Raw genomic sequence first — 115343 nt, forward strand, 5'->3', positions numbered from 1 at the left:
GCCAGCGCCGCGTCCTCCTCCGGGGTGGCGCCGCGCGGGCGCGTACCCGCGATGGGGTGGAGCATGGCCCGTCGCCCGTCCACCTTGAGGTGCGCCTCCGGCGAGGAGCCCACGATGTCGACGTCGTCGAAGCGCAGCAGGTACATGTACGGGCTCGGGTTCGTGGCGCGCAGCACCCGGTAGACGTCCAGCGGGTCCGCCGTGGTCGGGCGCTCGAACCGCTGCGCCACCACGATCTGGAAGCACTCGCCGTCCCGGATCGCCTCCTTCGCGATCTCCACGGCCTTCGGGTACTCGCCGTCCGGCGTCCGGCTGTGCGGCTCCGCCCGGGCGATCCGCTCCACCGTGGAGACCATCGGCGGCGTCGGGCGGGACAGCGCGGTGGTCATCGCGTCCAGCCGGCCGACCGCCTGGTGGTACGCGGCGGTGATCTCCGCGTCGCCCGCGTCCGCGCCGACGATCGCGTTCGCCACCAGCGTCGCCGAGCCCTCGTAGTGGTCCAGCACCACCAGGTCGGTGGCGAGCATCATACCGATCTCCGGCAGCCGCAGGTCGTTCTCCGCCTGCTCGGGCAGCCGCTCGATCCGCCGGATCAGGTCGTACGCCAGGTAGCCGACCATGCCCCCGGTCAGCGGCGGCAGACCGTCGTCGGTCCGGCCCTTCAGCGCCTCCACGGTGGCGCGCAGCACCTCGATCGGCTCGCCGGTCACCGGCACGCCCGCCGGCGGCGTGCCGAGCCACTCCGCGCGGCCGTCCCGCTCGGTCAGGGTGGCGGCGCTGCGCACGCCGATGAACGAGTAGCGGGACCACGCCGTACCGGCCGAGGACGCGCCCTGCTCCGCCGACTCCAGCAGGAACGTGCCGGGCCCGCCGGCCAGCTTGCGGTAGACGCCGACCGGCGTCTCCGCGTCCGCCAGGAGCTTCCGGGTCACCGGTACGACCCGATGCCCGCTCTCCCGCACCTGGGCCCGGAAGGTGATCTCGTCGGGCCGGACCGCGCCGCTGGTCATGCCGGCACCCCCGGGCGCACGGTGAGCTCGTCGGTGAAGCAGCTGTGCGTGCCGGTGTGGCAGGCCGGGCCGACCTGCTCCACCGTGAGCAGCAGTGCGTCGCCGTCACAGTCCAGCGCGGCGGCGCGCACGTACTGCCGGTGGCCGGACGTCTCGCCCTTCACCCAGTACTCGTTACGGCTGCGCGACCAGTAGGTGGCGTGCCCGGTGGCCAGCGTCCGCCGCAAGGCCTCGTCGTCCATCCAGGCCAGCATCAGCACCTCCCCGGTGCCGTGCTCGCGCACCACGGCGGCGATCAGGCCGTCATCGGTACGGCGCAGCCGCGCGGCGATGTCGGTGTCCAGCATGGGCGGTGCGGAATCAGTCGTGTCGGGCACAGCTCTCGATTCTCGCCCATCGCCCCGGAACGCCCACGACCCGCCCTTCGATCACGACATCGGCTCGCGTCGCAGCGTGACCGATCCGGCGCCGATAATTCGCCCGACCGCGCAGTAAGTCAGACATTTTACCGGGCGAAAGCACTCCTGGGGTGCTGTGCCGATCTCACATCGCGGGTACCGTTCGGCTCACCTCACGAGCGGACGGAGATACCTTCATGCCCCCGACGCCTCCCTCCGAGGCCGACGGTCCCGAGGACGCCACGCCCGGCTGGCAGGCGCACGGGCGACCGGTCCCGCATCCACGGCAGGCGGCGGACAGCGCGGCGTTCTTCTCCGACCCGGACGAGCATCCCGAGGCGACGCCGCCGTCCGACGCGCCGCTCCCGCCGTACATGGCCCAGCTGTTCGACCACCCGGCACCGCCCCGGTCCGACTGGGAGACACGCAACCCGTGGGCACCGCCACCGGCCGCGCGCGGCGACGGCTTCCACGACTACGGCGACGACGACGAGTACGAGACGGAACGCATCGGCGACCCGCGCGAACAGCGCGTCTCCCTGGTCGACCTGGCCACCTGGTCCCGGTTGAACCCGGCCAACGCGGAGCCGGTGACGCCGGACCCGGCGGCTCCTCCGGCGCCACGCGATCCGGAGGCGGAGCGGCCGAGCATCGACTTCGGCACCGGGGCGGCCGAGGCCACGCATGCGATCGTGCTCGGCGAGGGTGCGCGCACGCGGGGGATGCCGGGCGGCGGGAGTTCCGGTGACGCGCCGGACCCGTCGCGGTCGGAGGAGTTCGCGCCGTTGAGCGCGTACGAGGCGGATGCGGACCAGACCCAGGCGGCTCCGCCGGCTTCGCAGGGCGGCGCCGGCCGGGATCTCGGCGGGCTGCAACCGATCACGCCCGGGGTCCGTCCGGGCACCCGGCCTTTCACACCGCGACCGGCCTCCCCCACGCCGGAACCGGCCTCCTCAACGCCGGAACCGGCCTCCTCCGCTTCGGGACCGGCTCCCACGCCGGGACCGGCCGCCACGCCGGGACCGGCCGCCACGCCGGGACCGGCCGCCACGCCGGGACCGGCCGCCACGCCGGGACCGGCCGCCACGTCCGGGCCGGGCGGCGGGCCGTTTGGGCCGGGCGGCGTTCCGGGCCAGGGTGGGCGGCGGCAGGACCCGGGCGACCATGAGGGGCAGGCCGGGCCGCACGAGACGGGCCGGCCGGATGCGGCGTCCGCCGCTCCGGGCGGTGACAGCGTGGCCGGGGCGTTCGCGCCCCTGGCACCCGCCGGCGGTGATGGCTCGCGCCCGCCGCATGCGGGGCAGAACCCGTGGAGCGGGCGGCCGTTCGTGCCGGAGGTTCCGCCGATCCCGGACACCGCCCGCAGCCCGTGGGCGCCATTCGGCGGTTCGGCCGCGATCACCGATCCGCCGGCTTCCGCGCCCGCGCCCGCGGCGCCTCCGGCCGAGCAGGCGGCCTGGCCCGTCGCGCCTCGCACCGCCCCGGACGACGACCTCCCCGCCGCGGCCGACGCTCCCGCGCCGCTCGACACCGGGCCAGCACGAGCCGCCACCACCCTCGGTCAGGATGTGCCGGCACAATCCGCGGGTACCGGCACGGAGGCCCCGCCGGCGCCGCGCGCCCCGCAACACACCTGGCAGCCGATCCCCCAGCAGGCCACGCCACCCACCGGCCTGACTCCGCCCGAGCCCGAGCCGCGGGTCGGCGACGCGGCTCCCACGGCACCGCCTCCCGTCCCGGAGGAGCCGACCGGCGCCGCCTTCCCCGTCGACGCGGCACCCGACCCGGACGCGGTCGCCGACGCCGCGGTCGGACCCTCCGTAGCCGAGGAGGACTCCGCGGCCCACGACCCGGACACCGGCATCGAGGACCTGGCACCGACCCACCTCGATCGGGCGACGACGCCCATGCACGCCTATCCGGACAGCGCCGCACACTTCACGCCGCTCGATGCGGCGAGCGCGCCGGACCACACCCCGGTGCACGACGAACCGGCAGTCCTGGCCACGCCGGCGCCACCCGGCCCGCCGCCCGCGGAGGAAACGCCGGATCCGCCCGCCCACCCCGAGCGGGTACTGCCGCCGACCGGCCCGAGTCACGAAGCGGTGCGGACCACACCGGACGACCCGACGGTGGCGGACGCGCGGACCACACCGGACGGCCCGACGGTGGCGGACGCACGGACCACACCGGACGACCCGACGGTGGCGGACGCACGGACCACACCGGACGACCCGGCCGCGGCGGACGCGCGGACCGCGCCGGACGACCCGACGGCCGCTGCCGGCGACGTCGGTGGGGAGAGCGCGGCGCCGCCGGATGCCGCAGTGCGGCCGGCCGGCGGCGCGTCCCTGACCGACCTGAGCGGCGCAGGTCAGGCAGCACCTCAGGACGAGGCCGGGCAGCCCGTTCACGGCCCGGCGCACGCCGGGCCGGGGTCCGGGGCCGCCGATGTGCCGGCCGCGCGAGCCGAACCATTCATGGACGAACCCCGCACCGACCGGGGCGCGGCCACACCCGCCGCCGAGGGCGAGGAGCCCGCTCCGGTGTGGGTGGCCGCGGCCCGGCCGGAGCCGATCGACGTCGCCGCCGACCGGCACGACAGCGACCCGGCCGGCTGGAACGCCCGCACCGACGAGCAGCCCGTCGTCCGGCCCGCCGGCGACGACCCGGCGGAACCGGCGCCGGAGCCCGTGGCTGAGGAAACCGTGCCGGAGCACGCCGGGGGGCGGGCGATCGCCGAGGAGGGTCCCGGTGCGCTGCCGAAACGTACCGGCGAGGTTCGCGATATTCCGGACGCCGTGCACGAGGAGGCCGACGAGACGCCGGTCGAGGTGATCAAGGCGATCGTCGAGGCGTTGCGGGAGCCTACCGGCGAACACGCGCCGGTCGCCGGGATCGCACCGGACCGGAACGCCACCACGCTCTCCACCGAGGCCACGGCCGACGTCCTGCGGCACACGACCGGCCTCCCACCGGCCGACGACGAGGCGACGACCACGCCCGAGGACCTCCGGCCGCGGGAGCCCGAGGACTTCCGGCAAGCGGAGCCCGAGGACTTCCCGCAAGCGGAGCCCGAGGACTTCCGGCCGCCGGAACCCGGGGACCGGTCGCTGCCGGACCACGACGAGGAGGACGGCGACAGCCCACCGGCCCGCCCCGATGCCACACCGGCCGCCACGGAGTCGACCACGACGCCGGCCGGCACCCAGCCGCCGACGCCGGCCGTGCGGACCGGCCCGGCGGGCGGTTCCGGTCTCTCGACCGAGCGCAGCGCGGAGATCGGCGCGGCCGTCGCCGCACTGCGCTCCGGCGCCCGCAAGGCGGGCAGCATCGTCTACACCCCGGCCAACGTGGGCCGCCGCCGCGCAGACGTGATCAAGCCAAGGGATGCCGGGCACCCGGACCCGATCCCGGAATCCCCTCGCATGGACACCCCGGCCGTGCCCGACTCGCCGGCCGTCCGGGACAGGACCGCTGCCCCGGACACGCCGACCGTCCTGGCCACAGTCGCTGGCCCGGAAGCGCCGACCGTCCCGAACACGGGCACTGTCCCGGACACGCCGACCGTCCCGGGCACGGCCGCCGGCCCGGACACGCCGACCGTCCCGGGCACGGCCGCTGGCCCGGAAGCGCCGACCGTCCCGAACACGGGCACTGTCCCGGACACGCCGACCGTCCCGGGCACGGCCGCCGGCCCGGACACGCCGACCGTCCCGAACACGGCCGCTGTCCGGGAAGCGCCGGTTGTTCCGGACACCCCGGCTGCCCCGGACGAGCCGACCGTCCCGGAGACGCCGACCGTCCCGGACACGCCGAGCGTCCCGGAGACGCCGACCGTCCCGGACGAGCCGGTCGTGGACACCGACCCGCCCGCCCCGAACGGAACCCACACGGATGAGTCCTCCCCGGGCCGGGCGAGCTGGGCGCGGACGCCCACCGAGGACCCTTGGATCGCCACCCCGGCACCCGGGACCGGCGGCGATCCCGCCGACACCGACGACGACGCCACCATGGCGGACGCGTCCGAGCGTGATGACCACCATGACTTCGAGGATGACGACGTGACCCTGCTCAGCGACGACGACACGACCACCGCGCCGGACCACGACGACGCGCCGCAACTGCGCCCCGGGGACGTCGTGGAGACGCCGATCTCGGTCTGGAACGACGAGACCGCCGCACCGTTCCGGCAGCAGTGGCACGAGATCAAGGCGCAGTTCGTGGACGACCCGGTGGGCGCCCTCGCCCAGGCGCAGACCGTCTGCGCGAACGCCGTGCACGACCTCGCCGACGCGCTCCTCGCCGAGCAGGCCGGCCTCGACCCGCACAAGACCAACGCCACCCCGGACACCGAGAGCATGCGGATCGCGATGCGCCGCTATCGCGAGTTCCTCGATCGCATACTGGCCCTGTAGCAGCCCCCGCTCCGAAAGGCGCCCCCCGCACCGCGCGGAGGGCGCCTTTCTTGCGTCCGCCCCGGCCAGGGTCTACCGTTGATTTCAACAGCCGATGAATTAATCAACCCCGAGGGGGTACGGCAGATGGGCACCGCGATCGAGATCCGCGACCTGGTCGTCGCGCGCGGACGCCGCCGCGTCCTGCACAACCTCAGCTGCACGATCCCGCGCGGCCGGGTGACCGGCCTGCTCGGCCCGTCCGGCAGCGGCAAGACCACGCTGCTGCGCGCCATCGTCGGCGTGCAGGTCGTCCAGGGCGGCACCGTCACCGTGCTGGGCGAGCCGGCCGGCAGCGCGCCGCTGCGCCGCCGGATCGGATACATGACGCAGGCGCCGAGCGTCTACGCGGACCTGACCGTCCGGGAGAACGCGCGCTACTTCGCCGCGCTGCACGGCCTCCCGGCGGCGGAGGCGGACCGGGCGATCGCGGACGTCGGCCTGGCCGAGGCGCGGGACCAGTTGGTCGGCACGCTCTCCGGCGGACAGCGCAACCGCGCGTCGCTGGCCTGCGCGATCGTCGGCCGCCCGGACCTGCTGGTGCTGGACGAGCCGACCGTGGGCCTGGACCCGGTGCTGCGCGCGGACCTGTGGGCGCGGTTCCACGCGATGGCCGCGGCGGGCACCACGCTGCTGGTCTCCAGCCACGTGATGGACGAGGCGGGCCGCTGCGACCGGCTGCTGCTGATCCGCGAGGGCCGCCTGATCGCGGACGACACGCCGGACGCGATCCGCCGGGCCACCCGGCATCCGGATCTGGAGAACGCGTTCCTGGAGCTGATCAAGGAAGGGGCACTGGCATGAACGCGCGCATCACGGTGGCCACGGCCGGGCGGATCCTGCGCCAGCTGCGCCACGACCGCCGTACCGTGGCACTGCTCGTGGTCGTCCCGACCGCGCTGCTGGCGCTGCTGCACTTCATGTACGAGGACCAGCCGCGCGCGTTCGACCGGATCGCGCTGACCATGCTGGGGATCTTCCCGTTCGTGGTGATGTTCCTGGTGACCAGCATCGCGATGCTGCGCGAGCGCACCTCGGGCACGCTGGAGCGGCTGCTGACCACGCCGCTCGGCCGGCTGGACCTGCTGTTCGGCTACGGTCTCGCGTTCGGCCTGGCCGCCGCCGTGCAGGCCGCGGTGGCCGCCGGCGCGGCGTACCTGTTGCTGGGCCTGGAGACGGCCGGGGACACCGCGCTGGTGGTGCTGATCGCGATGGCGGACGCGGTCCTGGGCGTGGCGCTGGGCCTGTTCTGCAGCGCGTTCGCCCGCACCGAGTTCCAGGCCGTGCAGTTCATGCCGGTCGTGGTGGCGCCGCAGTTGCTGCTCTGCGGGCTGTTCGTGGCGCGCGACGACATGGCCGGCTGGCTGGGCGCGGTCAGCGACGCGCTGCCGCTGTCCTACGCGGTCGAGGCGCTGCTGGAGGTGGGCGCGCACCCGGACGCGACCGGCACGATGTGGCGCGACCTGTCCGTCGTCCTGGCCGCGACCCTGCTCGCGCTGATCCTGGCCGCGACGACCCTGCGCCGCCGCACCGGGTAGCGACGAAACGACCGGCGACGCGACATAACGACCACCCCTGGCACGATGGGAAGGAGTACATCGGGCCGGAGGGGGCACCAGCATGGCGGGACGGACCGGGCGCAGGCCGGGCAACCCGGACACCCGGGAGGCGATCCTCAGCGCGGCGCGGTCCGTCTTCGCCGAACGCGGCTACGACAAGGCCTCGATCCGCACCATCGCGTCCGCCGCGGAGGTCGACCCCGCCCTGGTGCACCACTACTTCGGCACGAAGGACCAGCTGTTCCTGGCCGCGATGCAGTCGCCGATCGACCCGGGCCAGATCCTGCCGGAGGTGCTGGCGGGCGGCCCGGACGGCGCCGGCGAGCGGATGGTCCGCATGATCCTGCGGGTGTGGGACGGACCGGCCGGCAAGGCGGGCGTGGCGCTGATCCGGTCCGCGATGACCAACGACTGGACCGCACGCCTGTTCCGCGAGTTCATCTCCACGCAGGTGCTGCGCCGCGCCATGACCGAGCTGGCGGTCGACCCGGCGGAGGCGCCGCTGCGGTCCAACCTGGTCGCCTCGCAGATCGGCGGCATGATCATGATGCGGTACGTGATCCGGCTGGAGCCGATCGCGTCGGCCTCGCCGGAGACCGTGGTGGCCACGATCGGCCCGACCCTGCAGCGGTACCTCACCGGCGAGCTGCCGGTCGCGTTACGCGGCGTGTGACGTCGCCGGGTCCGCCGCGCAGCGCGGGCAGAGCACCGGGTGCAGCAGCCGGGCCAGCTCCGCGCGGTCCGCGACCGGGTGCGCGTAGGCGAGCCGCACGGTCTTCGCCGCGCCGATGTCGACCAGCATCCCGTACCGGTCCATCCGCACCACCCGCGGCTCGCGCGCGCCGTACGGCATGCCGGCCTTGTCGAGCTGCGACCGCAGGAACGCGGTGATCTCCGGTTGGTGGTGGTCCGCGAGGTCGCTGAGCAGGTCCCACTCGATCGCGTGCAGCGGGTCCGGCTCGGCCTCGGCGTACTCGTCCGGGTCCACGTCGAGCGTGACGCCGCCGCGCTCCAGCCGCACCTCGGCCACGTCCAGCCGGTGCAGCACGAACTCGCCGGAGACGTCGAGCAGGTCGCCGGTCGGGTCGACCGCGGCGAACTCGATCGCGGCCTCGCGCGCGTCGTCGCCGGCGAGCGCCACGGCCCAGCCGGCGATCCAGGCGCGGCCGAGCGAGGGCGCGCCCGCGACCGGCGGCACGTCCGTGACGTCCAGCACCATCGCGGTGTCGTCGGCGCCGTCCGTCGGGACCAGCGCTTCCGCGAGCGTGCCGTCGCGGCGGCTCAGCATCAGCACGCGGCCCGCGCCGTCGGTGACGTGCCGGACGGGGTGCGGGCCGGGACGGCAGGCGATCGTCGCGCTGCCGGGCAGCCGACCAGCGGCCAGCGTTCGGGCGACCTCGGCGGGGCTGGGGTGCATGTTCTGGTCCTCCGCACTTACGTTAGGCTTGCCTTAGTAAGGGAAGGCTAACTTACTCGGCCCGGGAAGCCAATCAAGCCCCCGGGTCCGCGGACGACCACCTCTGGAGCGCATCACGTGAACCAAACCAGGCCCAAGGTCCGCATCTCCCGTGCCCTCGGGATGCCGCTGACCCGCAAGTGCGTCAAGTACTTCGAGAAGCGGCCCTATCCGCCGGGGGTGCACGGGCGTGCCCGGAAGAAGCCGTCGGACTACCAGGTCCGGCTGCTGGAGAAGCAGCGGCTGCGGCACCAGTACAACATCTCCGAGACCCAGCTCCGGCGCGCGTTCGACGACGCGGTCCGCAAGCAGGGTCGTACCGGCGAGAACCTGCTGCAGATCCTGGAGAGCCGTCTCGACGCCACCGTGCACCGCGCGGGCCTGGCCCGGACGATCTACCAGGCGCGCCAGCTCGTCGCGCACGGTCACTTCACCGTGGACGGCAAGAAGGTCGACCGGCCGTCGTACCGGCTGAAGGAGGGCCAGGTCGTGGAGGTCCGCGAGCGCAGCCGCGTGAAGCCGCCGTTCCAGGTGGCCGCCAGCGGCGCGCACATCGACGGCCCGACCGCGCCCTACCTGTCGACCACGCTCAGCGAGCTCAAGACCACGGTCCTGCGCACCCCGGCTCGTACCGAGATCCCGGTGCTCTGCGACGAGCAGCTGGTCGTCGAGTTCTACGCGCGCTGATCCACCCGGGTCCGCTCCGCCGGCCGCGGCTTCAGGCCCCGCGGCCGGCGGAGCATCTTTCGATCTTCCCGCTTCCGGCGTGGTCGCGGTCCGCATGCTCCCGCGGGCACCGGTCGGCCGCGGGCGGCCTCCCTGCACGATCCGCGGGTGGCCGGGAAAACCCCGGTCAGCGCGTCTGTTCGAGCCAGCTCGCGTAGAGCCGGCCGTACACCGACTCCGGGTCCGACACCAGGTCGTCGTGGTGCCCGCGCTGCACGATCCGGCCGGCGTCGAAGACCAGCACCTCGTCCGCGGCCTGCGCCGTGGACAGCCGGTGCGCGATCGCGATCGTGGTCCGGCCGCGCGTCACCGTGTCCAGCGCGGCCTGCAGCCGCACCTCGGTCGCCGGGTCCACCGCGGACGTGGCCTCGTCCAGCACCAGCAGGTCCGGGTCGGCGACGTAGGCCCGGGCCAGCGCCACCAGCTGCCGCTCGCCCACGCTCAGCGCCTCGCCCCGCTCGCCCACCCGGGTCCCGATCCCGGCCGGCAGCGCGCCCAGCCAGTCCGCCAGCCCCAACTCCGCGAACGCGGCGACCAACTGGGCGTCGGTCAGCGACGGGCGGGCGAACCGCACGTTCTCCGCGATCGTGGCGTCGAACAGGAACCCGTCCTGCGGCACCATCACCACCCGGGCGCGCAGCGAGTCGAACCGGACCGTGGTCAGCGGCGTGCCGGACAGCAGCACCCGCCCCGCGGTCGGGTCCATCAGCCGGGTGAGCAGCTTCGCGAACGTGGTCTTGCCGCTGCCGGTCTCGCCGACCACCGCCACCTTCGTCTTCGCCGCGATGTCCACGCTCACGTCGGTCAGCACCCGCGGCCCGTCCGGGTAGTGGAAGTTGACCGCCTCGAAGCTCACGTCCAGCGGCCCGGCCGGCAGCTCCACGCCGCGCTCCCCCGGGTCGGCCACGTCCGGCTTGATGTCCAGCACGTCCAGCACCCGGCGCCAGCCGGCGACCGCGTTCTGTGCCTCGTTCAGCATCTCCGTGGCCATCTGCACCGGCTGGATGAAGAGCGTCACCAGGAACAGGTACGCGGTGAGCTGCCCGATGGTGACGGCGCCGCCGACGCCCAGCGCCACGCCCGCGCACACCACGCCGGCCAGCGCCAGCCCGGTCGCGACCTCACCGGTGGAGAAGCTGGTGACGCTGGTCCGCATCGCGTACTGCTGCCGGGTCCGCACGTCGCCGATGGCCTTGTCGAGCCGGGCCTCGGTGCGGCCGGAGATGCCGTACGCCCGGATCACCGCGGCGCCGACCACGCTCTCCGAGACCACCGCCAGCATCGCCCCCATCCGCGCCCGGACCTCGCCGTACGCGACCGCGAGCCGCTTCTGGTAGGCGCGGATCACGATCGCGGCCGGCACGAACGCGGCGAAGACCACCAGCGTGAGCTGCCACGAGTAGATCGCCATCACCACGGTGGTGACGATCAGCTGGCCGCCGCTGACGATCAGCTGGACGCCGCCCATCTGCAGGAACGTGGTGATCTGGTCGATGTCGCTGGTCACCCGGGACACCAGCGAGCCGCGCCGCTCGGACTGCTGGTGCAGCATGGACAGGTCGTGCACGTGCCGGAACGTGCGCACCCGCAGCCCGGCCAGCGCGGTCTCGCTGACCGTGAACAGCCGGCGCATCATCCAGTAGCCGCTGGCCGTGGTCACCACCAGCACCGCCAGCGTCGTACCCGCGATGATCGCGACGGTGCCGACGTGCGGGCCGCCGGGCGCGGTGATGCCCCGGTCGATGCCCTGCTGGATCGCGATCGGCGCGGCGACCCGGCCGATCATCGAGATCAGCGCGAGCACGAGCGTGCCGACCAGCCCGCCGCGCAGCTCCGGGGAGAGCGCCAGCCCCCGCTTGAACGTGGCGAACGCGCCCACTTTTTCAGTCATTCAGCGCTTCCGCCTTCTCGTACGCGGTGACCAGGTCTCGGTAGCCGGGCACGGTGGCCAGCAACTCGGGGTGCGTGCCGCGGGCCACGATCCGGCCGTTCTCCAGATAGACCACCTCGTCCGCGAGCGCGATCGTGGCCCGCCGGTACGCGACGACCAGGATGCTGGCGCCCTCGCCCGCGGCGGAGCGCAGCGCGCCGAGGATGGCCGCCTCCACGCGCGGGTCGACCGCGCTGGTGGCGTCGTCCAGGATCAGCAGGCGCGGGTGGCCGGCCAGCGCGCGGGCCAGCGTGAGCCGCTGCCGCTGCCCGCCGGACAGCGAGGTGCCGCGCTCGCCGACCTCGGTGTCCAGCGACTCCGGCAGCCCGGCGATGAACGAGTCGATCTGCGCCAGCCGCAGCGCGGCCCAGACCTCGGCGTCGTCCGCGGCCGGCCGGTCGAGCGCGATGTTCGCCCGGACCGTGTCGTCGAACACGAACGGCAGCTGCGGGACCAGCGCGATGCTCCGGGCCAGCGCCTCCGCGGTGAGCGTGCGCAGGTCCGCGCCGTCCAGCCGGACCGTGCCGGCGGCCGGGTCGACCAGCCGCACCGCCAGCGACGCGATCGTGGACTTGCCGGACCCGGTCGGCCCGACCAGCGCGATCGTCCTGCCCGGCGGCACCTCCAGCGTGACGCCGTCCAGCACCGGCTCGCCGTCCACGTACGAGAACGACACGTCCTCGAACTCCAGGTGCGCCGGGCCGGTCCGGACCGGGTCGTCCTCGCCGTACCGGGTGGAGCCCTCGGCCGCGAGCACCGCGTGCACCCGCTCGTACCCGGCGACGCCGCGCGGCATGTCGCCGACCAGCCAGGCGATCGCGCGCAGCGGGAACGCCAGCACGGTGAACAGGAACGCCACGCTGACCAGCTGGGACACGGTGATCGCACCGGAGCTGAGCCGCCAGGTGCCGAGCAGCAGCACCGCGATCGTGCCGATGCTGGGCAGCGCGTCCATCACCGGGTCGAACAGGCCGCGCAGCCGGCCGACCGCGATCAGCGCGTCGCGCAGCTCGCCGACCTGGGCGGAGAAGCGTGTGGTCTCCGCGCCCTCCCGGCCCATGGTCTTGATCACCAGCGCGCCGTCGAAGCTCTCGTGCGCGATCTCGGCGACGCCGGCGCGCAGCTTCTGCGCGCGCATCTGCCGCGGCGACATCCGCCGGGAGTAGAGCACGTTCAGCGCGAACAGCGACGGAACCAGCACCAGGCCCACCAGCCCGAGCACCCAGTCGGTCCAGAGCACGCTGCCCAGCGCGCCGACCAGCATCACGATCGTGCCGACCGCCAGCGGCAGCGGCGCGAACGGCTGGACCGCCGCCTCCACGTCGGAGGTGGCGGTGGACAGCAGCGAGCCGGCCGAGTTGCGCTGGTGCCAGGCGAGCGGCAGCTCCAGGTAGCGGCGGGTGATCCGCTCGCGGTACCCGGCCTGGAGGCGGAACATCATGGCGCCGGCCGCGAGCCGGCGGGCGAACATCGCCGCGACCCGCAGCCCGCTGATGCCGAGCAGCACGGCCGCGGCCAGCGCGAGCGCGCCGGTGTCCGCCCGGTCCTGCTGGAACGCGGGCGTGACCACCCGGCCGACGATCTCGCCGACCACGTACGCGTTGCCGACGAGCAGCGCGCCGTGCAGCACGCTGCCGGCCACCGAGACGGTGAACAGCCTCGGTTCCGCCGCGATGCCCTGCCCGAGAATGCGCAGCCCGCGTCGCAGCACGTCGGTGCCGGTCCTGGTCGCGTCCGCTGTACTGGTGACGCTCACCTGAGTTGATCCCCCGCTCCGGTCGCGCGTCATCGGGCCGGTCGGCCCGGGTAAGCGTTACAACCGTTTCAATGCCTTACCAATGTTTACTCCTCCGACCAGCATGTCCGCCGACCGCCCCTCTGTGGCCGCGTTCACAACCGCGCCGACAGGCCGGACGGGCTCAGAGCCGGTATCGACGTGGGATGCCGGGCTGCGGCGTGGCCCGGCCGCCGTCGATACAGGCTCTAGGATCGGCCTCATGACGCGTCATTCGCTGACCGAACGGTCGGCGCTCGCCGATCTGCTGCTCGACGTCGGTCCGGACGCCCCCACGCTCTGCACCGGCTGGACCACCCGCGACCTCGCCGCTCACCTGGTCGTCCGGGACCGCCAGCCGATCGCGTCACTGGGCTCGTTCATCCCACCCCTGCACGGGTACGGCGAGCGCGTCCGCCTGCGTGCCGCCGCCCTGCCCTATCCGGAACTCGTCGCCCGGGTGCGCAAGGCGCCCTGGTGGAGCCCGACCGGCAACGCGCTGACCGACCCGGGCGCGAACACCGGCGAATTCTTCATCCACCACGAGGACGTGCGGCGCGGCGCGCCCGGCTGGCGGCCCCGCACGCTGGACCCGGACCTGGACGCGAAGCTCTGGCGGAACGTGCGGTTCTTCGGCGCGCTGACGCTCCGGCGGTTCCCGGCCGCGCTGACCGTGGCGGCGCCGGGCCACGGGGAGTTCACCGGCGGCACGGGCGGCGAGCCGGTGCGCCTGATCGGCGCCCCCGGCGAGCTGGTGCTGTTCGTCTCGGGCCGGCAGCGCGCGGCCCGGGTACAGATAGACGGCCCGCCGGTGCTGGCGGACCGGCTGCGTACCGCGTCGTTCGGGCTCTGAGGGCCCGCGGCCGAGACCACGGGCCCGTGCCGGACGGGTCAGTTGACCACGTAGAGCAGCCGGTTCGGCGAGCTGGTGCCGGGGCTGGTCACCACGTTGGTGGTGGCGTTGTTCACCAGCGAGTCGCGCACCTGGGCCGGGGTGTAGGACGGGTTCGCGGCGAGCACCAGCGCGGCCGCGCCGGCCACGTGCGGCGCCGCCATGGACGTACCGTTGATCGTGTTCGTGGCCGAGGTGCTGGTGTACCAGGCCGAGGTGATCGACGAGCCCGGCGCGAAGATGTCCAGGCAGCTGCCGTAGTTGGAGTACGACGCGCGCGCGTCCGTCCTGGTGGTGGCGCCCACGGTGATCGCGGAGGCGACCCGGGCCGGCGAGGAGTTGCAGGCGTTCGCGTTGCTGTTGCCGGCCGCGAGGCTGTAGGTGACGCCGGACGAGACCGACGCCGCCACCGCGTTGTCCAGCGTGGTGCTGGCGCCGCCGCCGAGGCTCATGTTCGCCACGGCCGGCTTGACCGCGTTGCTGGTCACCCAGTTGATGCCGTTGACCACGCCGGCGGTGGTGCCGCTGCCGGCGCAGTCCAGCACGCGCACCGCGACCAGTTGCACGGCCTTGGCCACGCCGTAGGTGGAGCCACCGATCGTGCCGGCCACGTGCGTACCGTGCCCGTTGCAGTCGGTGGCGTTGCTGTCGTTGCTGACGAAGTCGTACCCGCTGACCGCGCGCCCGCCGAACTGCGAGTGCGTGGTGAGGATGCCGGTGTCCAGCACGTACGCGCGCACGGAACTCGCCGTGGTCGGGTACGTGTAGGTGGTCGACAGCGGCAGCGCGCGCTGGTCGATCCGGTCGAGACCCCAGGTCGCGTTCGTCTGCGTGGCCTGGGTCGAGAACCGCTGGTCCTGCTCGACGTAGGCGACCGCCGGGTTGGCCGCGAGCCGCTGCGCCTCGATCGTGGACATGCTCGCGTGGAAGCCGGTGACCGCGCCGGTCCAGGTCTCCCGCACGTCCGCGCCGTACGCCGCGGCCAGGCTCGCCGCCGTGCCCGGCACGGTGCTGCGGGCCTTGGCGGTGCCGGGCGCGCCGGCCGTCGTGTCCTTGAGCACCACGAGGTAGCTGCCGGCCACCGCGGTGTCCGAGCCGGCGTACCGGACCTCGCCCTTCGGGGCCGCGCTGGCCGGGCTGCCCGCGGTCAGCGAGACGGCCGCGACGGCGGCGAAGAGGCCCAGAGCCGCGAGGGTACGGCCGGGCGTGCGGGGGATCGTCATGTAGTCCTCCCAGAGATCATCACCGATCGGTGATCCGTCGGTGCGGCTGATCGTAGGGAGCTAATCGGGCACTCGACTCATCTCGCTCTGGTCATATCGCCCGAACTAGGAGTTACCTCGGAGGTCGTCGATGACAATCAACCGTAACCCTGCACACGGCCTCCAAGCTGTGCCGATTCGGGGCTCGACGAATCAGCGACGCGGCAATACCCTTCGGTAACACAGAATTTACGAGACGCCGGTCACGTAGACATAACCCACCAGAGGCGGCCGAGATGACCCTTGAAGTTCCTTACCGGTCAATTGCGGACATGTTGCTTCAGCGGGTGGCGAAGACGCCCGACCGCCACGCGTTCGCGCATCCGAGCGCGGACGACTCCGGCCCGGTCTGGCTGAACTGGTCACAGGTGGGTGAGCGGGCGTCCGCGATCGCGGCCGGCCTGCGCGCGCTCGGCATCGACCACGAGGACCGGGTGGCGATCCTGTCCACCACGCGGCTGGAGTGGATCCTCGCCGACCTCGGCGTGATGCTGGCCGGCGGTGCCACCACCACGGTCTACCCGACCACCGAGCCCGGCGACGCCACGTTCATCATCGGCGACTCCGGCTCCACCGTGCTCATCGCGGAGAACCAGGTGCAGGCCGGCAAGCTGGCCGGCGCGGACCTCCCCGCGCTCACCCACGTGGTCCTGATCGACGGCCGGGCCGACCCGCACGCGGCGATCCCGCAGCTCACGCTCGCCGATCTGGAGGCGAAGGGCCGCGCCGAGCTGGCCGCCGACCCGTCGCTGATCGAGCGCGTGGTGGCCCGCATCGAGCCGGAGCACGTGGCCACGCTGATCTACACGTCCGGCACCACCGGCCGGCCCAAGGGCGTGGAGCTGCTGCACCGCGGCTGGACCTGGGAGGGTGTGGCGCAGGCGCAGCTCGGCCTGCTGCTCGAGTCCGACCTGCAGTACCTGTGGCTGCCGCTGTCCCACTCGTTCGGCAAGTCGCTGATCTGCGGCATCGTCCACGTCGGCGTGCCCACCTACGTCGACGGCCGGGTGGACAAGCTGATCGACATGCTCGCGGTGATCCGCCCGACGCTGATGTGCTCCGCGCCGCGCGTCTACGAGAAGGTCTACAACCGCGCGGTCACCAACGGCACCGGCGCCGGCGGCCTCAAGGCGAAGATCTTCACCTGGGCCGTCGCGGTCGGCAAGGAGAAGGTGGCGCACGAGCAGACGAACATGCCGGTCCCCGCGGTGCTGCGCGCCAAGTACGCGATCGCGGAGAAGCTGGTCTTCAGCAAGCTCCAGGCCCGGCTCGGCGGCCGCATGCGCGCGCTGGTCTCCGGCTCCGCCGCACTCAGCCCGCAGATCGCCGAGTTCTTCGCCGCCGCGAACCTGCCCATCCTGGAGGGCTACGGCCTGACCGAGTCCAGCGCCGCCAACTTCGTCAACCGCCCGGAGAAGGTCAAGATCGGCTCCGTCGGCAAGCCGCTCGGCGACCTGGAGTGCCGCATCGACGCCGACGGCGAGGTGCTGCTGCGCGGCGCCCCCGTCATGCGCGGCTACCACAACCTCCCCGAGGAGACCGCCGCCGCGTTCACCGAGGACGGCTTCTTCCGCACCGGCGACATCGGCGAGCTGGACGCCGACGGCTTCCTGAAGATCACCGACCGCAAGAAGGACCTGGTCAAGACCTCCGGCGGCAAGTACGTGGCCCCGTCCCACATCGAGGGCCGGTTCAAGGCGATCTGCCCGTACACCTCCCAGGTCGTGGTGGTCGGCCAGTCCCGCAACTTCTGCACCATGCTGATCGCACTCGACCCCGACGCGCTGGCCTCCTGGGCCGCCGGCACCCCGCACGCGGGCAAGTCCTACGCCGACCTGGTCGCCACGCCCGAGGTCAAGGCCATGGTCGACGACTACGTCCGGCAGCTCAACGAGGGCCTCAACCGCTGGGAAACCATCAAGAAGTACACGATCCTCCACCGCGACCTGACCATCGAGGACGGCGAGATGACCCCGTCCCTGAAGATCAAGCGCCGCGTCGTCGAGGCCAACTTCTCCGACGAGATCGAATCCATGTACGAGGGCTCCCTCGCCCACCTCTGACGGGTCCCCCGTCACCCCGGACGTGCTGCGGCCCGCGCTCCCCCGCGGGCCGCGCACCTTACCTCCCCGGCCGGCCAGGCTCGCCGGCCCGGGATCACCAATGGCTCACGAACCCACTGACGTGCACACGCCGCGGGCCACAAGACTCCGGGATCGGTCCCGCATAGCCGATATTTCGGACATCGCCCGTGCTTGGGAGCGGGGAGGCCGGACGCCAGGACCCGCGGCCGGATGCCCGACATCGGGTCCCGCAGCCGGATGTCGAGGGGAGGCGGGATTCCGGCGGCCTGGTGAGCGACGCGAGCCCGGCTCCGCCGCGACCGGATGCCACGGCGACGCGGTTCACGCGGGGGGCTGGTGAGAACGATGCGGGACCGGCTCCGAGGTGACGCCGACGCGGTTCACGCGGGGGGCTGGTGAGAACGATGCGGGACCGGCTCCGAGGTGACGCCGACGCGGCCGGATGCCACGGCGACGCGATTCACGCGGGGGTCAGGTGAGTGGTGCGGGACCGGCTGCGATGCGGCGTCGGAGCGGCGGCGGAGCCGCCGCGAGGTTTGCCCGCGGGAGCATGCGGGCCGCACCACGCCGGAAGCGGGAAAGCCGGGGTCCCGGGGTTGCCCTCGGAACCGACCCGGCGCCCGCGGAAACACGCGGACCCCGACATGCCGGAAGCGGGAAAGCCGGGGTGCCGGGGAACCGACCCGGCGCCCACTGGAACATGCGGACCGGCGACCACGCCGGGAGTGGGGTCAGCGGCCGCGCGAGGAGAATTCGCGGACCGCGATGGCGTAGTCGCGGGCTTCCAGGGTCCAGGCGTCGATGGCGCCGGGGGTGCTGTTGCGGTTGAGCTGGGCCTGGAGGGTGTCGACGGCGGCGGAGAGACCACTGAAGGGCCGCGTCCGCCAGAGGTGTTCGCCGGCGGGGGCCACCTGGAAGAGGTCGTCCTCGATCAGGATGAGGCCGGCACCGGAGAGGCGTTGCAGGGCGGTCTCGACCTCGGCGCGCTGGGGGAGGCTGCGGTGCAGGAAGTCGGCGGCGGAGAGCACGTCGGCGAGCGTGGCGCCGGCGGCGGGCAGGCCGATGGCCGAGGCACGGTCACGTTCGGTGCGGTCGGCGATGACGACCGCGACGAAGATCCATGCGTCGGTCCAACTCCAGCCAACGTCCCCCATGACGACATGATGCCCTGATCACCCGAGACTCGTGAAGAAAGTGTGACTCGGCGATCATCGACCTGACGCGTCCTCGACGAACCGGTGAAGCATCCTCGACTGCCTGACCACTCAAGCAGCCCAGGATGCATCGAAGCGATTCGATCATTCCGAAATGATCACTGTCGCGCGAGGCGTGTCGCGAACCGTCAGGCGCGGCAGGAACCACTGGGTCAGCGGGCCGATCGCCAGCGCGTAGGCGATGGTGCCGAGCCCGACCGCGCCGCCGAGCAGCCAGCCGAGCGCCAGCACGGTGAGTTCCACCACGGTCCGGACCAGCCGGATCGAGCGGTGCGGATGGCGCGCCACGTAGCCGGTCATCAGGCCGTCGCGCGGTCCGGCGCCGAGCCGCGCGCCGATGTAGAGCCCGGTGGCGAACGCGTTCAGCACGATGCCGCCGGCCAGGAACGCGGTGCGCGCCGCGAGCGGGCCGGGCGCGGGCAGCAGCACCAGCGCCACGTCCACCACCACGCCGATCACCAGCACGTTGCTGATCGTGCCGATGCCGGGGCGCTGGCGGAGCGGGATCCACAGCAGCAGCACCAGCACGCCGACCAGGATCACCACGGTGCCGACGGAGAGGCCGGTGCGCAGTGAGAGGCCCTGGTGGAAGACGTCCCACGGGTCCAGGCCGAGCCGGGACTCGATCATCAAGGCCATGCTCACGCCGTACGCGACCAGCCCCGCCTGAAGCTGGACGAAGCGGCGCGCGAAGCGGTCCCGGTGCGCGAGTGGCGTGCCGAGTGGGTTGCTCACGATGTTCATGAGTGCCACTCTTGTGGCCAATACCGCGCGATCAAAGGGCCAATTCCGGGAAGGTGGATCATGTCGGTGGTCATCCGGGGAAGCCAATTGGCACGGATGCTCGGTCGGTGGCATCCGCTGCCCGGCACGCGGCGCAGCCCGGAGTACGCGGCGCTGGCCCAGGCCGTGCGTGGCCTGCTCTCCGACGGGCGGCTCGCGCTCGGCGTGCGGCTGCCCGCGGAACGGGAGCTGGCCGAGGCGCTCTCGATCAGCCGGACCACGGTCACGGCGGCCTACCGGGAGCTGCGCGAGACCGGCCACCTGGCCAGCCGCCGCGGCGCCGGCAGCTGGACCACGCTGCCGTCCGGCCACCGGGTCGGCACGTCCGGCCTGTGGACGCCGAGCGACGCGCTCGGCATGATGGATCTCGGCTGCGCCGCGCTGCCCCCTCCCCCGCAGCTGGTCCCGGCCGCCCGTGCCGCCGCGGACCAGCTCGCGTGCTACCTGGGCGACGCCGGCTACCACCCGACCGGCATCATCGAGCTGCGCGAGGCGATCGCGGAGCGGTTCCGCGCCCGCGGCCTGCCCACCAGCCCGGAACAGATCATGATCACCAGCGGTACGCAGCAGGCGCTCGACCTGGTGCTCCGGCACCACGTGGCGGTCGGCGCGGGCGTGCTGGTGGAGTCGCCGACGTACCCGAACGCACTGGCCGCGCTCGCCGCCCGCCGCGCCCGGATCGGCACGCACGGCCTCGACCCGGCCGCCGGCTGGGACGCGGAGCTGCTGTTCAGCACGCTCAAGCAGACCCGGCCGAGGCTCGCCTACGTGATCCCCGAGTTCCAGAATCCGACCGGCCGCCTGATGCCCGCGGAGCTGCGCGAGCGCCTCGCGGCCGTGGCGCACTCCACCGGCACGGACGTGGTGGCGGACGAGTCGTTCGTGGAGCTGGCGCTGGACGGCACGCCGATGCCGCCGCCGGTCGCCGCGTTCGACCGGCACTCCCGGGTGCTCACCATCGGCGGCATGAGCAAGCCGTACTGGGGCGGCCTGCGGATCGGCTGGGTACGCGCCTCCGCACCGGTCGTGCAGCGCCTCGCCGCGGCCCGGGTCGGCGTGGACATGGGCAGCCCCGTCATCGACCAGCTCGTGGCCGTGCAGCTGCTGCGGCAGAGCGATGAGATCGTCGGCGACCGCCGCCGCCAGCTCGCCGCGCAGCGGGACGCGCTGGTCGCGGCCGTGCGGGCCACGTTCCCGGAGTGGCGGGTGGTGATCCCGTCCGGTGGCGTGTCGCTCTGGGCCGAGCTGGACGGCCCGGTCTCCAGCGCACTCGCCCACGCGGCCGAGGACGTCGGCGTGCGGCTCGCGCCGGGCCCGCGCTTCGGGCTGGACGGCACGCTGGAGCGCTACCTGCGTCTGCCGTTCACGCTCCCGGCCGACGACCTGGCCGAGGCGGTCCGCCGGATCGCGGAGATCCGCTACGACCTGGACCGGATTCGCACCGGTTCGCGCTGGCGCACCCCCGAGGTCATCACCTGACCGGGCGCCGCCGGGACGACGGGGCCGGCGCGCCGCGGGCGGCAACCGCGGAAGGCGCGGTCGCCGCCGGAAGCGGTGGCGCGCCGCCGCAGCACAGGCCGAGGGCGGCGCTCCCCGACCGTACCCCCGGAAGGGTGTGGTCCGTGGAAGCGCCGCCCTCGGCGGCGGTTGGAGCGAGGATCAGCGGCCGGAGACGGCCTTGAGGTAGTCGGCGTTGAGCCGGCCGATCAGGTTGAGCGGGATGCCCTTCGGGCAGACCGTGGTGCATTCGCCGGCGTTGGTGCAGCCGCCGAAGCCCGCCTCGTCCTGCGCCTCGATCATGCTGATCACCCGGGAGGAGCGCTCCGGCTGGCCCTGCGGCAGCAGGCCCAGGTGCGCCACCTTCGCGGCGGTGAACAGCATGGACGAACCGTTCGGGCAGGCGGCGACGCACGCGCCGCAGCCGATGCAGGTGGCGGCCTCGAACGCGGCATCCGCGTCGGCCTTCGGCACCGGGGTGGCGTGGGCGTCCGGCGCGGTGCCGGTCGGCGCCGTGATGTAGCCGCCGGCCTGGATGATCGAGTCGAACGCGCCCCGGTTGACCACCAGGTCCTTGATCACCGGGAACGCCGCGGCCCGCCACGGCTCGATGTCGATCGAGTCGCCGTCCTTGAAGTGCCGCATGTGCAGCTGGCAGGTGGTGGTGGCCCGCTCCGGGCCGTGCGCCACGCCGTTGATCATCATGCCGCACATGCCGCAGATGCCCTCACGGCAGTCGTGGTCGAACGCGATCGGGTCGTCGCCCTCGAGGATCAGGCGCTCGTTGAGGACGTCGAGCATCTCGAGGAAGGAGGCGTCCGGGGAGATGTCGGTGACCTCGTACGTCACCATCCGGCCCTTGTCCTCCGGGCCCTTCTGACGCCAGACGCGCAGCTTGAGATTCATTACTTGTAGCTCCGCTGGGTGGGGTGGACGTACTCGAAGTTGAGGTCTTCCTTGTGCAGCGTGGGCGCCGAGCCGAAGCCGACGTGCTCCCAGGCCGCGACGTACGCGAACTCGTCGTCGTGCCGCAGCGCCTCGCCGTCCTCGGTCTGGCTCTCGGCCCGGAAGTGACCGCCGCAGGACTCGGCCCGGTGCAGCGCGTCGATGCACATCAGCTCGGCCAGCTCGAAGAAGTCGGCAACGCGGCCGGCCTTCTCCAGGTTCTGGTTCAGCTCCTCGCCGCGGCCCGGCACCTTGACCCGGGTCCAGAACTCCTCGCGCAGCGAGCGGATCAGGCCGATCGCCTTGGTCAGGCCCTCCTCGGTGCGCTCCATGCCGCAGTACTCCCACATGATGTGGCCGAGCTCGCGGTGGAAGGAGTCGACGGTCCGGTCACCGTTGATGGAGAGGAACTTCTGGATGCGCTGCTCCACGGAGCTGCGCGCCTCGACCACGGCCGGATGATCCACACCGATCTTCGGGTACGGACCGGCCGCCAGGTAGTTGCCCAGCGTGTTCGGCAGCACGAAGTACCCGTCCGCCAGCCCTTGCATCAGCGCGGACGCGCCGAGCCGGTTCGCGCCGTGGTCGGAGAAGTTCGCCTCGCCGATCACGAACAGGCCGGGGATGTTGGACTGCAGGTCGTAGTCGACCCAGAGCCCGCCCATCGTGTAGTGCACCGCGGGGTAGATGCGCATCGGCGTGACGTACGGGTCCTCGCCGGTGATCCGCGAGTACATCTCGAACAGGTTGCCGTACTTGGCCTCGACCGCGGCCCGGCCGAGCCGCGCGATCGCGTCCGCGAAGTCCAGGTAGACGCCGAGCCCGCCGGGGCCGACGCCGCGCCCCTCGTCGCAGACGTTCTTGGCCGCCCGGGACGCGATGTCCCGCGGCACCAGGTTGCCGAACGACGGGTAGATGCGCTCCAGGTAGTAGTCGCGCTCATCCTCGGGGATGTCCGCCGCGTCGCGGTGGTCGCCCGCCTTCTTCGGCACCCACACGCGGCCGTCGTTGCGCAGCGACTCCGACATCAGCGTGAGCTTGCTCTGGTGCGAGCCGGACTCCGGGATGCAGGTCGGGTGGATCTGCGTGTAGCACGGGTTCGCGAAGTACGCGCCCTTGCGGTGCGCACGCCAGGTGGCGGTGACGTTGCAGCCCTTGGCGTTGGTGGAGAGGAAGAAGACGTTGCCGTAGCCGCCGGAGGCCAGCACGACCGCGTCCGCCAGCTCGGTGCTGATCTCGCCGGTGACCATGTCGCGGACCACGATGCCGCGCGCCTTGCCGTCCACGATGATCAGCTCGAGCATCTCGTGCCGCTCGTGCATCTCCACGTTGCCGGCCGCGATCTGCCGCTCCAGCGCCTGGTACGCGCCGAGCAGCAGCTGCTGACCGGTTTGGCCCCGGGCGTAGAACGTGCGGGACACCTGGGTGCCGCCGAACGAACGGTTGTCCAGCAGGCCGCCGTACTCGCGGGCGAACGGCACGCCCTGCGCCACGCACTGGTCGATGATGTTCACGCTGACCTGGGCCAGCCGGTACACGTTGGACTCGCGGGCGCGGAAGTCGCCGCCCTTGACCGTGTCGTAGAACAGGCGGTAGATCGAGTCACCGTCGTTGCGGTAGTTCTTCGCCGCGTTGATGCCGCCCTGCGCCGCGATCGAGTGCGCGCGCCGCGGGCTGTCCTGGTAGCAGTAGGACTTCACGTGGTAGCCGGCCTCGCCCAGCGTGGCCGCGGCGGAACCACCGGCCAGGCCGGTGCCGACCACGATCACGGTCAGCTTGCGGCGGTTGGCCGGGTTGACCAGCTTCGCGGAGAACTGGCGGCGCTCCCAGCGGGTCTCCACCGGGCCGTCCGGCGCGGCGGTGTCGGCGATCGGCTCGCCCTCGGTCCAGAAGTTCGTCATCAGCCCACCAGCCCGGTCATCACGGCGAAGGGTACGGAGAGGAAGCCCGCGGTCAGCACGACCGAGACGGCCAGCGCGACCGCCCGCGCGATGCGCTGTCCCCGGGCGGACTGCTGGCCCAGCGTGCGGACGGCGCTCCAGATGCCGTGCCGCAGGTGGAAGCCGACCGCCACGACCGAGACCACGTAGAACAGGGTCACGTACCACCGCTCCGGCGCGAAGTCGGCGACCACGTTGTTGTAGACCTCGCCGTGCGCGAAGTCCGGGTGCACCGTGCCGGTGGTCAGGTCCAGGATGTGATAGATCACGAAGAGCAGGATGATCACGCCGCCCCAGCGCATGGTCCGGGCCGCGTAGCTGCCCTGCACCTTGGGCCGGTGCGCATACTTCACCGGGCGCGCCTTCCGGGCCCGGACGGCCAGGATGGTCGCGGACACGATGTGCGCGATCACGGCGACCGTCAGGCCGATCCGCACCATCCACAGACCCCACTGGTGGGGCAGGACCGGCGCGCCGAGCTCGCGCAGCCAGTGCGCGTAGTGATCGAAGTCCGCCTGACCGACGAAGATCTTCAGGTTGCCGATCATGTGCGCGAAGAGGTACAGCACCAGGACGGCCCCGCTGACCGCCATGATCATCTTGAGCGCCACAGTGGAGCGGGCGCGCGAGCGCCCGGCTGCCGGCTTGCGGGCGCCTGCGGGACGCCCGGGACCGGCCTTCTGCCCCGTTGCCTTCTTGGCCGGGGCTGAGGTATCTACCGCCACAAACTTGACCGTAGGAATGGCGTCGGAATTCGTCCAATGCATGGGAACGATGGACTCGATAGACATAGGCTATCTGAGTGCAGCTACAGCAGCTCCGATACTTCGTCGCAGTGGCAGAACTGCGACATTTCACCCATGCGGCTGATCAGTTGGGCGTGTCACAGCCGACGCTCAGTAAGCAGATTCACACGCTCGAGACCGCGCTCGGCGCCCCGCTGTTCGACCGCCACCCCGGCAACGTCCGGCTGACCACCGTCGGCGAGACGCTGCTGCCGCTCGCCCGCCGCATCGTGACCGACGCGGACGCCGCCCGCCACGCGGTCCAGGAGATCGTCGGCCTGCGGCGCGGGCGGGTCCGGCTGGGCGCCACCCCGAGCCTGTGCACGTCACTGGTCCCCGGCGTGCTCCGCACCTTCCGCGAGCACCACCCGGACGTAGAGTTACACGTGCACGAGGGCGGCTCCCAGGACCTGGTCGTCGACCTGATCGCGCACGCGCTCGACCTGGCCCTGATCGTGCTGCCCGACCAGGGCAGCGACCCCGCGCTGCACACCGAGCGCATCCTGCGCGAGTCACTGGTCGTCGCCTCCGTCGCCGCCGGCCCGCCACCCACCACGTCCGACCGGCTCGCGCTCGGCGAACTGCGGGACACCCCGCTCGTCATGTTCCGGGTCGGCTACGACCTGCGCACCGCCACCATCGAGGCGTGCCGGCGGGCCGGCTTCACCCCGCGCTACGCGGTCGAGGGCGGCGAGATGGACGCGGTGCTCGCGTTCGTGGAGGCCGGGCTGGGCGTGGCCCTGGTCCCCGGCATGGTCCTCGCCAACCGCCCGCTGCTGCGCGCCACCCCGCTCGCCGCCCCGGGCGTGCACCGGACGATCGCACTCGCCCGCCGCCGCGAGTCGGTACTCCCCCACGCGGCCACCGCGCTGCGCGAGACCCTGCTCGACTTCATCGCCGCCGGCCCCCTCCCGGCCGGCGTCCACGTCATCCAGACGCCTCCGGCGCCCTCTCCCGCGCCGATCTAGGGCGGATTCCGGCGCTCTGATCTCCAATCACGCGACTTAGCCCTAGATCGGCGGGAGGCAGACGCGGCGCGAGCGAGAGCGCGGCGCGAGGGAGGGGCGGGGTGGGGGGTGGGTCAGCGGACGGGGTTGCCGGCGGCGCGGAGTGCGGTTTTGACCTGGGGGATGGTGAGTTCGCCGAAGTGGAAGACGCTGGCGGCCAGCACCGCGTCCGCGCCGGCCTCGACCGCGGGTGGGAAGTGGGCGACCGCGCCCGCGCCGCCGCTGGCGATGACCGGGATGTCCACCACCTCGCGTACCCGCCGGATGAGTTCCAGGTCGAAGCCGGCCTTCGTGCCGTCGGCGTCCATCGAGTTGAGCAGGATCTCGCCGGCGCCCAGTTCGGCCACCCGGCGCGCCCACTCGACCGCGTCCAGCCCGGTGCCGCGCCGGCCGCCGTGCGTGGTCACCTCGAAGCCGCCGGACGGGGTGCGGCGCACGTCGAGCGAGAGCACCAGCACCTGGTTGCCGAACCGGTGCGCGATCTCGGAGATCAGCTCGGGGCGGGCGATCGCGGCGGTGTTCACCCCGACCTTGTCCGCGCCGGCCCGCAGCAGCGTGTCCACGTTCTCCACGGAGCGGACGCCGCCGCCGACGGTGAGCGGGATGAAGACCGATTCGGCGGTACGGCGGACCACGTCCAGCATCGTGCCGCGGTCGTCCGAGCTGGCGGTCACGTCCAGGAACGTCAGCTCGTCCGCGCCGGCCGCGTCGTAGGCGGCGGCCAACTCGACCGGGTCGCCGGCGTCCCGCAGGTCCGCGAAGTTGACGCCCTTGACCACCCGGCCGGCGTCCACGTCGAGGCAGGGGATCACGCGTACCGCCACAGTCATGCCGCCGAGCCTATCGGTTGCCGCCGTCGCACCAGGAACGGCAGCAGCACGCCCCCGATCACCAGCGTGCCGCCGGCCACGTCCGCCGCGTGGATCGGCTCGCCGAGCAGCAGCGCGGCCGAGCCCATGCCGAAGAACGGCACCAGCATGGAGAACGGCGCGACCGTGGAGGCGCCGTACCGCTTGATCAAGGAGCCCCACGCGCCGAACCCGCCCAGCGTGGCGGCGAACGCGATGAACAGCACCGCGAGGATCGCCGGTACGGTCGCGGTGCGCAGCGCCGCCAGGTCCGCGGCCGGGCCCTCGACGATCAGCGACAGCGCGAACAGCGGCACCGCCCCGAACGCGCTGACCCACACCATGAACCGCAGGGCGTCCGGCGGCGACGCCTTCCGGGTCGCCACGTTCGACAGCCCCCAGGCCACGGCCGCGCCGATGACCAGCGCGAACGCGGCCGGCGGCCGGTCCGGTCCGAGGCGCGCCGCCACCACCGCGAGCCCACCGGCCGCGATGAGCAGACCCAGCAGTTGTACGCGGCGCGGGCGCTCGCCCAGCAGCAGCACCGCGAACAGCGTGGTGAACAGCGCCTGGCTCTGCAGCACCAGCGAGGACAGCCCGGCCGGCATGCCCGCCTCGATGCCGAAGAACAGCAGCGAGAACTTGGCGACCGCGAGCGCCAGCGCCACCGCGATCACCCACCGCCACGGCACCCGCGGACGGCCGACGAGGAACAGCGCGGGTACGGCCGCCAGCCCGAACCGCAGCGCGGAGAAGAGCAGCGGCGGGAAGTGGTCCAGCCCGACCGCGATCACGACGAAGTTGACGCCCCAGACCGCGGCCACGGCCACCGCCAGCGCGATGTCACGAGGTCTCATGCCGGTGATCCTCCGGCGCCCCGGCGTGTAGCAACAGCGAAAAGCGCTACCCCCACGATGTACCGTCGCTACATGATCGATCTCGGCCGGCTCCGCGCGCTGCACGCCGTGGCCAGCTACGGAAGTGTGCTGGCCGCCAGTTCCGCGCTGCATTGCACGCCGTCCGCGGTCTCGCAGCAGATCGGGAAGCTGGAGCGCGAGACCGGCACCACACTCGTGGAGCGGGACGGCCGCGGCGTCCGGCTCACCGAGGCCGGTCACGTGCTGGCCCGGCACGCGGAGTCCGTGCTGTCCGCGGTCGACGAGGCCGAGGCCGCGCTGGCCGCGCACCGGGACACCGTCACCGGCCGGCTGACCGTGGCCTCGTTCGCCACCGCGGCCCGCGCGCTGCTGCCGCACGCGCTGCACCGCCTCGCGGCCGGCCATCCCGGGCTCGCCACCGGCATCGTCGAGGGCAACCCGCACGAGGGCCTGGACAACCTCCAGCGCGGGCACGTGGATCTGTGCGTGCTGGACGACTGGCCCGAGGTCGCGCTGCGCTACCCGCCCGGCATCGCGCACCTGGAGCTGGGCCGCGACGTCGCCGACCTGATCGTGCCGAGCGGGCATCGGCTGGCCGGGCGGTCCCGGGTGCGGCTGTCCGCCACCCGCGACGAGCGCTGGATCAGCGCGCCGGTCGGCGCGATCTGCCACGAGTGGCTGGTCCGGGTGCTCCCCGGCGTCGCGCCCGACTTCCTGGTCGGCGAGTTCGAGACGCAGCTCACGCTGGTCGCGGCCGGCCTCGGCATCGCGCTGGTTCCACGGCTGGCCCGGTCCGCGCTGCCGGCCGGCGTGAGCGTGGTGACGGTCGCGCCGCCGCCGACCCGGCGCGTGGTGCTGGCCTGGCGGGAGGCGTCCGCGGCCCGGCCCGCGATCGGCGCCGCGATCGAGGCGCTGCGCGAGGCCTGGGCCGGGTACGAGGCCCGGGCCGCGGCGGCCTGAGCTCAGGCGCAGGGGGCGGAGACCGCGCCGGGGGCGGTGCCCATGATCAGCGGGTCGGCGGTCAGCAGGAAGTCAAGGCGCCAGTCCGTGCAGGTCTCGGCGGGACGCTCGGGCGGGCCGTACCCGGGGGCCTGGCTGCTGGTGAACGACACCGTGGCCACGTCGCCGTCCACCGCGAGCAGCCACACGTCGGAGTCCTGCGTGGTGGCGGTGTCCGCGTTGAACGCCGCGACCTGCGTGGCGTCGCCCGGGTCCACCACGCCACCGGGCGCGAAGACCCGGGTGGCGACCGTCGGATCGTGCGCGTTGATGCCGGTGAAGTACGTGTCGAACAGCGCGGCGATCTCGGCCGCGCGGTGGTCGGCGGCGGCCTCGGGCGCGATCGACACGAGCCCGGCCCGCGTCGGCGGCGGCTGGTACGCCGTGCCGGCCTCGGTCACCGGCGACGGCTCGACCCAGGTCAGCCCCTCGTCCGGTACCCCGGCGTCCGGCACGCCGGGCGCGTCCTCCCGCACCGTCGCCTCCGGAGCGGCCAGGGACGCGGCACCGGCCTCGGACCCGGACTCGGACCCCGGGGCGGTCGTCCCGGCCGCGGACTCGGGCCCGGTGTCGAGGATCAGGTAGCCCGCGGCGAGTAGCACGGCCAGCACCACCGCCGCGATGCCGGCCAACCGCCACCGGTCGGACGGCTCCGGTGCCCGCCTGCGGTGCGTGCCGGGCAGGGACGTCATCGCGACGACCGCGGCCTCGGGTGCCGCGCCGTCGCAGACCAGGCAGCGCGGCGCGGACGCGTCATTCGCCGTACCGCATTCCGGGCATCGCCATTCGATCATAAGGGCCTCCGGGGCACGCATTTCACCGACTATTCGCCATCGCAGTGAATAGCGCGTGAGCGTCGGCGGGCAATGACCGGCCGCGCGATTCACCTCACCCGGGGCCGAATAGGCCCGGACCGGCGAACCCGGTGCGGACGACCGTCGGCCGGAGGTGCCGGACGCCGCTCCACTCAGGCCGAAGGAATGACCCGGCGATACGAAAAGCCCATGTCACACCGGCTCGCGCCGCCGTACCGTCCGAAGTCATCAGTTCATCGTCGGCACTGGTGGGAGCGTATGTACGTCGAGGAAGCCGCCACCGTCACGGCCCCGGTACCGGCCGCGCGGTTCCATCACGGAGAGCCGGGCACGGCACTGCGCCCCGGGCCGCCGTCCGCCATCACCCGGTGCCTTAGTGGCGCGGTCTACACCGTTCCCGGATTCGCGGACCGGGTGATCACGGAATTGCTCAGGCATCGCCATCGCGCTATTTCCCCGGCCGTGGACTACGACGTGGAACCGGTGCTCCGGCACGCTTTCCGGGCGCGCCGGCTATGGCTGACGCAGCACGCCGCGGTCTGCGCGATCCTGCTGCTGGCGTCGATCCCGGCGCCCGGGCCCACGGCCGGCGTGGTCGTCTTCGGCCTGCTGCTGACCGGCGCCGCGCGGTGGATCGGCGGCCGGCGCCCGAAGGCCTGGCAGCTCGTGCTGGCCGCGCTGGTCGCGCTGCCGCTGCTCTACGGGCTCGCCGCGGCGATGCTCACCCAGTCGGACGGGTTCGGCCAGCCGGACGGGTTCGGCCAGCCGGACGGGTTCGGCCAGCCGGACGAGTTCGGCGAATACGGCACCGCCCCGGTCGAGCCGGTCCCGGCCGAGGGGAGCACCTGGTCGCCGTACCTGCTGATGCTTTTGATCGGTGTCGCCGTCCTGGCCGTGACCGTCGCGGTGCGGAGCACCATGCTGCGCGCGCTCACCGTCGAGCTGCGTCCCGGCCAGGCCGGCCGTGGCGCGATCGTGCCCAGCCCGCGGGTCGAGGAGCAGATCGCGCGGCTGTCGCTGGCCCAGCGCGGCAACATCCTGCTGCACTCCGGCGACAACCCGTTCCTCGGCTCCGGCGGCGTGCTGCGCGCCTGGTCGATGGCGATGGAGCTGAAGCCGGACGAGGGCGGCGACCGGCCGGTCTCGGTCGACCCGGTGGAGCTGAACCGGTACGTGAAACGCCGGCTCGCCGCGTTGCGCGGTGCCGACCTGCGCGAGGCGGAACGGATGTCCGGGCTGACGCTGCGCGACCAGATCGTGTCCGCGGGCGTCGGCGGGCAGGGCTGGCCGCTGGTGGACGTGGCCGCGCTGGTGCCGTACTCGCACGCGACGCCGCAGGCGATGGAGTCGGTGATCCGGCACCCGCAGGCCAGCGTGCGGCACTTCCTGCGGGCCACGGTCGGCGCGAACGTGACGCCGGTGCACTCCCCGGACGGCCGGATGCTGATCCCGGGCGAGCACCACAGCATCGCGGTCTCCACGTTCACCCACCTCGCGGTGGAGGGCGGCATGCTCTACGTGGAGACGGTCTCCACCGTGCTCGGCCCGCTGGGCCCGCGGTACCGCCGGATCGACGGCTACCCGGACGGCACCGGCGTGGCCGGGCGGGCGCTGCTGGAGAGCTGCCGGGACTTCGGCGAGAGCGTCGCGCTGGCGCCGGTACGGCTGGTCGGCTGCCTGCGCCGGATGGCCGGGCTGGCCCGCGCGATGCGCCGCGCGGAGACCGGCGTGATCGAGGATCTCGGCGACTTCGGCGCGCGGTTCGACCTGCGGCAGGCCACGTCCGCGGCCCGGCCGGTCACCTACCTCCAGCGGCTGGACGCGGAGAAGTACACGAAGCTGATCGAGCGCCGGATCAGCGAGGCGGTGATCGGCTACCTGCGCGACGCCGGGATCGACACGTCCGAGTACGAGCGGCGGATGAACGTCTACAACAACAGCGGGGTGTTCATCAACGGCGACAACTACGGCGCCGCGGCCGCGGGCCCGGACGCCGAGGCCGTGCGCGGGGACGACGCCGGCCGCGCGGCGAAGGGGAAGGACGACTGATGGGCGGCGTCTTCATCGGCGGCGACAACCACGGCGCGGCCGCGGCCGGGGCTCACTCGCGGGCGGTCGTCGGCGCCCGGCCGGACCCGCTGGCGCCGGTGCTGGCCGCGGTGCGCCGGATGGAGGCCGCGCTCGACGCGGTGCCGGAGGCGCTGGCCGACCCGGACGCGGCGCTGCGCGACGTGAACGCGATCGCGGCCGCCACCCAGCAGGATCCGCCGGACACCGCGGCCGTGCTGGCCGGGGCGCGGCGGCTGCTCGACCGGGTCACGGCCGCGGGCGTGTTCACCAGCGCGGCGCGGCGGCTGCGCGAGGCGCTGCGGACGGTCTGACACATGCCGCGGCCCCGGGGGAGCGGCGCTCGCCCGGGGCCGTGCTGGAGCGTGCGGTTACTTCAGCCAGGGTGCCTTGGCGACCAGCGGCAGCTTCGCCCAGGTGGCGGCGAGGCTGTAGCGGAGGCCGGCGCCGGTGGCCGCGATGCCGCCGATGACCAGCGCGTAGATGAGGTGGTCGTCGAGGAACGGGTTGGTCGCGATGGGCAGGCTGGCGGCCCACATCAGGACCATCATCAGCGCGGCCGAGACCGCCGCGACGCGCATCCCGATGCCGAGGGTCAGCGCGACGCCGATGCCGGCCAGGCCGGCCATGAACACCCAGTCGAGCAGGACGTTGCCGGACATCGCGTTGAAGACGCCGGCGAACGGGCCCTCGACCCCGGCCAGGAAGCCCTTGGTGGGCTGGCCACCGTTCAGCCACGCCTTCTCGCTGGGCGTCGCCAGGCCCAGCCCGATCAGCTTGTCGACGAACGCCCAGAGGAAGATGAAGCCGAGCCCGACCCGGGTGACGGCCCAGGTGATCTCGCCGAACGCGTGCGTCGAGGCGGCCTTCGTGGTCGCGGCGGTCCTGACGGTCCCGGTGTGTGCAACGGTCACCACTGTGATCCCCTCCCGGATCAGCTGACGACCGGCGGTGTCGGGCCCTGTCGTCCCGTCCTCTGTCGTCACATCAATATTCGCTGCTGGGAGGGGGTGCGCAGCAGGGCCGATGGTCCTGGGCCCGGGGGTCCCGAGTCAGCTTCCGGCCAGGACCTCCAGCGCCTGCGCGACCGTGAACGCGCCCGCGTAGAGCGCCTTGCCGGCGATCACGCCCTCCACGCCGGCGGACTCCAGCGTGGCCAGCGCGCGCAGGTCGTCGAGCGTGGACACGCCGCCGCTGGCGATCACCGGCGCGGGCGTGGCGGCGCAGACCTCGCGCAGCAGGTCCAGGTTCGGCCCGCGCATGGTGCCGTCCTTGGTGATGTCGGTGACCACGTAGCGCGCGGCGCCGGCCTTGTCCAGCCGGGCCAGCACCTCGTACAGGTCGCCGCCGTCCCGGGTCCAGCCGCGCGCGGACAGCGTACGGCCGCGCACGTCCAGGCCGATCGCGACGCGGTCGCCGTACTCCGCGGCGACCCGGTCGCACCAGTCCGGGTTCTCCAGCGCGGCGGTGCCGATGTTGACCCGGGCCGCGCCGGTGCCGAGCGCGCGCTCCAGCGACTCGTCGTCGCGGATGCCGCCGGACAGCTCCACCCGCACGTCCAGCCGCCCGACCACCTCGGCCAGCAGCTCCGCGTTCGAGCCGCGGCCGAACGCGGCGTCCAGGTCGACCAGGTGAATCCAGGTGGCGCCGTCCCGCTGCCAGGCCAGCGCCGCCTCCAGCGGGTCGCCGTAGGCGGTCTCGCTGCCGGCCGCGCCCTGCACCAGGCGGACGGCCTGACCGTCGGCGACGTCGACGGCGGGAAGCAGTTCGAGGGTCACGGATTCTCCTTGATCGGTTATGAGTTGCGTCGGCCCAGGGCGATGACCACCAGGGCGGGTAGGGCGAGAATCAGCACCAGCACGATGATCAGGCGCATCACCAGGTCGTCGACCAGGTAGAAGACCACCATCACGGCCAGCAGGCTGAGGATCACGATCGCGGCGCGCTGCGCGGCGGTACGCCGCGGCTGGAGCCGCCCGGTGCGCCGGTCCGGCAGCTTCGGCACCAGCCGGTCCGTGATGTCCTTGCGTCGCTGGCGGCGGGACGCCACGGCCGCGCGGGCCGCCCGCTTCCGCTCCGCCTCCAGCAGCCGGGCGGCCCGCCGGATGGCCCGGTCCTTGCTCACAGCCCCGAGACCCAGTTCCGGAGCAGGCGCGCGCCGGTGTCCCCGGACTTCTCCGGGTGGAACTGCGCGACGGCGAGCGGGCCGTGCTCGACCACGGCGGCGAACGGCTCGTCGTGCGCGGCCGTGGTGACCACCGCGTCGCGCAGCGCGTCCAGCCCGGAGGCGCCGTAGGAGTGCACGAAGTAGAACCGCGCGCCGGACGGCATGCCCTCCATCAGGCGGCTCTCCGCGGGCGCGGTCACCGTGTTCCACCCCATGTGCGGGATGCGGCCGGCGCGCAGCCGGGTCACGCCGCCCGGGAGCAGGCCGAGGCCCTTGGTGACGGTGCCGTGCTCGTCGCCGTACTCGAAGAAGATCTGCATGCCCACGCAGATGCCGAGTACCGGGCGGCCGGCCGCGACCCGCTCCGCGATCATCGGGCCGGCGTCGATCGCCTCCACGCCGGCCATGCACGCGGCGAACGCGCCCACGCCCGGCACGACCAGGCCGTCCGCGTCCGCGGCCGCGGCCAGGTCCGGCGTGACCGTCACGTCCGCGCCGGCGCGCTCCAGCGCGCGCTCGGCCGAGCGCAGGTTGCCGGAGCCGTAGTCCAGGATCACCACACGCGTCGTCATGAAACTCCCCTACTCGGGAATCAGCCAGAGGATGCCACCGGCCGCGGCCAGCGCGGCGAGCAGCCCGGTGACCGCTATCGAGATCGGCGAGGCCTTCTGCCGGTACAGCGACAGCGCGCCACCGGCAAGAATGCCCGCCAGGCCCAACAGCAGCAACGGTACGAGTGCGGTCACAGCGTTCCCTTGGTGGAGGGGATCGCACCCGCGTTGCGCGGGTCGATCTCCACCGCCTCGCGCAGCGCCCGGGACACGGCCTTGAACTGCGCCTCCACCACGTGGTGCGCGTCCGGGTGGCCGCCCTCACGCGCGCCGCGCAGCACCGACACGTGCAGCGTCATCCGCGCGGTCTGCGCGAACGACTCCCAGATGTGCCGCGTCATGCTGGTCGGGTAGACCGGCCCGATGTACGGCGTGAGCAGCGGCTCGTCGTGCACCATGTACGGCCGGCCGGACAGGTCCAGCGCGGCCCGGACCAGCACCTCGTCCATCGGGATGGTCGCCGACCCGTACCGCCGGATGCCCGCCTTGTCGCCGAGCGCCTCCGCGAACGCGGTGCCCAGCGCCAGCGCGGTGTCCTCCATCGTGTGGTGCGCGTCGATCTCCAGGTCGCCCTCCGTGTGCACGGTCAGGTCGAACCCGCCGTGCTTGGCGATCTGGTTCAGCATGTGGTCGAAGAAGCCCACGCCGGTGGCGATGTCGCCCTTGCCGGTCCCGTCCAGGTCCAGCTCGATGCGTACCTTCGTCTCGTTCGTGGTCCGCTCGATCCGCGCCCGTCGGCTCATCGGTCCAGTTCCTCCATCGCACTCAGGAAAGCGTCGGTCTCTTCGGGGGTGCCGGCGGTGACGCGCAGCCAGCCGGCCAGCCCGACGTCCCGCACCAGCACGCCGCGGTCGAGCAGCGCCCGCCAGGTCGCCTTCTGGTCCGCGCCGGCCTCGAAGAGGACGAAGTTGGCGTCGCTGTCCGCGACCGCGCGGCCGCCGGCGCGCAGCGCCGACACGATCCGGTCCCGCTGCTCCTTGATCGCCTCGACCGTGCCGAGCAGTGCCGCCCGGTGCGACAGCGCGGCGCGCGCCGCGGCCTGGGTCAGCGCGGACAGGTGGTACGGCAGCCGGACCAGCTGCACCGCGTCCACCACGGCCGGGTGCGCGGCCAGGTAGCCGAGCCGACCGCCGGCGAACCCGAACGCCTTGCTCATCGTGCGCGTGACCACCAGCCGCGGGTGACCGGGCAGCACCTCCAGCGCGCTGGGCGTGCCGGGGCGGGCGAACTCCGCGTACGCCTCGTCGACGACCACCATGCCGGGCGCCGCGTCCAGCACCGCCGTGATCACGGCCGGGTCCAGCGCGGTGCCGGTCGGGTTGTTCGGCGAACAGAGGAAGACCAGGTCCGGCGCGTGCTCCCGGATCTGCTCCACCGCGTGCTCGGCGGACAGCCCGAAGTCTGCGGCCCGGTAACCGTCCACCCAGCGGGTGCCGGTACCGACCGCCAGCAGCGGGTGCATCGAGTACGCCGGGGTGAAGCCCAGCGCGGTCCGGCCCGGGCCCGCGAAGACCTGGAGCAGCTGCTGCTGGATCTCGTTGGACCCGTTCGCCGCCCACACGTGCGCGATGGTCAGGCCGTGCCCGAGGTAGTCGGCGAGCGCGGAGCGCAGCGCGGTCGCGTCCCGGTCCGGGTAGCGGTTGAGGTCGCGCAGCTCGGCCTGGAGCGCCTTGGCGATCGCCTCGACCACCTCGTCCGGCACCGGGTACGAGTTCTCGTTCGTGTTCAGCCGGACCGGCACGTCCAGCTGGGGTGCGCCGTACGGGCTCAGGCCGCGCAGGTCGTCGCGGATCGGCAGGTCGATCATGCCAGTCCCCCCGGGAACCGCGCGGTCACGGCCTCGCCGTGCGCCGGCAGGTCCTCGACCGTGGCCAGCGCCACCACGTGCGCCGCGACCTCGCGCAGCGCGGGCTCGTCGTACTCCACGATGTGCACGTTCTTCAGGAACGACTGCACGGACAGGCCGGACTGGTGCCGCGCGCAGCCGCCGGTCGGCAGCACGTGGTTGGAGCCGGCGCAGTAGTCGCCGAGCGACACCGGCGCGTACGGCCCGACGAAGATCGCGCCGGCGTTGCGCACCCGCATCGCCCAGTCGCGCGCGTCCCGCGTCTGGATCTCCAGGTGCTCCGCCGCGTACGCGTCGACCACCCGCAGGCCCTGCTCCAGATCCCGCACCAGCACGACGCCGGACTGCTCGCCGGTCAGCGCCGTGGTGATCCGCTCGGTGTGCTTGGTGGCCGCGACCATCCGGGTCAGCTCCGCCTCGACCGCCCCGGCCAGCGCCTCGGACGGCGTGACCAGCACGCTCGCCGCCAGCGGGTCGTGCTCGGCCTGGCTGATCAGGTCGGCCGCGACGTGCACCGGGTCGGCCGTGTCGTCGGCCAGGATCGCGATCTCGGTCGGGCCGGCCTCCGCGTCGATGCCGACCACGCCGCGCAGCAGTCGCTTCGCCGCGGTCACCCAGATGTTGCCGGGGCCGGTGATGATGTCCACCGGCGCGCAGCCGTCGCCGTCGAACGCGCCGGTCGAGCCGTAGCCGAGCATCGCGATCGCCTGGGCGCCGCCGGCCGCGTAGACCTCGTCCACGCCGAGCAGCGCGCACGCGGCCAGCACCCGGGCGTCCGGCAGGCCGCCGTTCTCCTTCTGCGGCGGGCTCGCCACCACCAGCGCGTCCACGCCCGCGGTCTGGGCCGGCACCACGTTCATCACCACGGTCGACGGGTACATCGCCAGGCCGCCCGGCACGTACAGCCCGACGCGGGAGACCGGCAGCCAGCGCTCGGTGACCGTGCCGCCCGGCGCGACCCGCGTGGTCACGTCCTGCCGCCGCTGGTCCGCGTGCACCCGCCGGGTGCGGGCGATCGCCTCCTCCAGCGCGGCGCGCACGTCCGGCTCCAGCGCGGACAGCGACGCCGCGATCGCCTCCGCGGGCACGCGCAGCGACTCCAGGCGGACGCCGTCGAAGCGCTCGGTCGCGTCCCGGATCGCCGTGAACCCATGCTCGCGCACCGCCTCCACGATCGGGCGGATGGTCTCGGTCGCGACCGAGACGTCGAGCTGGGCACGGGGCAGCAGGCCACGCGGCACGGCGGCGTCCGCCGCACTCCGCAGGTCGATCCGGTTCAACACCCTTGGGAGTCTATTCGGCCCGCTCGCGGCCGAACCGGGGCCGTCCGGCTGCCGGGACGATAACGCTGCGGAACGCCCCGCGGGTGGGCCACGATGACTCTCATGAGTAGCCACGATCGGGACGGCCGCGGGGGTCACGGGCCGGGACGGTTCCGCTACGCTCGTGGCGTGGTGACGCGGTTGCCGGTGTTCCCGCTGGGGACGGTGCTCTTCCCCGGCCTGGTCATGCCGCTGCACATCTTCGAGGAGCGATACCGCGAGCTGGTCCGCGACCTGGTCGCCCGCCCCGAGGAGACGCCGCGCGAGTTCGGCGTGGTCGCGATCCGCAGCGGCTGGGAGGTGCTGCCCGCCGGCCCGTCCGGCCCCGACTCCGCCGCCGCCCGCGTCACGCTCCACGAGATCGGCTGCACCGCCGAGGTGCGCCAGGTCACCGAGCTGCCCGACGGGCAGTACGACCTGCTCACCGTGGGCCGCCGCCGCTTCCGGATCACCGAGGTCATGCCGGACCCCGCGCCGTACCTGGTCGCCCAGGTCGAATGGCTCCCCGAGCCCGCCGGCGCCGAGGACGTGGCCGACCTGCTCGCCCCCCGCGTGCTCGCCACGTTCCGCGAGTACCTGCGCCTGATGCGCCCCGACACCCCCGACATCCCCGAGCAGCTCCCCGACGATCCCACCACGCTCTCCCACCTGGTCGCCGCCACCGGCGCGTTCACCGTCGAGGACCGCCAGTCGCTCCTCGCCGCCACCGACACCGCCGCCCGCCTCCGCGCCGAACTCAAGCTCCTCACCCGCGAGGCCACGCTCTTCCGCACCGTCCGCGCCGTCCCCGTCCCCCTCTCCGAATACGCCACCCCCTCCAGCGAGAACTGACCCGCCCCCACTTCCGGCGTGGACCGGTTCCGCACACTCGGCGGGCACCGCGCGACTCCGAATCCCGATCTTCCCGCTTCCGGCGTGGCCGAGTTCCGCATGCTCCCGCGGGCCAACCTCGCCGCGGGCTCCGACTCCGCTGGCGCTCCGCTCCGCCCGCGGCATCGGAGCCGGTCCCGGCCCGGCCGGGAAAGAGCACGCGGCGACGATCGCCGAGCGGATCGCGCAGCGCGCGTGACGTCCCAGCGCCCGGTGAGCCGGATCCGAATCCGAATCCGGGTGCGCGTCGAGCCCGAGACCGGGAGTCGCGGGCGCTCCGCGCCCGAAATTTCGGCATATCGCGGGTGGTGTTGATCGTCCACTCTGACTATGTGAGGCACAGGCACGTAATTCCTCGCGAATAAGGTGCCTGAGGCTCACAAAGTGGGGTGATCGATCGTATTCACTGGAAAGATCAGGGTGCCACCGCGCGGATCAACGGCATCGCCGCCTCGAGCCCGAACGCCTCGTCCCGCTCCCGCGGGTTGTCCCACGGCGAAACCGGCAGGGAGGCCGGCCACGGCCGAGCGGTGCCCGCGGGAGCATGCGGACCGCGACCACGCCGGAAGCGGGAATATCCGATTTTTCGATTTTCTGGCTTCCGCGGGATGCCTACCCGCCCGGCCGATCCCTCTCCCCCGGCTCCTCCGGCCGCGGCAACGGCGGAACCGGCTCGGCGGCGGCAACGGCTCGATCCGAAACGGCGCCGGGAGCGGGCACGCCGGAACCGGATGCGGCAGCGGAAGCGCGAGGACTGGATGCGGCCGTGCCAGGAGCGGGAATGCCGGGCCCGGGGTCGACAGGGCTGGATGCGGACGCCGCGGGCTCGGCAGCGGGCGAGCCAGGGCCGGACGCGGCAGCGCCGGCGACGGACTCCGCGACATCAGCGGCGGGAGCCGCGACGCCGGGAGTGGGGAAGGCCGGGGACGGCTCGGGTTCCGGGCGGAGGGAGGGCCAGCGGGACCAGCCGGCGAGGAGCGTGTACGTGGCGGCGGCCGCCAGCGGCGCCGCGAGCAGGTCGCCGCGGATGCCGGGGAGGAAGCCGAGGAAGAGGTGCACGTCGCCGGCGCGGAGTTCGGCGGGCTTGGTGAAGTGTTCGCCGATGGCGGCGGTGGTCTTGAGGCGCTCGTATTCGCCGAGGCCGACCTTGCCGCCGGCCCAGGAGGCGAGCAGTGCGGCGCCGATGGTGCCGAGCGTGACCGCGGCCAGCGCGATCGCGCCCCGGTAGCGGCCCAGCGCGAACCAGGCGGCCACGGTGATCAGGATGCCGAAGGCGATGCCGAGGAACGTGAACCAGGCGTCCGCGGCCACGAACTGCTCCGGCTGCGCGGACGTGAGCAGCGGGCCGTTCTCGCCCTGCACCACCGGTACGTCCGGCGCGAGCACGGCCCAGAGCAGGCCGAGCGGGAGGCCGAGCGCGGTGATCAGCAGCGCGGCGCCGATGGACCAGGCGATCTCCCGGCCGAGCGGGGGCGGCGGCGTCCCGGCGGGCTCGGGCGGAACGCTGCTGAGGGCCGGCTGCGGGCTGGGCGTGCTCACGCCTCGATCCTCTCAGGCCCGGCGCGTGCGTGGCGCCGGGGTCCGGTGAGCGGTCAGCGGGCGAACGGCTCCAGCATCATCGAGGTGGCGCGCAGCCAGGCGTTCCGCGTCTCCGGCTGGAGCTGGTGGTACTCGATGGACGCGCCGGTCTCCAGGGCCGGGTCGTAGGGCACGATCGCGACCGCGCGGGTACGCGTCTTGAAGTGCTTCACCAGGTCGTCCAGCAGCGGGGACTTGCCGGGCGTGGGGCAGGAGATGAGCGTCACCGCGTTCGACACCAGGTCGCTCATGCCGACGTCGTCGAGCAGGTCGAGCATCCAGTCGGCGGTGAATGCGGCGTCCTCGCGCGGGACCGTGGTGACCACGAGTTGGTCGGCGGCCTGGAGCACGGTCTGCCAGTTGACCGACTCGACGTTGTTGCCGGTGTCCACGCAGATCACGTCGTGGGTACGGCGCAGCAGCTCCAGCACGCGGCGGACCGTGTGCTGGTCGAGGCGCTGGGCGAAGCGCGGGTTCTCCTCGCCGGCCAGCACGTCGTACGACCCGTCGGAGGCGTGCCGGAGGAAGTCGTCCAGCCGGTCCAGCAGCTCGGCGCCGTGCGTGATCTCGATCTGGGCCAGCTCCGCGATCAGGTGCCGGACCGTGCGCGCGTGCCGGGCGCTGCCGGCGCGCAGGCCGAGCGTGCCGCGCAGCTCGTTGTCGTCCCAGGCCAGCACGCCTTTGCCGCGCACGCTGCCGACCGCGGCGGAGGCGAGCACGGTGGCGGTGGTCTTGTGCACGCCGCCCTTGGGGTTGGCGAACGCCATCACCCGCGGGCCGCCCAGGTCGCGCTTGAGCACGCTGATCGCGCGCTCGGTCTCCGCGTCCAGCGCGGAGCGCGCGGCGGCGTCCGGCGCCGCGTTGCCGAGGAAGCCGACCGACTTCGCCTGGAACCGGCCGGCCTGCGGCTCCACCACGGGCGCGGCGGGCGGCGGCGCGGCGGGAGGAGCCGGCGGCACCGCGGCCGGCGGCGGTGGCGGCGGTACGTACCCGGGCGGGGACAGGATCGAGTACCGCGACGGCTGCGGATAGTCGCGCTCGGGCGCCGCGTAACCCGCGCCGTACCGCTGATCGTCGGCGGGCGGCGGCGGTGGCGGCGGGCTCGGGTAGCGGGCCGGCTGGACCGGCGAGTAGCGCGGGTCCAGCGCCGCGTAGCGGGACTCGAACGGCGCGGCCGGCTCGTCCGGGCCGGGCATGGCCGGCGGCGGCTGCACCGGCGGGCCGGGCATCGCCGGCGGCGGCTGCACGGACGGGCCGCCGTAGCCGGTGCCGGCCGGCGGGTACGGCTGGCGGCGCGCCACGGCCGGGTCGGCGGGCGCCGGACCCGGCGGGCGCATCGGCGGCGGCTGCACCGGCTCCGCCCGCCCGTTGACGGCCGCGCCGTAGGACGGCGACGAGGGGGTGCGCTGCGGGCGGCGCGGGAGCGGGTTGTCCGGCGGCGGCGCGGGCGCCTCGAACGTGGCGCCGCCCGGCGGCTCGGCCTCGAAGTAGCCGCGGCCCTCGGCGTACCCGTACCGGTTACCGCCCTCGGTGTACCCGTTGGCATCGGGATAGCCGTTCGCGGTGGAAGGTCCGTTATGTCCGTTCGGCGGGTAAGCTGAGTCGCCGCGGCCCGCCCGGTCGGCGTTCACCTGGGCATGCTCCCCGGTCCGGCCACCGAGCAGGGCACGGTCAAGAAGCGCGCGCCATCGCGGCGGCGGTTCCTGCGGCCGACCCCAGTCGGTCTCGGTGCCCTCCACGGATGCATCCTCCCAGCGCCAATGGTCTGCCTGACAGGCTACGAAGGAAACCCGCTTCAGGCCACACCCGCATCCTCATCCCAATCGTCCGGCCAACAACCCGAAACCGCCGGACTCCGCAGACCCTAACGATGCGTGCCTGATCGTGCGGCCACCGCCCCGAACGCTGAACCGGGCCACCGGTGGAGAGGCTGCCGCGCTGCCGGATGGTTCAACGCGTGGGACCGCGCCGGGATGCTGCCATTCTCCCCTATCGGCCGCTCGGCGTCATCTGTGCGCCCGCCGGAGCCATGGATTCTGTGAGCCCGTCCACAGGCGGCCTGACCACGTCGTCCTGCTCCGGCAGCGGGGGCAGGAGCACGGAACGGTCGAGGCGGACGAGCTCCGGCGCCGGGTCCACCACCCGCACCTCGGGACGCTCCGCGACCGCCGCCAGGTCCGCCGGCGTGGCCCGAATCACGGCCGCGTAGAGACACGAACAGGCGTCCCGGAACGCGGTCGCCTCCGCGGCCGCGACCGTGGCCCCGCTGTCGTAGACCGGGCGCAGCGACGTCTCCTGCGCGGAGTCGCCGGTCAGCGTGGCGCTCAGCCGGCGGTAGTCCTCCGCCTCCCGCTCCTTGCGTTCGGCGATCACGCCCATGCCGGCGACCAGGTCGGCGGGGAGCCGCTGCACCGGGATGCGGACGATCTCCGTCTGGGTGTCCGGCAGCGGGACCCGGCCGACCACCACGGAGACCGCGCGGCCGGCCAGCGCCGCGGCCAGCCGGTCCGGCGCGAGGTACTCGGTGAACGTGACCAGCGCGTACGTGCCGGTGGTGCCGGTCAGCGCGGCCAACTCGGCGGCGGAGGCGTCGGCGTACCCGGGTATCGACCCGCCCTCGGCGACGCCGACGCGGACCACCTCGCCCACGGTCTCGTCGCCGGACGGCGCGGGCCGGTCCGCGGCCCAGACCGCGGTCAGCAGCACCGCGGTCGAGGCGGCCACGGCCGCGGCGGTCAGGAACCTCAACCGCGCGGGGGTACGGCCGGCGCGCGCCAGCCCGCGGCCGAGCGGCGGCAGGAGCCGAGCGTCGAGCCGCCGCAGCAGCCCGGTCAACTCGCCGCGCGCAGCACGTCGAGGGCGTGCTGCAGGTCGTCCGGGTAGGGGCTGACGAACCGCACCTCCTCGTACGTGCCGGGGTGCGTGAAACTCAGCTCGCGGGCGTGCAGCCACTGCCGGTGCAGGCCGGCCCGCTGCGCCAGCGTCGGGTCCGCACCGTAGGTGAGATCGCCCACGCACGGGTGCCGCATCGCGGACATGTGCACGCGGATCTGGTGCGTGCGCCCGGTCTCCAGCCTGATGTCGACCAGGCTGGCCGCGCGGAACGCCTCGATCGTGTCGTAGTGCGTGACGCTCGGTTTGCCGCCGGTCATCACCGCCCACTTCCAGTCCGAGGACGGGTGCCGGTCGATCGGCGCGTCGATCGTGCCGCGCAGCGGGTCCAGGTGGCCCTGCACCACCGCGTGGTAGCGCTTCTCCACCTCGCGCTCCTTGAAGGCGCGCTTGAGCACCGTGTACGCGTGCTCACTCTTCGCGACCACCATGAGGCCGGTGGTACCCACGTCGAGCCGGTGCACAACCCCCTGTCGCTCGGCCGCGCCGCTGGTGGCGATGGTGTGCCCGAGCCCGGCGAGGCCGCCGATCACGGTGGGGCCGGTCCAGCCGGGGCTCGGATGGGCGGCAACCCCGACCGGCTTGTCCACCACCACGATGTCGTCGTCGGAGTGGACGACCCGCAGGCCGTCCACGGTCTCCGCCACGATGCCGGGCGGCGCGGCCGGCGCGGGGAGCGTCACCTCCAGCCAGGCGCCGCCGGTCACCTTGTCGGACTTGCCGCGGCGGGTGCCGTCGACGTACGCGTCGCCGGCCTCCACGATCGCGGCGGCCGCGGTGCGGGAGAGCCCGAACAGCCGGGAGACGGCGGCGTCCAGCCGCATGCCGTCGAGGCCGTCGGGTACGGGGAGGGATCGGGTGTCACCGGAGGGTTGGGTCACGCGCTCGTGCTGTCCTTCTCGTCACTGTCGCCGGGGGCGGGCTTCCTGCCGCCGTCCGAGGATATCCGGGAGCCGTCCCGCTGCCGCCCGGACAGCTCCAGCAGCACGGCCAGCACCACGCCGACGCTGAGCGAGCTGTCCGCCACATTGAAGATCGGGAAGGCGCCGCCGCCGGGCTGGAAGACGCTGACGAAGTCGACCACGTGGCCGAGGAACGGCGAGGGCTCGCGGAAGATCCGGTCGACCAGGTTGCCGAGCGCGCCGCCCAGCACCAGGCCGAGCGAGATCGCCCACGGGATCGACCGCAGGCGCGTGGCCATCCAGCCGATCCAGATCACCACCGCGATCGTCACGATCGGGAAGATCCACGTGTAGTCCGCGCCGAGGCTGAACGCGGCCCCGCTGTTGCGGATCAGGCTCCAGTAGAGGACGCCCGGGATCACCGTCACGTCGTCGCGGTAGTTCAGCGTCGCGAGCGCCAGCTCCTTGGTCGCGAAGTCGGCCGCGACCATCACCGACGCGACCGCACCGAGGACGGTGACCGCCCGCCGGACGCTCCCGGGCGCGCTCGCCCCGGCCGCGTCCCCTGATCTCTCCGCGGGCGGCTGCTCAGCCTCCACCGTCACCGGTCCGTCCTCCCCGGCGGCGCGGAAGTCAGCGCCGCTCCTCCAGTTGCTTGCACTTCACGCACAGGGTGGCGGACGGGAACGCGGCCAGGCGCTCCACGGGAATCGGGTTCCCGCACCGCTCGCACCAGCCGTAGTGTCCCTCGTCCAGCCGCTCCAGCGCGCGCTCGACCTGGTTGATCCGCTCCAGGAGGTTGTTCGCGAGCGTGATCTCCTGCTCGCGCTCGAACGTCTTGGTGCCGGTGTCGGCCTGGTCGTCGCCCGCCGAGTCCCCCAGCCTCTCGCGCTGGAGGCCGGCGATCTCGATCAGGTTCTGATCGTACTCGTGGCGCAGCTCGTCCCGGCGCCCCGCGAGGGCGGCCCGGATCTTCTCGGTCTCGGCCGCGCTGCGGGTGCCCTTCGCCGGCGTGGACTTGCGGGTCGGGGTCTTGGTCTCGGCTGCCTTCGCCATCGTCGTCGCTCCCTCGGCCGCGCTGTTCGCGGCGGTCGGCGGTGCCTTGTCTGCCCGCGTCATGTCGGCCCGGGCCGTCCGGGTGGCCGGCCTGGCCCGGTTCGTCTCCATACCCTTCGTGGTGCTGTTACGTGGGGTTTTAACGGCTTTCGCCGTTTTTCCGGCTGGTACGGCGGTTGCCGTCTTCGCGGCCGGCACGGCCTTCGCCGTCGCCCTGCGCGAGGCGGCGGTCGCGGCCGGCGCCTTCGGCGGGGCCGCCTTCGCGGACGGCGCGGCGGACCCGGTGGCCTTCGCGGCGGCCTTCTTGCCCGCCGCGGCTTTCCCATCGGCCGCGGCCTTCGCGCCGGCCGTGGTCTTCGCTGTGCTGTTCTTCGTCCGGGCGCCCGGGGTCGCCGCGCCCGGCCCCCGGTTCGGCGAGCTGACCGTGCCCGTCGCGGCGGGACCGGCCGGTTTCGCCGCGGTGCCGGTGCGTGCGCGGTTTCCCGGCGCGGCGGCCGAGGCCCCCGCGGCCTTGCCGGCCCGTCCCGACACCTTACGGCCAGTGCCGGTCTGGTCGCCAGTAGTAACTTCTTTTGCCATGTCCACCCGCTTGACCATGGCGCCCCCCGCGTGAAAAACGGGCACACGGCGGGCCGCCGTGCACTCCGGAGGTTCGCAAGAATACGGACCGTGAGGGAATCCGACAACAGGGCGCACCGCAGTGAACGGTTTTCACCACGTTTGTCCGGGTAATTTATCGCAATACCGACAGACTCCTACTGCGATGCTCTAGCGTCTGCATCAGCGGTGATCAGGTGCGCCGCCGTCCGCGCCGTACTCGTTGAACCACCGGGCCAGCCGCCCCCGCCGGCTCACCGCGCGCAACCGGCGCTCCGCCACCCCGCGCACCTCCGCGGTCGCCACGATCAGCAAGCTGTCGCCGGAGCGCAGCCGGGTGTCCGGCGCCGGCACGAAGCCGGCGCCGTCCCGCACCACCAGCGTCACGGACGCACCCACCGGCAGCCGCAACTCGTCCACGTGCACGCCGCGCAGCCGCGACCCCGGCGGAATGGAGAGCGTCAGCAGGTCCGCGGCCATCCGGTCGAGCGGCGCGGTCTCCACCGACAGCTCGGTCGGCTCCGCGCCGGCCACCACGCCCAGCCGGCGGGCCAGCGGCGCCAGCGTGCCACCCTGGACCAGCGTGAAGATCACCACCAGCACGAAGACCACGTCGAACAGCCGCCGCGCGCCCGGCACCGACTCGGAGAGCGGGATGGTGGCCAACACGATCGGCACCGCGCCCCGCAGCCCGGCCCAGGACAGGAACGTCTGCTCCCGCCAGCCCAGCCGGATCCGCTCCCGCAGCGGGCGCACCAGCGCATACGGCAGCGCGGACACCACCACCGACAGCGGCCGGGCCAGCAGCACCAGCGCGAGACCGGCGACCAGCGCCTCGTCGATCGCGCCGGGCAGCCGGTCCGGCGCCGCCAGCAGCCCGAGCAGCACGAACAGGCCGATCTGCGCGGTCCAGGCCAGCCCGTCCGCGAACCCGAGGATGGCCTGCCGGTGCGGCAGCCGCGCGTTGCCGAGCAGCACGCCGGCCACGTAGACCGCCAGGAAGCCGGACGCGTGCGCGACCGCGCCGGCCGCATAGGCGAGCACGGTCAGCGCCACGGCCGCGATCGGGTAGAGCCCGGCGGACGGCAGCGCGGCGTGCCGGAGCAGCCAGCGCCCGCTCACCCCGACCGCGTAGCCGATCGCGGCGCCGGCCACCAGCTCGTACCCGATGATCGGCAGCTCGTACCACCAGGGGTGCGCGCCGAAGCCGGTGGTGGACAGCAGCACCACGACCAGTACCACCGGCGCGTCGTTCATGCCGGACTCGGCCTCCAGCGTGGCGACCAGCCGCGGCGGCAGGCGCAGGCGGCGCAGCGTGGCGAAGACCGCGGCAGCGTCCGTGGAGGAGAGCACCGCGCCGTAGAGCAGCGCCAGCCGCCAGTCCAGGCCGAGCAGCAGGTGCACCACCACGCCGACCGTGACGATGCTGACCGCCACGCCCACCGTGGAGAGCAGCGCGGCCAGCCCGAGCACCGGGCGCAACGTGCTCACCCGCGCGGTCAGGCCGCCCTCCGCGATGATCACTATGAGCGCGCAGAAGCCGAGCACCCGGGTCAGCTCCGCGTCGTCGAACCGGATGCCGAGCCCGTCCTCGCCGATCAGCAGCCCGATGCCCAGGTAGATGAGCAGGCTGGGAAAGCCGAAGCGGGTGGAGATGCGGACCGCGGCCACCGCGACCAGCACCACGGCGGCGCCGAGCAGCAGCGCCAGGTCTATGTCCCCGCTCACCGGCGGTCCGCGCTCACGGCGAGCCCGGCCCGTGCATCAGCGCGCGCACGGTCTCGGCCAGCGCGCCCGGCGCGTCCTCGATCAGGAACAGCTTGTCGCGGCCGGCGGCGCCGAGTCGGAGCGAGACGGACGCGGGCCGGACGCCCAGCGCGCCCGCGAGGGCCCTGCGCGCCGCCTCGGTGGCGCGGCCGTCGACCGGCGGGGCGGTGACGGCGACGACCAGCGCGGGGCCGTGCGGGCCGTCGTGCCGGCCGCCGACCCGCGCACGGGATGCACCGGGCTTGACCCGGACGGGCACGGAGAGGTCCATGCCCTGCATTCTCCCGAAGGGAACCGGGTGGAACCGATGACGGTCCTGTGAAGATCAGACGCGGCGTGCGTCCGCGAGCAGCGCGCTGTCCGGCTCGCACAGGCCGCAGGGGGTGAAGCCGAGCTCGACCGCCTCGTTGACCGGGAGCGGCTCGGCCTCCTTGTCCATCAGGTGGACGCAGCCGGCCAGGTGATAGCGCGGGCGGCCGTCCACCACGTACACGTCGGAGGTCATCCGGGCCACCCGGGCGGTCTCGGCGGCCGTCACCAGCTGCGGCTCCGGCTCGTCCTCCGGGTCCTCGACCGGCTCGCGCTGCGGCGGGACCGGCTCGCGGTAATCCGCCGCCGGCGGCTCGGACGCGCCGTACCCGGTGAACGCCTCGTCCCGGAACTCGGTCGAGGTGACCGGCGACGAGGTGCCCTCCCGGCGCTGCCGGCGGCCCTCGTACCCGGCGTACTCCTCGTCGAGGTACTCCTCGGCGGGCGCGCCGTACTCATCGCTCTTGGTGTCGGCCTCGGCCATCACGTCCGCGTTGTCGACCATCTCGGCGCGCGCGGCGGCCGCCTGCCGCATGCCGACGACAAGTGTCACGGCGGCCAGCAGGCTGCCCACGATCGAGCCGATCAGGAGCAGGCTGGACGCGCTCATCAGCCCGAGCACCAGCAGCGTGATCGCGACGAGGATGAGCAACAGGCTGATGACGATCATGGCTCACCCCCGTCGCGTCGACTAGCGGCCGGACTCGATCGAGGAGCCGCTGCGACCGCCGCCGTACGACGAGGCCAGCCCCGCCGCGGCGAGACCGCCGGAGCCACCGACCGCGCGGTTGCCCTCGCTGCGGGTCAGCTCCGCCTCGAGCCCCTGGCCACGACCGTCGAGGTCGCGCAGCTGGCTCTCGAGGTAAGCCTTCAGGCGGGTGCGGTACTCCCGCTCGAACTGCTTGAGCTCCTCGATGTGCTTCTGCAGGGCGGAACGCTTCGCGTCCAGGCCGCCCATGGCCTCCTGGTGACGCTGGCGGGCGTCGCGCTCCAGCGCGTCGGCCTTGGCCCGCGCCTCGCGGGTGACCTCCTCCGCCTTGGTGCGGGCGTCGGTCAGCAGCTTGTCCGCCTCGCGGCGCGCGTCGGCGACGTGGTCGTCGGCGGTGCGCTGCGCCATCATGAGCACGCGGAGAGCCTGCTGCTCACCGTCCGGGTTGGCACCGGGGCCACCCAGGCCACCGGCCGGCCCACCCTGCGCGCGGACCTGGTCGAGCTCGGCCTGCATGGCGCGAGCGGCCTGGTCGGCGGCGGCCTTGTCCCGCTGGACGCGGTCGAGCTGCGCCTTGAGGTCGTTCAGCTCGGCGGCCATGCGCGGGTCGGCGCCCGGCCCGGCCGGGGCGACGGGGCGGCCTCCCCCACGCTCCACCTGAGCGCGGAGCTCGTTGTTCTCTTCGATCAGACGGGCGAGCTCGCGCTCGACCTCGTCCAGGAAGGCGTCGACCTCCTCCTCGTCGTACCCCCGCTTGCCGATGGGGGGTTTTTTGAAGGCGACGTTATGGACGTCGGCCGGGGTCAGCGGCATCGAAACTCCTCGGGTCAGTTGCGGCCGCGTGGCGCGCTGGTCGTCAGGTTCTCAACCCGTTGCTCGTTGTTCACCTGATGATCAACGGCCGTACCACGAGTTCCATCAGCACGATCAGGATAACCAGCAGCACAAGGGAGGCCAGGTCGAAGCTCACGGTACCAATTCGCAGTGGTGGGATCACACGCCTCAACGCCTTGAGGGGTGGATCAGTGACGCTCCACACCGACTCCAGTGCCGCTGCCGCACCCCGGCTCGGCTGCCACCGCCGTCCGTACTGCAGCACCGCGCCCAGCACGAACCGCGCCAGCAGTGTCAGGAAAAACACGTACAGCAGCAGGTAGACGACTTGCAACACGATCGACAGCACGGTTAGCGGGGCCCCTAGTGACTCGGGTAAGGCAGCATCGGGTCAGGTCTGGCTGAAAAACCCGCCCTCGGCGATCTTGGCCTTGTCCTCCGCGGTGACCTGAACGTTGGCCGGCGAGAGCAGGAAAACCCGGTTGGTCACTCGCTCGATCGTACCCCGAAGACCGAACGCGAGTCCGGCCGCGAAGTCGACGAGGCGGCGGGCGTCACCCTCATCCATCTCGGTGAGATTGATGATCACGGGTACGCCGTCCCGGAAGTGCTCGCCGATCGTCCGCGCCTCCCGATACGTGGTCGGGTGCAGCGTGGTGATCTGGTAGCGCTGCTCCTCCTCCGGCGCGGACATCCGGCTCGGGGTGGGCAGCGGCGGGGCCAGCGCCAGGCTCTCCTGCGTGGGGTAGGTCAGCGCGCCGGACACCGCCCCACCCGTTCGGGTGATCGGCCGTACCGTGGCGGTCTGCTGCTGTTCCTGCTGCTCCCGCTCGCGCTCGGCGCGCTCGGCCTCGATCCGCTCCATCTCCTCGCGCACGGAGGAGCGGGACGGCCGCTCGTGCCGCTCCCGGTCGATGCGCGAGGTGCGGTCACGGAGGTCGGAGCGGCCACGGGTGCGGGGCACCGCGGGCGGCTCGTCGATCTCCTCGTCCTCGTCCTCGAAGTCCTCGGTGTACCGGCGGCGGTCGTGCTCACGGCCCCGGTAGTTGGAGCGGTAGCCGTCGTCGTTGTACCGGGAGTCGTCGTAGCGGGGGTCGTCGTCCTCCTCGACGAGACCGAGCCAGACGCCGGCCCTGCGCAGGGCGCTCATGCCGGCTCCCCCTCTTCGCCGCGGTTACCCATCGGGAGGCACCGAACCGATGCTTCGCGCGCGAACTCGCTCATCGAAACGACCTCCGCGCCGCGGAGGCGGACGGCGTGACGCACCGCGAGCCCCTGCCCCGTTCGCCGAGCGTGCTCGCCGAACCTCGTACCGTTACGCCCTCTCATGCCTGCCCCCACCTCGCCTCCGCCGTGACGGCACCGCCCCCTGCCGTGCCGTTGCCCTGCGGTGGAACCGTCGTCCATAGCGTCCGACCAGTCCCGCCCCGGACCGGCGAGGCCGGGGATACCCCCGCGGGACCGTCGTGAATCCCCCAACGCGGTTGAATCACACTCATGTAGTTCGGTTCCGCGGTCAGGCTACCGCAGCGGTGCGCGCATGCCGAGCAACGCGCCGCCCACCCTGACGTGTGTCGCGCCGTGCGCGATCGCCGCCTCCAGGTCGCCGCTCATGCCCGCGGAGACCAGCTCCGCGCCCGGATGGGCGGCCCGCATCCGCGCCGCGATCTCGGCCAGCCGGGCGAACGCGGCGGCCGGCTCCCAATCCTGCGGCGCCACCGCCATCACGCCGCGCAGCGTCAGCTCCGGGCGGGCCGCGACCGCGTCCGCGACCCGGTCCACGTCCGCGCCGAAGGCGCCGCCGCGGTGCTCCCGCCCGTCCAGGCTGACCTGCACCAGCACCTCGATCGGTGTGTCCCGCAGCCGGGCCGCCGCGGTGCCGAGCGCCTCGGCCAGCCGCACGCTGTCCACGGAGTGCACCGCGTGCGCGTACCCGGCGACGGACCGGGCCTTGTTGCGCTGCAACTGCCCGATGTAGTGCCAGCGGACCGGCGCGGTCACCGCCGCCGCCTTCGGCGCCGCCTCCTGGTCGCGGTTCTCCCCCACGTCCGTGACGCCGAGCGCGGCGAGGTGCTCCACGTCCGAGGCGGGGTAGGTCTTGGTCACCGCGATCAGCGTCACGCCGGCCGGGTCGCGCCCGGCCGCCGCGCACGCCGCGCCGATGCGGGCCCGCACCGCCGCCAGGTTGCCGGCGATCTCGTCGCGCCGCGCGTCAGTCACTGTTCTCCCCAGGTCACCGTGCCGGCCCCGACGACGCGGCCGGCCCGCCGAAGCGGACCGGCCGGGTCGCTCAGGAGCCGTTCTTCAGGAAGTCCGGCACGTCGACGTCGTCGAAGAGCACCTTGCGGCGCTGCTCCTGCGGCTGCGCCGGGAGCGGGTTGGAGGGCACCGGCGGCAGCGTCGGCGCCGGCTGCGGCTTGCGCACCGACTCGACCGGCTTGTACGCCGGAGCGCCGCCGTCGAACCCGGCCGCGATCACGGTCACTCGCACCTCGTCGCCGAGCGCGTCGTCGATCACCGCGCCGAAGATGATGTTCGCGTCCGGGTGGGCCGCGTCCGTCACCAGCTGCGCCGCGTCGTTGATCTCGAACAGGCCCAGGTCGGACCCGCCGGCGATGGAGAGCAGCACGCCACGCGCGCCGTCCATGCTCTGCTCCAGCAGCGGGCTGGAGATCGCCGCCTCGGCCGCCTCGACCGCGCGGTTGTCGCCCCGGGCCGAACCGATGCCCATCAGCGCGCTGCCCGCGCCGGACATGACGCTCTTCACGTCCGCGAAGTCGAGGTTGATCAGGCCCGGCGTGGTGATCAGGTCGGTGATGCCCTGAACACCGGAGAGCAGGACCTGGTCGGCCTGGCGGAACGCGTCCATCATGCTTATTCCGCGGTCGCCCAGCGCGAGCAGCCGGTCGTTCGGGATGACGATCAGCGTGTCGCACTGGTTGCGCAGCTCGTCGATGCCGGACTCGGCCTGCACCTGACGGCGCTTGCCCTCGAACGAGAACGGCCGGGTCACCACGCCGATGGTGAGCGCGCCGAGCTTGCGCGCGATGTTCGCCACGACGGGCGCGCCACCGGTACCGGTGCCACCACCCTCGCCGCAGGTCACGAACACCATGTCCGCGCCCTTGAGGACCTCCTCGATCTCGTCGCGGTGGTCCTCGGCCGCGTTCTTGCCGACGTCGGGATTCGCACCCGCGCCGAGACCGCGGGTCAGCTCGCGGCCCACGTCGAGCTTCACGTCGGCGTCACTCATCAACAGCGCCTGCGCGTCGGTATTGATCGCGATGAACTCGACACCCTTGAGCCCCACCTCGATCATCCGGTTGACGGCGTTGACGCCGCCGCCACCGATACCGACGACCTTGATAACCGCCAGGTAGTTGTGCGGAGGAGTCATCGGTCTGCCTTCCCTTCCCCGAGGTCGACGGGCATCGGCGACAAAGGCCCGGTCAGGCCGTGTCGACTCATGCGCCGAAACGTTGAGGTTGAGGCGGAACCCTCACCCTCTACTAGAGGTCGAGAGTTATGTCAACCACGCAACCTCTCCGGCAACGTATGCGGACGTGAGCCCTCATCCAAGGACCGACACGGCGTGTCGGCGGAGTCGGTTTCGGTGAAACCCGCCCTAGCGGAGCGAGACGACCTCGGGCGCGCTCACGTCGATCGTCTTCTCCTTGCGGTCCAGCAACGCCGTGGCCACGGAAGACTTCACCGGGCTCTGCGAGGAGTCGCCCCAGACGATGGTCCGCTCGCCGTCCAGGTTGAGCCGGATCCGGGCCGGCGCCTCCACCGTGACGGAGATCAACTTTGCGCGCAGTTCCGGGCTGAGCGCGGCCAGCACCTCGAGCCCGGCGCGCGTGTTGACGTCGTCCGGGCCGGGCTTCGCCACCACCAGCAGCGGCAGATCGCCGGGGCGCTCCGGCAGCGTGCGGAACGCCACGCCCTCGTCGTCCACCACGGCGAACGCGTCGCCCTGCGGCACCGCGGCCGCGCCGGTGCGCTCCACCACCTCGATCAGCAGCGTGCCCGGCCAGCGGCGGGACACCACCGCGCGGTCCACCGCGGGCAGCGCCTCCACCCGGGCCGCGACCGCGCCGATGTCCACCCGCGCCAGCGGCGTCAGGTCGGCCACCTGGGCGGCGTCGCGCACCCGCGGCGGGTCGAGCAGCACGGCGCCGGAGACCTCCACCCGGCGTACGCCGAGCACGCTGGTGCCGTAGATCATCCAGCCGATGCCGGCCGCGACCGCCACGACGGCCACGCCGACCGCCCACGGCAGCGCCGCGCGGATCCGCCGCTGTCGGGCGCGCCGCATGAACCGCCGCACGGACGGCGGGACCGCGTCCCGGTCCGCCCGCACCAGCCGCCACCGGCGCACCCCACCCGGATCGGTCACTCGACCGCGCCCTCCGGCACGCCCCGCGGTGCGCCGAGCGCGGCGATCAGCTCGTCGCCGAGCATGGAGCTGGGCGGTGCGCCCATGGTGACCACCACGTCGCCCGGCCGGGCGCGGCGGACCACCTCGGGTGCCACGCCGTCCCAGTCCGGCACGAAGACCTTGCGGTCGGCCGGCAGGTCGATCGCGGCGGTCAGCGACACGCCGCCCTCGCCCGGCAGCCGGGTCTCGCCCGGGCCGAAGACCTCCATGATCACGGCCTCGTCCGCGATCGACAGCGCGGCGGCCAGCTCGGCCTCCAGGTCGCGGGTGCGGTAGACCCGGTACGGCTGGAAGACCACGATCAGCCGGCCCTCGCCGGCCACCTCGCGGAGCGTCTCGATCGCGGCCTTGACCGACACCGGGTGGTACGCGTACTCGTCGTACACCAGGATGCCGTTGACCACGCCCTTGCGCTCGAACCGGCGGCGCACGCCGGGGAACGACGCCAGCGCCTCGACCACCTTCTCGATCGGCAGGCCGAGCCGGAGGGCGGTGAGCACCGCGGCCGAGCTGTTCAGCCCCAGCAGCCGGCCCGGGGTCGGCAGCGAGATCTCACCGAGCGCGAGCCCGTCCAGCTCCGCGCGGTAGCGCACGCCGGCCGCGGACGAGCGGACGTCGAAGATGCGCAGGTCCGCGTCGCCGGCCTCGCCGTACGTGTAGACCGTGTGCCCCTCCGCGCGCAGCGCCGCGGCCATCCGCCGGGTGCCGTCGTTGTCCGCACAGGCCACCACGAACCCGTCGCCGCGCCCGTTGACCGGCGAGTCGGCCAGCCGCGCGAACTCGCCGAAGGCCTGCTCCAGGCCGGCCAGGTCGCCGTACGTGTTCAGGTGGTCCGCGTCGATGTTGGTGATCAGCGCGACGTGCGGCCGGTAGCGCAGGAACGACCGGTCGCTCTCGTCCGCCTCGACCACGAAGTACTGCCCCGAGCCGTGATGGGCGTTCGACCCCACCTCGGAGATCTCGCCGCCGATCACGAACGACGGGTCCTCGCCCGCATGCTGCAGGATCAGCGTGAGCATCGACGTGGTGGTGGTCTTGCCGTGCGTGCCGGCCACCGCGATCGCCTGCCGGCCGGTCATGGTCGCGGCCAGCGCCTCGGACCGGTGCAGCACGCGCAGCCCGCGCCGGCGCGCCTCGACCAGCTCCAGGTGGTCCTGCGGGATGGCGGTGGAGTAGACGACCGTGTCGACGCCGTCCAGGTTGGACTCGGTGTGCGTCATGTGGATGGTGCCGCCGAGCGCGCGCAGCGCCGCCAGGTAGGGCCACTCGCGCAGCTCGCTGCCGCTGACCTTGATGCCGCGGGTGAGCAGCAGGCGGGCCAGGCCGCTCATGCCGACGCCGCCGACCCCGATCAGGTGCACCGTCCCCAGCTGCTCGGCGGTGAGTGCGCCGTCCGGCGTAGTCATGTCTCGATCAACCCTCTCGCGCACGGGTCATGGTCGTCAGGCAGGCCCATCATCCTCTGCGCTCCGGCCCGCCACGCAGCCGGGTGACCCGGTCCCGGGTGGCGGCCCGGGCCAGCCGCGCCGCCTGTCGCTCCTGGCCGGCCGGCACCCTGGTGGTGGCGCGCCGGGCGACCGGCGCGTCCGGCGTCCGGGCCGACGGCGGCAGCGGTGGCAGCGGCGCCCAGAGCAGCCGCACCCAGCGGGCCGGCGGGCGGGCGTTGAGCGCGCGGGCCGCGTCCGGTTCCGCGCGGGCGAAGGAGGCGAGCACTCCTATCGCGGCCAGCGTGACCACCAGCGCGGAGCCGCCGTCGGAGATGAACGGCAGCGGCAGGCCGGTGATCGGCAGCAGCCCGACCACGCCGCCGACGTTGACGATCGTCTGGATCACCAGCCAGGTGGTGATCGAGGCGGCGGCGAGCCGGCGGAACGGGTCCTGCACCCGGCGGGCGATCCGGTAGCCGGTGTAGGCCAGCACGGCGAAGAGCGCGAGCACCACGGCGCAGCCGACCACGCCCAGCTCCTCCGCGATCACCGCGAAGATGAAGTCGTTGTGCTCGGACGGCAGCCAGCCCCACTTCAGGCTGCTCTTGCCCAGCCCGGTGCCGAACCAGCCGCCGTCCGCGATCGCGTATCGGGCCTGCATGGCCTGGTAGCAGCCGGCCTGCGCGCACTCCTGGGGCGAGCTGAGGAACGAGGTGATCCGCCCGAGCCGGTAGTTGGGCGCGCCGGCCGCGCCGGAGCCCGCACCCTGGGACGCGGCCGCGATCAGCAGGCCGATGCCGCCCAGCCCGACCAGCGACAGCGCGGCGAACACGCGCAGCCGCACGCCGGCGGTCCAGAGCAGCCCGACCACGATGCCGAGCAGCGGCAGCATGGTGCCGGTGTCGTTGTAGCCGACCAGCACGAAGAGCAGGCCGACCGCGGGGCCGAGCGGCATGGACAGTTCGCGCCACCAGCCCATCGCCGCGCCCTTCCGGGCGATCATGTCGGCGCCCCACAACACCAGGCCGAACTTGGCGAGCTCGGACGGCTGGAACTGGACCGGCCCGATGTAGAGCCAGAGCAGGTTCGCGGAGACCGGGCCGATCCGCGGGGACGGGATCACGCCGAAGCCGTCCAGCACCACGAGCAGGTCCAGCACCGCGAGCAGGATCAGCGAGACCACCATCACCGGGAATCCCACCTGGCGCAGCGTGGTGGCCGGCAGCCGCTGCACCGCCCAGAACGCGATCAGGCCGATCAGCGCGAACAGCACCTGCTTGCTGATCATGGCGAACGCGTTGCCGTTCTCCGCGTACGCCCGGACGCTGGTCGCGGAGAAGACCATGGTCAGGCCGATCACCAGCAGCAGCCCGGAGCTGGCCAGCAGCAGGTAGTAGGAGGCGAGCGGCCGGGCCAGCAGCCCGCGCAGCGCGGCCAGGCTCCCGCCGAGGTCCACGCTCGCCTGCCGCTCCGCCGTCGTCGCCTCGCTCGCGCCCTCCGCCATGAGGCCCATCATGGGCGCCCGACACGCCGGGGCAACGCTACGCGCCGGGCGTGTCGAGGAGCGAAAAGCTCACAAAAAAGATCAGGGGGTACGGCGCAGGCCGTACCCCCTGATCGGTTTTCGCAGTTTCCTACGAGTTGGCTGCGAGGAACTCGCTGTAGAAGATGCCCAGACCGATGGCGACGCCGATGCCCGCGACGATCCAGAAGCGGACCACGATGTTGACCTCGGACCAGCCGGCCAGCTCGAAATGGTGTTGCAGTGGTGACATCCGGAACACCCGTTTTCCGGTGGTCTTGAACGAGATGATCTGGATGACGACCGACATGGTGATGATCAGGAACAGGCCGCCCAGGATCAGCACCAGCAGCATGGTCCGGCTCGCCATGGCCAGGCCGCCGATCAGGCCACCGAGGCCGAGCGCGCCGGTGTCACCCATGAAGATCCGGGCCGGGGAGGTGTTCCACCACAGGAAGCCCACGCATGCCCCGGCGGCGGCTCCCGCGATCATCGAGATCTCCAGCGGATCCCGGACCGTGTAGCAGTAGACGTCCGCGCCGGTGTTGTACGCCGGGTCCGCGCACCAGTGCCGGTACTGCCAGAAGCCGATGATCGAGTAGGCGCCGAGCACCATCACGGACGCGCCGGTCGCGAGCCCGTCCAGGCCGTCCGTCAGGTTCACCGCGTTCGACATCGACATGATCACGAAGATGAATATGATCACCGAGCCGGCCTTGCCGACGTCCGCCCACTCGATGTCCCGGATGAACGAGATCGTGGTGCTGCCGACCGTCTCGTCGCTGATCCGCTGCCCCTCCAGGCCGACCATCGTGCTCGGGAAGTAGAGCGCGATCACGCCGAAGATGCCACCGATCAGTATCTGGCCGATCAGCTTGCCCCGGGCGGAGAGGCCGCCGCTGTTGCGCTTGCGGACCTTGATGAAGTCGTCCAGGAAGCCGACCGCGCCACAGAACACGAACAGCCCGAGCAGCACCAGCGCGGTGATGGTCGGCCGGTCCTGCGCGATCTGCTGCGACGGCAGCGTGGTCAGCACCGCGTGACCGGCCACGTAGGCGATCACGGTGGCGATGATGAAGACCACGCCGCCCATGGTCGGCGTGCCCTTCTTGCCGAGGTGCGTCTGCGGGCCGATGGTCCGGATCGGCTGGCCGGCCTTCAGCGCCGTGAAGACGCGGATGCCGATCGGCGTGCAGAACAGCGAGACGAGGAACGCGACGCCGATCGCGACGATGACTGCCCTCATGCGCCAGCGTCCCCCGTGGTGAGCGGCACGCCGTCGGCGCCGGCGGCGCGCAGCGCGTCCGCCACGTCCCACGTCGCCCAGCGGGAACCCTTGACGAGCACCACGTCGCCCGGACGCAGCTCGTCCCGCAGCGCCGCGATGGCCGCCGCCTGGTCGGCTAGGAGCACCGACTCTCCCTTCCACATCGGTTCGGATCGCGCGCCGTCGGCGATCGGCGCGGCGGACTCGGCCTCGGCGTCGATGACCAGCAGCCGTTCCACGCCGAGCTGGGCCGCGAGCCGGCCGGCCTCGGCGTGCATCTCGTCGGAGTGCTCGCCGAGCTGGCGCATCACGCCGAGGACCGCGATCGCCCGGCGCGGGCCGTCGGCGGCCAGCGTGGCCAGCACGCGCAGTGCCGCGGCGGTGGACGACGGGTTCGCGTTGTAGGAGTCGTCGATCACGGTGACGCCGTCGGCGCGGTCGAAGACGTCCATCCGGCGGGTGGAGACCGTGCCCATCTCGCTCATCGCCTCGGCCAGCGCCGCGCCGGTCAGGCCCAGCTCCCGGGCGACCGCGGCGGCGGCGAGCGAGTTGGAGACCATGTGCCGTCCGGTGATCCGCAGCGAGACCGGGAACCGGCCCTCCGGCGTGACCAGCGTGTACGACGCGCGGCTGCGCGCGTCCACCGTCACGTCCTCGGCCCGGACCTCGGCGTGCTCGCTCTCGCCGAAGAACACCACCCGGGCCTTGGTCCGCGACGCCATCGCGGCCACCCGCGGGTCGTCCGCGTTCAGCACCGCGAGGCCGTCGGCCGGGAGGTCCTCGACCATCTCGCCCTTGGCCAGCGCGATGTCCTCCACCGAGTCGTACCCGACGACGTGCGAGATGGTCACGTTCAGCACCACGCCGATCCGCGGCTGCACGATCCCGCTCAGGTACCGGATGTGGCCGAGCCCGCTCGCGCCCATCTCCAGCACCAGGCAGCCGGTCTCCCCGGTGGCGCGCAGCGCGGTCACCGGGAAGCCCAGCTCGTTGTTGAGCGTGCCGACCGTGGCCACCGTGGGCATCACCCGCGCGGCCAGCTGCGCCACCATGTCCTTGGTGGTGGTCTTGCCGGACGAGCCGGTCAGCCCGACCACGGTCAGGCCGGCGTCGATCAGCCGCCGCCCGACCAGGCGGGCCAGCGGCGCGAGCGCGGCCTGCGCGTCGTCCACCAGGATCGCCGGCACGTCCGGGCCCATGTCCCGGGTGGCCAGCACCGCGGCCGCGCCGGCCGCCACCGCGCGCGCCCCGAAGTCGTGCCCGTCCACCTTCTCGCCGGGGAACGCCACGAAGAGTCCTCCCGGCGCGATCTCCCGGGAGTCGTACTCGGCCGGGCCGGTCACCCGCGCGGCCGGGTCGGCGTGCACCAGCCGCCCGCCCACCGCCTCGGCGATCTCGGCCAGGGTGAGCGGGATCATGCGGCCGCCACCTTCCGCAGCGCGTCGGCCAGCTCCACCCGATCGTCGAACGGCAACATCGCGCCGTTCACCTCCTGACCACGTTCGTGTCCCTTGCCGAGCACCGCCACCACGTCGCCCGGGACGGCCCGCCGGACCGCCTCGTCGATCGCGGCGCGCCGCCCGGCCACCTCGATAATCTCCACCCCGGCGACCGCCGCCGCGCACGCACCGTCTCGGACGTGCGCGCGGATCACCGCCGGGTCCTCACCGCGTGGATTGTCGTCCGTCACCACCACCAGGTCCGCGCCGCGGGCCGCGGCCGCACCCATCAGCGGCCGCTTGCCGCGGTCCCGGTCGCCACCGGCGCCGAGCACGCAGATCAACCGGCCACCCCGTTCCTCGCTCAGCTCGCGCAGCGCGGTCAGCGCCGCCACGATCGCGTCCGTCTTGTGCGCGTAGTCGACCACGCCGACCACGCCGCCCGGCGCGTCCACCCGCTCCAGCCGGCCCGGCACGCCCGCGCAGGACGCGATGCCGTCCGCCGCCTCCTTCACGTCCACCCCGGCCGCGGCCAGCGACGCGATCGCGAGCAGCGCGTTCGCCACGTTGTGCCGGCCGGGCAGCGACACCCGCACGTCGACCGGGCCGCCCGGCCCGGCCGCGGTGAACGACTGCCGGTAGCCGTCCGCGCGCACGTCCTCGGCGCGCCAGGTGGCGGCGGGATCGCCGGTCGCGGAGAACGTCACCGTGGCATCGTGACGCAGCGGCGCCAGCGCCGGGTCGTCGTGGTTGAGCACCTCGACCGCGCAGCGGCCGTCGAACAGCCGCGCCTTGGCCGCGAAGTACTCCTCCGGCGTGGCGTGGAAGTCCAGGTGGTCGCGGCCGAAGTTGGTGAAGCCGCCGACCGCGAACCGCACGCCGCCGACCCGGCCCAGCGCCAGCGCGTGGCTGGACACCTCCATCACCACCGCGGTCACGCCGCGCTCGCGCGCCACGGCCAGCATCGCGTGCAGGTCGGTCGCCTCCGGCGTGGTCCGCGCGCTCGGCAGGATCAGGTCGCCGAGCCGCGTCTCCACCGTGCCGAGCAGCGCGGTGGTGTGCCCGGCCGCGCGCAGCCCGGCCTCGGCCAGGTACGCCGTGGAGGTCTTCCCGGCCGTGCCGGTGACGCCGATGACCAGCATCGCGGCGGACGGGTGACCGTAGACCGCGGAGGACACCGTGCCGAGCACGTCCCGCGGGTCCGGCACCACCAGCGCGGGCAGCCCGGCCGCGGCGACCGCCGCCACGCCGGCCGGGTCGGTCAGCGCGGCGAGCGCGCCCGCGGCGGCCGCCCTCGCGGCGAACTCGGCGCCGTGCCGGGCCGCGCCGGGCAGCGCCGCGAAGAGATCGCCGGGGCGTAGCGCGGAGCTGTCGTGGGTGATTCCGGTGACGATCGGGTCGGCCGTGGCACCGGACGTCCGCACCTCGGTCCGCAGCACCGCGGCCAGCGAGGACAGCGTCCGTCCGGTCGGCACGACGGGCCGCGGCGGCGAGGTCGGCGGGGAGGTTTTGCCGGGCACGGCGTCAGACCCTACCCGGTCCGCGGGACCCGTCGACATCGGCCACAAGATTCACTAATGCCATAACAGCGCGCACACCAGTCATAACTAGAGTGCGGCCATTCAGTGTCCGCACGGCGAAGGGTGGAGTTACGGGCGGACCGTGAACTCCGGCGGTTCCGTGGTGCTCGGCGGCACCTTGTAGTGCCGCAGCGCGAAGCTCATGATCTCCTTGAACGCCGGGCCCGCCACCGGCCCGCCGCCGCTCTTGGGCGTGTGCGCGAAGACCGCCACCACGAACCGCGGGTTCTCGGCCGGCGCCATGCCGATGAACGACGACACCTCGCCGGCCAGGTACGAGCCCTCCGCCAGGCGGCTCGACGTACCGGTCTTGCCGGCCACCCGGTAGCCGTTCACCCGCGCGTCCCGCCCGCTGCCGTCCGGCACCTCCATCACGGACTCCAGCAGCGTGCGCAGTTCCCCGGCGGTGTCCGCGCTGAGCACCCGGTGCGACGCCACGTCCGTGTTCGCCGTGACCGTGCCGTCCGGCGCGACCGTGTCCTTGATCAGGTGCGGCTGCACGTAGACGCCGTCGTTGGCGATCGCGCCGTACGCGGCCGCCATCTGGAGCAGCGTGGCGTCGACGCTGTGCCCGATCGGGACCGAGCCGTACGTCGACCCGCTCCACTCCCCGACCTCCAGCACCCGGCCGGCGGCCTCGCCGTCCACGCCCTCGTTCACCGACTGCCCGAGCCCGAACCGCTTCTGGTACTCGACCACCTTCTCCGGCCCGAGCTGGTCGGCGACCTGGATCGCGGCCACGTTCGACGAGTACGCCATCGCGCCGGCCATGGTGATCCGGGTGCCCTCGTCGAACGGGTGGGTGTCCCGGAACGTGACGCCGCCCTTGCGCACCGACGGCCCCACCTCGAGCACCGTCTCCGGCGTGATCACGCCCTCCTCAAGCGCGGCGCCGTAGATCAGCGCCTTGTGCACGGAACCGGGGTCGACCACCACCGCGGACGCCACGTCCTGCCGGTCCTCCGGGTCCGCCCGGTCGAACTCCACCGGGTCGTACGTGGGGAAGCTGGCCTGCGCACGCACCTCGCCGGTCCGGGCGTCCAGCACCACGGCCGCGCCGATGCTGACGCCGGCCTCGACCATCAGCTCGCCGATGATGCGCTGCGTCTCGTACTGCATGTCCCGGTCGATGGTCAGGGTCAGCGAGCTGCCGTCCTTGGCCGGGGTCTGCTGCGAGTACCCGCCGGGGATCTCCTTGGCCAGGTCGGTGCCGTCGACGTACTTGCCGACCTCGAACCGGCGCTCGCCGTTGACGCCGCGCAGCAGCTGGTCGTACCGGGCCTCGATGCCCTCCAGGCCGTACATCTCGGCGCCGGTGAAGCCGATCAGGTTCGCGGCCAGGTCGCGGCCGGGCCACTCGCGCTTCTCGTCCCGGCCGATCACGATCTCCGGCAGCTCCAGCGCCTCGATCTTCTTCGCGTCGCTGGTGCTCACCGCGCGCGCCAGCCACTCGAAGTTGGACGGCCCACCGCCCGGCCGGGTGCGCTTGCGCATGCGCTCCAGCAGCTCGGACTTGGACAGGCCGAGGATCGGGGCGAGCAGCGACGCGGTCCGGTTCGCGTCCTTCACGACCTCCGGGTCGACCGCGATGTACCGCGCCTCCACGCTGTGCGCCAGCACCGCGCCGTTCACGTCGTAGATCGCGCCGCGCGCCGCCGGCAGCGTGACCACCTTCAGCCGGTCCTGGAGACCCTGCTTGGCCCACTCCGGCGTGTCGCCGAACTGGAGCACCACCAGCCGCACGCCGACCGTGGCCAGCATGACCAGGGCCAGCAGCGACGCCACCCGCAACCGGCGGCCCGGGTCGCCCAGCTTCGGCGGGCGGCGCGGGTGCCGCGGCTTGCGGACCGGCGCCGGCCGGTTCCCCGGCGGCGAGGCCGCCTTCCGGCGCGGGGCCGGGACCGCGTCCCGGTCCCGCTCGCGGGCGGCGGTGCCGCGCCGGCGCGGCTCCCGCGCCGCGGTCCCGCGGCGTTCGCCCTGGCGGCCGCCGTCGAGCACGCGCAGCGCGGGCCGGTCACCGCGCGCGGTGGCGGGCGTGGACCCCGATCCGCCGGTACGCCGTGCGCGCGGCTCCTCGACCGGCCGCGGCGGGCGCGGCACGCCCTCGCGCACCGTGCGCCCACGCGGCGTGTACGCCCTGGCCTCGAACATCTTGCCGTGCGAACGCGACGAGGGGGACGACGGCTGCCCGTCGTCCCCCGTGTCACGCGCCTGACGCCGGTCCCGCGCGCCGCCGCGGCCGGAGTCGCGGTCGTCCCGCGCACCCCGGCCGCGGCGGGCGGGAGGCTGTTCCCGGTGCGGCACCGATTTACCGTCCGCTCTCCTGGCTGGTGATCGCCGGCTCGCCGCCGGCCGGCATCGGCACGCCGATCACCTTGCCGTCCGGGAGCCGGATGAAGGCCGGTTCCTCCGCCTTGACCAGCCCCAGCTTCTTCGCGTGGGCGATCAGGTAGTTCGGGGACTCGTACTCCTCGATCTGCTTCTCCAGCTCCTGCTGCTGCACGTCCAGCGCGGCCTGCTGCTTCTGCAGCTCGTCCAGCCGGAACGCGTTCTGGTTGGTCTGCGTGTTGATCAGGAGGATGCCCACCACGCCGGCCACCACGGTGACCAGGATGCCGGCGATGAACGGCGCGCGCGGCACCGCCACCGGTCGCGGCGGCGTGACCCGCAGCCGGGGCGCGGGCGGCTCCTCGTGCACCGGCTCGGCCGGCTCCACCAGGACGTGGATCTCCTCCGGCTCCAGGGCGGCGCTGCCCTCGGTGCCGTACCGGCGGCCCCGCGCCGCCGACAGGTCGACCGGCTCGGCCGCGGTCGCCCGCGGCTCGCGCCGCGCGTCCCGGTCGGCCCGGTCCGGCGTGCGGGAGCCACCCGCACCCCGGACCGACGCCCGGTCGGCCCGCTCGATCCGCTCCGCGCGAAGGTCCCGGCCGGCCCGCTCGTCCCGCTGCCGGGCACGGTCGTCCCGGCGGCCGGCGCGGTCGTCCCGCTCCGCCCGCGCGGGCCGGGCCGGTCGCTCGTCGCGGGCCCGGCGCGCCGGGCGGTCCGGCGTGGACGCCCCGGCGGAGTCCGGCGTGGTTTCGGCCGCCCGCCGGCGGCGCTCGATGCGCTCCAGCGAGCTCAGTCGCTCGACACGCTGCGGACCCTCCTGGTCCGCAGCGCCCAGGTCCGTGGTGGACGGTGCCGCGGCCCCCCGGCCACGTGCCCCGTTGAGGCGCTCCGCGCGTCGCCCGGCCCCGATGCCGCGCACGATCGCCTCCTGGCCGCCGGATCGCGGCGAGCCCTCGGCCGGTGCCCACTGCGCCGCGGTCCGGCCCCCCGACCGCGGTGCGCGCTGCACCGTCTCGCGCCCGGCGCCGATGTCGCCCCGGTCGCGCTTGTTGACGTTCATGTCCCTCCCCCTCGGTCTTCTCGTCCCGTCGTTCCCCTGGACTCGGCGAGGGCCCTGCCCGTCCCCGCCGACCCCGCCGTCCTATGCGGACGACTCCGGCGCCCCCGCGCCGGGCCGGCGAGGCCTCCTGGACCGTTCGCGGACGGTCCCGGTGTCCCCACCGGCGATGCGTTCCACGGCGCGCAGCCGCACCGAGGCGGCCCGCGGGTTCTCCGCGACCTCCTCCTCGGTGGCCTGCTCCGCGCCACGGGTGAGTAGTCGCAGCGTGGGCCCGGTGCCGGGCAGCTCGACCGGGAGGTCGATCGGTCCGGTGCTCCGGGCTCGCGCCGCGAACGCCTGCTTGACGATGCGGTCCTCGAGCGACTGGTAGGACATGACGACTATTCGCCCGCCCGGTGCCAGCGCGTCGAGGGCCGCCGGTAGCGCCGCTTCGAGGGCGGCGAGTTCGCCATTTACCTCGATCCGCAACGCTTGAAACGTTCTTTTGGCCGGGTTTCCACCGGTACGTCTGGCTGGTGCTGGAATGGAGTCCCGGACCAGCTCGGCGAGCCGGGCCGTGGACGTGATCCGGGAGCGCCCCCGCTCCCGCACGATCGCGGCGGCGATGCGGGTGGCGAACTTCTCCTCGCCGTACACCCGCAGCACCCGGGCCAGCGCGCCCGCCTCGTATTCGTTGACCACGTCCGCCGCGGTGACGCCGCGGCCCTGGTCCATCCGCATGTCCAGCGGAGCGTCCTGGGCGTAGGCGAACCCGCGATCGGGCGCGTCGAGCTGTAACGAGGAGACGCCGAGATCGAACAGAGCGCCGTCGATCCGTTCGTAGCCGAGCCGGTCCAGCACGCCGGGCAGCTCGTCGGAGACCGCGTGCACGAGGTGGACCCGGTCGGCGAACCGGGCCAGCCGGTGGCGCGAATGCTCGAGCGCCTCCGTGTCCCGGTCCAGGCCGATCAGCGTCAGCCGGGAGTTCGCGGTCAGGATCGCCTCGGCGTGCCCGCCGAGACCCAGGGTCGTGTCCACATAGACCGGCGCGTCGCCGGCCAGCGCGGGGGCGAGCAGCGCCAGGCACCGCTCCAGCAGCACGGGCACGTGCGTGCCGCGCGCCTGCCACTCCCGGCCCTCGGCCACGAGCTCCGGCTCGGGCACCCCCATGTCGACCCCCATCACCTGGTGACGATTCGATTCACGCAATGCCCGCCAGCAGTGCGACGAAGACCGTACCGCCAGATCCCCATCCGCCCTCCTGGCGTCACCACCGTCGCGCCTGACACCGGGGAAGGGGCGTCAGGAGCGCCGAGCGGCTGGAGATCTCGCAGTACGGGTTTCCCGTCGACTACAGCCCGCCGGGCAGCACCCCCTCCCCGATGTCCGCGAAGTCGTCCTCGCTCTCCGCCAGGTACGACTCCCAGGCCGCCTTGTCCCAGATCTCCACCCGGGTGCTGGCACCGATCACGACCAGCTCACGGTCGAGCCCCGCATACTCCCGCAGGTGGGCCGGGATGGTCACCCGGCCCTGCTTGTCCGGAACCTCGTCGTGCGCGCTGGCGAAGAAGACCCGGCTGTAGGCCCGCGCCGCCTTGTGCGTCATCGGTGCGGCCCGCAGCTCCCCCGAGATCCGCTGGAACTCGGGCATCGGGAAGACGTAGAGGCAGCGCTCCTGCCCTTTCGTGATCACGACACCTCCCGCCAGCTCGTCCCGGAACTTGGCCGGGAGGATCAGCCGGCCCTTGTCGTCCAGGCGCGGGGTGTGCGTGCCGAGAAACACTCGCGGCTCACCCCCTCGCCCTTGCCGGCGGCATTCGCGGTGCCGCTGATCACTCGGGCCGGCGGGCTCTCCACGACCCCGCCATGTGGCCCCACTTTACTCCACTTCCCTCCACCCGCAACCGGAATCAGCGCGTCGTCAAGGGGTGTGGGCGTGCAAAAGAGCACGTCACGCAGGGTTGCGCTCGGTGGAGGGGTTCCATCCCGTACGCCCGTCCGGTTTCCGACATCCGTACGGATCGACGTTCTCGCCGCACCTTTTATACGGATTTTTCGGGTGGTTTTTCCGCGGTGTGCAGGGCTGGGGATTATTCCGTGGAGGGAAGTGGAGGGATCGCGCGGCCACGTGGCGTGGCCGGATGATCTCCGTGGGTGGCGCCGAACGGTCGCTGCGGAATCGCTGTGAGAATGCGGAAAGGCCCGCCGGACGCGGCGGGCCCTTCCCGGTCAGACGATCCGGCGCACCACGTACGAGCGGGACCAGATCCGGTGCTTGCCGACCCGCACGCCGGGGCGCGGGGCGTCATACATGTAGTCCCCGCCCGCGTAGATCGCGGCGTGGTAGCCGTGCGCGCCCTTGCGGAAGATGAGCAGGTCACCGGGGCGCGCCTGGGACTTCGGGACCGCCACGCCGTACCGCTGCTGGCGGTTGGCGCTGTGCGGCAGCGCCCGGCCGGCCGCCTTGCGGTAGACGTACATGGTGAACCCGGAGCAGTCGAATCCGCTCGGGTTCGCGCCGCCGTACCGGTACCGCTTCCCGGTGAGGCTCTTGGCGAGCGCGACGACCGCGGCCGCCTTGGCGGCCGGTGCCGCGCTCGCGGGCGCGACGGCGGTGAGCTGGCCGGCCGCGACACAGAGTCCGACCAGCGCGGCGAGCAGGGTGGAGCGCCGGGCCGGATTCCGACGAAGACGCGGAGACCGGACCGGGGAGTGCGCTGTCACGAAAGGAGTCCTTCCGGCGCGCCTGCGGGGTTAGCTGTCGGGTTCGGGCGCCGAAGATGCCCGGCCCGGCCGCGAGAGGTCACGGCCGGGCTTCACCCCCAGGCTCGTAGGACGAGCCGTCATGAATCGGGTGGTTCCCCCGTCCCTGCCCTTCGGTGCCATGTGTGCTGCGAGGTGACGTCGCGTCGCCGGGAACGGGCAGGGTTCGGCGTGTCCCGCGGTCGGCGCGGCCGGCGGGCGGATCGCACACCGGCCCATCGTTTGTAGCGGACGCCGGGAGCAGGTCCTCGTGGTCAAATGATCACGCTCCGAGGTTGGCATGCCCGGCCCGCCGCCCCGACGTGTCGGGTGCCCGATATTCCGCCACCGTTCGGGCGCGCACCACTACCCTCCGTATATCGAGGCCGGTGAAGCTTCCCACACAAATCGAGGTCACACCGCTGCGGTACGTGGTTATCGCCCGGAGACGAACGACCCGGCCGGGAAGCGGTGCCGGTCCGGTAACCTCGCTCGGGTGACGCAAGGCAACATGCCCCTCCGCGCCAAGGTCGCGACCCAGGTCTCCCGCACCGCCGCCGCGCTCTCCCGCGCGGCGGGGCGGGGCGACGGTTCCGTGATCGGTGGCTGGATCGGTCTCAAGATCGATCCCGACCTGCTCGAGCACCTCGCCGCCGGCCGCGCCATCGCGCTGGTCTCCGGCACCAACGGCAAGACCACGACCACCCGGCTCACCGCGGCCGCACTGGGCGTGCTCGGGCCGGTGGCGACCAACTCCTTCGGTGCCAACATGCCCACCGGGCACACCTCCGCGCTGGCCAAGGCCGGCGCCACGCCGTACGCGGTGCTGGAGGTGGACGAGCACTACCTCCCGCAGGTGATCGAGGAGACCCGGCCCCGCGTGGTCGCGCTGCTCAACCTCTCCCGCGACCAGCTCGACCGGGCGAAGGAGGTGGCGATGATGGCTCAGCTCTGGCGCACCACCCTGGCCAAGCACCCGGAGGTCGCGCTCGTCGCCAACGCCGACGACCCGATGATCGTCTGGGCCGCCGGCAACTCACCCACGGTGAGCTGGTTCAGCGCCGGCCAGCGCTGGCAGGACGACTCCTGGGTCTGCCCGGAGTGCGGCTCCACCATCGAGCGCCAGGACGGCCAGTGGTGGTGCACCGGCTGCCCGCTGCGCCGCCCCGCGCCGCAGTGGGTGGTCGAGGACGACGGCGTGCTCGACCCGTCCGGCGCCTGGCACCTGATCCGGCTCCAGCTGCCCGGCCGGGTCAACCTCGGCAACGCGGCCACCGCGCTCGCGGTCGCGGCCGCGTTCGGCATCCGGCCGCTGCAGGCCGTGCCCACGCTCTCCTCGGTCGCGTCGGTGGCCGGCCGCTACGCGCAGGTCGACCGGGACGGGCGCAACATCCGGCTGCTGCTGGCGAAGAACCCGGCGAGCTGGCTCGAGGCGTTCGACATGGCGGACAACGCGCCGACACTGCTGTCCATCAACGCGCGCGACCCCGACGGGCTGGACACGTCCTGGCTGTTCGACGTCGACTTCGCGCCGCTGCGCGGGCGCCAGGTGCTGATCACCGGCGACCGGGCGTTCGACCTCGCGGTCCGGCTGGACGTGAACGACGTGCCCTTCCGGCACGTCCGTTCGTTCGGCGAGGCGATCGCCAGCGTGCCGCCGGGGCGCCTGGAGGTCATCGCCAACTACACCGCCTTCCAAGACATCCGAGCGGAGCTGGACCGTGTCAATTAACCCGGAGTGGAGCGCGCCCGGCCAGGGCGGGCAGAGCTGGGGCGATCAGCCGGCCTACGGCCAGCAGCCACCGGTCCAGGGACAACCGCAGCCGGGGTACGGGCAGCAGCCACCGGCGTACGGCCAGCCACCGGTCCACGGCCAGCCGCCGGCTTACGGACAACCGCCGGTTTACGGACAGCCGCCTCAGCAGCAGCCGGTCTACGGACAGCCGCCGCAGCAGGCACCGGTCTACGGGCAACCGCCCCAGCAGGCACCGGTCTACGGACAGCCGCCGGTCTACGGCCAGCCGCCGGTTCACGGACAGCCGCCGGTTTACGGACAGCCGCCCGCGCAGGGGCAGCAGCAGCCCGGTGGGCAGCCGGCGCCGCAGGGCGCGGGCGGGGACAGCGTGGTCCGGGTGGTGTGGGTCTACCCCGACCTGCTCTCCACCTACGGCGACCGCGGCAACATGCTGATCCTGGCCAAGCGGGCGCAGCAGCGCGGCATCCCGGTGGAGACCATCGAGGTCCGCTCCGACCAGCCACTGCCCACGCACGCGGACGTGTATCTGATCGGCGGCGGCGAGGACGGCCCGCAGGCGCTCGCGGCGCAGCGGCTGAACGCGGACGGCGGCCTGCACCGCGCCGTCAACCAGGGCGCCGCCGTCTTCGCGGTCTGCGCCGGCTACCAGTTGCTCGGCACGTCGTTCTTCGCCAAGGGCGCCAAGTGCCAGGGCCTGGAGCTGATCGACATCTACTCCGACCGGGGCGAGACCCGCGCGGTCGGCGAGCTGGCCGGCGACGTCGACCCGCGCCTCGGCCTGCCGCGGCTGACCGGCTTCGAGAACCACGGCGGGCGCACCCACCTCGGCCCGACCGTCTCGCCGCTGGCCCGGGTCAGCGTCGGCATCGGCAACGACGGCCAAACCGAGGGCGCGTGGCGCGGCAAGATCCTCGGGACGTACTCGCACGGACCCGCGCTGGCCCGCAACCCCGCCATCGCGGACCTGCTGCTGCGCTGGGCGACCGGCTACGACACGCTCCCGCCGGTCGACGACACGTGGCACGATCACCTGCGGAACGAGCGGCTCACCGCCGCCCGGCCGAACCCGGCGTGAGCCGTCGTCCGCCGGCCGCGGTTCCGCTCAGGTTCCCCGGCCGGCGGACGATGGGGTCACTCACCGGCCGCACCGGACCCGACGCCCCACCCAGCCCCCGGATCCACCGATCGGAGACTGTATGACGGACGCCGCCCTCCGCTCCCGGACCACCGTGGCCTCCGGCCTGATGGTCCCGCTCCAGCCGGCTTCCCCGGGCGCGTGCGTTCCGGTGGTTCCCCGGCGCAGCCGGAGGGCGCGGGTCCTGCGGGTCGCCGGGCTGGTGGCGGTCGTCGCGGCGCTCGGCACCGCGGCCGCCACGCTGCCGCTGCACGAGATCCAGGGGGCCGCGCGGTCGCTGGGCTGGGCCGCCGCGTTCGCCATGGCCGGCGTGGGCGCGCTGCTGCTCGCGGTGCTGGTCCCGCGTACCGCCATCTCGCTCGCCTGCGGCGCGCTCCTCGGCCCGGCGCTCGGCTTCGCGGCGGCGATCAGCGCCGCGATGTTGGCCGCCACCGCCACCTACTTCGCGGGCCGCTGGGCCGGGCACGGCCTGCTCGCCTCGCGCGTCGGCGGCCGGTTGCACCGCCTCGACGGCTGGCTCAGCCGCCGCGGTTTCTCGGCCGTGCTGCTGGTCCGGCTGCTTCCGCTGGCGCCGTTCGGCCTGATGGGTTACGCGTACGGCACCACCTCGGTCCGCCGCCGCCACTACCTGCTCGGCACGCTGGTCGCCGCGATCCCGTCGTCGTTCAGCTACGCCGTCCTCGGTGCCGCCGTGATGACGCCCGGCGACCTGAACCCGATCACCTTCGTGCCGGCGGTCTGCGGCGTGCTGCTCACCTCGGCCATCGTCTACCGCTGGCGCCGCACCGCCCGCCGCACCCCGGCCTGAGCCCGGCGGGCGATGCCCGCACCGGTCAGGCGCGCAGCTGCCGCCGGAGCGCCTCGGCGTCGTGCAGGTTCGTCATGTGCGTGAACCGACCGTCCCGGACGCGGTAGACCGCGTACTCCACGGTCTCGAACGAGGCGCCGGTGGGTGCCACGCCCAGCCACTCCTTCACCGGCGTGCCGGTGTTGATCAGCCGGGCGGCCAGGCGGTCGCCGTCGACCACGAGTTCCTGAAGACTCCAGTGGAGATCCGGCACCGCCTCGGTCTCGCCGGTCAGCGCGGCCGCCACCTGGTCCCTGGTGTACCGGTCGCCGTAGTGGGTCACCTCGTCGCCGACGAACTCGTCCAGGCGGTCGAACTCGCGGGCGTTGAGCAGGTCGAGGTAGCGCTGGTAGAACTCGCGCAGGTCGTTGTCGGACATGGTTTCTTCCTCTGCCGGTCGTGTCGTGCCGTTCTCGACGTCCAGCCTGCGCCCGCGGATCGCTACGATCCATAACGTGACGTCCGAGGTTTCTTACGCATCGTCCAGCGGTCGCCGCGCGCCGCTCTGCCCCGGTGACCCGATCGCCGGGGCCGTCAGCCTGCTCCGCCCGCACATCACGATCGACCCCGGCCTGCATGCGGCGGAGCCATGGGCGGTGCGCTTCGACGGGTTCCCGCACGTGCGGATCGGCACCGTCGTGCGCGGCGAGTGCCGACTGCTGCTCGACGGGCACGAGCCGGTGCGGCTGAGCGAGGGCGACATCTACCTGCTGGTCGACCCGCCGTCGCACCTGCTGGCCGGCACCCTTCCCGCGGAGCCGCGGGCCGCGGAGCCGCTGTGGAAGGCCGCGGAGAACGGCGTGGTGCGCATCGGGCCCGCGGCCGAGGAGGCCGCCTACGTGTGCTCCGGGTCGCTGCGATTCGACGAGAGCAACGCCTCGATGCTGATCGACGTCCTGCCCCGAGTCGTCCACGTCAAGGCCACCGACCCGCGCAACCGGCTGCTCGGGTACGTGACCGAACTGCTCGGCACGGAGGTGGCGGGCGACGCGGTGGGCCGCCCGCTGATGCTGGACCACCTCGCGCAGATCCTGTTCGTCCAGGTGCTGCGCGCCTACGGCGAGCGGGCCGACCGGCCCGCCGGCTGGCTGGGCGCGCTGGACGACGACGGCATCGGTGCCGCGCTGCGCGCCATGCACGCCGACACGGCCCGCCGATGGACGCTGCACGATCTGGCCGGCATCGCCACGATGTCCCGCTCCGCGTTCGCCGCGGCCTTCCGGGAGCGGGTCGGCATGCCGCCGCTGGAGTACCTGATCCAGTGGCGGATGGGCCTGGCCCGGGACGCGCTCCGCCGCGACACCCGGTCGATCTCCGAGCTGGCCTTCGCCACCGGATACGAGTCCGAGAGCGCGTTCAGCACCGCGTTCCGCCGGGTGACCGGCTCCTCGCCCCGGCAGTTCCGCGACGCCTCGCGCTGCACTCCGCGCTAGGCGCGCGGCGGCACATCCACAAGAACAATTGCACAAGAAGTCTTGCGCAACTCTTCTTGTGCGTGTCAGGGTGGTCGCATGACGATCGATGGCGTACGCAAGGTCGACGATGCGCGGGTGCTCGCCGCGCTCTCCCATCCGCTCCGCCGCCGGCTGATGGACGTGCTGAAGGTGGACGGCCCGGCCACGGCCAGCGCGCTCGCCGCCGCCACCGGGCAGGCGGTCGGCAACGTCAGCCACCACCTCAAGGTGTTGCGCGAGTGCAACGTCATCGAGGAGGTGCCGGAGCTGGCCCGCGACCGGCGGGAGCGCTGGTGGCGGCTGGTCAGCCGGGGCCTGCGGTGGAGCACGTCGGACTTCCGGGACGACCCGGCGACGGAGGCGGTCGCGGAGGCGGCCCAGTCGATGAACCTGGACTACCACGTCTCGCGGGTCCGGGCCTGGTACGCGGCCGGCGAGGAGGAGCGCGCGCACTGGCGCGACACCGCGTTCAGCGGCGACCAGTGGCTGCGCCTGACCCCCGCCGAGCTGGCCGAGCTGGAGGCGGAGATGCTGGGCGTGATCGAGCGCTGGCGGTCCCGGGAGGTCCCGGACGACGGCGCCGAGCGACGCCCGGTCTACGTGTTCGCGTACGGCGTGCCCGGGACGCCGGGCCAGTGACCCGCGACTTCCGGCTGTACTGGATCGGCCAGACGACCAGCCGCTTCGGCAGCTCGGTCACCACGGTGGCGCTGCCGCTGGTCGCGATCACGGTGCTCGAGGCGAGCACGTTCCAGGTGGCGGTGCTGGCGGCCACGGTGTGGCTGCCCTGGCTGCTGGCCGGGCTGCCGGCCGGCGTGCTGGTGGACCGCTCCGGGTCCCGGCGGCGCATCATGATCGCCTGCGATCTGGTGGCGGCCGCGCTGTTCGTCAGCGTGCCGGTGGCGGCCTGGCTGGGCGCGCTGACCATCGCGCACCTGCTGGTCGTGGCGCTGCTGACCGGCCTGGTGTCGGTGTTCTTCGAGACCGCCGGACAGGTCTACCTGGCCGAGCTGCTGCCCGCGGAGCGACTCACCGCCGGCAACGCCCGCCTGGTCGGCGCGGACTCGGCGGCGAAGGTGGCCGGTCCCGGCATCGGCGGCCTGACCGCCCAGGCGTTCGGCGCGGTGACCGGCCTGCTGGTGGACGCCGTGACGTTCGTGGTCTCGGCCGCGTGCATGCTGGCGGTCCGGCACCGGGAGGCGCCCGCCGGCCGCGCGGCGCCGGACCCCGGCGCGGTCGTGGAAGGGCTGCGATTCGTGCTCCGGGACCCGCTGCTGCGCGTGATGACCGGGTACGGCGCCGCCGCGAACCTGGCGCTGAACGGCTACAGCGCGATCCAGATGCTGTTCCTGGTGCGGGAGAACGGCGCGAATCCCGGCCTGGCCGGCGTGCTGATCGCGCTGATCTCCGCGGGCGGCGTCGCCGGTGCCGCGGTGGCCGGGCCGCTCGCCCGGCGGTTCGGCACCGCGCGCACGATGCTCGGCCTGCACCTGGTGACCGCGCCGTTCGCGCTGCTGGTGCCGCTGGCCCGGCCGGGCGCCGGGCTGGTCCTGATCGTGGTGGGCGGCGTGGTGATGACCGCCGGGATCGTGGCGGGCAACGTGATCAAGGGGGCGTTCCGGCAGGCCTACGTGCCGCGGCACCTGCTCGGCCGGGTGACCACCAGCATGCAGTTGCTGAACTACGGCGCGATCCCGGCCGGTGCGCTGCTCGGCGGCGCGCTGGGCACCGCGCTGGGCCTGCGCCCCACCATGTGGATCATGGCGGCGGCCGTCACGGCCGCGAGCGGGCTGCTGTTCATCGGGCCGCTCAAGCACCTGCGCGACCTGCCGGCCGAGCCGGCCACGCCACGCGCGAGCGAGGGGGTGCTCGCGCCGGACGAGCCGGCGCGAGCACCACAGGGCGTCACAGCACGACGCTGACCATGCGGCCCTTCACCACGATCACCTTGCGCGGCTCCCGGCCGCCCAGGTGGTCGCCGGCCGCGGCCAGCGCGGCCGACCGTACCGTGGCCTCGTCCGCGTCCGCGGCGACCTCGACCTTGCCGCGGACCTTGCCGTTGATCTGGATCGGGTACGTGACGGTGTCCGCGGCCAGCAGCGCCGGGTCCGCGACCGGGAAGTCCGCATAGGCCAGCGAGTCGCCGTGGCCCAGCCGGCCCCACAGCTCCTCCGCCAGGTGCGGCGCGAACGGCGACATCATCAGCACCAGCGGCTCGATCGCCTCACGCGGCGCGGCCGGCAGCCCGGTCAGCCCGTTGGTCAGCTCGATCAGCTTGGCGATGGCGGTGTTGAAGCGCAGTTCCTCCATGTCGCCGCGGACGCCGTCGATCACCTTGTGCAGCAGCCGCCGGGTCTTCTCGTCGGCCGGGTCGTCGGTGACCCGGACCGCGCCGGTCTGCTCGTCCACCACCAGGCGCCAGGCGCGCTGCAGGAACCGCTGCGAGCCGATCACCGCGCGCGTCTCCCAGGGGCGGGAGACGTCCAGCGGGCCCATCGCCATCTCGTACACGCGGAACGTGTCGGCGCCGTAGGTCTCGCACATCTCGTCCGGCGTGACCACGTTCTTCAGCGACTTGCCCATCTTGCCGTACTCGCGGGTGACCTTCTCACCGTTGTAGTACCAGGCGCCGTCCCGCTCCACGACCTCCTCCGCGGGCACCGCGATGCCGCGGGCGTCGCGGTACGCGTACGCCTGGATGTAGCCCTGGTTGAACAGCTTCCGGAACGGCTCGCGCGAGGAGACGTGGCCCAGGTCGAACAGCACCTTGTGCCAGAAGCGCGCGTACAGCAGGTGCAGCACCGCGTGCTCGACGCCGCCGACGTACAGGTCGACTCCCCCTGGATCATCCGCGTCCTGGTCTCCGCCTTTCCGAGGACCCATCCAGTACGCCTCGTTGGCCGGGTCGACCAGCGCCTTGTCGTTCTTCGGGTCCAGGTAGCGCAGCTCGTACCAGCAGGAACCGGCCCACTGCGGCATGGTGTTGGTCTCGCGCGTGTAGCGCTTGGGACCGTCGCCCAGGTCCAGCTCGACCTCGACCCACTCCTTGGCGCGGGACAGCGGCGTCTCCGGCTCGGAGTCCGCGTCGTCGGGGTCGAACGTGCGCGGCGAGAAGTCGTCCACCTCCGGCAGCGCGACCGGCAGCATCGACTCGGGCAGCGCCACCGGCAGCCCGGTCTCGTCGTAGACGATCGGGAACGGCTCGCCCCAGTACCGCTGGCGGCTGAACAGCCAGTCGCGCAGCCGGTACGTGGTGGCGCCGGCGCCGTGGCCCCGCGCCTCCAGCCAGGCGATCATGCGAGCCTTCGCGTCCGCGACGCCCAGGCCGTTCAGGTCCAGATCGCCGTCGGTACGCGCGGAGTTGATCGCCGGGCCGTCGCCGGTGAACGCCTTGCCGTCGAAGTCCGACGGTGGCGCAACGGTCCGGATGATCGGCAGGTCGAAGGCCTCCGCGAACTCCCAGTCGCGGGTGTCCTGCGCCGGCACCGCCATGATCGCGCCGGTGCCGTACCCGGCCAGCACGTAGTCCGCGATGAAGACCGGCACGCGCGCGCCGTTGACCGGGTTGACCGCGTACGAGCCGGTGAAGACGCCGGTCTTCTCCTTCGCGTCCGCCTGCCGCTCCTCGTCGGTCTTGGCCGCCGCCTTGGCCCGGTAGTCCGCCACCGCCTCGGCCGGCGTGGCGTGCCCGCCGGTCCACGCGTCCCGGGTGCCGTCCGGCCAGGAGGCCGCGGTCAGCGACGACACCAGCTCGTGCTCCGGCGCCAGCACCATGTAGGTCGCGCCGAACAGCGTGTCCGGCCGGGTGGTGAAGACCTTGATCACGGCGCCGGACTCGGTGGCGAAGTCGACGTGCGCGCCGGTGGAGCGGCCGATCCAGTTGCGCTGCATCAGCTTGACCGGCTCCGGCCAGTCCAGCGCGTCCAGGTCCTCGATCAGCCGGTCGCCGTACGCGGTGATCCGCATCATCCACTGCTTCAGGCTGCGCTTGAAGACCGGGAAGTTGCCGCGCTCGCTGCGCCCGTCCGGCGTGACCTCCTCGTTGGCCAGCACGGTGCCCAGGCCGGGACACCAGTTGACCGGGGCCTCCGACACGTACGCCAGGCGGTGATCGTCAATGATCTTCCGCTTCTCGACCGGGCTCAGCGAGGACCAGTCCACCCCGCGGGCACCGGTCTCGAACTCGGCGATCAGCTCGGAGATCGGCCGCGCCTTCCGCTGCGCGGGGTCGTACCACGAGTTGAAGACCTGCAGGAAGATCCACTGGGTCCAGCGGTAGTAGTCCACGTCGGTGGTGGCGATCGTGCGGCGGTTGTCGTAGGCCAGGCCCAGCCGGCGCAGCTGCGCGCGGTACCGCTCGACGTTCGCCTCGGTGGTGACCCGCGGGTGCGTGCCGGTCTGCACCGCGTACTGCTCCGCGGGCAGGCCGAACGCGTCGAAGCCCATCGGGTGCAGCACGTTGAAGCCGGTCATCCGCTTGTAGCGGGTGTAGCAGTCGGTGCCGATATAGCCCAGCGGATGGCCGACGTGCAGGCCGGCGCCGGACGGGTACGGGAACATGTCCTGCACGTGCAGCTTCGGCGCCCCGGCGCGCGGGTGCGAGACGTCGGCCAGTTCGCCCACCGGGTTCGGCGCGTCGAACGTGCCGCGCGATTCCCAGAAGTCCTGCCACCGCAGCTCGATCTCGCCGGCCATCGCGGCCGTGTACCGGAACGGGGGGGTATCCGCCGCCGTGGTCTCGGCTGGCTCACTCATCGTCAGTCACCTCAGAAGTCACGAATGTCGGGAGTCATCTTCCTCGGGGCATAAAAAAGCCCCTCACGCAGGAGGGGTGGCCGTGCGATCCGGAAGTGATCGGATCAGCACGGCTGACTAAGAAGCTGCGTCGGCATCCGCCGAGGATGGGGCAGGAAGGTCCCGGTCATAACCGGCAGTATAGCGCCGCGCCCGCCGATAGCACGCTGTAGTTACGGTGTCGGCTGGGAGTCCGATAACGGGGAGGTCTCGGCGATCGGCATCGACCGGGCTAGCCTGTGTGAAGCGGGCGGACCATGTCCTCGCTCCCGCGAACCGAAATTCGTTCGCGCCTGCGAACCAGATTGCGGGTCCGGTGACTCTTAGGGGTCGTACGGGGCCCGTCGTTGAGGAGGATTGCCCGTGTCCGCACCTACCTGGGACGAGCTCGGTGGTCCGCTGCCGAAGAACGAGTTCAAGATTGCCAGCGAGGCGATCGTCTCCAATATCGAGCAGGTGATCGAGGGCAAGACCGCGACCGTGCGGCTGGCCTTCGCCGTGCTGCTCGCCGAGGGCCACCTGCTGATCGAGGACGTCCCCGGTGTCGGCAAGACCAAGCTGGCGAAGACGCTGGCCCGCACGATCGACTCGTCGGTGCGCCGCATCCAGTTCACGCCGGACCTGCTGCCCAGCGACGTCACCGGCGTGAGCATCTACAACCAGGAGACGCACGACTTCGAGTTCAAGCCGGGCGCGGTCTTCGCGAACCTGGTGGTCGGCGACGAGATCAACCGCGCCTCGCCGAAGACGCAGTCCGCGCTGCTGGAGTGCATGGAGGAGCACCAGGTCACGGTCGACGGCGTCACGTACGAGCTGCAGACGCCGTTCATGGTCATCGCCACCCAGAACCCGATCGAGATGGAGGGCACCTACCCCCTCCCCGAGGCGCAGCGCGACCGGTTCACCGCCCGGATCGCCATGGGTTACCCGAACGCGAAGGCAGAGCTGGCCATGCTCGACGGCCACGGCGCCCGCGACCCGCTGACCGGGCTGAAGCCGGTGGCGGACGCGGCCACCATCCGCCGCATGATCGCCACGGTACGGAACATCCACGTCGCCGACGCCGTCAAGCAGTACGCGGTCGACCTGGTCAACGCCACGCGTGAGGCCCCGGACGTGCGCCTCGGCGCCTCCCCGCGCGCCACGCTCCAGCTGCTGCGCACCGCGCGCGCCGTGGCCGCGCTGGACGGCCGCGACTTCGTGCTCCCGGACGACCTCCAGGTGCTCGCCGTGCCGGTGCTGGCGCACCGCATCATCCCGACCGCGGACGCGCAGCTCGCCCGCCGCACCACCGACGCGATCCTCGCCGACCTGGTCCGCCGGCTGCCGCTCCCGCACGACCGGGGCCGCTCGCCGTACGACACGCGTCCCCCGGTCGCCGGCGACGACCGCAGCCGGTACGAACCGAGAGGCCTGTAGCTTATGCGCGAAGCCCTGCGCGGACTGACCACGCGCGGCCGCTCCTTCCTGGCGGCCGGGCTCGCCGCGGCGCTCTCCGCCGTGGTGCTGGGCGAGCGGGACCTGCTCCGGGTCGCGATCCTGCTGGTGGCCCTGCCGCTGATCGCGGCGATCTACGTGGGACGCAACCGGTACCGGCTGGCCTGCACCCGCTCGCTCGATCCGCAGCGCACCCCGGTCGGCGGCAACGCCCGCGTGGTGCTGCGCCTGCAGAACATGTCCCGGCTGCCCACCGGCACCCTGCTGCTGGAGGACCGGCTGCCGTACGCGCTGGGCAGCCGTCCCCGCGTGGTGCTGGAGCGGCTCGCGGCCGGCCAGGCCAGCTCGGTCGGCTACACCGTGCGCGCGGACCTGCGCGGCCGCTACCAGGTGGGCCCGCTGATCGTCCGGCTCACCGACCCGTTCGGCCTGTGCGAGCTGATCCGCGCGTTCCCTAGCACCGACCGACTCACCGTGATCCCGCAGGTCACGCCGCTGCCGTCGGTGCGCCTGACCGGGGAGTACGCGGGCACCGGCGAGAGCCGCGCCCGCTCCGTGGCCGTGCACGGCGAGGATGACGCGGCCACCCGGGAGTACCGCCACGGTGACGACCTGCGCCGGGTGCACTGGCGCTCCACCGCGCGCAAGGGCGAGCTGATGGTCCGCCGCGAGGAGCAGCCGTGGGACAGCCGGGCCACGGTCGTGCTGGACACGCGCGCGAGCGCGTACCGTGGTGAGGGCCCGACCGCCAGCTTCGAGTTCGCGGTCTCCGCGGCCGCCAGCATCGCGCTGCACCTGCGCCAGGCGGGTTACAAGTTGCGGCTGGTGACCGGCGCGGGCGCGGACATCGACGCGTCCGAGGCGTCCGGCGAGGGTGTGCTGCTGGACCACCTGGCCGAGGTGAAGCCGCAGACCGGCGACGTCGCCTCGCTGATCGAGAACGTGCGCGGCCGCTCCGACGGCGGCCTGATCATCGCGCTGCTCGGCTCGCTGACCGCCGGTGAGGCGGAGGTTCTGGCCCGGCTGCGCGGCAGCAACGCCACCTGCATCGGCTTCCTGGTGGACAGCTCCACCTGGGTGAACCTGCCGCCGGAGGCGCGGGCCGAGGCGGACGCGGCGCAGAACGCGGCCGCGCTGAGCCTGACCCGCAGCGGCTGGCGCGTGGTGGGCGTGAACCATGGCGCGAAGCTCGCCGGGCTGTGGCCGCAGATCGGCCGCGGCACGCAGGGCTTCGCCTACCGGGCCACGATGGCCGAGACGGTGGCGGGAGGACGCAGATGAGCGGCAGGCGACGGCTCGGACTGGTGGCCGCGGCGGCGACGCTGATGGCCGCCGCGCCGCTGTCCACGATCTACGACCGGTGGACCTGGCTGATCCAGTGCGTGATCGCGGTCGGCATGGTGTGCGGCGCGGCGACGCTGTCCCGCTCGCTGCGCGCGCCGGTGTGGGTGCAGGGCCTGGCCATGGTGGCCGGCCTGCTGCTGATCACCACGTGGCTGTTCCGCAGCGGGGACGAGTTCCTCGGGCTGCTGCCCTCGCCGGCGACGTTCACGCACTTCGGCGCGCTGGCCACCCAGGCGGTGGAGGACATGCGCGGGTACGGCATCCCGGTGCCGGACCGGGACGGCCTGCTCTTCCTCACCGTGGTCGGCGTCGGCGGCGTCGCGATCCTGGTCGACCTGCTCACCGTCGGCGTGCGCCGGCCCGCGCTGGCCGGCCTGCCGATGCTCGCCATCTACTCGGTGCCGGTGGCGATCTACCCGGAGAGCGTGCCCACGCTGCCGTTCGTGATCGGTGCGGTCGGCTACCTGTGGCTGCTGGTCGCGGACAACGTCGAGCGGGTGCGCCGGTTCGGCCGCCGGTTCACCGGCGACGGCCGGGACGTGGACGTCTGGGCGCCGTCCCCGCTGGCCGCGGCCGGTCGCCGGCTCGCGGTGGTGGGCGTGGTCGCGGCCGTGGCGGTGCCGCTGGCGGTGCCCACGTTCAGCAGCGGGCTGCTGACCAGGCTGACCCAGACCACCGGCGCCGGTGAGGGCGCCGGCACCGGCCGCGGCGGCAGCGCCGGCAAGATCGACCTGTTCGCGGCGCTCAAGGGGCAACTGCAGAACACCGAGACGATCGAGTACCTGACCGTCACCACGAACAATCCGGCCCCGTACTACCTGCGGTTCGGCGTGGCCGACAACCTGACGCCGGAGGGCTTCCGCAACCAGGCGCCGAACGGCGACCCGGCCAACCGGCGGATCTCGCCGCCGATGGTGGCCAGGTCCGGGCTGGAGCAGCGGGAGTACTCCGCGAGCATCACGGTCAGCGAGCGCTTCGAGATGCCGATGCTGCCGGTCTACGCGAACCTGACGAACGCGGGCGACCTCGACTCCGGCTGGTTCTACGACGACTCGTTGCAGATCGTCTACTCGAACCGGCGGACCGCGAAGAGCGCGGAGTACTCGTTCACCTACGTCGCGCCGGAGTACACCGCGGAGGCGCTGCGCGGAGCCCGCGACCTGGACCCGGACAGCGTGATCAGGCAGCAGTACACGCAGAAGCCGCAGCTCACCGCGGAGCAGCAGGCCGAGGTGAAGAACATCGTCGAGGGCGAGATCAAGGGCGCCACCACGCAGTACGACAAGGTGCGGGCGCTGTACGACTACTTCTCCCGGGAGAATGGCTTCTCCTACAGCCTGAGCACCGAGACCGGCTCGACCGGCTCCGACCTGCTGGACTTCCTCGACCGCCGGACCGGGTACTGCCAGCAGTACGCGACCGCGCTGGCCTGGCTGCTCCGCGACGCGGGCATCCCGGCCCGGGTGGCGTTCGGATTCACCCGCGGCACGCCGTCGGGCGACCCGAACACGTACACGCTGACGAACCAGAACGCGCACGCCTGGACCGAGGTCTACTTCGAGGGCTTCGGCTGGGTGCCGTTCGACGCCACGCCGGCGCAGGCCGTGCCCGGTGCCGCGCGCGGCGACTGGGCGCCGGACGTGGACGCCACCCAGGCGCCCACCGCGTCCGCGGGACCGACCACGAGCACGTCGCCCGGGGCCGCGTCGAGCGCGGCGCCGGGCGAGCGCCCGGACCGGGACACCGACGAGGACACCGCGGACGCCGCCGGCGTGATCACGCCGCAGGGCCCGCGCTGGCCGTGGTACCTGGCCGCGGGCACGATCGTGCTGCTGGCCCTGCTCGCGGTGCCCGCGCTGCTCCGCTCCTCGGCCCGGCGCCGCCGGTCCGCCCCGGCGTCCGTCGCCACGGTCACGGCCGCCGGCCCGGAGGAGCCCGGCCGGATGTCGCTCCTGGGCCCCTCGCCGGAGCTGGAACGGTCCCGGCGGGACGCGCACGCGGCCTGGGCCGAGATGCTGGACACGATGATCGACTACCGGGTCGAGGTGAACCCGGCCGAGACGCCGCGCAACACGGTGGACCGGCTGACCCGGCAGGAGTCGCTGACGCCGGAGGCCGCGTCCGCCGCCGCGCTGCTGGGCAGCGCCGAGGAGCATGCCCGGTACGCCCGCACGCCGCTGACCGGCACCGACCTGGGCGGCGCGCTGGCCCGGCTGCGGCAGGGGCTGTCCGTGCACACCACCCGCCGGGTGCGGATGCAGGCGGTGCTGATGCCGCCGTCCGTGCTGCGCCGCTGGAAGACCGGGATCGGTGACCGGTACGCGGCCGTGGTCGGCATGTTCGGCCGCTGGCGCGACGCGACGCTGCGGCTCAGCCCACGGCGGCTGCTCGCCCGCTCCCGCTGAGCACACACGCCGAGGGGCCCCGGGTCGCACCGACCCGGGGCCCTCGTTTCGTCGTATCCGGAACTTCAGGTCCCGGTCAGATGCGGTACGCCCGACTCCGCCACGATGATCCCGCGGCCCTCGCCGCCGACAACTCCACAACGACGTCCCACCCCACTCCCCCGCTCGCGTCGGATCGGCGCGAGAGGTCCGCGTCGGATCGCCGGCCGGGGTGGCGCGAGGGTCCGGCCGAGGTTGACGCGGGAGATCGGGTGCGGGTGCAGCTCGATGTGCGTGAGACGGCCGCCCGGTGCCGGACGGCCGATTCACGTGCGATCAACAGGACCTGCCGAGCTGGATCGCCGCGGTGCCCTGGACAGGCGTCCGGGCCGGTTCGCACCGGCCCGGTCTCGTCGCCTGTGGGTGCCGGCGCCGGTCAGCGATGTCCCTCGGGACGCTGACGCCAGCGCTCCTCGAGCCGGTCGATGAACGACAGGCGGCGTTGCCTGGTGCGGCGGCTGGCGGTGCCGCCGACGACGTGCAGGTCCGGCGATTGGGACTTACGGTACGACGTCATCGCGAACGCCGCCGCACCGAGCATGACCACAAACCCGGCCACGCCGAGCAGCGGAGTCCTGATCACCGCACCATAGACAAGCAAAGCGAGCCCGGCAATGATCGCGACAGCGGCGACGATCAGACGACGTCGCGCCTGAAAGCGCGGATCGCTGGCGCGCACCGCCGAGGCGAATTTCGGGTCCTCGGCCAGCGACCGCTCGATCTGATCGAACAGCCGCTGCTCGTGCTCCGAGAGCGGCACGGCACTCCTCCCCGGTCAGCTGTGCCGGCCCGGGGTGGGCCGACAGACCGTGGCAGCCGATGAGGCTGCTTACCCGCCAGTCTACGAGGGGTGCCGCGATGCGGAAAGCGGGACGACTCACGGTCGGGAGGGATTTTCGGGCCGTCGCTGGTCGGCGCCGCCGAGGAGACTCGCCGGGCGGATCACCGCGCCGCCGAACCGGGCCGCCGCGGCATCGATGGCGGTCTCCGCCTCGCGCCAGCCGTGCGCGGGCGCGCCCAGTTCCGGTTGCCGGGCCGCGGAGGCGCCGTCCACCAGGCCCTCGACCCGCACGCCGACCAGCCGGAGCGGGCCGGGATGCGGCATAGCAGCGTAAAGCGCCCACGCGGTATCGAAGATCTCCCGGGCCACGTCGGTCGGTGACGCCAGCGTGCGGGACCGGTTGAGCGTCTGAAAGTCGGCCCGGCGGATCTTGATGGAGACCGTCCGGCCGGCGTGCCCGGCCGCGCGCAGCCGCGTGGCGACCCTGCCGGCGAGCGCCAGCATCGTCTTCCTGATCTCGCCCCGGTCGGTTAGATCAGTGTCGAACGTCACCTCCGCGCCGATCGACTTGTCGACGTGCTCCGGCTGGACCGCGCGCGGATCGCGGCCCCACGCCAACTCGTGCAGGTGCGCCGCCGCGGCCTCGCCGACCGCGGAGCGCAGCAGCGAGATCGGTGCCTGCGCGAGGTCGCCGACCGTGCGCAGGCCGAGCCGTTGCAGCGTCTCCGCGGACCGCTCCCCCACGCCCCAGAGCGCGGCGACCGGCAGCGGGTGGAGGAACTCCAGCACCAGGCCGGACGGGATGACCATCAGGCCGTCCGGCTTGCCGCGGGTGGAGCCCAGCTTGGCCAGGAATTTGGTGGGCGCGACGCCGACCGTGCAGGTCAGGCCCAGCTCACCGGCGACCCGGGCGCGGATCTTGGCGGCGATCTCGGCCGGGCGGCCGAGCAGCCGCCGGGCGCCGCCCACGTCGAGGAACGCCTCGTCCAGTGACAGCGGCTCGACCAGCGGCGTGGTGTCCCGCAGGATTCGCATGACCGCGCGGGAGGCGGCCGTGTAGGCCTCGAAGTCGGGCGAGAGGAACACCGCGTGCGGGCAGAGGGCGCGGGCCCGGGTCATCGGCATCGCGCTGCGCACGCCGAACTCGCGGGCCTCGTAGCTCGCGGAGCTGACCACGCCGCGGTTGCCGAGCCCGCCGACGATCACCGGCTTGCCGCGCAGCGCGGGACGCCGGTGGATCTCGACGGACGGATAGAACGCGTCCATGTCGACGTGCAGGATCGGGCAGCCGGTGTCGTCCGCGTCCGCCCCGAAACGCGGGTCCCGCTCGCGGCCCACCGACTGACTTCGCCCCATGGGCGACACGCTAGCCGTACCCCCTGACATTCGTTGGAACGGAGCATGTGCTCCGGTTCACCGCGAAAATGCGGAGCACTTGCTCCGGTAAGCGGATAGCGTGTCGGCGTGACCGTCCCGACCACCGCCACCGCACGGCCGCAGCGCCGGGACGCCGCGCGGAACCGCGAGCAGATCCTGGCCGCGGCCACCGCGGCGTTCGCCGAGCGCGGCGCCAACGTCGACGTGCGGGAGATCGCCCGCGCCGCCGGCGTCGGCATGGGCACGCTCTACCGGCACTTCGCCACGAAGGACCACCTGCTCGGCGCCGTGATCAAGCGCGACTTCGACGCCTGGATGGACGAGGCGCTGCGGGCCGCCGAGCGAAGCGACCCGTGGGCCGGCCTGGAGGCGTTCCTGGAGGACGCGCTGGCCCGGCAGAACGCGGACCGCGCGCTGATGGACGGCGTCTTCCGGGTGCTGGCCACCACGTCGCTGCTGGACGACTGCCGGTCCCGGATGAGCGAGGTGATCAACCTGCTGCTCGACCGCGCGCACGCGGCCGGGGTGCTCCGCCCGGACGTCGGCGAGGCGGACATCGCGCTCACGCTGATGTCCATCGGCAAGATCATCGAACTCACCGAGGCCGGCCGGCCCGGCCTGTGGCGACGCCAGCTCCGGATCACGCTGGACGGCCTGCGCGCGGACGGTCACACCCCGATCTCCGAACCTCCGATCACCATCGCCGACCTCGACGCCGCGGTCTGCCACTCGATCCCGCCCCTGGAGAACCCATGACCACCGCCCCACCCGCGCCGGACGCCACCGCCGGCGGCGCGGTCGCCCCACGCATGACGAAGCGCCAGATCAACGAGGCGCTCACCGGCCTGATGATGGGCATCTTCGTCTCCATCCTCGCCTCCACGGTGGTGGCCAACGCGCTGCCGCGGGTCATCTCCGACCTGGGTGGCAGCCAGTCCGTCTACACCTGGGTGGTCACCGCCGAGTTGCTGGCGATGACCGCGACCGTCCCGCTCTGGGGCAAGCTCGCCGACCTGTACAACCAGAAGCTCCTGATCCAGCTGTCGCTCAGCCTGTTCGTGGTCGGTTCGCTGCTGGCCGGGTTCGCGCCGAACAGCGAGGTGCTGATCGCCAGCCGCGTGGTGCAGGGCATCGGCGCCGGCGGCCTCACCGCGCTGGTCCAGGTGGTGATGGCCGCGATCATCCCGCCGCGCGAGCTGGGCCGGTACTCCGGCATCTTCGGCGCGGTGTTCGCGACCGGCACCGTGGCCGGCCCGCTGATCGGCGGCGTGCTGGTCGACACGGACTGGCTCGGCTGGCGCTGGACGTTCTTCTTCGGCGTGCCGTTCGCCCTGCTGGCGATCGTCCTGCTGCAGAAGACGCTGTCGCTGCCCACGGTCGGCCGCCGGGTCAAGGTGGACTACCTCGGCGCGTTCCTGATCATGGCGGGCGTCTCCACGCTGCTGATCTGGGTCACGCTGGCCGGCAACACCTTCGCCTGGGCGTCCTGGTGGACCGCGGGCCTGGTCACCGGCGGGCTGGTGCTGATCGCGCTGGCGCTGGTGGTCGAGTCCCGGGTCGAGGAGCCGATCATTCCGCTGGACATCTTCCGGTCCCGCACGGTCAGCCTGAGCACGCTCGCCAGCCTGCTGGTCGGCGTCGCGATGTTCGGCAGCACGGTCTTCCTGTCGCAGTACTTCCAGCTCTCGCTGGGCAAGTCGCCGACCGAGGCCGGGCTGCTCAGCCTTCCGATGATCTTCGGGCTGATGGTCTCGTCCACGATCGCGGGCGCGCTGATCACCAAGACCGGGAAGTGGAAGGTGTACCTGGTCGCCGGCGCGGCCATCATGATCGCCGGCCTGGGGCTGCTCAGCACGATCGGCGCGGGCACCAGCCTGTGGGTGCTCGGCGCGGAGATGGCCGTGCTCGGCGTCGGCGTCGGCCTGCTCATGCAGAACCTGGTGCTGGCCGCGCAGAACGACGTGCCCGCGCACGAGCTCGGCGCCGCCACGTCCGTGCTGTCGTTCTTCCGTAGCCTCGGCGGCTCGGTCGGCGTCAGCGTGCTCGGCGCGATCCTGGCCAACCGGGTCGCCGGGAACATCGAGGATCAGCTCGGCCCGGCCGCGGCGGCCGCGCCGGGCGGTGCCGGGCACGGCGCGGTACCGGACCTGTCCACGCTGCCGCCGGAACTGCTCGCGGTCATCCAGAACGCGTACGGCGCGGCCACCGGCGACCTGTTCCTGGTGGCGATCCCGTTCGCGGTGCTGACGCTGATCGCGGTGCTGTTCATCAAGGAGACGCCGCTCAAGACCACGAGCGGCCTGGACCGCCTGGCCGAGGAGGGCCACCAGGCCCCGGCCTCGCCGGCCGTACCGCACTGACCGGCGGTAGGGGCCGGCCGACGCCGCCCGGCCCCTACCGCTTCGTGATCACGAAGAGGGGTACGGACATCTCCACGGCCGTGTTCGACCCGTGGAACGCGATCAGCTCGGAGACCGCGCGCGGCTCGTGCGCGGTCGCCAGCACCACGGCCCGGTCCCGCATGGTCACCACCACGTCGCCGATCCGCGCCAGGTGCCGCTCCGGCACCGGGCCGAACCAGCCGGCCGCCACCGCCTCGGCGCGCGTGACCACCTCCGCGTCCGCGCCCAGCACGGCGCGCCAGGCCGCGACCACGTCGTCCGCCGCGCCCGGCTCCACGTGCAGGTAGCGGACCCGGGGCTCGCCGGCCACGTACCGCACGCCGGCCGACAGCCGCGGGTCGGCGTCCAGGTCGTACCGCCGGTCCGGTGGCACGTCGAACTGGCCGTGGTCCGCGGTCACCAGCAGCGCCGCGTCCGCCGGCAGGCCGTCCGCGAGGCGGGTCACCAGCGCGTCCACGTCCGCGGCCGCGGCCGCCCACTCCGGCGAGGTCAGGCCGGACTCGTGGCCCGCCTTGTCCAGGTCGCGGAAGTAGCCGGAGACCAGCACCGGCGGGTCACCGCCGGACAGCGCGCCCAGGATCTCGGTGACCAGCTCGTCCACGTCCGAGGCGCCGCGGAACGCGCCGCCCCGGTTCGCGGCCGTGGTCAGGCCGCTCCCCCGGAACTCCGGCCTGGTCACCGACGTGGCCCGCACCCCGGCCGCGACCGCGCGCTCCAGCCCGGTCGGCAGCGGCTGGAACGTCGCCGGGTCCGGCTCGTCGCTCCAGCGCAGCAGCGGCAGCACCCGGTCGGTGCCGGGCAGGTGCAGCGAGATGCCGAGGACGCCGTGCTCACCGGGCGGCGCGCCGGTGCCCAGCGTGACCAGGCTGACCGGCGTGGTCGACGGGAAGCCCGAGGTCAGCGGCGTGTGGTGGCCGAGCCGGCCGGCGCTCAGGTCGGCGACCGTGCCGCCGATCGCGGACGCGGCCGGCAACTGGTACGTGCCCAGCCCGTCCACCAGGAGCACGGCCACCCGCCGCACGCCCGGCAGCCGGTCGCGCAGCGCGAGCGGGTCCGGCGAGCCGGGCACGCCCAGCACCGCGAGCGCGGACGGCATCACGTCGGCGAGGCTGGCCCGGCCGTACGCCGGCCGCACCACCTCGAACGGGCCGGCCGTCACTTGCGCGCGAACAGGTGCAGTTGGGCGGCGAGGTCCCGGTACGGCGCGTGCGCCGCCGCGGCCAGCTCCAGGTCCAGCAGCGCCTGCGGGTCCGCCTCCGCCACCGCGGCCGGGAGCAGGTCGGCGAAGACCCGTACCCCGTGGATCTGCTCGACCGTCAGCCCGGCGGCCTCCAGCAGCGCGGTCGCGCTCGCCGCGTCGTAGCGGCGGCGCAGCGTGTCCCGCGGCCCCGCGCACCCCGCCGGATCCGACAGCACCCGGGCCGCCGCGTCCAGGTGGCCGTTGACCGCGCGGCCCAGCACCGCCGCCGCCCGGCCCGCGACCAGCAGGCTCACCGCGCCGCCCGGCCGCAGCGCGGCGGCGACCGCGGCCACCACGTCCGCCGGATGGTCCACGACCTCCAGCACCGCGTGGCAGAGCACCAGGTCGGCGGCCTCGTCACCGATCAGCCCGGCCAGCGCGTCGCCGTCGCCCTGGACCGCCCGCACCCGGTCGGCCACGCCCGCGTCGGTGGCCCGGCGGACCAGCGTGGCCAGCGCGTCCGGGCTGGCGTCCACCACCGTGACGCGGTGGCCCAATTCGGCCAGCGGCACGGCGAACCCGCCGGTGCCACCGCCCACGTCGAGCACGGTCAGCTCACGGCCGCCGGCCCGGCGCAGCTCACGGCGCAGCGCCTCCCAGACGGCGGCGGTGCGAGGTGTCATCGGCGGTCCCAGGGTCGGTGTGCGCTCCACCTCACCGAGACTAGGGCATGGTGCCCCCGGCCCGGCCGTCACTCGCGGCCCGGCCGCCGCGCGTGCATAGGGTGACGGTCATGACCGATCGACAGTCCGTACGCCAGCTGCGCCTCGTCGTCACCGCCACCGACTACCAGGAGGCGGTCCGCTTCTACCGGGACGTGCTCGGCCTGCCCGAACAGGCCGCGTTCTCCTCCGAGGACGGCCACGTGACCATCCTGGACGCGGGCCGCGCCACGCTGGAGATCACCGATCCGCGGCACGCCGCGTACATCGACGAGGTGGAGGTGGGGCGGCGCGTCGCCGGTCACATCCGGGTCGCGTTCGAGGTGGACGACTCGGCCGCCGCGACCGCCACGCTGGCCGCGGCCGGCGCCGAGGTGATCGCGCCACCCACGGTCACGCCGTGGAACTCGCTCAACGCCCGGCTCGACGGCCCGGCGAACCTCCAGCTCACCCTCTTCGAGGAGCTGTCCTGACGGCCGCGGCCGGGACCCTGACTAGGCTGGCCCGGTGCCGCTGAACAACCGCCCGGAGCTGCCGTGACGTCCCCCGCCGGCCCGGTCGGCGCGGCGCTGCGCGACTCCGCCCGCATCCGGCCCGCGGACGCCGCGTGGGCGTTCGCGCTGCGCGCCGGGCTCGCGGTCGCCGTACCGATGGTGCTGCTGGTCGCGGCCGGCGAGCCGGCCTGGGCGGCCACGGCCGCGTTCGGCTCGTTCACCGCGCTCTACGCCCGCGACGAGCTCTACCGGCCGCGTGCCCGCCAGCTCGCGCTGGTCGCGCTGGGCCTGGTCGCCGCCGTCGCCGCCGGGACGCTGGCCGCGGTGCTCGGCGGCGCCGCGCCGATCCTGGTGGTGGCGCTGACCGGCGGCGTCGCCACCTGGCTCTGCACCGCCTGCCGGGTCGGCCCGCCGGCCGGCCTGATGTTCGCGTTCGCCGCGGCCGTCGCCAGCGCGCTCCCGGCCACGGCCGGCGCGGTGGGCCGCAACGCCGCACTCGCGGCCGGCGCCGCGGCCTGGGCCTGGCTGGTCGCGATGGCCGGCGCGGCCGTCGACCGGGACGCGCCGCGCCGCCTGGCCGTGGCCCGCGCGCTGCGCGCGGTCGCGGCGCTGGAGGACGTCCCGCCCGGTACGCCCGGCCTGACGGCGCGGCACCGCGCGGCCGTGGCGGTGGAGCGTGCCTGGCGTGCGCTGCCGGCCCGGCCGCCGGCCGGGCCGCGCGGTGCGCTGATCGCGGACCTGGAGGCGCTGGCCGCGCACGCGGAGCTGGCGTTCGCCTCGGTGCACCTTCGGGGTGAGGCGGCGCGGCGCGCGCCCGCCTGGGCCCCGGGCGGCACCGGCGAGCGGGACGGTGCGCCGCCGGTGGACTGGGCCGGGCTGCGCGCGCTGGCCGCGCAGGTGGGCAGGTCCGGGCCGATTCCGCGGATCGGCCGCAGCCGTGCCGAGATCGCGGAGGTGGCCGGCCGGCACCTGGCCGCCGAGCTGGGCCGGCGGCCGGCGTTCCTGCGACCCGATCCGGCCGGCGGCCGGCGGGTGTGGCTGGGCGGCCCGGCGATCCCGGTGGCGGCCCGCGTGGTGCTGGGCGCGCTGCTCGCCGGCGCCGCCGCCACGCTGATGGTCCGCGACGCCGGGCTCGGGCACGGCTACTGGGCCGCGGTCTCCGCCGTCGCGGTGCTCCAGACGCCGAACCTGCTCGGCTCCGTGCACCGCACCGTGCAGCGCGCGGTCGGCACGCTGCTCGGCGTGGCGCTGGCCGCGGTCGCGCTCCTGCTGCTGCCCGGCCCGTGGGCGATCGTGGCCGCGATCGTGCTGCTCCAGGTCGTGGCCGAGCTGCTGGTGGTCCGCAACTACGGGCTGGCGATGATGGCGGTCACGCCGCTGGCGATCCTGGTCGGCGAGCTGGCCCACCCCGCACCCGGCGCCGAGCTGATCCGTGACCGGCTGGTCCAGACCGTGCTGGGCTGCGCGGTCGGGCTGCTCTGCGCCGTGCTGATCCGCAACCGCGCGGCCGTGCGCCACCTGGAGCGGGTCACCGCCGCCTGCCGCGCGGCGGTGACCGAGCTGCGCGACCGCCTGGCCGACCCGGGTGCCGACCCGCTGCCGGCCGCGCGCCGGGTGGCCACGCTGCTCACCGCGGTACGGGAGGCGCACGACGTGGTCTCCGGCGAGCCGGGCCGCACGCCGACGGACGCGGAGATGGTGCTGCGCACCGAGCAGCGCGCCCGGCACGCGCTCACCGCCGCGGCGGCCCGGCTCCGGCCCTGACGCCGGACCGGCCGGTGGCGGAGACCGGCGGCCGGGCGTGCCGATCGAGGCCGGTCGCTGCGGACGCCGCGCTCAGCGGGCGGCCGGCAGCCGGACGGTCACGGTGAGCCCGCCGCCCGGCCGGGCCACCGCCGACGGCCGGCCTGGCGGTCACCGTGGTGATCGGCGGCGTGGCCGGGCTCTACCCCGCGGTGCGCGCGGCCCGGCTGCCACCGACCGAGGCACTCGCCGCGCCGTGAGGCCGTGACCCGAGGGGCGCTCCGGGACCCACGCGGGCCGCAAGCGGCGAAGGGCCTCGGCCGGCTGATGCGCGGCTTCGACGAGCGATGGAGGTCAGGGCGGTGGTGGGAGGGCGCCCACCACCGCCTGAGCACTCAGCGGATCTCGTACGCGCGGATCATGGTCTGGGTGACCGTGTTCCCCGCCCGGTCCGTCGCGGTCGCCCGCAGCGAGACGAAGCCGGCCGCGTCCGGGTGCCGCAGCTGGGCGGCGCCGCCCCTGACCGGCACCCGCTGCCAGGTCTTGCCGTCGTCGAACGACGCCTCCACGGTCAGCGACCGGTTCGGCTCCGCGGCCGAACCCTCCTGCCGGTCGACCCGCAGCGGCACGGAGAACGTCCGGCCCTTCGGCGCCACGCTCTCGTCGTCGACCTGCGGCGTGAACACCACCGCGGACATCGGCAGCGGCACGGGCTTGCCCGGCTCGGTGTGCGCGGACCGGAACGTCCAGGTCGCGGCGAGCGAGGTGGACAGCCGGTTCGGCTCGCCGAGCGTGCTGGTGATCTCCAGCCGGTAGTCCGCGGCCTCCGGCGGCACCATGAACGCGCCGCCGGTGCTCTGCTCCTCGCCGACCAGCTCGCCGTTGCGGTAGAGCGTGGTCACGGACGCGGTCCGCGCGGCGGAGTAGCCCTGCCGGCCCGCGCCGTCGCCGTACAGCGGCGGCGCGGCCAGGATCAGGTCACCGTCGCGGTCGGCCTGCGCGTTCCCCATGTCCGGGAACGACGGCCCGAACACCGCCTTGTTGAACTGCTCGGTGACGGTACGGCCCGGCCGGTAGGCGACCGGCGGCCCGTACTGGAGGTAGTACGGGCTCGGGAGGCCCTCCTCGTCGATGACTCCCTCCTGGAAGTACGACCCCCACTTCACGCCGTGGTCCGCGTTGTAGTACTCGGTCCGGGTGAACGGCAGCGTCCGGTACTCCTGCGGCGCCATGAAGCCGCCGGAGACCGCGTCGTGCCGCGGCGACGCGCCCTTGATGCCCAGGTCCGCGCCGGCGCCCTGCCGGGCGTGCCGCGCGGTGACCGTGGCCAGTTCCTGCGGCCGGACCGCGTGCGAGTAGCCGGTGATCATCGTGTCCTCGATGAGGTACTGGACGTTGTAGCTGAACGGGCTGTCCGTGAACGTGCCGTCCGCGTGCCGTTTCGCGAAGGCGCCGTGTACGGTCGCGTGGAAGCCGTCGTACCTGGTGCCGGGCGCGAGGCTCATGCTGAACAGACGCCCGAACTGGCCCGCGTCCACGGAGTTGCCGTACCCCTCCGGCCACTCCGCTCCGACCTCGGCCAGCACGGCCTCGGCCTGCGCGTTCGGCACGGTCAGCGACACCGGCCGGCCGGCGCGTGCGTCGATCGTCAGCTCCGCGGTCTCGTGCACGTCGAGCAGCGGGTGCGCGCCGAACGTGACGCCGTCGGCGCCCTCGACGGTCGCGGTGAGCGCGTAGCGGCCCTTCGGCAGGCGCACCGGCGCGGTCACCGGCAGGAAGACGTACTGCACGGTCCGCCGGTCCAGGTCGGCGAGCGTGAGGTAGCCGCTGCCGGCCGCCTGGCCCGCCCGGTCCAGCACCCGCGGCGTCACGTCGTAGCTCTCCACCTCGCGGTCCACGCCGAACGGCGTGCGCACCACCAGGTCACCGGCGGTGGCCGTGACGTGCCCGCCGTGGAACCCGTCCGCCATCTCCACGGACGTGTCCGCCGTGACGGTCACCGAGGCGGTGCCGCCGGCCGGCACGGTCACCGACGGCGCGGAGAACGTGATCAGCCCGGCCGGCACGCCCTCCGACACCGCGAGGCCGAACGTGACGTCCGCCGTGCCGGTGTTGCGGTACGTGAGCGTCTGCGTCCGCGGCTCGTCGTCCTGGTGCGGCCACAACTGGATGCCGAAGCTCAGCGCGGCCGGGGACGCCGCCACCGGCTGGGTGACCGCGCGGGCCACGTCGACCCGGCCGCCGCCCTGCGCGCTGACCGGGATCTCCGGGTTCGGCTTCGCGGAGCCGACCAGCGTGGACTTCAGCAGGTCCGCGGTCCAGTCCGGGTGCTGCTGGGCGAGGATCGCGGCCGCGCCGGCCACGTGTGGCGCGGCCATGGACGTGCCGGAGTCGGCGACCTGGCCGCCGGTCCCGGTCTCGGCCGCGACGATGTCCACGCCCGGCGCGGTGATCTCCGGCTTGAGCGCGGAGTCGCCGCGGCGCGGCCCGCGGCTGGAGAAGACGGCGAGGTCCTCGTTGCGGTCGACCGCGCCGACGGTCAGCGCCGCGTCCGCGCTGCCCGGGCTCTCCACGGTGCCGTTCCCGAGGTCACCCGTGTTGCCGGCCGCGATCACGAAGAGCGTGCCGTACTCCTCGGTGAGCGTCTGCACGGCCTCCTCGAGCGGGTCGGTGCCCGGCATGTCGGGGCCGCCGAGGCTCATGTTGATCACATCGGCGCCCTGCTCGGCCGCCCACTGCATGCCGGCCAGGATGCCGGAGTCGGTGCAGCCGTACAGGCCGCAGACCTTGCCGTCGAGCAGCGACGCGCCCGGGGCCACGCCGCGCCGGCCGGCGATCGTGGACGCCACGTGCGTGCCGTGGCCGACCTGGTCGCCCTCGTCCTCGCCGTCGACGAAGCTGCGTCCGCCGGTCACCCGGCCGGCCAGGTCCGGGTGGTCGCGGTCGATGCCGCTGTCGAGCACCGCGACGGTGGCGCCGGTGCCGTCGAATCCGGCCTGCCACGCGGCCGGCGCGCCGATCTGCGGCACGCTGTGCTCCAGCGTGGGCTTGCGGATGCCGTCCAGCCAGACCGTGGGGGCGCCGGCCCGGCGCGCGGCCGGCTCGCCGCCGGTCAGCGACTTCCACGTCTCGCCGCCGCGGTCGGCGCGGATCGCGGACATCCCGCCGGGCAGGGCCCGGGCGGCGCGCGCGTTCCCGACGGCGCCGCGCACGATCAGCGGCAGGTCCGCGCGCCGGTCGTCGTAGCCGAACTCGATCAGCGTGGTCACGTCGAACAGTCGCGGGTCGACCCGGCCGGAGCCGAGCAGCGGCGCCGCGTCGGACGGGATGACGGAGACGCGCCCGTCGTGCCGGGTGGTGGTGAACCGGATGTGCTCGCGGCCGGGGCCGCGCCGCACCTCCAGCCGGGTGCCCGGGTGGACCGTGACGCGGTCGCCGGTGATCAGCGTGACCGAGCGTGCGTTGTCGGGTGAGGTGGCGGGCGCGGCCGTCGCGGTGCCGGGGAGCATGGCGACGACCGCGGTGGATACGGTCAGCGCGGCGATACTTCGCCGGGTTTGTTGTCTCACGCCCGATAGACGCCCGGTCCCGCTCAGCGGTGACATATCTGGATATAGAAATCCGGCTGTCCTATCTGAAGTCCCGGGAGGGCGGCGAGACCGGCGCTTCCATCGCCTCCAGTCGATCCGCGACCAGGTTGATGACGCCCTCGCTCGTCTCCAGTATCCCGCGCACGAGCAGCGCCGAGCTGGTCCGCGCGGCCCGCCGGTACCGCGCCCACAGGCCCGGTGAGCAGGTGACGTTGAGCATGCCGGTCTCGTCCTCCAGGTTGATGAAGGTGACGCCGCCCGCGGTCGCCGGCCGCTGCCGGTGCGTGACGATGCCGCCGGCCAGCACGCGCGTGCCCGCCTCGACCCGCTTGAGCCGCGCGATCGGCACCGCGCCGGCCTCGGTCAACCGGTCGCGGATGAATCGCACCGGGTGGTTCTCCGGGGAGAGGCCGGTGGCCCAGACGTCCGCGTAGAGCCGGTCGATCGCCTCCATGCCGGGCAGCGGCGGGGCCTCGGGCGCGCCCATCGGCAGCCGGTCCGGGCGGTCCTGCACGGCGGCGCCGGCGGCCCAGAGCGCGGCGCGGCGGTCCTCGTACCCGAGCCCGGCGAACGCGTCCGCCGTGGCCAGCGCCTCCAGGTGACCGGCGGACAGCCCCACCCGGCGCGACAGGTCGGAGATGTCCTTGTACGGGCCGTTCTCCCGGCGCTCGGCCTCGATCCGCTCCGCGACCGTGGCGCCCAGCGACCGGACGCTGGACAGCCCCATCCGGACCACCGGGCCACCCAGCCCCCAGGTGTGCGGCGGCGCACCCGCGCCACCCCCGCCCCAGACCGTGCGCGGCGTGGACTCCAGCGTGGCCATCGCGCCGCTTTCGTTGATGTCCGGCCGGCGCACCTCCACGCCGTGCCGCCGCGCGTCGTCGACCAGCGACTGCGGCGAGTAGAAGCCCATCGGCTGCGCGTTCAGCAGCGCGGCGCAGAACGCGGCCGGGTGGTACCGCTTCAGCCACGCGCTCGCGTACACCAGGTAGGCGAAGCTCATCGCGTGGCTCTCCGGGAAGCCGAAGCTGGCGAACGCGGACAGCTTCACGTAGAGGTCGTCGGCCAGCTCGCCGCTGATCCCGCGCTCGGCCATCCCCGCGTACAGCCGGGACTTCAGCCGTTCCATCCGCTCGGCCGAGCGCTTCGAGCCCATCGCGCGCCGCAGCTGGTCGGCCTCGCCCGCGTCGAACCCGGCCACGTCGATCGCCAGCTGCATCAGCTGCTCCTGGAACAGCGGCACGCCCAGCGTCTTCTCCAGCGCGTTCCGCATCAGCCGGTGCGGAAACGTGATCTCCTCCTTGCCGTTCTTGCGCCGGATGTACGGGTGCACCGAGCCGCCCTGGATCGGACCGGGGCGGATCAGCGCCACCTCGATCACCAGGTCGTAGAACTCGCGCGGCTTGAGCCTCGGCAGCGTGGCCATCTGCGCGCGGCTCTCCACCTGGAAGACGCCGATCGAGTCCGCGCGGCACAGCATGTCGTAGACCTCGGGATCGTCCAGCGCCATCGTGCTCAAATCAAGATCAAGTTCAATCAGGTCGTACGCGTAGTGCAGCGCGGACAGCATGCCGAGCCCGAGCAGGTCGAACTTGACCAGGCCCACGCTCGCGCAGTCGTCCTTGTCCCACTGCAGCACGCTGCGGCCGGCCATCCGCCCCCACTCGACCGGGCACACCTCGATCACCGGGCGGTCGCAGATGACCATGCCGCCGGAGTGGATGCCGAGGTGCCGGGGGAACGTCTGCAGCGCGTTCGCGTACTCGACCACGTGCTCCGGGATCTCCTCCACGTCCACCGCCGCGACCGAGCCCCAGCGGTCGATCTGCCGGCTCCACGCGTCCTGCTGGCCGGGCGAGAACCCGAACGCCTTCGCCACGTCCCGCACCGCGGACCGCGGCCGGTACGAGATCACGTTCGCCACCTGGGCCGCGTGCTCCCGTCCGTACCGCTGGTAGACGTACTGGATGACCTCCTCGCGCCGGTCCGACTCGATGTCCACGTCGATGTCCGGCGGGCCGTCCCGCTCCGGCGCCAGGAACCGCTCGAACAGCAGTCGCCAGCGCACCGCGTCCACGTTGGTCACCCAGAGCGCGTAGCAGACCGCGGAGTTCGCCGCCGAGCCCCGCCCCTGGCAGTAGATGTCGTTCCGCCGGCAGAAGTCCACGATGTCGTGCACGATCAGGAAGTACCCGGGAAAGTCGAGCCGCTCGATCATGTCCAGCTCGCGGTGCAGTTGCACGTAGGCGTCCGACGCGGCCTCCGGCGGGCCGTACCGGCGCAGCGCCCCGCGCCAGGTCAGCTCGCGCAGCCAGCTCATCTCCGTGTGCCCGTCCGGCACCGGGAAGTCCGGCAGCTCCGGCGCCACCAGGTTCAGGTCGAACGCGAGGTCCGCCGCGAACTCCACGGTCCGCGCGACCGCGCCCGGGAAGTGCCGGAACCGCGCGGCCATCTCCGCGCCGCTGCGCAGGTGCGCGGTCGCGGCCGCCGGCAGCCAGCCGTCCATCTCGTCCAGGCTGCGCCGGGCCCGCACCGCCGCCAGCGCGGTCGCCAGCCGCCGCCGCCCCGGCACCGCGTAGTGCACGTTGTTCGTCGCCACGGTGGGCAGGCCCCGCTCCGCCGCCAGCCGCGCCAGCGCCTCGTTGCGCACGCCGTCGAACGGGTCGCCGTGGTCGATTAGCTCCACCGCCACGTTGTCCGCGCCGAAGTTGCTCACCAGCCGGTCCAGCTCCCACCGCGCCGCGCCCTCGCCGTCGTACAACAGCGCGGACGGCACCGTCCCCTTCCGGCACCCGGTCAGCACCAGCACGTTCCCGGCCAGCTCCGCCGCCACCCGCTCCAGCGACCCGTAGTCCGGCCGCCCCTTCTCCCCGCCGCGCAGATGCGCCCGGCTGATCGAGGCCGCGAGCCGTGCGTACCCCTCCGGCCCGTGCGCCAGCACCAGCAGGTGCTCGCCGGCCGGGTCCGCCTCCCCGTTCTGCGGGCCCGGCAGGTCCAGCGACAGCTCCGCACCGAAGATCGTGGGCAGCGCCAGCTCCTTCGCCGCCTCCGCGAACCGCACCACGCCGTAGAACCCGTCGTGGTCGGTCACGGCCAGCCCGTGCAGCCCCAGCCGCACCGCCTCCTCCGCCAGTTCCTCCGGGTGACTCGCCCCGTCCAGGAAGCTGAAGTTGGTGTGGCAGTGCAGCTCCGCGTACGCGACCTCGCCCGCGCCGCGCGCGATCCGCTCCGGCGCCTCGTACCCCCGCCGCTTCCGCGTCCACGCCGGCGAGTCACCGCCGTCCGGCTCCACCGCGAGCGGGTCCACCACGTACCCGCCGGACAGCTTCCGCTCCAGCTCCGACCACGGTACGTCCGGATTGTTGAACCCCATCCCGCCCGTCCTTCCGCTCGATGAGCCATTTTCGACCTGGCTTGTGTGGCCGGGCGGCAGGGCGACGCTGGACGGTTCGGGTGCGCCAGGTTGAGAAAAGCTCAGTCATAGAGCGCCTCCACGAACCAGCGACCGCCGGCCAGGGAGAGCAGCAGCGCGGTGCCGCCGTGCAGCGCCACCTGGAAACGCACCCGGCGGTGCGCCTCGGCCGGGGCCCACCAGCGTTCGTCCACCGGCCACGGGCCGGCCCAGCCGATGACGTCCACCGGGTCGCCGCCCTCGGTGAGCAGCCGGGCCGGGGGGCCGCTGAGTTCCAGCCGGCCGCTGACCCGTACCTCCTCGCCGGCCGGGTCGAGCACCCGGGCCCGGCCGGGCGTCACCGGGACCAGCGCCGGGGCCGGGGCCGGCAGGCTACCCGGCCAGCTCGGCCGCGCCCGGCCGCGCTCGGCCCGCCTCGGCCGGGCGGGGACGGCGACGTTCACCACCGCCCACGCCTCCGGGGCGTCGCCGCGACGCAACGGCACCACCTCCGCCAGCCCGGGCCCCACCTCCACGGAAGCCGGCGGGGCGGGGGCCGGCGGCTCGGGGGCGGCGAGGAGCGCGGCCGGGACGGGCTGCGGCGGGGGCTTGCGGGCACGGCGGCGGGCCGGGGCGGGCGCGAGGTCCGGCCCGAGCGGGCCGGAACGCGCGGGAACGCGTTCGTCGCCCCAGGGGACCAGCGTGACGGCGTCGGACGGGGAGCGGCCGCCGGCGAGCACCGGCGTGACCACGGAGTCCGGCCCGAGGAGGCCCTGCACCCGGCTGAGCGCGCGGTGGGCGCGGCGGCGTTCCTCGCCGGTCTCGCCCCAGAGGCCGGGCTGCAGTCCGGCGTGGGCGAGCACGCCGTGCGGGGTGAGCGTGAGGCGGATGATCCCGGAGGTGGGGCGCGCCGGCGCGGGCGGCAGGCCGGCCGCGGAACGGCGGCTGGTCCCGGTCAGCCAGCCGTCGAGCTGCCACCGGACGCGTTCCGCGATGGCGGCCGTGGTGAGCAGGCCGTCGTGGCGCCAGACGCGGTGCAGTTCCTCGCCGCGCTCGGTGACCGCGGTGATGCCGAGCCGGGTGCAGGCCAGGCCGTGCGCCGCGAGCCGGTCGTGCAGGCGCTCGGCCAGCGCGCGGGCGGCGAACGCGGCGACGTCCACCCGCTCCAGCGGCTCCTCGTGGGTGTCCGTCACCTCCAGGTCGGGCGGCGGCTGCCGGACCGCGAGCGGGCGGTGGTCACGGCCGGCCGCGAGGCGGTGCGCCAGCGACGCGTCGAAGCCGAACCGGGCCAGCACGTCGGAGGCGGGCAGCGCGGCGAACGCGCCGAGCGTACGGATGCCGAGCCGGCGCAGCATGTCGGTGAGCTGCGGCCGGTCGAGCGTCTCCACGCCGAGACCGGCCAGGAACTCCGGGGTGCCGCCGGGCGGGACGATGACGCCGCGCCGCGCCGCGAGACCGGCCGCGAACGTGCCGTCGGCGATGCCCGCCTGCGCCTCCACGTCGCAGGACGCGGCGACGTGCTCGACGATGAGCTCGGCGGCCCGCTCCTCACCGCCGAAGTAGCGGGCCGGCCCGCGGGCGGCGAGCGCGGCGGCGCCGGGGCGCAGCACCTCCACACCGGCCGCCTTCTCCTCGATCGCCGCGACGACCGGCTCGAACGCGCGCGCGTCCCGCGCCGTGTCCCACTCCACCACGGTCAGGCCGGGGCAGCGGCTCTCCGCCTCACGTTTGCGCAGCCCGCGGCGTACGCCCTCGGCGCGCGCGGCCTCGCTGCACGCGACCACCCGGTTGGCGTGCAGCACCGCCACCCGGCCGCCCGCGGGCACGCCCTCCGCGATCTCGGCCGCCACCACCGGCCAGTCCGGGCACCACACCAGCAGCGTCCGCAGCGCGTCCCCGTCGCTCATCTCACCGGCGCGATCATGGCGTGACCAGCGCGAGCGGGCCGCGCGGGCCGGTGGCGGGCGGGTCGGCGTCCGCGAGCGCGATCGTGGCGGCGCCCGGGGTGCCGGCGACGACCGCGGTGAAGCGGTCGGAGGCGGACGGGAGCCAGACGCGGATCTCGCGCGGGCGGGCGGCGGCGCCGCGGCCGGTGGCGGAGATGGTGAGCCGGCGGCGGGTGAGGCGGCCGTGCCCGGCGCCCAGGCCGTCCCAGGCACCCCCGGTGACCTGCAACGTGACGTCCGCGCCGGTCCAGGCGCCGTAGGTGACGAGCACGCTGCCGCGCTGCCGGGCCCGGGCCGCGAGCCGGTCGGTGACCACGGTGGAGACGCCGTCCGGCGCGGCGGCGACCACCACGTCGACGCCGTCGATCAGCGCGGCGACCACGGTCGGCCACTCCGGCCCCGGGTACGGCACCAGCGCCAGCCGTTCCAGCACGATCCCGGCCTCCGCGGCCGCGAGCACGCCCAGCGCCGGCACGCCGACCACCGCGCACCAGGACCCGGCCCGGCTCGCCTCGGCGAGCAGCGCCAGCATCAGCGAGGTGCCGCCGCTCGCGGGCCGGGCCGTGTCCACCGCGACCGTGCTGCCCCGCCGCAGCCCGCGATTCGGCAGCAATCCACTCAATTCGGGCGCCACCGGCAACAGGCGGTGCGCGCCGGACTCGTCCATCTCGCTGGCCGGCCGCACCAGCTGTGCCAGGGCAGACCCGAGCACCATCCGGCCCGCCATGTCACCCTCAGCTGTCATTTCGTGTCGTTCCCGGGCCGCACCCCGCCGGCGGCCCGCCATGTCACCCCGTCCGCCCCGCCGGGACCGCCTCCGCCGCACGGGAGCCACCCGCGCGGAGCCGGCCTCGCGTCAGGCGGCGGCCAAACCGTCGAGGGAGGGCTGATGCGCGACGCCGAGCGCCGTCTCGATCACGGCCACAAACTGCTCGGCCGCGCGCAGGAGGTCATCGGCCTCGCGGGCCGTGACCACCCGGGGGATGCCGGCCTCCGCGGCCGCGCGCTTGGACGCGCCGAGCGCGAAGTAGGTCGCCCACTCGCCGAGCTCCGGTGCGACCAACACCAGCAGCTCCCACACGCTGGTCACCCGGTTACGCCGGGACGGTGCGGGGCGGGCGCGGGCCGCGAGCATGGCCGCGGCGGCGCGCAAAGCGGCGAGGTGGGCGGCCGCGTAGCGAAGGCCGTCGGGACGGGTCTGCGCCGCTTCCTCCAGCCCTCGGCGCGCTATCGCCAGCAGTTGGGCGGGAGTGCGGTGCGGCAGCATGTGTGCCGGGACGGTGGGGACCTGGTCCGCGTTGCTCGCCATGAGTCTGACCTCCGGATGGTTGTCGACGCGACCTGCTCGCCTGTCTCACTGCCCGGCCGATGCGCCGGCCGGACGCGCTGCTTCCCCACACCGCATCCGGCCGGCACCCGCGTCGGCTGGTCCGCCGCCCGCCACCCGGGGGTCGAGGGTGTCGGACGGCGGCCCTGCCTGTGCTGCGAACCCGGCTCGCGACTGCCGGGACCGCCGCGGTCTCCGCGGGACCGCGATCGGGATCGGCGCCGCGAATCGCCTCACCCGATCAAGTTAGAACGCTTGTTCTAACTCCTTGAGACAGTACACCCCGGGTACGACAAAAACGCAACGGTGCGGCGGCGCGGCGTCCCGGCCCGTGATCAGGCGTCCGGCGCGGACCGGCGCTCGCGGCGCCCGCGGGCCAGCTCGGTGCCGAGCGCGTCCAGCCGCTGCGTCCAGAAGCGGCGGAAATGCTCCAGCCACGCGTCCACCTCGCGCAGCGGCGCCGGCTCCACCGCGTACAGCCGGCGGGTCCCCTCCGCGCGCACCCGGGCGAAGCCGTGCTCGCGCAGCACCTTCAGGTGCTGGGAGACCGCCGGCTGGCTGATGCCGAACTCGGCCTGCACCACCGCGCCGACCTCGCCGGCCGACCGCTCGCCGTCCGCGAGCAGTTCCAGAATCCGGCGGCGGACCGGGTCGCCCAGGATGTCGAACGCGTGCACGCACCGAAAGTTAGCAAGACGTTCTTATATAAGTCCAGGTTGAAACTCACCCGCCGTCACCGAAGGACGTGCCCGGGAGAACTAGGCTGTGGGGTCCAGGCACCGCGCGGCCCGCCCGCGCGGACACTGACGCACCGTGGGAGACGAGTCATCGTGATCTTGGGTATCGACATCGGCGGTTCCGGCATCAAGGGCGCGCCGGTCGACATCGCGGCCGGCGCGCTGCTGGCGGACCGTTTCCGGGTGGAGACGCCGCAGCCCGCCGACGTCGAGCGGGTGGCCAAGGCGGTCGGCGAGGTGGCCGCGCGGTTCGGCGACACCGACCGGGTCGGCGTGACGTTCCCCGGCGTGGTGGTCCGCGGCGTCACCAAGACCGCGGCGAACGTGGACAAGTCCTGGATCGACGCGGACGCTGCCGGGCTGTTCACCGAGGCGGTCGGCCGCCCGGTCACGGTGCTCAACGACGCGGACGCGGCCGGCGTGGCCGAGATGCGCTTCGGCGCCGGCCGCGGCGTGACCGGGACCGTGCTGATGCTGACGTTCGGCACCGGCATCGGCACCGCGCTGTTCGTCGACGGCACGCTGGTGCCCAACACCGAGCTCGGCCACCTGGAGCTGGACGGCGTGGACGCGGAGACGCGCGCCGCCGACCGCGCCCGCGAGGCCGAGAACCTCTCCTGGCCGGACTGGGCCGCCCGGGTGCAGCGCTACCTGCGGCACATCGACATGCTGCTGCAACCCGGCCTGATCATCATCGGCGGCGGCGTGAGCAAGAAGGCGGAGAAGTTCCTGCCGCTGATCGAGCTGCGCACCCCGGTCGTCCCGGCCCAGCTGCTCAACAACGCGGGCATCATCGGCGCCGCCGCGCTGGCCGCCGAGTCCGTCTGACGGCCCGCGCGCCATGCGGGCCGTCGTCTTCGACGCGTTCGGTGCCCCGCCGGAGGTGCGCGAGGTCGCCGACCCCGCGGTCCCGGCCGGCGGCGCCCTGATCCGGGTCGAGGCCACCGGGCTGTGCCGCAGCGACTGGCACGGCTGGCGCGGGCACGATCCGGGCATCCGGCTGCCGCACGTCCCCGGCCACGAGTTCGCCGGCGTGATCGAGCGGGTCGGCACCGGCGTGACCGGCTGGGCGCCCGGCGACCGGGTGACCGTCCCGTTCGTCTGCGCGTGCGGCCGGTGCGCCGCCTGCCTCGCCGGCGACCAGCAGGTCTGCGAGCGCCAGACGCAGCCCGGCTTCACCCACTGGGGCTCGTTCGCGGAACTGGTCGCGATCGAAAACGCCGAGGTCAACCTGATCCGGCTGCCGGACACGCTGTCGTCCCCCGCCGCCGCCTCGCTGGGCTGCCGGTTCGCCACCGCGTTCCGCGCCGTGGTGACGCAGGGCCGGGTCGCGGCCGGCGAGTGGGTCGCGGTACACGGCTGCGGTGGCGTCGGCCTCTCCGCCGTCATGATCGCGCACGCCGCCGGCGCCCGCGTGGTCGCCGTGGACACCTCGGCCGGGGCCCGCGACCTGGCCCGCCGCCACGGCGCCGACGTCGTGCTGGACGCGTCCTCACTGCCCGGCACGGACGCCGTCGCCGCCGCCATCCGCGACCTGACCGCCGGCGGCGCGCACGTGTCGATCGACGCCGTGGGCAGCGCCGACACCTGCACCGGCTCCATCCGCAGCCTGCGCCGCCGCGGCCGGCACGTGCAGGTCGGCCTGCTACCCGCCGCGACCGGCGCCCCCGCCGTACCGATGGACCTGGTGATCGCCCTCGAACTGGAACTCCGCGGCAGCCACGGCATGGCCGCCCACGCCTATCCCGCGCTCCTCGGCCTGGTCACCTCCGGCGCGCTGCGCCCGGACCTCCTGGTCGCGGACACCCTCGACCTGCCCACGGCCGCGACCGCCCTCACCACACTGGACCGCCCCACGGTCCCCGGCATCCGGCTGGCCGACCCCCGCCCCGCCCCCGCCCCCGCCCCCGCCCCCGCGCCCGCGCCCGCCCCCCACCCGCCGTCGATCTAGGCGGAATTCGCGTGATCCGAGATCGAAGTGCGGGACTCTGCCCTAGATCGACGCGGAGGGGAGGCGTGGAGGGGAGGCGTGGAGGGGAGGGGTGGAGGGGTGGGGGGCTCAGGGGAGTCACAGCGAGGGCTAAGCGGGGGCAGAGACTGCGGGCGCACCGTGAAGGGCATGACCGACGCGATGCACCTCCCAGAGCAGCAGAACACCAGCCCCCAGCGGTACGCACCGAGGCCCGTCGCCACGCTGTCGCCGCTCGGCCTGCCCGCGGCGCCCCCGGCCCCGCCCGCGCTGCCCGCTCCCCCGGCGCCGCCGGTCTACCCGCCGCTGCCCGGTCAGCCATCCGGGAGTGGCGGGCAGCCGTTCGGGAGCAACGGGCGTCCGCGCCGCCGCCGCCGGGGGGCGCTGGCCGCCGCCGCGCTCGCGCTGGCCGTCGCGGCCGGCACCACCGGTGGCGTGATCGGCAACGCGCTCGGCGCGGACGGCGCGGCCAGGACCCCCACGACCGCGTCATCCGGCCTCGCCACCAGCACGAACGCGTCCACGATCACCACGCTCAGCGGCGTGGTGGAGGCGGTCGCGCCCAGCATCGTGACGATCAACATCCAGGGCGCCGCCGGCGCCGCGCTCGGCTCCGGCGTGATCCTCGACCCGGACGGCCTGGTGCTGACGAACAACCACGTGGTCGCGGACGGCGGCACGATCACCGTGGACCTGGCGGACGGGCGCACCGTGCCCGCCACGCTGGTCGGTACGGACGCCACCCACGACCTTGCGGTGATCCAGCTCCAGGGCGTCTCCGGGCTGACCGCGGCCACGCTCGGCGACAGCGACTCCCTGACCGCGGGCCAGACCGTGCTCGCGTTCGGCAGCCCGCTCGGCCTGGAGGGCACGGTCACCTCCGGGATCGTCTCCGCGCTGCACCGCGAGACCACGGAGGACACCGGCGAGCAGACGCCGCAGAGCCCGTTCGGCGGCGTGCGGAACCAGCAGCAGGGCGCCACGCTGACCGACCTGATCCAGACGGACGCGGCGATCAACTCCGGCAACTCCGGCGGCGCGCTGGTCGACACGGCCGGCCGCGTGATCGGCATCAACGTGGCGATCGCCACCACCGGCGATTCCACCGGCAACATCGGCGTGGGCTTCGCCATCCCGATCAACACGGCGAAGACCGTGGTGCAGCAGATCACCGGCGGAGCGGTCTAGCCGGTGCCCGCCTCCCCCTGTCGTACCGGTGCCCATGACGCATATGGTGTGCGGGATGAGCACCAGCATCCCTCCGCGCCGCGCCTGGGTGGAAGAGATCATGGGCATGCCCGTGAGCGTCCACCTGCGCGGCCCGGGAGTGGACTCCGACGAGGTCGCCCAGCACGTGGCGGGCGTCTTCGTGGAGCTGCGGGCCGTGGACGCGATGTTCAATCCGGCGCACGCTGACAGCCAGATCGCCCGGCTCAACCGCGGCGAGATCGACTTTTCCGGCTGCCACCCCGCGATCCGGACCGTGCACGGCCTCTGCGAGGAGGCGCACACCCGGACCGACGGCTTCTTCAACCCCTGGCTGCCCGACCCGGAGGCCAAGGGCGGTTATCGGTACGACCCGTCCGGCCTGGTCAAGGGCTGGGCGGTGCAGCGGATCGCGGACCGTCTGGCCGACCTGGACGGTCACGACCTCTGCCTCAACGCGGGCGGCGACGTGGTGCTGACCACCGTGCCCGGCCACCCGGTCTGGCGGGTCGGCATCGAGGACCCGGCCGAGCCGAACCGGATGCTCCGCGTCTGCGCGATCGCCACCGGCGCGGTCGCCACCGCCGGGGCCGCGCACCGGGGCGGGCTGGTGGTCAATCCGTACACCGGGGCCGACGCCACCGAGCTGCGCTCCGTGACCGTCGCCGGCCCGTCGCTGCTCTGGGCGGACGTGTTCGCGATCGCGGCCGTGGCCCGCGGCGCGGAGGGCCTCGACTGGCTGATGGGCCTGGACGACTACGAGGCGCTGGTGGTGGACGCGGACGGCGACCTGTGCACCACCGGCGGCTGGGACCGGCTGGTGCTCTCCACCAGCGACCCGAATCTCTACACCTCGCAGACTGCCTGACGGTGCTGACCACGCTGCACGTGTGGCGGGTGCCCCGGCGGGCGCTCGGCGGCGTACTGATGCGGATGGCCGTGGATCGCCGCCGGCTGCGCGCGCTGCCCGGCGTCCGCTTCGCGAAGCTGCTCGGCACCGGGACCGGCGCCACCCTGGGCCCGGGTGACGTCGATCTCACCCGCTGGGCCGCGCTCACCGTCTGGGACGACCCGGCGGACGCGGCCCGGTTCGACGCGTCCGCGGTCGGCCGCGGGTGGGCGGGGCTGAGCGCGGCCTCGGCCCGGCTCGACCTGCGCACGCTGCACAGCCGGGGCACGTGGTCCGGTCGTACCCCCTTCGGCTCGGAAAATGGTCTTAAAACGGACGGGCCGGTGCTGGCGCTGACCCGGGCCCGGCTCGCACCCGCCCGCGCGCTCACGTTCTGGCGCGCGATCCCGCCGGTCACCGCCGCGCTGCACGAGGCGGACGGCGTGCTCAGCCGTTTCGGCATCGGCGAGGCACCGATCGGGTGGCAGGGCACCGTCAGCGTGTGGCGGAGCACGGCACATCTCGTGGAATTCGCGTACCGTCACCCGCAGCACCGCGCGGCGATCGCGCGCACCACCACCGCCCGGTGGTACGCGGAGGAGCTCTTCGCCCGCTTCGCGATCCTGGACCTGGCGGGCGACCCCGCGGTGCTGGGCTGGGCGGACGGCGAGAAGGGATGCGGGGGACGATGAGGCTCGTGCCGTGGACGCCGGACGACCTGCTCCGCCGGATCGACGACGTGATCACCGTGTACGGCGAGGCGATGGGCTACCGGGCGGAGCTGCTCGCGGCCCGGCGCGGCTACGTGGCGACGCACGCCCGCCGACCCGGCTTCCGCGCGGTGGCCACGCTGACCACGGACGGGCACGTCGCCGGCTTCGGCTACGGCTACACGTCCGCGACCGGCCAGTGGTGGCACGACCAGGTCCGCAACGCGCTCGCCGACCCCGACCGCAAGATCTGGCTGGACGACTGCTTCGAGGTGGTGGAGCTGCACGTCAGCCCGCCCGCGCAGGGTCACGGCATCGGCGCCCGGCAGCTGCGCGCGCTGCTCACACTGGCCGAGGGCGCCACCACGCTGCTGTCCACGCCGGAGGCGCCGGAGCAGGAGTCGCGCGCCTGGCGGCTGTACCGCCGGTTCGGCTACGTCGACGTGCTGCGCGACTTCTACTTCCCGGGCGACGAGCGCGCGTTCGCGGTGCTCGGCCGCGAGCTGCCGCTGCCCGCCGACCGGCAGCCGTGATACTCCGCTGGCTGCCCCTGAGCCTGCTCGTCCTGGCGCAGATCTGCTACCCGCTGACCGCCGGCGGCACCCGAACCGGGCTGACCGTCGCCACCGTGGTGCTCGGCTTCGCGATCTCGCTGGGGCACGCGGCCGTGACCCGGGGCGCGCGCACCGCGGCGCTGCTGGTGGTGATCGCCGCCGGCGGCGGGTTGCTGGTCGAGGCGACCGGCGTGCACACCGGGTTCCCGTTCGGCGGGTACGCGTACTCCGGCCAGCTCGGCGCGAAGGTGCTCGGCGTACCCGTGATCATCCCGCTGGCCTGGGCCTGGATGGCGTGGCCGGCGTGGCTGGCGGCCGGGCGGGTGGTGTCCCGGCGGGTACCGCGGGTGCTGCTGGCCGGCGCCGGGCTGGCCACCTGGGACCTCTTCCTCGATCCGCAGATGGTGGCGGCCGGGCACTGGTCCTGGCACGACCCCGAGCCGGCGCTGCCCGGCGTGCCGGGGATCCCGCTGACCAACTACCTGGGCTGGCTGCTGGTGGCCGTCGCCATGGCCGCGCTGCTGTCGCTCGCCACCGACCGGGTGGTGACCCGGGCGGACGAGCCGATGTACGCGCTCTACCTCTGGACGTACGGGTCGTCGATCCTGGCCCACGCGGTCTTCCTCGGCCTGCCCGCGTCCGCGGTGTGGGGCGGCCTGGGCATGGCGGTCCTGGCGGTCCCGCTGGCGGTCACGCTGCTGCGCGCCCGGCGATCCACCGGGGCCCCGGCCGGCGTGCCCGCCGCCCGCTGAGCCGGCCGATGCCCGACCCACTGCTCGCGTTCGCCGCCGCGCAGGCCGTCACGGCCGGCGCGCTCACGCTGCACACGCTGGTCAACGCGCGGCTGCTGCACCGCGCCGCGCCGGTGGAGACGTTCGGCGAGCCGGTCGCGGTGCTGCTCCCGCTGCGCGACGAGGCGGACCGGGTCGAGCCCTGCCTGCGCGCGCTGCTCACCCAGCGCGGCGTCGCCGAGATCGTCGTGCTCGACGACGGCTCCACCGACGGCACCGCCGACGTGGTCCGCGCGATCGCCGGCGACGACCCGCGCGTGCGGCTGCTCACCGGAGCGTCCCCGCCGCCCGGCTGGCGCGGCAAGCCGCACGCCTGCCACCGCCTGGCCGCCGCCACGGACACGCCGGTCATCGTGTTCATCGACGCGGACGTGGTGCTGACGCACCCGCACGCGATCACCGGCGTCGCCGCGCTGCTGCGCGCGCTCGGCACGGACCTGCTCAGCCCGTACCCCCGGCTGGACGCGGTGACCGCGGGCGAGCGCCTGGTCCAGCCGCTGCTGCAGTGGACCTGGCTGACGTTCCTGCCGCTGCGCGCGATGGAGCGCTCGCACCGCCCGTCGCTGGCCGCGGCCGGCGGTCAGCTCCTGGTCGCGGACGCCGCCGCCTACCACCGGGCCGGCGGCCACGCGGCCGTGCGCGCGGAGATCCTCGAGGACATCGCGCTGGCCCGCGCCGTCAAGCGCGCCGGCGGCCGGATCGCGGTGGCGGACGGCACGCCGATCGCCCGGTGCCGGATGTACACCGGCTGGCGTGAGCTGGCCGACGGGTACGGCAAGTCGCTCTGGTCCTCGCTCGGGCCGCTGCCCGCGGCCGTACCGGTGCTGGCGTTCCTGCTGTTCTGTTACACGCTGCCGCCGCTGACCGCGCTGCTCGCCGCGCTCACCGGACACGCCGCCGCGGCCGGGCTGGCGCTGCTCGGCACGCTGGCCGGCGTGCTCGGGCGGGTGCGGTCCGCGCGCGCGACCGGTGGCCGGGCCTGGCCGGACGCGCTCGCCCACCCGGTCTCGGTGGTGCTGCTGGCCTGGCTCACGCTCCGCTCCCACCACCTGCGCCGCCGGGGGCGGCTGAGCTGGCGCGGCCGTACCGTCGGCTGAACGCGCCGTGGCCGCCGTCCGGGCGATGCCCTATAAAGAGCAGGTGACGGCGGTAGCGGTGATCGGAGCGGGGGTCGGCGGCTTGGCGGCCGCGGCCCGGCTGGCAGCGGCGGGCCACTCCGTCACCATCTATGAGCGGGCCGACACGGTCGGCGGGAAGCTGGCCCGGTACGCGCGGGACGGTTTCACGTTCGACACCGGCCCGAGCCTGTTCACGCTGCCGCAGGTCTTCGCGGAGTTGTTCGCCGACCTCGGCACGTCACTGGAGCGGCACCTCGATCTGGTGAAGCTGGACCCGATCGTGCGGCACCGCTTCCCGGACGGCTCCACGCTGGACTCCTGCGCCGATCCGGCCGCGTTCGCCACCCGGATCGGCGTCGCGTTCGGCGCGCGGGCGGCCGAGGACTGGTCGCGGCTGTGGGCCCGCGCCGCACGCGTCTGGGAGGCCTCCTGGCGCGACGTGCTGCGCCGGCCGCTGGACGGCCCGGCCGACCTGGCCCGGCTCGCCTGGCACGTCCGCGACCTGGCCGCGATCGCGCCCGGCCGGACGCTGCGCGGCCTCGGTGAGGAGTACCTGCACGACCCGCGGCTGCGCATGCTGCTCGACCGGTACGCCACCTACGCCGGCGCCGACCCGCGCCGGGCCCCGGCCGCGCTGGTCGCGGTCCCGTACGCGGAGCTGGCCTTCGGCGGCTGGTACCTCCGCGGCGGCCTGGGCCGGCTGGCCGACGCGCTGCTCTCCCTCTGCCTGGACCTGGGCGTGGTGGTGGAGACCGGCGCGACCGTGACCGGGATCGAGGCGACCGGCGGCCGGGTGCAGGCGATCCGGGTGCGCGGCGGGCGCGGCACCGGCCGGCGCGTGCCGGTGAGCACCGTGGTGGCGAACGTGGACGCGCTCACGCTCTACCGGGACCTGCTGCCGTCGCCGCGCCGGCTGGCCGCGCTGTCCGACCGCAGCCTGGCCGGCTTCGTGCTGCTGATGGGCGTGCGCGGCCGGACCGGCCTGGCACACCACACCGTCTTCTTCCCGCGCGACTACGACGCGGAGTTCGACGCGGTCTTCGGCGACCCGGGCCGCGGCGTCCCGGCCCGCCCGCCCGCGGACCCGACCGTGTTCGTGACCGTCGCCGACGACCCGGCCGCCCGCCCGGACGGGCACGAGGCGTGGTTCGTGCTGGTCAACGCGCCCCGGCAGGGCACCGCGCTGGACGCGGTGGACTGGCTGCGGCCCGGCCTGGCGGACGCGTACGCGGACCGGGTCCTGGACCTGCTGGCCGCGCGCGGCGTGGACGTGCGCGACCGGCTGGTGTTCCGGGAGGTGCGCACGCCCGCGGACCTGGCCGCGTCCGCGCACGCGCCGGGCGGCGCGATCTACGGCACCGCGAACCACGCGCTGCTCCGCCCGGCGAACCGCGGCCCGGTCGACGGCCTGCACCTGGTCGGCGGCTCCACGCACCCGGGCGGCGGGCTGCCGATGGTCGTGCTGTCCGCGCGGATCGCGGCGGACCGGATCGGCCCGGCCTGACGCGCCCGGCCGGTCATCGGCCCGACAGCGACAGCGCGTACTCCGGGAACCAGGCGCCGGCCGGCGGGTCGCCGCGGTCGCACTCGCCGTCGGACTCGCCCGGCCGCTTGACCCAGAGCAGCGCGTCCAGCCGCGGCACGCCGGTGTCCGTGGTCGGGCTCGCGCCGATCGCGCGGCCGGGCGGGTTGCACCAGCGGGCCACGCCCGTGGCGCGGTGCGGGCCGTTGCCGTTACGGCTGGTGTCGATCACGAAGTGCGCGCCGCCGAGCGCCTCGGAGAGCCGGGTGCCGTACGCGACAGACGCCTCCGTGGTCTCGAAGTTGGACACGTTGAGCGCGAACCCGGCCGCGCGGTCGATCCCGGCGGCGCGCAGCGCGTCCGCGAGCCGGGCGTGGTCGGCGATCCAGCTCGCGTTGCCCGCGTCCAGGTAGACGTGCGCCCGCGGGTTCGCGGCGAACGCGCCGACCGCGGCGGCGAGCAGCGCGTACCGCTCCGCGGGCGGGCCGGCGCAGCCGTCGACGGCCTGCGCGACCGCGTCGGGTTCCAGCACGATCAGCACCGGCTCGCCGGCGAGCGCGCCCGCGAGCGCACCGATCCAGGCCCGGTACTCGTCCGCGCCGGACGCGCCGCCCGCGGAGAACGACCCGCAGTCCCGGCCGGGGATGTGGTAGACCGCGATCACCGGCATGCGCCCGGCCGCGCGCGCGTCCGCGACCAGCGTCGCCGCGCGGGTGGCGGTGTCCGGCGCGGCGCCGGTGAACCAGACCGCGGTGGGCTGCTCGCCGATGTGCCGGATCGCGGCCGCGTCCTCGGCCCGGCCGCCGGCCGCGTACGCGTCGGCCTGCCGGGTGGCCACGTTCGGCGCGGAGACGAAGAACGAGACGCCGGCCAGCGGGTTCACCGGCGGCGCGGGGTCGTCGGCGGGCGTGCAGGCGGCCGGCCCGAGCAGGGCGGCGGCCAGCAGGCCGGCGGCGATCCGGCGCATCCGCGCGCTCCGTCCCATCCGGGTCAGACCAGTGCGCGGCGCACCACGGCCAGCAACTGGCACAGGCCGTAGCCGGCGAAGAGCACCCAGACGATCACGGCGAGCGTGGCGGTGCCGGCCGCGAGCTCCGCGGTGATCAGGCCGCCGGCGCCGGTGAGCAGCAGGCCGACCAGCGCCACCGAGACGCGGCTGGGCCGCTCGCCGACCGTGACCGCGCCGATGTCGCGCATGCCGGCGACCGTGGCCCGGGCCCGCACGTACTCGTGCAGCCAGGAGAGCCCGCCCGCGACCACGACCAGCCAGCCGAACGCGCCGGCCGCCCAGAACGCGCCCAGCCAGCAGGCCTCGCCGAGCCGGTCGGCGACCGAGTCGTAGAGGTGGCCGATCCGGGAGGCGCGCCCGGACGTGACCGCGACCGCGCCGTCCACACTGTCCGCCACGCCGGCCAGCAGCACCAGCAGCGCGGCGGTCAGCGGCCCGGCGGCCCGGTCGGCGAGCACGGCCAGCGGCACGCAGGCGCAGATCAGCAGCCCGGCGACGGTGACGGCGGTGGGCGGCACACCGAGCCGGCCGAGCGGGCGACCCAACACGTACGCCAGGCGCAGCCAGCCGCGCACCGGGAGGGAGGCACGCCGCGGGTCGAAGCCACCGTGCAGCCCCGCCCATGCCGTCGCGTACTCGTCCCAGGTCATGCGCGCGTCACCCCTGCACTGTATCGGCTGGGCGGGCCGGTTCCGGCGCTCACGCCGGGTGAACCGGCGGTCGGCCACCCGACAGCCGGGCCAGCACCGTCGCGGTGCCGCCGAGCCGGTCGCGCAGCGCGGGCGAGAGGTAGAGCGACTCCACCGTGGGCAGCCGGCGGCCGTTCAGCGTGGCCTGCGCGGACGGCCCGGCCGGCACGGCCAGTGCCAGAAGATCCAGATCCGGGGGTACGGCCGGGCCGTACCGCTTCGGTCCGGTGCTGCCGTCGTAGGAGAGCAGGAACGACACGCCCGCGCCGACCGCCTCGCGGAGCGCCGCGTAGAACTCGTCCCGGTCCAGGCCGCGCATGTAACGGTGGTCCCGGCTGGCGGAGACGCCCTGGTAGGGCGGGTCCAGGTAGACCACGTCCGCGGGCCGGGCCCCGGTCAGCGGCGCCCGGTAGTCGCCGGCCGCGACGTCCGCGCCGGCCAGCGCGCGCGAGGTGGCCCGGATCCGCGCGCGCATCAGCGACGGCCGCGCGCCGAGCCGCCGCCGGTCCGCCGCCTGGTTGAACTCGCCCAGCCGGTTGTAGCGCACCGACGCCTTCACGCACCGGGCCAGCAGGTAGAGCAGCAGGTGCGGCGCGTGCCCGGCGTTGAAGTCGTCCCGGGCCCGGCGGTAGAACGCGGCCGGGTCCGGCCGCTGCGCCTCCCACAGCGCCGCGTAGTCGTCGGCGAGCGCGTCCGGCTCGTCCAGAATCCGCCGCCAGAGCGCGATCAGCGGCTCGTTGACGTCCCGCAGCCGAACCCGGCGCGGGATGCCGAGGTGGCAGGCGGCGATCGAGACGGCGGCGGACCCGGCGAACGGCTCGATCAGGTCCGCGGTCCCCTCCGGCAGCAACGGCACGATCGCGTGGGCCAGCACCCGCTTGCTCCCCTGGTACGGGATCGCGTGCGGCACACCACGCAGAGCAGCCATCCGAGGAGCAGCCGGTAACGGGATCACGGACGCAGTCTGCCCCACGCCGCCACCCCCGCAGAACCGTCGTACCCCCAGCGTATAAACCACGCACGGACGCACCCCACCACCACGTGCGTCCCCGCAGCGGTCCCCGGCCCTCCGCGACGGGCCGGCCCGGTGCGGCCGAGCCCGGGCAGCCGCCCGGGTGGGGGTCGGCTCCATCGGTTCTCGTCCGGCAAGGGAGTGTGCACATGTCCACGTTCCATCCCCCGCCCGCCGACCGCCCGTTGGGCGCGCTGCTCACCGCGCTGCGCCTCCGCCGCGGCTGGAGTCAGGAGCGGGTCGCGGAGCGGCTCTGCGCCGCGTCCGGCCTGCACACGGTCACCCGTCACGAGGTCAGTCGCTGGGAGCGCGAGGAGCGCGTCCCCGGCGGGTTCTGGCGCCGCTGGCTGGCCGCCGTGCTCGAGGCCGACCCGGCCGAGCTGACCCGCTCCGCCGCCGCGGCCCGGCACGCGCTGCCCGGCGAGCCCGGCCCGGCCGTCCCCGGCACGACCGGCGCCGGCGCGCGCCCCGCGCCCGGCGCGCCCGCGGAGACCGCCCGCCTGCGCCGGGCCGCGCACGCCTGGCTGGCCGCGCCGTCCGGTGCGGACCTGCCGGCCGCGCGCGCCGCGCCGCTGCTGGCCCGGCAACTGCTCCACCTGGCCGGCACGCTGCCGGCCGATCCCGCCTGCGCCGGCCCCGCCTCGCTGCCCGGCCTGCGCCGGATGGACGACCTGGTCGGCGGCGCGGACCTGGCCGCGCCGCTGGCCCGCCGCCTGGCCGTCACGCACGCCGAGCCCGCGCGGGCCGTGCCGGCCGGGCTGACCGCGGTCGCCGAGGGCGCGCAGCTGCTCGGCTGGGTGGCCGCGGATGCGGGCCGGTGGCGCACGGCCGTCGCGGCGCACCGGGTGGCGCTCCAGGCCGCGCACGCGGCCGGCGCCCGGCCGCTCGCCGGTTACGTGCTGGCCTCCGCGAGCCACCTGCTCACCGAGGCCGGCGACCCGGCCACCGGCCTGCTGCTGGCCCGCACCGCGTGGTCCGGCGCGGCCGGCTGCGGCAGCGCCACCGGCCGCGCGCTGCTGCTCCACCGCACCGCGCTGGCCTGCGCGGTCTCCGGCCGCCGCCGCGAGGCCGACACCGCGCTCGGCGCCGCCCGGCGCGCCGCCGACCGCGCCGACCCGCACCACGACCCCGCCTGGCTCTACTGGCTGACCCCGGAGGAGCTGGACGGCATGGCCGGTCGCTGCCTGGCCGCGCTGGGCCGCCCGATGCGGGCGGTGGCACCGCTGCGCCGGGCCGCCCGGTCCGCGTCCGGCCCGCGCACCGCCGCGCTGCACCGCGCCTGGCTGGCCCGGGCGTTCGCGGACGGCGGCGACGTGGAGCGGGCCTGCGCGGCCGGCAGCGCCGCGCTGCACGACGCGATCCGGGCCGGCTCGGTCCGCGCCGCCACGCAGGTCCGCCGCCTGCAGACCCGGCTGCGCGCGCACGCGGACCACCCGGCGGCCCGGTGGCACCGCGAGGAGTTCGCGGCCGCCCGGCGTTACCTCGCGGACGCCCGGCTCGCCGCCCCGGTGGCGTGACGCCACCGCGCCGTCACGGTGGGCGGTCCGCACCCGCTGCGGGCCGCCCACCGGCCCGGCCGGCGCCGGCGCGGCCGGCCGGGCCGCGGCGAGGCCCGGCCGCCGCCCGGCCGCACGCCGGCGCAGGCGCTAGTGTCTGCTGGTGACCAGCACCGTTCCCCCGGTCGACCGCCACGGACTGCGCGCCCGCGTCGACAAGGCTCTCGCCGGGTTCCTCGCGCACCAGCGCACCCGGATGCACGACATCGACGACGCGCTCCGTGACGTGACGGAGGCGCTGGAGGCGTTCGTGCTGCGCGGCGGCAAGCGGCTGCGCCCGGCGTTCGGCTACTGGGGTTACCGGGGCGCCGGCGGCCTCGACTCGGACGCGGTGGTCACCGGCCTGGCCGCGCTGGAGCTGGTGCAGGCCAGCGCGCTGATCCATGACGACCTGATCGACCGGTCGGACACCCGCCGCGGCGAGCCGTCCGTGCACCGCCGGTTCGCGGCCCGGCACCGCGCCGCCGGGTGGAACGGCGACCCGGACGACTTCGGCGCGTCCGCCGCGATCCTGCTCGGCGACCTCTGCCTGGCCTGGTCGGACGAGATGCTGCACGGCGCCGGCCTGGACCCGGAGGTGCTGACCCGGGCGCGCGGCGCGTTCGACGAGATGCGCACCGAGGTGATGGCCGGGCAGTACCTGGACGTGCTCGCGCAGAGCGACGGCGACACGTCCGCCGAGCGGGCCGCGAAGATCGCCATCTACAAGTCCGCGAAATACACGGTCGAGCGACCGCTGCTGCTCGGCGCCGCGCTGGCCGGCGCGCCCGCGCCGGTGCTGGCCGCCTACTCCGGCTACGGCCTGCCGCTCGGCGAGGCGTTCCAGCTGCGCGACGACGTGCTCGGCGT

99 protein-coding genes, 1 pseudogene and 1 riboswitch (2 of these 101 cut by a window edge) are annotated in these 115343 nt (G+C 73.9%); of the genes and pseudogenes, 38 read left to right on the top strand and 62 right to left on the bottom strand.

Features of this window, described 5'->3' with window-relative positions; translation table 11 throughout:
* A protein-coding gene (locus J2S41_RS24345; protein ID WP_310370818.1) for an anthranilate synthase component I crosses the window boundary here: on the bottom strand, nt 1-1010 show its 5' portion. The gene continues 517 nt to the left of window position 1, outside the view; the window shows 1010 of its 1527 coding nt (coding positions 1-1010); the start codon lies at nt 1008-1010; the stop codon falls past the left edge of the window.
* Nucleotides 1007-1357: a phosphoribosyl-AMP cyclohydrolase gene (gene hisI / locus J2S41_RS24350; protein ID WP_310376500.1), complete on the bottom strand. Its 351-nt coding sequence runs from the start codon at nt 1355-1357 to the stop codon at nt 1007-1009. The genes J2S41_RS24345 and hisI overlap by 4 nt, the downstream gene beginning before the upstream one ends.
* Before the next feature lie 248 nt (nt 1358-1605).
* Between hisI and J2S41_RS24355 the strand changes: the two genes are divergently transcribed.
* The 4 genes from J2S41_RS24355 (at nt 1606) to J2S41_RS24370 (ending at nt 8097) form a co-directional block, all read left to right on the top strand.
* Complete coding sequence (locus J2S41_RS24355; protein WP_310370820.1) at nt 1606-5826, top strand: hypothetical protein; 4221 nt, start codon at nt 1606-1608, stop codon at nt 5824-5826.
* Between the two features lie 126 nt (nt 5827-5952).
* Nucleotides 5953-6669, top strand: a complete 717-nt coding sequence (locus J2S41_RS24360; protein WP_310370821.1) for an ABC transporter ATP-binding protein — start codon at nt 5953-5955, stop codon at nt 6667-6669.
* Entirely contained in the window at nt 6666-7403 is a 738-nt protein-coding gene (locus J2S41_RS24365; RefSeq protein ID WP_310370822.1) for an ABC transporter permease, read from the top strand. The genes J2S41_RS24360 and J2S41_RS24365 overlap by 4 nt, the downstream gene beginning before the upstream one ends.
* Nucleotides 7404-7485: 82 nt before the next feature.
* Nucleotides 7486-8097 (top strand): TetR/AcrR family transcriptional regulator, encoded by a 612-nt coding sequence (locus tag J2S41_RS24370; protein WP_310370824.1) that lies wholly within the window; start codon nt 7486-7488, stop codon nt 8095-8097.
* On the opposite strand, the gene J2S41_RS24375 is transcribed toward J2S41_RS24370, so the two are convergent.
* The gene (locus J2S41_RS24375; RefSeq protein WP_310370826.1) at nt 8083-8841 is read right to left on the bottom strand and encodes a DUF2470 domain-containing protein; all 759 of its coding nucleotides are present in this window, start codon (nt 8839-8841) and stop codon (nt 8083-8085) included. The two genes, J2S41_RS24370 and J2S41_RS24375, sit on opposite strands and share 15 nt — an antisense overlap.
* Nucleotides 8842-8958: 117 nt before the next feature.
* Between J2S41_RS24375 and rpsD the strand changes: the two genes are divergently transcribed.
* Nucleotides 8959-9567 carry a 30S ribosomal protein S4 gene (gene rpsD, locus J2S41_RS24380; protein WP_310370828.1) on the top strand — a complete coding sequence of 203 codons (609 nt, stop codon included), beginning with the start codon at nt 8959-8961 and terminating at the stop codon, nt 9565-9567.
* Nucleotides 9568-9733: 166 nt separating this feature from the next.
* Here the strand turns inward: rpsD and J2S41_RS24385 are convergent, their stop codons facing one another.
* Complete coding sequence (locus J2S41_RS24385; RefSeq protein ID WP_310370830.1) at nt 9734-11497, bottom strand: ABC transporter ATP-binding protein; 1764 nt, start codon at nt 11495-11497, stop codon at nt 9734-9736.
* Nucleotides 11490-13226: an ABC transporter ATP-binding protein gene (locus J2S41_RS24390; RefSeq protein WP_310376502.1), complete on the bottom strand. Its 1737-nt coding sequence runs from the start codon at nt 13224-13226 to the stop codon at nt 11490-11492. The genes J2S41_RS24385 and J2S41_RS24390 overlap by 8 nt, the downstream gene beginning before the upstream one ends.
* Before the next feature lie 307 nt (nt 13227-13533).
* Here J2S41_RS24390 and J2S41_RS24395 point away from each other — a divergent pair, with 307 nt between their 5' ends.
* On the top strand, nt 13534-14163 hold the full coding sequence (locus J2S41_RS24395) for a TIGR03085 family metal-binding protein (protein ID WP_310370833.1): 630 nt from the start codon (nt 13534-13536) through the stop codon (nt 14161-14163).
* A 38-nt stretch (nt 14164-14201) separates the two neighbouring features.
* Here J2S41_RS24395 and J2S41_RS24400 read toward each other — a convergent pair whose 3' ends face one another.
* Entirely contained in the window at nt 14202-15425 is a 1224-nt protein-coding gene (locus J2S41_RS24400) for a S8 family peptidase (RefSeq protein ID WP_310370834.1), read from the bottom strand.
* A 275-nt stretch (nt 15426-15700) separates the two neighbouring features.
* Between J2S41_RS24400 and J2S41_RS24405 the strand changes: the two genes are divergently transcribed.
* On the top strand, nt 15701-17527 hold the full coding sequence (locus J2S41_RS24405) for an AMP-dependent synthetase/ligase (protein ID WP_310370836.1): 1827 nt from the start codon (nt 15701-15703) through the stop codon (nt 17525-17527).
* Nucleotides 17528-18279: 752 nt separating this feature from the next.
* Here the strand turns inward: J2S41_RS24405 and J2S41_RS24410 are convergent.
* Nucleotides 18280-18702, bottom strand: coding sequence for a hypothetical protein (locus tag J2S41_RS24410; RefSeq protein WP_310370838.1), 423 nt, complete (start codon nt 18700-18702; stop codon nt 18280-18282).
* Between the two features lie 144 nt (nt 18703-18846).
* Nucleotides 18847-19506, bottom strand: a complete 660-nt coding sequence (gene yczE, locus J2S41_RS24415; RefSeq protein WP_310370840.1) for a membrane protein YczE — start codon at nt 19504-19506, stop codon at nt 18847-18849.
* 60 nt (nt 19507-19566) lie between these two features.
* Here yczE and yczR point away from each other — a divergent pair, with 60 nt between their 5' ends.
* Nucleotides 19567-21024 carry a MocR-like transcription factor YczR gene (gene yczR, locus J2S41_RS24420; RefSeq protein WP_310370842.1) on the top strand — a complete coding sequence of 486 codons (1458 nt, stop codon included), beginning with the start codon at nt 19567-19569 and terminating at the stop codon, nt 21022-21024.
* Between the two features lie 180 nt (nt 21025-21204).
* Here yczR and J2S41_RS24425 read toward each other — a convergent pair whose 3' ends face one another.
* The 3 genes from J2S41_RS24425 to J2S41_RS24435 are packed head-to-tail and all read right to left on the bottom strand — an operon-like array spanning nt 21205 to nt 24652.
* Entirely contained in the window at nt 21205-21948 is a 744-nt protein-coding gene (locus J2S41_RS24425) for a succinate dehydrogenase/fumarate reductase iron-sulfur subunit (RefSeq protein WP_310370844.1), read from the bottom strand.
* Complete coding sequence (locus tag J2S41_RS24430; RefSeq protein ID WP_310370845.1) at nt 21948-23888, bottom strand: fumarate reductase/succinate dehydrogenase flavoprotein subunit; 1941 nt, start codon at nt 23886-23888, stop codon at nt 21948-21950. The genes J2S41_RS24425 and J2S41_RS24430 overlap by 1 nt, the downstream gene beginning before the upstream one ends.
* Complete coding sequence (locus tag J2S41_RS24435) at nt 23888-24652, bottom strand: succinate dehydrogenase cytochrome b subunit (RefSeq protein ID WP_374728156.1); 765 nt, start codon at nt 24650-24652, stop codon at nt 23888-23890. Before J2S41_RS24435 ends, J2S41_RS24430 begins: the two co-directional genes overlap by 1 nt.
* A 77-nt stretch (nt 24653-24729) precedes the next feature.
* On the opposite strand from J2S41_RS24435, the gene J2S41_RS24440 reads away from it, so the two are divergent.
* On the top strand, nt 24730-25680 hold the full coding sequence (locus tag J2S41_RS24440; protein WP_310370850.1) for a LysR family transcriptional regulator: 951 nt from the start codon (nt 24730-24732) through the stop codon (nt 25678-25680).
* 113 nt (nt 25681-25793) lie between these two features.
* On the opposite strand, the gene hisF is transcribed toward J2S41_RS24440, so the two are convergent.
* Both hisF and J2S41_RS24450 read right to left on the bottom strand, forming a co-directional pair.
* Nucleotides 25794-26549, bottom strand: coding sequence for an imidazole glycerol phosphate synthase subunit HisF (hisF, locus tag J2S41_RS24445; protein ID WP_310370852.1), 756 nt, complete (start codon nt 26547-26549; stop codon nt 25794-25796).
* Nucleotides 26546-27424 carry an EamA family transporter gene (locus tag J2S41_RS24450; protein ID WP_310370854.1) on the bottom strand — a complete coding sequence of 293 codons (879 nt, stop codon included), beginning with the start codon at nt 27422-27424 and terminating at the stop codon, nt 26546-26548. Before J2S41_RS24450 ends, hisF begins: the two co-directional genes overlap by 4 nt.
* A gap of 72 nt (nt 27425-27496) precedes the next feature.
* Here J2S41_RS24450 and J2S41_RS24455 point away from each other — a divergent pair, with 72 nt between their 5' ends.
* On the top strand, nt 27497-28405 hold the full coding sequence (locus J2S41_RS24455; protein ID WP_310370856.1) for a LysR family transcriptional regulator: 909 nt from the start codon (nt 27497-27499) through the stop codon (nt 28403-28405).
* A gap of 2 nt (nt 28406-28407) precedes the next feature.
* Here J2S41_RS24455 and J2S41_RS24460 read toward each other — a convergent pair whose 3' ends face one another.
* Entirely contained in the window at nt 28408-29238 is an 831-nt protein-coding gene (locus tag J2S41_RS24460; RefSeq protein ID WP_310370858.1) for a zinc finger Ran-binding domain-containing protein, read from the bottom strand.
* A gap of 483 nt (nt 29239-29721) precedes the next feature.
* Between J2S41_RS24460 and J2S41_RS24465 the strand changes: the two genes are divergently transcribed.
* Nucleotides 29722-31308 (top strand): AbeC-like domain-containing protein, encoded by a 1587-nt coding sequence (locus J2S41_RS24465; protein WP_310370859.1) that lies wholly within the window; start codon nt 29722-29724, stop codon nt 31306-31308.
* The gene (locus J2S41_RS24470; RefSeq protein ID WP_310370860.1) at nt 31308-31640 is read left to right on the top strand and encodes a hypothetical protein; all 333 of its coding nucleotides are present in this window, start codon (nt 31308-31310) and stop codon (nt 31638-31640) included. Before J2S41_RS24465 ends, J2S41_RS24470 begins: the two co-directional genes overlap by 1 nt.
* 57 nt (nt 31641-31697) lie before the next feature.
* On the opposite strand, the gene J2S41_RS24475 is transcribed toward J2S41_RS24470, so the two are convergent.
* The 8 genes from J2S41_RS24475 to hisD form a co-directional block, all read right to left on the bottom strand.
* A complete protein-coding gene (locus J2S41_RS24475) occupies nt 31698-32240 on the bottom strand; it encodes a hypothetical protein (protein ID WP_310370861.1) in 543 nt (180 codons plus the stop codon).
* A gap of 138 nt (nt 32241-32378) precedes the next feature.
* Nucleotides 32379-33104: a bifunctional 1-(5-phosphoribosyl)-5-((5-phosphoribosylamino)methylideneamino)imidazole-4-carboxamide isomerase/phosphoribosylanthranilate isomerase PriA gene (gene priA, locus J2S41_RS24480; protein ID WP_310370863.1), complete on the bottom strand. Its 726-nt coding sequence runs from the start codon at nt 33102-33104 to the stop codon at nt 32379-32381.
* Between the two features lie 17 nt (nt 33105-33121).
* Complete coding sequence (locus J2S41_RS24485; RefSeq protein ID WP_310370865.1) at nt 33122-33451, bottom strand: hypothetical protein; 330 nt, start codon at nt 33449-33451, stop codon at nt 33122-33124.
* Nucleotides 33448-34065 (bottom strand): imidazole glycerol phosphate synthase subunit HisH, encoded by a 618-nt coding sequence (gene hisH / locus J2S41_RS24490; protein WP_310370867.1) that lies wholly within the window; start codon nt 34063-34065, stop codon nt 33448-33450. The genes J2S41_RS24485 and hisH overlap by 4 nt, the downstream gene beginning before the upstream one ends.
* A 9-nt stretch (nt 34066-34074) precedes the next feature.
* Complete coding sequence (locus J2S41_RS24495; protein WP_310370869.1) at nt 34075-34239, bottom strand: CG2302 family histidine operon protein; 165 nt, start codon at nt 34237-34239, stop codon at nt 34075-34077.
* Entirely contained in the window at nt 34236-34847 is a 612-nt protein-coding gene (hisB, locus tag J2S41_RS24500) for an imidazoleglycerol-phosphate dehydratase HisB (RefSeq protein WP_310370871.1), read from the bottom strand. Before hisB ends, J2S41_RS24495 begins: the two co-directional genes overlap by 4 nt.
* Nucleotides 34844-35911 (bottom strand): histidinol-phosphate transaminase, encoded by a 1068-nt coding sequence (locus J2S41_RS24505; RefSeq protein WP_310370873.1) that lies wholly within the window; start codon nt 35909-35911, stop codon nt 34844-34846. Before J2S41_RS24505 ends, hisB begins: the two co-directional genes overlap by 4 nt.
* Complete coding sequence (hisD, locus tag J2S41_RS24510; RefSeq protein ID WP_310370875.1) at nt 35908-37233, bottom strand: histidinol dehydrogenase; 1326 nt, start codon at nt 37231-37233, stop codon at nt 35908-35910. The genes J2S41_RS24505 and hisD overlap by 4 nt, the downstream gene beginning before the upstream one ends.
* A 168-nt stretch (nt 37234-37401) precedes the next feature.
* Between hisD and J2S41_RS24515 the strand changes: the two genes are divergently transcribed.
* Nucleotides 37402-38103 (top strand): LON peptidase substrate-binding domain-containing protein, encoded by a 702-nt coding sequence (locus J2S41_RS24515; RefSeq protein WP_310370877.1) that lies wholly within the window; start codon nt 37402-37404, stop codon nt 38101-38103.
* 651 nt (nt 38104-38754) lie between these two features.
* On the opposite strand, the gene J2S41_RS24520 is transcribed toward J2S41_RS24515, so the two are convergent.
* From J2S41_RS24520 to J2S41_RS24545, 6 genes and pseudogenes are all read right to left on the bottom strand, one after another.
* Nucleotides 38755-39681, bottom strand: a complete 927-nt coding sequence (locus J2S41_RS24520) for a DUF2567 domain-containing protein (RefSeq protein ID WP_310370879.1) — start codon at nt 39679-39681, stop codon at nt 38755-38757.
* 53 nt (nt 39682-39734) lie between these two features.
* The gene (locus J2S41_RS24525) at nt 39735-41351 is read right to left on the bottom strand and encodes a MinD/ParA family ATP-binding protein (protein WP_445343933.1); all 1617 of its coding nucleotides are present in this window, start codon (nt 41349-41351) and stop codon (nt 39735-39737) included.
* A gap of 358 nt (nt 41352-41709) precedes the next feature.
* Nucleotides 41710-42555 carry a hypothetical protein gene (locus tag J2S41_RS24530; RefSeq protein WP_310370883.1) on the bottom strand — a complete coding sequence of 282 codons (846 nt, stop codon included), beginning with the start codon at nt 42553-42555 and terminating at the stop codon, nt 41710-41712.
* Complete coding sequence (locus tag J2S41_RS24535) at nt 42552-43436, bottom strand: RluA family pseudouridine synthase (protein WP_310376504.1); 885 nt, start codon at nt 43434-43436, stop codon at nt 42552-42554. The genes J2S41_RS24530 and J2S41_RS24535 overlap by 4 nt, the downstream gene beginning before the upstream one ends.
* A gap of 53 nt (nt 43437-43489) precedes the next feature.
* Nucleotides 43490-44151: pseudogene (gene lspA, locus J2S41_RS24540) on the bottom strand (signal peptidase II).
* Complete coding sequence (locus J2S41_RS24545; protein ID WP_310370887.1) at nt 44148-44570, bottom strand: TraR/DksA family transcriptional regulator; 423 nt, start codon at nt 44568-44570, stop codon at nt 44148-44150. Before J2S41_RS24545 ends, lspA begins: the two are co-directional and overlap by 4 nt.
* Between J2S41_RS24545 and J2S41_RS24550 the strand changes: the two genes are divergently transcribed.
* Nucleotides 44548-45183: a hypothetical protein gene (locus tag J2S41_RS24550; RefSeq protein ID WP_310370888.1), complete on the top strand. Its 636-nt coding sequence runs from the start codon at nt 44548-44550 to the stop codon at nt 45181-45183. The two genes, J2S41_RS24545 and J2S41_RS24550, sit on opposite strands and share 23 nt — an antisense overlap.
* Before the next feature lie 167 nt (nt 45184-45350).
* Here the strand turns inward: J2S41_RS24550 and J2S41_RS24555 are convergent, their stop codons facing one another.
* From J2S41_RS24555 to J2S41_RS24645, 19 genes are all read right to left on the bottom strand, one after another.
* The gene (locus J2S41_RS24555; RefSeq protein WP_310370890.1) at nt 45351-46895 is read right to left on the bottom strand and encodes a potassium/proton antiporter; all 1545 of its coding nucleotides are present in this window, start codon (nt 46893-46895) and stop codon (nt 45351-45353) included.
* Between the two features lie 13 nt (nt 46896-46908).
* Nucleotides 46909-47214, bottom strand: a complete 306-nt coding sequence (locus tag J2S41_RS24560) for a DUF167 domain-containing protein (RefSeq protein WP_374728157.1) — start codon at nt 47212-47214, stop codon at nt 46909-46911.
* 45 nt (nt 47215-47259) lie between these two features.
* The gene (locus J2S41_RS24565) at nt 47260-47913 is read right to left on the bottom strand and encodes a hypothetical protein (protein WP_310370893.1); all 654 of its coding nucleotides are present in this window, start codon (nt 47911-47913) and stop codon (nt 47260-47262) included.
* A gap of 21 nt (nt 47914-47934) precedes the next feature.
* On the bottom strand, nt 47935-48765 hold the full coding sequence (locus J2S41_RS24570; protein WP_307238717.1) for a DivIVA domain-containing protein: 831 nt from the start codon (nt 48763-48765) through the stop codon (nt 47935-47937).
* A 70-nt stretch (nt 48766-48835) separates the two neighbouring features.
* Nucleotides 48836-49135, bottom strand: coding sequence for a YggT family protein (locus J2S41_RS24575; RefSeq protein WP_310370897.1), 300 nt, complete (start codon nt 49133-49135; stop codon nt 48836-48838).
* Nucleotides 49136-49177: 42 nt separating this feature from the next.
* The gene (locus J2S41_RS24580; RefSeq protein ID WP_310370899.1) at nt 49178-49936 is read right to left on the bottom strand and encodes a cell division protein SepF; all 759 of its coding nucleotides are present in this window, start codon (nt 49934-49936) and stop codon (nt 49178-49180) included.
* Nucleotides 49937-50307: 371 nt separating this feature from the next.
* Nucleotides 50308-51006, bottom strand: coding sequence for a YggS family pyridoxal phosphate-dependent enzyme (locus J2S41_RS24585; RefSeq protein WP_310370901.1), 699 nt, complete (start codon nt 51004-51006; stop codon nt 50308-50310).
* A gap of 70 nt (nt 51007-51076) precedes the next feature.
* A complete protein-coding gene (gene ftsZ / locus J2S41_RS24590) occupies nt 51077-52183 on the bottom strand; it encodes a cell division protein FtsZ (RefSeq protein ID WP_310370903.1) in 1107 nt (368 codons plus the stop codon).
* A 228-nt stretch (nt 52184-52411) separates the two neighbouring features.
* Entirely contained in the window at nt 52412-53182 is a 771-nt protein-coding gene (locus J2S41_RS24595; protein ID WP_310370905.1) for a cell division protein FtsQ/DivIB, read from the bottom strand.
* A complete protein-coding gene (gene murC, locus J2S41_RS24600) occupies nt 53179-54630 on the bottom strand; it encodes a UDP-N-acetylmuramate--L-alanine ligase (RefSeq protein WP_310370906.1) in 1452 nt (483 codons plus the stop codon). The genes J2S41_RS24595 and murC overlap by 4 nt, the downstream gene beginning before the upstream one ends.
* 49 nt (nt 54631-54679) lie before the next feature.
* Nucleotides 54680-56155 carry an FtsW/RodA/SpoVE family cell cycle protein gene (locus J2S41_RS24605; RefSeq protein WP_310370908.1) on the bottom strand — a complete coding sequence of 492 codons (1476 nt, stop codon included), beginning with the start codon at nt 56153-56155 and terminating at the stop codon, nt 54680-54682.
* Between the two features lie 130 nt (nt 56156-56285).
* Nucleotides 56286-57419, bottom strand: coding sequence for a phospho-N-acetylmuramoyl-pentapeptide-transferase (gene mraY / locus J2S41_RS24610; protein ID WP_310370910.1), 1134 nt, complete (start codon nt 57417-57419; stop codon nt 56286-56288).
* Complete coding sequence (locus tag J2S41_RS24615; protein WP_310370912.1) at nt 57416-58858, bottom strand: UDP-N-acetylmuramoyl-tripeptide--D-alanyl-D-alanine ligase; 1443 nt, start codon at nt 58856-58858, stop codon at nt 57416-57418. The genes mraY and J2S41_RS24615 overlap by 4 nt, the downstream gene beginning before the upstream one ends.
* Nucleotides 58855-60438 carry a UDP-N-acetylmuramoyl-L-alanyl-D-glutamate--2,6-diaminopimelate ligase gene (locus J2S41_RS24620; protein WP_310370914.1) on the bottom strand — a complete coding sequence of 528 codons (1584 nt, stop codon included), beginning with the start codon at nt 60436-60438 and terminating at the stop codon, nt 58855-58857. Before J2S41_RS24620 ends, J2S41_RS24615 begins: the two co-directional genes overlap by 4 nt.
* A gap of 90 nt (nt 60439-60528) precedes the next feature.
* On the bottom strand, nt 60529-62763 hold the full coding sequence (locus tag J2S41_RS24625) for a penicillin-binding transpeptidase domain-containing protein (protein WP_310370915.1): 2235 nt from the start codon (nt 62761-62763) through the stop codon (nt 60529-60531).
* A gap of 4 nt (nt 62764-62767) precedes the next feature.
* Nucleotides 62768-63847: a cell division protein FtsL gene (ftsL, locus tag J2S41_RS24630; protein ID WP_310370916.1), complete on the bottom strand. Its 1080-nt coding sequence runs from the start codon at nt 63845-63847 to the stop codon at nt 62768-62770.
* A gap of 81 nt (nt 63848-63928) precedes the next feature.
* Nucleotides 63929-64996, bottom strand: coding sequence for a 16S rRNA (cytosine(1402)-N(4))-methyltransferase RsmH (gene rsmH / locus J2S41_RS24635; RefSeq protein ID WP_310370918.1), 1068 nt, complete (start codon nt 64994-64996; stop codon nt 63929-63931).
* A gap of 181 nt (nt 64997-65177) precedes the next feature.
* A complete protein-coding gene (gene mraZ / locus J2S41_RS24640; protein WP_310370920.1) occupies nt 65178-65609 on the bottom strand; it encodes a division/cell wall cluster transcriptional repressor MraZ in 432 nt (143 codons plus the stop codon).
* 446 nt (nt 65610-66055) lie between these two features.
* Nucleotides 66056-66550, bottom strand: coding sequence for a C40 family peptidase (locus J2S41_RS24645; protein WP_310370922.1), 495 nt, complete (start codon nt 66548-66550; stop codon nt 66056-66058).
* Between the two features lie 5 nt (nt 66551-66555).
* A riboswitch (cyclic di-AMP (ydaO/yuaA leader) is annotated at nt 66556-66718 on the bottom strand.
* Nucleotides 66719-67079: 361 nt separating this feature from the next.
* Between J2S41_RS24645 and J2S41_RS24650 the strand changes: the two genes are divergently transcribed.
* The 3 genes from J2S41_RS24650 (at nt 67080) to J2S41_RS24660 (ending at nt 70267) form a co-directional block, all read left to right on the top strand.
* Complete coding sequence (locus J2S41_RS24650; protein ID WP_310376506.1) at nt 67080-68300, top strand: MurT ligase domain-containing protein; 1221 nt, start codon at nt 67080-67082, stop codon at nt 68298-68300.
* Between the two features lie 391 nt (nt 68301-68691).
* Nucleotides 68692-69399 (top strand): type 1 glutamine amidotransferase, encoded by a 708-nt coding sequence (locus J2S41_RS24655; protein ID WP_310376508.1) that lies wholly within the window; start codon nt 68692-68694, stop codon nt 69397-69399.
* 121 nt (nt 69400-69520) lie between these two features.
* Entirely contained in the window at nt 69521-70267 is a 747-nt protein-coding gene (locus J2S41_RS24660; RefSeq protein ID WP_310370924.1) for a TVP38/TMEM64 family protein, read from the top strand.
* A 25-nt stretch (nt 70268-70292) separates the two neighbouring features.
* Here J2S41_RS24660 and J2S41_RS24665 read toward each other — a convergent pair whose 3' ends face one another.
* Nucleotides 70293-70685 carry an ester cyclase gene (locus J2S41_RS24665; RefSeq protein ID WP_310370926.1) on the bottom strand — a complete coding sequence of 131 codons (393 nt, stop codon included), beginning with the start codon at nt 70683-70685 and terminating at the stop codon, nt 70293-70295.
* Nucleotides 70686-70761: 76 nt separating this feature from the next.
* Between J2S41_RS24665 and J2S41_RS24670 the strand changes: the two genes are divergently transcribed.
* From J2S41_RS24670 to J2S41_RS24680, 3 genes are all read left to right on the top strand, one after another.
* Nucleotides 70762-71739: an AraC family transcriptional regulator gene (locus J2S41_RS24670; RefSeq protein WP_310370928.1), complete on the top strand. Its 978-nt coding sequence runs from the start codon at nt 70762-70764 to the stop codon at nt 71737-71739.
* Nucleotides 71740-71817: 78 nt separating this feature from the next.
* Nucleotides 71818-72399, top strand: coding sequence for an ArsR/SmtB family transcription factor (locus J2S41_RS24675; RefSeq protein WP_310370930.1), 582 nt, complete (start codon nt 71818-71820; stop codon nt 72397-72399).
* Nucleotides 72396-73682, top strand: coding sequence for an MFS transporter (locus tag J2S41_RS24680; protein WP_310370932.1), 1287 nt, complete (start codon nt 72396-72398; stop codon nt 73680-73682). The genes J2S41_RS24675 and J2S41_RS24680 overlap by 4 nt, the downstream gene beginning before the upstream one ends.
* Here the strand turns inward: J2S41_RS24680 and leuS are convergent.
* Nucleotides 73666-76515 (bottom strand): leucine--tRNA ligase, encoded by a 2850-nt coding sequence (gene leuS, locus J2S41_RS24685; RefSeq protein WP_310370934.1) that lies wholly within the window; start codon nt 76513-76515, stop codon nt 73666-73668. The genes J2S41_RS24680 and leuS overlap by 17 nt on opposite strands.
* 402 nt (nt 76516-76917) lie before the next feature.
* Here leuS and J2S41_RS24690 point away from each other — a divergent pair, with 402 nt between their 5' ends.
* The 3 genes from J2S41_RS24690 to J2S41_RS24700 are packed head-to-tail and all read left to right on the top strand — an operon-like array spanning nt 76918 to nt 81740.
* Complete coding sequence (locus J2S41_RS24690) at nt 76918-77973, top strand: AAA family ATPase (RefSeq protein ID WP_310370936.1); 1056 nt, start codon at nt 76918-76920, stop codon at nt 77971-77973.
* A 3-nt stretch (nt 77974-77976) separates the two neighbouring features.
* Nucleotides 77977-79272: a DUF58 domain-containing protein gene (locus J2S41_RS24695; RefSeq protein WP_310370937.1), complete on the top strand. Its 1296-nt coding sequence runs from the start codon at nt 77977-77979 to the stop codon at nt 79270-79272.
* Nucleotides 79269-81740 carry a transglutaminase TgpA family protein gene (locus J2S41_RS24700; protein ID WP_310370938.1) on the top strand — a complete coding sequence of 824 codons (2472 nt, stop codon included), beginning with the start codon at nt 79269-79271 and terminating at the stop codon, nt 81738-81740. Before J2S41_RS24695 ends, J2S41_RS24700 begins: the two co-directional genes overlap by 4 nt.
* Nucleotides 81741-82155: 415 nt before the next feature.
* Here J2S41_RS24700 and J2S41_RS24705 read toward each other — a convergent pair whose 3' ends face one another.
* Nucleotides 82156-82539, bottom strand: coding sequence for an SCO2097 family morphological protein (locus J2S41_RS24705; RefSeq protein ID WP_310370940.1), 384 nt, complete (start codon nt 82537-82539; stop codon nt 82156-82158).
* Between the two features lie 117 nt (nt 82540-82656).
* On the bottom strand, nt 82657-83916 hold the full coding sequence (locus J2S41_RS24710) for a DNA polymerase IV (protein ID WP_310370942.1): 1260 nt from the start codon (nt 83914-83916) through the stop codon (nt 82657-82659).
* A gap of 108 nt (nt 83917-84024) precedes the next feature.
* Here J2S41_RS24710 and J2S41_RS24715 point away from each other — a divergent pair, with 108 nt between their 5' ends.
* On the top strand, nt 84025-84693 hold the full coding sequence (locus J2S41_RS24715; RefSeq protein ID WP_310370944.1) for a TetR/AcrR family transcriptional regulator: 669 nt from the start codon (nt 84025-84027) through the stop codon (nt 84691-84693).
* Entirely contained in the window at nt 84690-86297 is a 1608-nt protein-coding gene (locus J2S41_RS24720) for an MDR family MFS transporter (RefSeq protein ID WP_310370946.1), read from the top strand. Before J2S41_RS24715 ends, J2S41_RS24720 begins: the two co-directional genes overlap by 4 nt.
* 34 nt (nt 86298-86331) lie before the next feature.
* Here J2S41_RS24720 and J2S41_RS24725 read toward each other — a convergent pair whose 3' ends face one another.
* Both J2S41_RS24725 and J2S41_RS24730 read right to left on the bottom strand, forming a co-directional pair.
* Nucleotides 86332-87498, bottom strand: a complete 1167-nt coding sequence (locus J2S41_RS24725) for an alkaline phosphatase family protein (protein WP_310370947.1) — start codon at nt 87496-87498, stop codon at nt 86332-86334.
* Nucleotides 87495-88202, bottom strand: a complete 708-nt coding sequence (locus J2S41_RS24730) for a methyltransferase domain-containing protein (protein WP_310370949.1) — start codon at nt 88200-88202, stop codon at nt 87495-87497. The genes J2S41_RS24725 and J2S41_RS24730 overlap by 4 nt, the downstream gene beginning before the upstream one ends.
* Nucleotides 88203-88312: 110 nt before the next feature.
* Here J2S41_RS24730 and J2S41_RS24735 point away from each other — a divergent pair, with 110 nt between their 5' ends.
* Nucleotides 88313-88714: a VOC family protein gene (locus J2S41_RS24735; RefSeq protein ID WP_310370951.1), complete on the top strand. Its 402-nt coding sequence runs from the start codon at nt 88313-88315 to the stop codon at nt 88712-88714.
* 63 nt (nt 88715-88777) lie between these two features.
* On the top strand, nt 88778-90499 hold the full coding sequence (locus J2S41_RS24740; protein ID WP_310370953.1) for an FUSC family protein: 1722 nt from the start codon (nt 88778-88780) through the stop codon (nt 90497-90499).
* A 374-nt stretch (nt 90500-90873) separates the two neighbouring features.
* Here the strand turns inward: J2S41_RS24740 and J2S41_RS24745 are convergent, their stop codons facing one another.
* The 6 genes from J2S41_RS24745 to J2S41_RS24770 form a co-directional block, all read right to left on the bottom strand.
* Nucleotides 90874-94047 carry a S8 family serine peptidase gene (locus tag J2S41_RS24745; RefSeq protein ID WP_310370954.1) on the bottom strand — a complete coding sequence of 1058 codons (3174 nt, stop codon included), beginning with the start codon at nt 94045-94047 and terminating at the stop codon, nt 90874-90876.
* 61 nt (nt 94048-94108) lie between these two features.
* On the bottom strand, nt 94109-97441 hold the full coding sequence (locus tag J2S41_RS24750; protein WP_310370956.1) for an error-prone DNA polymerase: 3333 nt from the start codon (nt 97439-97441) through the stop codon (nt 94109-94111).
* A 101-nt stretch (nt 97442-97542) separates the two neighbouring features.
* Nucleotides 97543-99366, bottom strand: a complete 1824-nt coding sequence (locus J2S41_RS24755) for a DNA polymerase Y family protein (protein ID WP_310370958.1) — start codon at nt 99364-99366, stop codon at nt 97543-97545.
* 13 nt (nt 99367-99379) lie between these two features.
* On the bottom strand, nt 99380-100132 hold the full coding sequence (gene imuA' / locus J2S41_RS24760) for a DnaE2-dependent mutagenesis accessory factor ImuA' (RefSeq protein WP_310376510.1): 753 nt from the start codon (nt 100130-100132) through the stop codon (nt 99380-99382).
* 129 nt (nt 100133-100261) lie between these two features.
* Nucleotides 100262-100714, bottom strand: coding sequence for an SAV_6107 family HEPN domain-containing protein (locus tag J2S41_RS24765; RefSeq protein ID WP_310370960.1), 453 nt, complete (start codon nt 100712-100714; stop codon nt 100262-100264).
* Between the two features lie 353 nt (nt 100715-101067).
* Nucleotides 101068-101409, bottom strand: a complete 342-nt coding sequence (locus J2S41_RS24770; RefSeq protein ID WP_310370961.1) for an ArsR/SmtB family transcription factor — start codon at nt 101407-101409, stop codon at nt 101068-101070.
* A gap of 153 nt (nt 101410-101562) precedes the next feature.
* Here J2S41_RS24770 and ppgK point away from each other — a divergent pair, with 153 nt between their 5' ends.
* The 9 genes from ppgK to J2S41_RS24815 all read left to right on the top strand — a co-directional run bounded on the left by ppgK (nt 101563) and on the right by J2S41_RS24815 (nt 110210).
* The gene (gene ppgK, locus J2S41_RS24775) at nt 101563-102297 is read left to right on the top strand and encodes a polyphosphate--glucose phosphotransferase (RefSeq protein WP_310370963.1); all 735 of its coding nucleotides are present in this window, start codon (nt 101563-101565) and stop codon (nt 102295-102297) included.
* A gap of 13 nt (nt 102298-102310) precedes the next feature.
* Nucleotides 102311-103420, top strand: a complete 1110-nt coding sequence (locus J2S41_RS24780) for a zinc-dependent alcohol dehydrogenase family protein (protein ID WP_310370965.1) — start codon at nt 102311-102313, stop codon at nt 103418-103420.
* Between the two features lie 168 nt (nt 103421-103588).
* A complete protein-coding gene (locus J2S41_RS24785; RefSeq protein ID WP_310370967.1) occupies nt 103589-104626 on the top strand; it encodes a S1C family serine protease in 1038 nt (345 codons plus the stop codon).
* Between the two features lie 55 nt (nt 104627-104681).
* Complete coding sequence (locus J2S41_RS24790; RefSeq protein ID WP_310370971.1) at nt 104682-105512, top strand: FAD:protein FMN transferase; 831 nt, start codon at nt 104682-104684, stop codon at nt 105510-105512.
* Nucleotides 105513-105571: 59 nt separating this feature from the next.
* Nucleotides 105572-106225, top strand: coding sequence for a monooxygenase (locus J2S41_RS24795; RefSeq protein WP_310376511.1), 654 nt, complete (start codon nt 105572-105574; stop codon nt 106223-106225).
* Nucleotides 106222-106776 carry a GNAT family N-acetyltransferase gene (locus J2S41_RS24800; protein ID WP_310370973.1) on the top strand — a complete coding sequence of 185 codons (555 nt, stop codon included), beginning with the start codon at nt 106222-106224 and terminating at the stop codon, nt 106774-106776. Before J2S41_RS24795 ends, J2S41_RS24800 begins: the two co-directional genes overlap by 4 nt.
* On the top strand, nt 106773-107549 hold the full coding sequence (locus tag J2S41_RS24805; protein ID WP_310370974.1) for a carotenoid biosynthesis protein: 777 nt from the start codon (nt 106773-106775) through the stop codon (nt 107547-107549). The genes J2S41_RS24800 and J2S41_RS24805 overlap by 4 nt, the downstream gene beginning before the upstream one ends.
* An 8-nt stretch (nt 107550-107557) precedes the next feature.
* Nucleotides 107558-108685, top strand: coding sequence for a glycosyltransferase family 2 protein (locus J2S41_RS24810; RefSeq protein WP_310370976.1), 1128 nt, complete (start codon nt 107558-107560; stop codon nt 108683-108685).
* Between the two features lie 25 nt (nt 108686-108710).
* The gene (locus J2S41_RS24815; protein WP_374728158.1) at nt 108711-110210 is read left to right on the top strand and encodes a phytoene desaturase family protein; all 1500 of its coding nucleotides are present in this window, start codon (nt 108711-108713) and stop codon (nt 110208-110210) included.
* Between the two features lie 13 nt (nt 110211-110223).
* On the opposite strand, the gene J2S41_RS24820 is transcribed toward J2S41_RS24815, so the two are convergent.
* From J2S41_RS24820 to J2S41_RS24830, 3 genes are read right to left on the bottom strand one after another with little or no spacing between them, the layout of a single operon-like run.
* Complete coding sequence (locus J2S41_RS24820; protein WP_310370979.1) at nt 110224-111195, bottom strand: glycoside hydrolase family 6 protein; 972 nt, start codon at nt 111193-111195, stop codon at nt 110224-110226.
* A 23-nt stretch (nt 111196-111218) separates the two neighbouring features.
* A complete protein-coding gene (locus tag J2S41_RS24825; protein WP_310370980.1) occupies nt 111219-111887 on the bottom strand; it encodes a CDP-alcohol phosphatidyltransferase family protein in 669 nt (222 codons plus the stop codon).
* Between the two features lie 49 nt (nt 111888-111936).
* On the bottom strand, nt 111937-112854 hold the full coding sequence (locus J2S41_RS24830) for a DNA adenine methylase (protein ID WP_310370982.1): 918 nt from the start codon (nt 112852-112854) through the stop codon (nt 111937-111939).
* Between the two features lie 233 nt (nt 112855-113087).
* Here J2S41_RS24830 and J2S41_RS24835 point away from each other — a divergent pair, with 233 nt between their 5' ends.
* Complete coding sequence (locus tag J2S41_RS24835) at nt 113088-114455, top strand: helix-turn-helix domain-containing protein (RefSeq protein ID WP_310370984.1); 1368 nt, start codon at nt 113088-113090, stop codon at nt 114453-114455.
* Nucleotides 114456-114690: 235 nt separating this feature from the next.
* A protein-coding gene (locus J2S41_RS24840) for a polyprenyl synthetase family protein (RefSeq protein WP_374728271.1) crosses the window boundary here: on the top strand, nt 114691-115343 show its 5' portion. Its footprint extends 331 nt past the window's final position; the window shows 653 of its 984 coding nt (coding positions 1-653); its start codon is at nt 114691-114693; the stop codon falls past the right edge of the window.

Origin of the sequence: Catenuloplanes atrovinosus (assembly GCF_031458235.1) — a bacterium.
In the GTDB taxonomy this organism is placed as follows: Bacteria; Actinomycetota; Actinomycetes; order Mycobacteriales; family Micromonosporaceae; genus Catenuloplanes; species Catenuloplanes atrovinosus.

What these genes read in the sequence shown, in the direction of transcription:
- imuA' (WP_310376510.1), bottom strand. Translation starts at nt 100,132, where the DNA reads ATGGCGGGCCGGATGGTGCTCGGGTCTGCCCTGGCACAGCTGGTGCGG.
- J2S41_RS24785 (WP_310370967.1), top strand. Translation starts at nt 103,589, where the DNA reads ATGACCGACGCGATGCACCTCCCAGAGCAGCAGAACACCAGCCCCCAG.
- J2S41_RS24405 (WP_310370836.1), top strand. Translation starts at nt 15,701, where the DNA reads ATGACCCTTGAAGTTCCTTACCGGTCAATTGCGGACATGTTGCTTCAG.
- J2S41_RS24820 (WP_310370979.1), bottom strand. Translation starts at nt 111,195, where the DNA reads ATGCGCCGGATCGCCGCCGGCCTGCTGGCCGCCGCCCTGCTCGGGCCG.
- J2S41_RS24780 (WP_310370965.1), top strand. Translation starts at nt 102,311, where the DNA reads ATGCGGGCCGTCGTCTTCGACGCGTTCGGTGCCCCGCCGGAGGTGCGC.
- J2S41_RS24560 (WP_374728157.1), bottom strand. Translation starts at nt 47,214, where the DNA reads ATGCAGGGCATGGACCTCTCCGTGCCCGTCCGGGTCAAGCCCGGTGCA.
- J2S41_RS24835 (WP_310370984.1), top strand. Translation starts at nt 113,088, where the DNA reads ATGTCCACGTTCCATCCCCCGCCCGCCGACCGCCCGTTGGGCGCGCTG.
- J2S41_RS24470 (WP_310370860.1), top strand. Translation starts at nt 31,308, where the DNA reads ATGGGCGGCGTCTTCATCGGCGGCGACAACCACGGCGCGGCCGCGGCC.
- J2S41_RS24360 (WP_310370821.1), top strand. Translation starts at nt 5,953, where the DNA reads ATGGGCACCGCGATCGAGATCCGCGACCTGGTCGTCGCGCGCGGACGC.
- J2S41_RS24815 (WP_374728158.1), top strand. Translation starts at nt 108,711, where the DNA reads ATGCCCTATAAAGAGCAGGTGACGGCGGTAGCGGTGATCGGAGCGGGG.
- hisH (WP_310370867.1), bottom strand. Translation starts at nt 34,065, where the DNA reads ATGACGACGCGTGTGGTGATCCTGGACTACGGCTCCGGCAACCTGCGC.
- J2S41_RS24675 (WP_310370930.1), top strand. Translation starts at nt 71,818, where the DNA reads ATGACGATCGATGGCGTACGCAAGGTCGACGATGCGCGGGTGCTCGCC.
- J2S41_RS24665 (WP_310370926.1), bottom strand. Translation starts at nt 70,685, where the DNA reads ATGTCCGACAACGACCTGCGCGAGTTCTACCAGCGCTACCTCGACCTG.
- J2S41_RS24790 (WP_310370971.1), top strand. Translation starts at nt 104,682, where the DNA reads ATGAGCACCAGCATCCCTCCGCGCCGCGCCTGGGTGGAAGAGATCATG.
- yczR (WP_310370842.1), top strand. Translation starts at nt 19,567, where the DNA reads ATGTCGGTGGTCATCCGGGGAAGCCAATTGGCACGGATGCTCGGTCGG.
- J2S41_RS24615 (WP_310370912.1), bottom strand. Translation starts at nt 58,858, where the DNA reads ATGATCCCGCTCACCCTGGCCGAGATCGCCGAGGCGGTGGGCGGGCGG.
- ftsL (WP_310370916.1), bottom strand. Translation starts at nt 63,847, where the DNA reads ATGAACGTCAACAAGCGCGACCGGGGCGACATCGGCGCCGGGCGCGAG.
- J2S41_RS24400 (WP_310370834.1), bottom strand. Translation starts at nt 15,425, where the DNA reads ATGACGATCCCCCGCACGCCCGGCCGTACCCTCGCGGCTCTGGGCCTC.
- J2S41_RS24735 (WP_310370951.1), top strand. Translation starts at nt 88,313, where the DNA reads ATGACCGATCGACAGTCCGTACGCCAGCTGCGCCTCGTCGTCACCGCC.
- hisI (WP_310376500.1), bottom strand. Translation starts at nt 1,357, where the DNA reads ATGCTGGACACCGACATCGCCGCGCGGCTGCGCCGTACCGATGACGGC.
- J2S41_RS24545 (WP_310370887.1), bottom strand. Translation starts at nt 44,570, where the DNA reads ATGGCGAAGGCAGCCGAGACCAAGACCCCGACCCGCAAGTCCACGCCG.
- murC (WP_310370906.1), bottom strand. Translation starts at nt 54,630, where the DNA reads ATGACTACGCCGGACGGCGCACTCACCGCCGAGCAGCTGGGGACGGTG.
- leuS (WP_310370934.1), bottom strand. Translation starts at nt 76,515, where the DNA reads ATGAGTGAGCCAGCCGAGACCACGGCGGCGGATACCCCCCCGTTCCGG.
- J2S41_RS24570 (WP_307238717.1), bottom strand. Translation starts at nt 48,765, where the DNA reads ATGCCGCTGACCCCGGCCGACGTCCATAACGTCGCCTTCAAAAAACCC.
- J2S41_RS24730 (WP_310370949.1), bottom strand. Translation starts at nt 88,202, where the DNA reads ATGACACCTCGCACCGCCGCCGTCTGGGAGGCGCTGCGCCGTGAGCTG.
- J2S41_RS24720 (WP_310370946.1), top strand. Translation starts at nt 84,690, where the DNA reads ATGACCACCGCCCCACCCGCGCCGGACGCCACCGCCGGCGGCGCGGTC.
- J2S41_RS24825 (WP_310370980.1), bottom strand. Translation starts at nt 111,887, where the DNA reads ATGACCTGGGACGAGTACGCGACGGCATGGGCGGGGCTGCACGGTGGC.
- J2S41_RS24565 (WP_310370893.1), bottom strand. Translation starts at nt 47,913, where the DNA reads ATGATCGTCATCAGCCTGTTGCTCATCCTCGTCGCGATCACGCTGCTG.
- J2S41_RS24695 (WP_310370937.1), top strand. Translation starts at nt 77,977, where the DNA reads ATGCGCGAAGCCCTGCGCGGACTGACCACGCGCGGCCGCTCCTTCCTG.
- J2S41_RS24365 (WP_310370822.1), top strand. Translation starts at nt 6,666, where the DNA reads ATGAACGCGCGCATCACGGTGGCCACGGCCGGGCGGATCCTGCGCCAG.
- J2S41_RS24430 (WP_310370845.1), bottom strand. Translation starts at nt 23,888, where the DNA reads ATGACGAACTTCTGGACCGAGGGCGAGCCGATCGCCGACACCGCCGCG.
- hisF (WP_310370852.1), bottom strand. Translation starts at nt 26,549, where the DNA reads ATGACTGTGGCGGTACGCGTGATCCCCTGCCTCGACGTGGACGCCGGC.
- J2S41_RS24425 (WP_310370844.1), bottom strand. Translation starts at nt 21,948, where the DNA reads ATGAATCTCAAGCTGCGCGTCTGGCGTCAGAAGGGCCCGGAGGACAAG.
- mraY (WP_310370910.1), bottom strand. Translation starts at nt 57,419, where the DNA reads ATGAGGGCAGTCATCGTCGCGATCGGCGTCGCGTTCCTCGTCTCGCTG.
- J2S41_RS24620 (WP_310370914.1), bottom strand. Translation starts at nt 60,438, where the DNA reads ATGTCGACGGGTCCCGCGGACCGGGTAGGGTCTGACGCCGTGCCCGGC.
- J2S41_RS24410 (WP_310370838.1), bottom strand. Translation starts at nt 18,702, where the DNA reads ATGGGGGACGTTGGCTGGAGTTGGACCGACGCATGGATCTTCGTCGCG.
- J2S41_RS24650 (WP_310376506.1), top strand. Translation starts at nt 67,080, where the DNA reads ATGCCCCTCCGCGCCAAGGTCGCGACCCAGGTCTCCCGCACCGCCGCC.
- J2S41_RS24370 (WP_310370824.1), top strand. Translation starts at nt 7,486, where the DNA reads ATGGCGGGACGGACCGGGCGCAGGCCGGGCAACCCGGACACCCGGGAG.
- J2S41_RS24810 (WP_310370976.1), top strand. Translation starts at nt 107,558, where the DNA reads ATGCCCGACCCACTGCTCGCGTTCGCCGCCGCGCAGGCCGTCACGGCC.
- J2S41_RS24580 (WP_310370899.1), bottom strand. Translation starts at nt 49,936, where the DNA reads ATGAGCGCCCTGCGCAGGGCCGGCGTCTGGCTCGGTCTCGTCGAGGAG.
- J2S41_RS24750 (WP_310370956.1), bottom strand. Translation starts at nt 97,441, where the DNA reads ATGGGGTTCAACAATCCGGACGTACCGTGGTCGGAGCTGGAGCGGAAG.
- hisB (WP_310370871.1), bottom strand. Translation starts at nt 34,847, where the DNA reads ATGAGCCGACGGGCGCGGATCGAGCGGACCACGAACGAGACGAAGGTA.
- J2S41_RS24765 (WP_310370960.1), bottom strand. Translation starts at nt 100,714, where the DNA reads ATGGCGAGCAACGCGGACCAGGTCCCCACCGTCCCGGCACACATGCTG.
- J2S41_RS24395 (WP_310370833.1), top strand. Translation starts at nt 13,534, where the DNA reads ATGACGCGTCATTCGCTGACCGAACGGTCGGCGCTCGCCGATCTGCTG.
- J2S41_RS24700 (WP_310370938.1), top strand. Translation starts at nt 79,269, where the DNA reads ATGAGCGGCAGGCGACGGCTCGGACTGGTGGCCGCGGCGGCGACGCTG.
- J2S41_RS24795 (WP_310376511.1), top strand. Translation starts at nt 105,572, where the DNA reads ATGCGGATGGCCGTGGATCGCCGCCGGCTGCGCGCGCTGCCCGGCGTC.
- J2S41_RS24800 (WP_310370973.1), top strand. Translation starts at nt 106,222, where the DNA reads ATGAGGCTCGTGCCGTGGACGCCGGACGACCTGCTCCGCCGGATCGAC.
- J2S41_RS24535 (WP_310376504.1), bottom strand. Translation starts at nt 43,436, where the DNA reads ATGCGGCTGGACGCCGCCGTCTCCCGGCTGTTCGGGCTCTCCCGCACC.
- J2S41_RS24605 (WP_310370908.1), bottom strand. Translation starts at nt 56,155, where the DNA reads ATGGCGGAGGGCGCGAGCGAGGCGACGACGGCGGAGCGGCAGGCGAGC.
- J2S41_RS24450 (WP_310370854.1), bottom strand. Translation starts at nt 27,424, where the DNA reads ATGAGACCTCGTGACATCGCGCTGGCGGTGGCCGTGGCCGCGGTCTGG.
- J2S41_RS24755 (WP_310370958.1), bottom strand. Translation starts at nt 99,366, where the DNA reads ATGAGCGACGGGGACGCGCTGCGGACGCTGCTGGTGTGGTGCCCGGAC.
- J2S41_RS24375 (WP_310370826.1), bottom strand. Translation starts at nt 8,841, where the DNA reads ATGCACCCCAGCCCCGCCGAGGTCGCCCGAACGCTGGCCGCTGGTCGG.
- J2S41_RS24385 (WP_310370830.1), bottom strand. Translation starts at nt 11,497, where the DNA reads ATGACTGAAAAAGTGGGCGCGTTCGCCACGTTCAAGCGGGGGCTGGCG.
- J2S41_RS24505 (WP_310370873.1), bottom strand. Translation starts at nt 35,911, where the DNA reads ATGATCGACCTGCCGATCCGCGACGACCTGCGCGGCCTGAGCCCGTAC.
- ftsZ (WP_310370903.1), bottom strand. Translation starts at nt 52,183, where the DNA reads ATGACTCCTCCGCACAACTACCTGGCGGTTATCAAGGTCGTCGGTATC.
- J2S41_RS24355 (WP_310370820.1), top strand. Translation starts at nt 1,606, where the DNA reads ATGCCCCCGACGCCTCCCTCCGAGGCCGACGGTCCCGAGGACGCCACG.
- J2S41_RS24830 (WP_310370982.1), bottom strand. Translation starts at nt 112,854, where the DNA reads ATGGCTGCTCTGCGTGGTGTGCCGCACGCGATCCCGTACCAGGGGAGC.
- rsmH (WP_310370918.1), bottom strand. Translation starts at nt 64,996, where the DNA reads ATGGGGGTGCCCGAGCCGGAGCTCGTGGCCGAGGGCCGGGAGTGGCAG.
- J2S41_RS24455 (WP_310370856.1), top strand. Translation starts at nt 27,497, where the DNA reads ATGATCGATCTCGGCCGGCTCCGCGCGCTGCACGCCGTGGCCAGCTAC.
- J2S41_RS24660 (WP_310370924.1), top strand. Translation starts at nt 69,521, where the DNA reads ATGACGGACGCCGCCCTCCGCTCCCGGACCACCGTGGCCTCCGGCCTG.
- J2S41_RS24710 (WP_310370942.1), bottom strand. Translation starts at nt 83,916, where the DNA reads ATGGGGCGAAGTCAGTCGGTGGGCCGCGAGCGGGACCCGCGTTTCGGG.
- yczE (WP_310370840.1), bottom strand. Translation starts at nt 19,506, where the DNA reads ATGAACATCGTGAGCAACCCACTCGGCACGCCACTCGCGCACCGGGAC.
- J2S41_RS24460 (WP_310370858.1), bottom strand. Translation starts at nt 29,238, where the DNA reads ATGATCGAATGGCGATGCCCGGAATGCGGTACGGCGAATGACGCGTCC.